The 104,024-nt window shown below is 46.2% G+C and carries 104 protein-coding genes, 2 tRNA genes and 1 pseudogene; 57 read left to right on the plus strand and 50 right to left on the minus strand.

Features of this window, described 5'->3' with window-relative positions:
* Positions 1-160: 160 nt before the first annotated feature.
* Complete coding sequence (locus QUA77_RS00830; RefSeq protein ID WP_333181907.1) at positions 161-1,183, minus strand: PRC-barrel domain-containing protein; 1,023 nt, start codon at positions 1,181-1,183, stop codon at positions 161-163.
* Positions 1,184-1,251: 68 nt separating this feature from the next.
* Positions 1,252-5,142, minus strand: a complete 3,891-nt coding sequence (gene smc, locus QUA77_RS00835) for a chromosome segregation protein SMC (RefSeq protein ID WP_333448970.1) — start codon at positions 5,140-5,142, stop codon at positions 1,252-1,254.
* 365 nt (positions 5,143-5,507) lie between these two features.
* Between smc and murA the strand changes: the two genes are divergently transcribed.
* The 5 genes from murA (at position 5,508) to QUA77_RS00860 (ending at position 9,557) form a co-directional block, all read left to right on the plus strand.
* Positions 5,508-6,929: a UDP-N-acetylglucosamine 1-carboxyvinyltransferase gene (murA, locus tag QUA77_RS00840; protein ID WP_333448971.1), complete on the plus strand. Its 1,422-nt coding sequence runs from the start codon at positions 5,508-5,510 to the stop codon at positions 6,927-6,929.
* Between the two features lie 186 nt (positions 6,930-7,115).
* A complete protein-coding gene (locus QUA77_RS00845) occupies positions 7,116-7,985 on the plus strand; it encodes a M48 family metallopeptidase (RefSeq protein WP_333448972.1) in 870 nt (289 codons plus the stop codon).
* Positions 7,964-8,045 (plus strand) — tRNA-Leu (locus QUA77_RS00850). The genes QUA77_RS00845 and QUA77_RS00850 overlap by 22 nt, the downstream gene beginning before the upstream one ends.
* Before the next feature lie 154 nt (positions 8,046-8,199).
* A complete protein-coding gene (locus QUA77_RS00855; RefSeq protein ID WP_333449047.1) occupies positions 8,200-9,075 on the plus strand; it encodes a DMT family transporter in 876 nt (291 codons plus the stop codon).
* A gap of 254 nt (positions 9,076-9,329) precedes the next feature.
* Entirely contained in the window at positions 9,330-9,557 is a 228-nt protein-coding gene (locus QUA77_RS00860) for a type II toxin-antitoxin system HicB family antitoxin (protein ID WP_333034868.1), read from the plus strand.
* Here QUA77_RS00860 and QUA77_RS00865 read toward each other — a convergent pair.
* The 5 genes from QUA77_RS00865 to cysC all read right to left on the minus strand — a co-directional run bounded on the left by QUA77_RS00865 (position 9,520) and on the right by cysC (position 17,850).
* Complete coding sequence (locus QUA77_RS00865; protein WP_333034870.1) at positions 9,520-11,157, minus strand: acetolactate synthase large subunit; 1,638 nt, start codon at positions 11,155-11,157, stop codon at positions 9,520-9,522. The two genes, QUA77_RS00860 and QUA77_RS00865, sit on opposite strands and share 38 nt — an antisense overlap.
* A gap of 143 nt (positions 11,158-11,300) precedes the next feature.
* Entirely contained in the window at positions 11,301-12,668 is a 1,368-nt protein-coding gene (locus QUA77_RS00870; RefSeq protein WP_333034873.1) for an NAD-dependent succinate-semialdehyde dehydrogenase, read from the minus strand.
* A gap of 422 nt (positions 12,669-13,090) precedes the next feature.
* A complete protein-coding gene (locus QUA77_RS00875; RefSeq protein ID WP_333448973.1) occupies positions 13,091-15,415 on the minus strand; it encodes a polysaccharide biosynthesis tyrosine autokinase in 2,325 nt (774 codons plus the stop codon).
* Positions 15,416-15,557: 142 nt separating this feature from the next.
* Positions 15,558-17,105, minus strand: coding sequence for an SLBB domain-containing protein (locus tag QUA77_RS00880; protein ID WP_333448974.1), 1,548 nt, complete (start codon positions 17,103-17,105; stop codon positions 15,558-15,560).
* Between the two features lie 220 nt (positions 17,106-17,325).
* Positions 17,326-17,850, minus strand: coding sequence for an adenylyl-sulfate kinase (cysC, locus tag QUA77_RS00885; protein ID WP_333034878.1), 525 nt, complete (start codon positions 17,848-17,850; stop codon positions 17,326-17,328).
* 320 nt (positions 17,851-18,170) lie between these two features.
* Here cysC and QUA77_RS00890 point away from each other — a divergent pair, with 320 nt between their 5' ends.
* The 4 genes from QUA77_RS00890 to hetR all read left to right on the plus strand — a co-directional run bounded on the left by QUA77_RS00890 (position 18,171) and on the right by hetR (position 22,880).
* Complete coding sequence (locus QUA77_RS00890) at positions 18,171-19,973, plus strand: FAD-dependent oxidoreductase (protein ID WP_333448975.1); 1,803 nt, start codon at positions 18,171-18,173, stop codon at positions 19,971-19,973.
* A gap of 98 nt (positions 19,974-20,071) precedes the next feature.
* The gene (gene patX / locus QUA77_RS00895; RefSeq protein ID WP_333034880.1) at positions 20,072-20,299 is read left to right on the plus strand and encodes a heterocyst-inhibiting protein PatX; all 228 of its coding nucleotides are present in this window, start codon (positions 20,072-20,074) and stop codon (positions 20,297-20,299) included.
* A gap of 595 nt (positions 20,300-20,894) precedes the next feature.
* A complete protein-coding gene (gene patX, locus QUA77_RS00900) occupies positions 20,895-21,122 on the plus strand; it encodes a heterocyst-inhibiting protein PatX (RefSeq protein ID WP_333034881.1) in 228 nt (75 codons plus the stop codon).
* Between the two features lie 852 nt (positions 21,123-21,974).
* A complete protein-coding gene (gene hetR / locus QUA77_RS00905; protein WP_333034952.1) occupies positions 21,975-22,880 on the plus strand; it encodes a heterocyst differentiation master regulator HetR in 906 nt (301 codons plus the stop codon).
* Positions 22,881-23,055: 175 nt separating this feature from the next.
* Here the strand turns inward: hetR and QUA77_RS00910 are convergent, their stop codons facing one another.
* Positions 23,056-23,868: a TIGR00297 family protein gene (locus tag QUA77_RS00910; RefSeq protein WP_333034883.1), complete on the minus strand. Its 813-nt coding sequence runs from the start codon at positions 23,866-23,868 to the stop codon at positions 23,056-23,058.
* Positions 23,869-23,879: 11 nt separating this feature from the next.
* Between QUA77_RS00910 and QUA77_RS00915 the strand changes: the two genes are divergently transcribed.
* Entirely contained in the window at positions 23,880-24,311 is a 432-nt protein-coding gene (locus QUA77_RS00915; protein WP_333034884.1) for a VOC family protein, read from the plus strand.
* Positions 24,312-24,436: 125 nt separating this feature from the next.
* Here the strand turns inward: QUA77_RS00915 and QUA77_RS00920 are convergent, their stop codons facing one another.
* Both QUA77_RS00920 and QUA77_RS00925 read right to left on the minus strand, forming a co-directional pair.
* On the minus strand, positions 24,437-25,048 hold the full coding sequence (locus QUA77_RS00920; RefSeq protein WP_333034885.1) for an alpha/beta fold hydrolase: 612 nt from the start codon (positions 25,046-25,048) through the stop codon (positions 24,437-24,439).
* 2 nt (positions 25,049-25,050) lie between these two features.
* Positions 25,051-25,668 (minus strand): alpha/beta fold hydrolase, encoded by a 618-nt coding sequence (locus QUA77_RS00925; RefSeq protein ID WP_333034887.1) that lies wholly within the window; start codon positions 25,666-25,668, stop codon positions 25,051-25,053.
* A gap of 316 nt (positions 25,669-25,984) precedes the next feature.
* On the opposite strand from QUA77_RS00925, the gene QUA77_RS00930 reads away from it, so the two are divergent.
* Positions 25,985-26,446, plus strand: coding sequence for a hypothetical protein (locus tag QUA77_RS00930; RefSeq protein ID WP_333034888.1), 462 nt, complete (start codon positions 25,985-25,987; stop codon positions 26,444-26,446).
* 104 nt (positions 26,447-26,550) lie between these two features.
* Here QUA77_RS00930 and QUA77_RS00935 read toward each other — a convergent pair whose 3' ends face one another.
* Complete coding sequence (locus QUA77_RS00935) at positions 26,551-27,708, minus strand: tetratricopeptide repeat protein (protein WP_333034889.1); 1,158 nt, start codon at positions 27,706-27,708, stop codon at positions 26,551-26,553.
* A 108-nt stretch (positions 27,709-27,816) separates the two neighbouring features.
* Here QUA77_RS00935 and QUA77_RS00940 point away from each other — a divergent pair, with 108 nt between their 5' ends.
* Positions 27,817-28,140, plus strand: a complete 324-nt coding sequence (locus QUA77_RS00940; protein WP_333448976.1) for a DUF4258 domain-containing protein — start codon at positions 27,817-27,819, stop codon at positions 28,138-28,140.
* Positions 28,130-28,354, plus strand: a complete 225-nt coding sequence (locus QUA77_RS00945; RefSeq protein ID WP_190735510.1) for a YgiT-type zinc finger protein — start codon at positions 28,130-28,132, stop codon at positions 28,352-28,354. The genes QUA77_RS00940 and QUA77_RS00945 overlap by 11 nt, the downstream gene beginning before the upstream one ends.
* 18 nt (positions 28,355-28,372) lie before the next feature.
* Here QUA77_RS00945 and QUA77_RS00950 read toward each other — a convergent pair whose 3' ends face one another.
* The 6 genes from QUA77_RS00950 to sir all read right to left on the minus strand — a co-directional run bounded on the left by QUA77_RS00950 (position 28,373) and on the right by sir (position 33,391).
* Entirely contained in the window at positions 28,373-29,125 is a 753-nt protein-coding gene (locus tag QUA77_RS00950) for a PPC domain-containing protein (protein WP_333034891.1), read from the minus strand.
* A gap of 53 nt (positions 29,126-29,178) precedes the next feature.
* A complete protein-coding gene (locus QUA77_RS00955) occupies positions 29,179-29,619 on the minus strand; it encodes a lysozyme inhibitor LprI family protein (RefSeq protein ID WP_333034893.1) in 441 nt (146 codons plus the stop codon).
* Between the two features lie 231 nt (positions 29,620-29,850).
* Entirely contained in the window at positions 29,851-30,072 is a 222-nt protein-coding gene (locus tag QUA77_RS00960; RefSeq protein WP_333034895.1) for a type II toxin-antitoxin system PemK/MazF family toxin, read from the minus strand.
* Entirely contained in the window at positions 30,062-30,292 is a 231-nt protein-coding gene (locus QUA77_RS00965) for a hypothetical protein (RefSeq protein WP_333034897.1), read from the minus strand. Before QUA77_RS00965 ends, QUA77_RS00960 begins: the two co-directional genes overlap by 11 nt.
* Positions 30,293-30,372: 80 nt before the next feature.
* Positions 30,373-31,146, minus strand: a complete 774-nt coding sequence (locus tag QUA77_RS00970; RefSeq protein ID WP_333034899.1) for a 16S rRNA (uracil(1498)-N(3))-methyltransferase — start codon at positions 31,144-31,146, stop codon at positions 30,373-30,375.
* Between the two features lie 253 nt (positions 31,147-31,399).
* Complete coding sequence (gene sir / locus QUA77_RS00975; RefSeq protein ID WP_333448977.1) at positions 31,400-33,391, minus strand: sulfite reductase, ferredoxin dependent; 1,992 nt, start codon at positions 33,389-33,391, stop codon at positions 31,400-31,402.
* Between the two features lie 286 nt (positions 33,392-33,677).
* Here sir and QUA77_RS00980 point away from each other — a divergent pair, with 286 nt between their 5' ends.
* A complete protein-coding gene (locus QUA77_RS00980) occupies positions 33,678-33,926 on the plus strand; it encodes a chlororespiratory reduction protein 7 (protein ID WP_333034902.1) in 249 nt (82 codons plus the stop codon).
* A 138-nt stretch (positions 33,927-34,064) separates the two neighbouring features.
* On the opposite strand, the gene QUA77_RS00985 is transcribed toward QUA77_RS00980, so the two are convergent.
* Both QUA77_RS00985 and QUA77_RS00990 read right to left on the minus strand, forming a co-directional pair.
* Complete coding sequence (locus tag QUA77_RS00985) at positions 34,065-34,445, minus strand: hypothetical protein (RefSeq protein ID WP_190737398.1); 381 nt, start codon at positions 34,443-34,445, stop codon at positions 34,065-34,067.
* A 106-nt stretch (positions 34,446-34,551) separates the two neighbouring features.
* Positions 34,552-35,718 carry a glycosyltransferase family 4 protein gene (locus QUA77_RS00990; protein ID WP_333448978.1) on the minus strand — a complete coding sequence of 389 codons (1,167 nt, stop codon included), beginning with the start codon at positions 35,716-35,718 and terminating at the stop codon, positions 34,552-34,554.
* An 826-nt stretch (positions 35,719-36,544) separates the two neighbouring features.
* Between QUA77_RS00990 and QUA77_RS00995 the strand changes: the two genes are divergently transcribed.
* The 5 genes from QUA77_RS00995 (at position 36,545) to serS (ending at position 43,761) form a co-directional block, all read left to right on the plus strand.
* Positions 36,545-37,525, plus strand: a complete 981-nt coding sequence (locus QUA77_RS00995; protein ID WP_333448979.1) for an ABC transporter substrate-binding protein — start codon at positions 36,545-36,547, stop codon at positions 37,523-37,525.
* A 180-nt stretch (positions 37,526-37,705) separates the two neighbouring features.
* Positions 37,706-39,250 (plus strand): sugar ABC transporter ATP-binding protein, encoded by a 1,545-nt coding sequence (locus QUA77_RS01000; protein WP_333448980.1) that lies wholly within the window; start codon positions 37,706-37,708, stop codon positions 39,248-39,250.
* A complete protein-coding gene (locus QUA77_RS01005) occupies positions 39,247-40,251 on the plus strand; it encodes an ABC transporter permease subunit (protein ID WP_333070203.1) in 1,005 nt (334 codons plus the stop codon). The genes QUA77_RS01000 and QUA77_RS01005 overlap by 4 nt, the downstream gene beginning before the upstream one ends.
* 229 nt (positions 40,252-40,480) lie before the next feature.
* Positions 40,481-42,112 (plus strand): iron uptake porin, encoded by a 1,632-nt coding sequence (locus QUA77_RS01010; protein ID WP_333448981.1) that lies wholly within the window; start codon positions 40,481-40,483, stop codon positions 42,110-42,112.
* Between the two features lie 368 nt (positions 42,113-42,480).
* Positions 42,481-43,761: a serine--tRNA ligase gene (gene serS, locus QUA77_RS01015; RefSeq protein WP_333449048.1), complete on the plus strand. Its 1,281-nt coding sequence runs from the start codon at positions 42,481-42,483 to the stop codon at positions 43,759-43,761.
* Between the two features lie 196 nt (positions 43,762-43,957).
* Here serS and QUA77_RS01020 read toward each other — a convergent pair whose 3' ends face one another.
* Positions 43,958-44,974, minus strand: coding sequence for a hypothetical protein (locus QUA77_RS01020; protein WP_333448982.1), 1,017 nt, complete (start codon positions 44,972-44,974; stop codon positions 43,958-43,960).
* Positions 44,975-45,016: 42 nt separating this feature from the next.
* Positions 45,017-45,232 carry a hypothetical protein gene (locus QUA77_RS01025; protein WP_333448983.1) on the minus strand — a complete coding sequence of 72 codons (216 nt, stop codon included), beginning with the start codon at positions 45,230-45,232 and terminating at the stop codon, positions 45,017-45,019.
* On the opposite strand from QUA77_RS01025, the gene QUA77_RS01030 reads away from it, so the two are divergent.
* Together QUA77_RS01030 and QUA77_RS01035 are read left to right on the plus strand one after the other, a co-directional pair.
* The gene (locus QUA77_RS01030; protein WP_333448984.1) at positions 45,231-47,099 is read left to right on the plus strand and encodes a 3-oxoacyl-[acyl-carrier-protein] synthase III C-terminal domain-containing protein; all 1,869 of its coding nucleotides are present in this window, start codon (positions 45,231-45,233) and stop codon (positions 47,097-47,099) included. The genes QUA77_RS01025 and QUA77_RS01030 overlap by 2 nt on opposite strands.
* The gene (locus QUA77_RS01035; RefSeq protein WP_333448985.1) at positions 47,099-48,025 is read left to right on the plus strand and encodes a DUF6999 family protein; all 927 of its coding nucleotides are present in this window, start codon (positions 47,099-47,101) and stop codon (positions 48,023-48,025) included. The genes QUA77_RS01030 and QUA77_RS01035 overlap by 1 nt, the downstream gene beginning before the upstream one ends.
* A gap of 123 nt (positions 48,026-48,148) precedes the next feature.
* Here the strand turns inward: QUA77_RS01035 and QUA77_RS01040 are convergent, their stop codons facing one another.
* On the minus strand, positions 48,149-48,286 hold the full coding sequence (locus QUA77_RS01040; protein ID WP_265236679.1) for a hypothetical protein: 138 nt from the start codon (positions 48,284-48,286) through the stop codon (positions 48,149-48,151).
* A 317-nt stretch (positions 48,287-48,603) separates the two neighbouring features.
* Between QUA77_RS01040 and msrA the strand changes: the two genes are divergently transcribed.
* The 4 genes from msrA to QUA77_RS01060 all read left to right on the plus strand — a co-directional run bounded on the left by msrA (position 48,604) and on the right by QUA77_RS01060 (position 50,815).
* Positions 48,604-49,257 carry a peptide-methionine (S)-S-oxide reductase MsrA gene (msrA, locus tag QUA77_RS01045; RefSeq protein ID WP_333034916.1) on the plus strand — a complete coding sequence of 218 codons (654 nt, stop codon included), beginning with the start codon at positions 48,604-48,606 and terminating at the stop codon, positions 49,255-49,257.
* A gap of 173 nt (positions 49,258-49,430) precedes the next feature.
* Entirely contained in the window at positions 49,431-49,736 is a 306-nt protein-coding gene (locus tag QUA77_RS01050; RefSeq protein ID WP_333181934.1) for a hypothetical protein, read from the plus strand.
* 121 nt (positions 49,737-49,857) lie between these two features.
* Entirely contained in the window at positions 49,858-50,199 is a 342-nt protein-coding gene (locus tag QUA77_RS01055; RefSeq protein ID WP_190663664.1) for a YtxH domain-containing protein, read from the plus strand.
* A 37-nt stretch (positions 50,200-50,236) separates the two neighbouring features.
* Positions 50,237-50,815: a DUF948 domain-containing protein gene (locus tag QUA77_RS01060; RefSeq protein WP_333448986.1), complete on the plus strand. Its 579-nt coding sequence runs from the start codon at positions 50,237-50,239 to the stop codon at positions 50,813-50,815.
* A gap of 17 nt (positions 50,816-50,832) precedes the next feature.
* Here QUA77_RS01060 and QUA77_RS01065 read toward each other — a convergent pair whose 3' ends face one another.
* From QUA77_RS01065 to argB, 3 genes are all read right to left on the minus strand, one after another.
* A complete protein-coding gene (locus tag QUA77_RS01065) occupies positions 50,833-52,620 on the minus strand; it encodes a cellulose-binding protein (protein WP_333448987.1) in 1,788 nt (595 codons plus the stop codon).
* 198 nt (positions 52,621-52,818) lie between these two features.
* On the minus strand, positions 52,819-53,082 hold the full coding sequence (locus QUA77_RS01070; protein ID WP_333034923.1) for a DUF4926 domain-containing protein: 264 nt from the start codon (positions 53,080-53,082) through the stop codon (positions 52,819-52,821).
* A 163-nt stretch (positions 53,083-53,245) separates the two neighbouring features.
* Positions 53,246-54,157 carry an acetylglutamate kinase gene (gene argB / locus QUA77_RS01075; RefSeq protein WP_333034924.1) on the minus strand — a complete coding sequence of 304 codons (912 nt, stop codon included), beginning with the start codon at positions 54,155-54,157 and terminating at the stop codon, positions 53,246-53,248.
* 246 nt (positions 54,158-54,403) lie between these two features.
* Here argB and QUA77_RS01080 point away from each other — a divergent pair, with 246 nt between their 5' ends.
* On the plus strand, positions 54,404-55,195 hold the full coding sequence (locus QUA77_RS01080; RefSeq protein ID WP_333448988.1) for an HAD family hydrolase: 792 nt from the start codon (positions 54,404-54,406) through the stop codon (positions 55,193-55,195).
* 70 nt (positions 55,196-55,265) lie between these two features.
* On the opposite strand, the gene mreD is transcribed toward QUA77_RS01080, so the two are convergent.
* From mreD to QUA77_RS01095, 3 genes are all read right to left on the minus strand, one after another.
* Positions 55,266-55,835, minus strand: a complete 570-nt coding sequence (mreD, locus tag QUA77_RS01085) for a rod shape-determining protein MreD (protein WP_333034926.1) — start codon at positions 55,833-55,835, stop codon at positions 55,266-55,268.
* Positions 55,832-56,638 carry a rod shape-determining protein MreC gene (gene mreC / locus QUA77_RS01090; RefSeq protein ID WP_333181938.1) on the minus strand — a complete coding sequence of 269 codons (807 nt, stop codon included), beginning with the start codon at positions 56,636-56,638 and terminating at the stop codon, positions 55,832-55,834. Before mreC ends, mreD begins: the two co-directional genes overlap by 4 nt.
* Positions 56,639-56,725: 87 nt before the next feature.
* Positions 56,726-57,733: a rod shape-determining protein gene (locus tag QUA77_RS01095; protein WP_006632285.1), complete on the minus strand. Its 1,008-nt coding sequence runs from the start codon at positions 57,731-57,733 to the stop codon at positions 56,726-56,728.
* Between the two features lie 330 nt (positions 57,734-58,063).
* On the opposite strand from QUA77_RS01095, the gene QUA77_RS01100 reads away from it, so the two are divergent.
* The 8 genes from QUA77_RS01100 to QUA77_RS01135 all read left to right on the plus strand — a co-directional run bounded on the left by QUA77_RS01100 (position 58,064) and on the right by QUA77_RS01135 (position 65,164).
* Entirely contained in the window at positions 58,064-58,423 is a 360-nt protein-coding gene (locus QUA77_RS01100; RefSeq protein ID WP_190663675.1) for a single-stranded DNA-binding protein, read from the plus strand.
* A 47-nt stretch (positions 58,424-58,470) separates the two neighbouring features.
* A complete protein-coding gene (locus QUA77_RS01105) occupies positions 58,471-58,992 on the plus strand; it encodes a tetratricopeptide repeat protein (protein ID WP_333448989.1) in 522 nt (173 codons plus the stop codon).
* 83 nt (positions 58,993-59,075) lie between these two features.
* Positions 59,076-59,747, plus strand: coding sequence for a hypothetical protein (locus tag QUA77_RS01110; RefSeq protein WP_333448990.1), 672 nt, complete (start codon positions 59,076-59,078; stop codon positions 59,745-59,747).
* A 71-nt stretch (positions 59,748-59,818) separates the two neighbouring features.
* On the plus strand, positions 59,819-61,123 hold the full coding sequence (locus QUA77_RS01115; RefSeq protein WP_333448991.1) for a metallopeptidase TldD-related protein: 1,305 nt from the start codon (positions 59,819-59,821) through the stop codon (positions 61,121-61,123).
* Between the two features lie 245 nt (positions 61,124-61,368).
* A complete protein-coding gene (locus QUA77_RS01120; RefSeq protein ID WP_333034934.1) occupies positions 61,369-62,193 on the plus strand; it encodes a DUF3153 domain-containing protein in 825 nt (274 codons plus the stop codon).
* Positions 62,194-62,394: 201 nt separating this feature from the next.
* Positions 62,395-62,784, plus strand: coding sequence for a LapA family protein (locus tag QUA77_RS01125; protein WP_333448992.1), 390 nt, complete (start codon positions 62,395-62,397; stop codon positions 62,782-62,784).
* 80 nt (positions 62,785-62,864) lie between these two features.
* Complete coding sequence (locus tag QUA77_RS01130) at positions 62,865-63,683, plus strand: segregation/condensation protein A (protein ID WP_333448993.1); 819 nt, start codon at positions 62,865-62,867, stop codon at positions 63,681-63,683.
* A gap of 317 nt (positions 63,684-64,000) precedes the next feature.
* Positions 64,001-65,164 (plus strand): NDP-sugar synthase, encoded by a 1,164-nt coding sequence (locus QUA77_RS01135; protein ID WP_333034939.1) that lies wholly within the window; start codon positions 64,001-64,003, stop codon positions 65,162-65,164.
* Between the two features lie 122 nt (positions 65,165-65,286).
* On the opposite strand, the gene speA is transcribed toward QUA77_RS01135, so the two are convergent.
* From speA to QUA77_RS01150, 3 genes are all read right to left on the minus strand, one after another.
* Positions 65,287-67,296 (minus strand): biosynthetic arginine decarboxylase, encoded by a 2,010-nt coding sequence (gene speA / locus QUA77_RS01140; protein ID WP_333448994.1) that lies wholly within the window; start codon positions 67,294-67,296, stop codon positions 65,287-65,289.
* 317 nt (positions 67,297-67,613) lie between these two features.
* Entirely contained in the window at positions 67,614-68,762 is a 1,149-nt protein-coding gene (locus tag QUA77_RS01145; protein ID WP_333448995.1) for a helix-turn-helix domain-containing protein, read from the minus strand.
* A 158-nt stretch (positions 68,763-68,920) separates the two neighbouring features.
* Positions 68,921-69,511 (minus strand): DUF3611 family protein, encoded by a 591-nt coding sequence (locus QUA77_RS01150; RefSeq protein ID WP_333070262.1) that lies wholly within the window; start codon positions 69,509-69,511, stop codon positions 68,921-68,923.
* 167 nt (positions 69,512-69,678) lie between these two features.
* Here QUA77_RS01150 and QUA77_RS01155 point away from each other — a divergent pair, with 167 nt between their 5' ends.
* From QUA77_RS01155 to QUA77_RS01180, 6 genes are all read left to right on the plus strand, one after another.
* Entirely contained in the window at positions 69,679-69,849 is a 171-nt protein-coding gene (locus QUA77_RS01155) for a hypothetical protein (protein WP_172186391.1), read from the plus strand.
* A 354-nt stretch (positions 69,850-70,203) separates the two neighbouring features.
* The gene (locus QUA77_RS01160; RefSeq protein WP_333034943.1) at positions 70,204-70,497 is read left to right on the plus strand and encodes a hypothetical protein; all 294 of its coding nucleotides are present in this window, start codon (positions 70,204-70,206) and stop codon (positions 70,495-70,497) included.
* A gap of 103 nt (positions 70,498-70,600) precedes the next feature.
* Positions 70,601-71,029 carry a heavy metal-responsive transcriptional regulator gene (locus tag QUA77_RS01165; RefSeq protein ID WP_333448996.1) on the plus strand — a complete coding sequence of 143 codons (429 nt, stop codon included), beginning with the start codon at positions 70,601-70,603 and terminating at the stop codon, positions 71,027-71,029.
* A gap of 328 nt (positions 71,030-71,357) precedes the next feature.
* Positions 71,358-72,113, plus strand: a complete 756-nt coding sequence (locus QUA77_RS01170; protein WP_333448997.1) for a type II toxin-antitoxin system antitoxin SocA domain-containing protein — start codon at positions 71,358-71,360, stop codon at positions 72,111-72,113.
* A gap of 94 nt (positions 72,114-72,207) precedes the next feature.
* Positions 72,208-72,546, plus strand: a complete 339-nt coding sequence (locus QUA77_RS01175) for a DUF6972 family protein (protein ID WP_333448998.1) — start codon at positions 72,208-72,210, stop codon at positions 72,544-72,546.
* Positions 72,536-72,763 (plus strand): hypothetical protein, encoded by a 228-nt coding sequence (locus QUA77_RS01180; RefSeq protein WP_445302048.1) that lies wholly within the window; start codon positions 72,536-72,538, stop codon positions 72,761-72,763. Before QUA77_RS01175 ends, QUA77_RS01180 begins: the two co-directional genes overlap by 11 nt.
* Positions 72,764-72,893: 130 nt before the next feature.
* On the opposite strand, the gene QUA77_RS01185 is transcribed toward QUA77_RS01180, so the two are convergent.
* The 3 genes from QUA77_RS01185 to QUA77_RS01195 all read right to left on the minus strand — a co-directional run bounded on the left by QUA77_RS01185 (position 72,894) and on the right by QUA77_RS01195 (position 74,406).
* Complete coding sequence (locus QUA77_RS01185; protein ID WP_015174173.1) at positions 72,894-73,121, minus strand: type II toxin-antitoxin system HicA family toxin; 228 nt, start codon at positions 73,119-73,121, stop codon at positions 72,894-72,896.
* Positions 73,114-73,326 (minus strand): type II toxin-antitoxin system HicB family antitoxin, encoded by a 213-nt coding sequence (locus QUA77_RS01190; protein ID WP_333148509.1) that lies wholly within the window; start codon positions 73,324-73,326, stop codon positions 73,114-73,116. The genes QUA77_RS01185 and QUA77_RS01190 overlap by 8 nt, the downstream gene beginning before the upstream one ends.
* A gap of 339 nt (positions 73,327-73,665) precedes the next feature.
* Positions 73,666-74,406, minus strand: coding sequence for a calcium-binding protein (locus QUA77_RS01195; protein ID WP_333449000.1), 741 nt, complete (start codon positions 74,404-74,406; stop codon positions 73,666-73,668).
* 215 nt (positions 74,407-74,621) lie between these two features.
* Between QUA77_RS01195 and QUA77_RS01200 the strand changes: the two genes are divergently transcribed.
* The 4 genes from QUA77_RS01200 (at position 74,622) to QUA77_RS01215 (ending at position 78,003) form a co-directional block, all read left to right on the plus strand.
* Positions 74,622-74,855: a hypothetical protein gene (locus tag QUA77_RS01200; protein ID WP_445302049.1), complete on the plus strand. Its 234-nt coding sequence runs from the start codon at positions 74,622-74,624 to the stop codon at positions 74,853-74,855.
* 188 nt (positions 74,856-75,043) lie between these two features.
* The gene (locus QUA77_RS01205; RefSeq protein ID WP_333449001.1) at positions 75,044-76,198 is read left to right on the plus strand and encodes an NB-ARC domain-containing protein; all 1,155 of its coding nucleotides are present in this window, start codon (positions 75,044-75,046) and stop codon (positions 76,196-76,198) included.
* On the plus strand, positions 76,195-76,980 hold the full coding sequence (xth, locus tag QUA77_RS01210) for an exodeoxyribonuclease III (RefSeq protein WP_333449002.1): 786 nt from the start codon (positions 76,195-76,197) through the stop codon (positions 76,978-76,980). Before QUA77_RS01205 ends, xth begins: the two co-directional genes overlap by 4 nt.
* A 147-nt stretch (positions 76,981-77,127) precedes the next feature.
* The gene (locus QUA77_RS01215; RefSeq protein WP_333449003.1) at positions 77,128-78,003 is read left to right on the plus strand and encodes an SDR family oxidoreductase; all 876 of its coding nucleotides are present in this window, start codon (positions 77,128-77,130) and stop codon (positions 78,001-78,003) included.
* 164 nt (positions 78,004-78,167) lie between these two features.
* On the opposite strand, the gene QUA77_RS01220 is transcribed toward QUA77_RS01215, so the two are convergent.
* Both QUA77_RS01220 and QUA77_RS01225 read right to left on the minus strand, forming a co-directional pair.
* Positions 78,168-79,289: an EAL domain-containing protein gene (locus tag QUA77_RS01220; RefSeq protein ID WP_333449004.1), complete on the minus strand. Its 1,122-nt coding sequence runs from the start codon at positions 79,287-79,289 to the stop codon at positions 78,168-78,170.
* 478 nt (positions 79,290-79,767) lie between these two features.
* Positions 79,768-79,841 (minus strand) — tRNA-Pro (locus QUA77_RS01225).
* 91 nt (positions 79,842-79,932) lie between these two features.
* Between QUA77_RS01225 and lipA the strand changes: the two are divergent.
* The 3 genes and pseudogenes from lipA to QUA77_RS01240 all read left to right on the plus strand — a co-directional run.
* Positions 79,933-80,808, plus strand: a pseudogene (lipA, locus tag QUA77_RS01230) (lipoyl synthase); the annotation flags it as partial.
* A gap of 806 nt (positions 80,809-81,614) precedes the next feature.
* On the plus strand, positions 81,615-82,880 hold the full coding sequence (sigC, locus tag QUA77_RS01235) for an RNA polymerase sigma factor SigC (RefSeq protein ID WP_333039158.1): 1,266 nt from the start codon (positions 81,615-81,617) through the stop codon (positions 82,878-82,880).
* 270 nt (positions 82,881-83,150) lie between these two features.
* Positions 83,151-83,678, plus strand: a complete 528-nt coding sequence (locus QUA77_RS01240; RefSeq protein WP_333039160.1) for a transcriptional repressor — start codon at positions 83,151-83,153, stop codon at positions 83,676-83,678.
* A gap of 177 nt (positions 83,679-83,855) precedes the next feature.
* Here the strand turns inward: QUA77_RS01240 and QUA77_RS01245 are convergent, their stop codons facing one another.
* The 12 genes from QUA77_RS01245 to QUA77_RS01295 form a co-directional block, all read right to left on the minus strand.
* Positions 83,856-85,433: a peptidoglycan-binding protein gene (locus QUA77_RS01245; RefSeq protein ID WP_333039162.1), complete on the minus strand. Its 1,578-nt coding sequence runs from the start codon at positions 85,431-85,433 to the stop codon at positions 83,856-83,858.
* A gap of 528 nt (positions 85,434-85,961) precedes the next feature.
* Positions 85,962-86,138: a hypothetical protein gene (locus QUA77_RS01250; protein WP_242724391.1), complete on the minus strand. Its 177-nt coding sequence runs from the start codon at positions 86,136-86,138 to the stop codon at positions 85,962-85,964.
* A 554-nt stretch (positions 86,139-86,692) separates the two neighbouring features.
* The gene (locus QUA77_RS01255) at positions 86,693-87,154 is read right to left on the minus strand and encodes an SH3 domain-containing protein (protein ID WP_333039165.1); all 462 of its coding nucleotides are present in this window, start codon (positions 87,152-87,154) and stop codon (positions 86,693-86,695) included.
* Positions 87,155-87,337: 183 nt separating this feature from the next.
* Positions 87,338-88,846: an AAA family ATPase gene (locus tag QUA77_RS01260; RefSeq protein ID WP_333039166.1), complete on the minus strand. Its 1,509-nt coding sequence runs from the start codon at positions 88,844-88,846 to the stop codon at positions 87,338-87,340.
* A gap of 115 nt (positions 88,847-88,961) precedes the next feature.
* Positions 88,962-89,474 (minus strand): YceD family protein, encoded by a 513-nt coding sequence (locus QUA77_RS01265; RefSeq protein WP_333039168.1) that lies wholly within the window; start codon positions 89,472-89,474, stop codon positions 88,962-88,964.
* Between the two features lie 90 nt (positions 89,475-89,564).
* Positions 89,565-90,038, minus strand: a complete 474-nt coding sequence (locus QUA77_RS01270) for a R3H domain-containing nucleic acid-binding protein (protein WP_333039170.1) — start codon at positions 90,036-90,038, stop codon at positions 89,565-89,567.
* Positions 90,039-90,049: 11 nt separating this feature from the next.
* The gene (yidC, locus tag QUA77_RS01275; protein WP_333039172.1) at positions 90,050-91,198 is read right to left on the minus strand and encodes a membrane protein insertase YidC; all 1,149 of its coding nucleotides are present in this window, start codon (positions 91,196-91,198) and stop codon (positions 90,050-90,052) included.
* A gap of 203 nt (positions 91,199-91,401) precedes the next feature.
* The gene (locus QUA77_RS01280; protein ID WP_333039175.1) at positions 91,402-91,794 is read right to left on the minus strand and encodes a PH domain-containing protein; all 393 of its coding nucleotides are present in this window, start codon (positions 91,792-91,794) and stop codon (positions 91,402-91,404) included.
* Positions 91,766-92,170, minus strand: coding sequence for a ribonuclease P protein component (rnpA, locus tag QUA77_RS01285; RefSeq protein ID WP_333039176.1), 405 nt, complete (start codon positions 92,168-92,170; stop codon positions 91,766-91,768). The genes QUA77_RS01280 and rnpA overlap by 29 nt, the downstream gene beginning before the upstream one ends.
* A 42-nt stretch (positions 92,171-92,212) precedes the next feature.
* The gene (gene rpmH, locus QUA77_RS01290) at positions 92,213-92,350 is read right to left on the minus strand and encodes a 50S ribosomal protein L34 (protein ID WP_006632320.1); all 138 of its coding nucleotides are present in this window, start codon (positions 92,348-92,350) and stop codon (positions 92,213-92,215) included.
* Between the two features lie 281 nt (positions 92,351-92,631).
* A complete protein-coding gene (locus QUA77_RS29245) occupies positions 92,632-92,862 on the minus strand; it encodes an HlyD family secretion protein (protein WP_445242224.1) in 231 nt (76 codons plus the stop codon).
* A 9-nt stretch (positions 92,863-92,871) separates the two neighbouring features.
* Positions 92,872-92,970 (minus strand): hypothetical protein, encoded by a 99-nt coding sequence (locus tag QUA77_RS01295; RefSeq protein WP_333449005.1) that lies wholly within the window; start codon positions 92,968-92,970, stop codon positions 92,872-92,874.
* Positions 92,971-93,175: 205 nt separating this feature from the next.
* On the opposite strand from QUA77_RS01295, the gene QUA77_RS29250 reads away from it, so the two are divergent.
* The 9 genes from QUA77_RS29250 (at position 93,176) to QUA77_RS01340 (ending at position 102,125) form a co-directional block, all read left to right on the plus strand.
* Complete coding sequence (locus QUA77_RS29250) at positions 93,176-93,478, plus strand: hypothetical protein (RefSeq protein ID WP_445302050.1); 303 nt, start codon at positions 93,176-93,178, stop codon at positions 93,476-93,478.
* A gap of 88 nt (positions 93,479-93,566) precedes the next feature.
* Positions 93,567-94,229 carry a methyltransferase domain-containing protein gene (locus QUA77_RS01305; protein ID WP_333449007.1) on the plus strand — a complete coding sequence of 221 codons (663 nt, stop codon included), beginning with the start codon at positions 93,567-93,569 and terminating at the stop codon, positions 94,227-94,229.
* 246 nt (positions 94,230-94,475) lie between these two features.
* Complete coding sequence (locus tag QUA77_RS01310; RefSeq protein WP_333039187.1) at positions 94,476-94,619, plus strand: DUF433 domain-containing protein; 144 nt, start codon at positions 94,476-94,478, stop codon at positions 94,617-94,619.
* A 9-nt stretch (positions 94,620-94,628) separates the two neighbouring features.
* Positions 94,629-95,339 (plus strand): M15 family metallopeptidase, encoded by a 711-nt coding sequence (locus QUA77_RS01315; protein WP_333449008.1) that lies wholly within the window; start codon positions 94,629-94,631, stop codon positions 95,337-95,339.
* 283 nt (positions 95,340-95,622) lie between these two features.
* Entirely contained in the window at positions 95,623-96,693 is a 1,071-nt protein-coding gene (locus QUA77_RS01320) for a glucose-1-phosphate thymidylyltransferase (protein ID WP_333039191.1), read from the plus strand.
* A gap of 346 nt (positions 96,694-97,039) precedes the next feature.
* Positions 97,040-97,573 carry a hypothetical protein gene (locus tag QUA77_RS01325; RefSeq protein ID WP_333059973.1) on the plus strand — a complete coding sequence of 178 codons (534 nt, stop codon included), beginning with the start codon at positions 97,040-97,042 and terminating at the stop codon, positions 97,571-97,573.
* Between the two features lie 10 nt (positions 97,574-97,583).
* Positions 97,584-99,713, plus strand: a complete 2,130-nt coding sequence (locus QUA77_RS01330) for a glycosyltransferase (RefSeq protein WP_333059975.1) — start codon at positions 97,584-97,586, stop codon at positions 99,711-99,713.
* A gap of 164 nt (positions 99,714-99,877) precedes the next feature.
* Positions 99,878-100,948, plus strand: a complete 1,071-nt coding sequence (locus QUA77_RS01335; RefSeq protein ID WP_333039198.1) for a glycosyltransferase family 1 protein — start codon at positions 99,878-99,880, stop codon at positions 100,946-100,948.
* Positions 100,949-101,042: 94 nt separating this feature from the next.
* Positions 101,043-102,125: a glycosyltransferase family 1 protein gene (locus tag QUA77_RS01340; protein WP_333039200.1), complete on the plus strand. Its 1,083-nt coding sequence runs from the start codon at positions 101,043-101,045 to the stop codon at positions 102,123-102,125.
* 211 nt (positions 102,126-102,336) lie between these two features.
* Here the strand turns inward: QUA77_RS01340 and petG are convergent, their stop codons facing one another.
* On the minus strand, positions 102,337-102,456 hold the full coding sequence (gene petG, locus QUA77_RS01345) for a cytochrome b6-f complex subunit V (protein ID WP_006632329.1): 120 nt from the start codon (positions 102,454-102,456) through the stop codon (positions 102,337-102,339).
* Between the two features lie 180 nt (positions 102,457-102,636).
* Between petG and QUA77_RS01350 the strand changes: the two genes are divergently transcribed.
* Complete coding sequence (locus QUA77_RS01350) at positions 102,637-103,017, plus strand: cytochrome c (protein WP_333039203.1); 381 nt, start codon at positions 102,637-102,639, stop codon at positions 103,015-103,017.
* A 145-nt stretch (positions 103,018-103,162) separates the two neighbouring features.
* Here QUA77_RS01350 and QUA77_RS01355 read toward each other — a convergent pair.
* Positions 103,163-104,024, minus strand: an 862-nt coding sequence (locus tag QUA77_RS01355; RefSeq protein WP_333449009.1) for a calcium-binding protein, incomplete at its 5' end; no start/stop codon positions are given.

Genomic DNA, 104,024 nt, shown 5'->3' on the forward strand with positions numbered 1-104,024 from the left:
GGGATTTTAAAATCCCAAAAGCCTTTCGACCCCAATTATTTGACTGCTACCCCTTGACAGGTCAAGACAGTATCTACAGGGCATTGTAGGGGCGGATTTCACAACTATTTATGTCTAAAACAAACAATCTCGTAAACCCGTCCAACCGAGGGATTAATTCCTAATAACCAGGCTCCTCCTCGTACTCAGGAGTCTTAGTTTTCTCAGGGATATTCACGCGAGGAGCCTGGTAAGGCTTCGGTGCCTCATCGTCAGCCCAAGCATCAGCCTCAACATCATCCTCGTACTCCACCACCGGCTGCTTCGGGCGAGAAATCTCAGCGCGAGTGTACTGCGGCTTCTCCTCGTACTCATCCTCGTAATCGTCCTCCTCACCGCCCCAATTATCCTCTTCGTAATCCTCGTAATCGTCGATTATTGGCTCAGGCTGCTGTGCCTGCACCGCGCGCATGGGCGGCTGGCGAACCGCAGGCCGATTCCACTCTAAATCCTCATCCCAAGGAACTTCCTCCACCGCAGGCGCAGCTACGCGGCTCCGCATTTCCGGTGCAGGTATCCGCACGCCCGGGCCCAATTGATTTCCCGTAGCCACGGGTTTCGGATAATAACCTGCCTCGTCCTCTTCTCGTTCCCAAGGTGCTTGGCCCAAACCAACGCGCTCCAGCAAACCCACACTAAGCTGCCTGAGCCTTTCCTCGGAACCTTCAAACACAATCAAGCGATTCGGGCCACTGCTAACAATTTCCTCAATCCCCAACTCGTAAGTGCTGAGAACTTGGTCGGGGATTTGGGGGATGCCCAGGGAAGCGATAATTATAGAAACTAACTTACCGTCTTCGGGGTCGAACCTAAAGCCTCGCACCCTACCTAAAAGTTCGCCGGTTTCGGTAATAACTTCGCTGTTAATCAAAATGCTGTAGACTTCAACATCAACATCATCTTCGATCGCGCTCTCATCTTCCACCAACAGCACGTCGCCGATTTCGCTGACATTGCTGAGGAACATAAACTTCGGCATTCCAGCGACCGCAAATATATTATCACGCAGACCGATCGCCACAACTTCCCGCCGATCGATGTCCACCCACAATTGACTAACCACCCCCAAGCGTTTACCTCTGTCGCGGGTGATGACCTGAGTGCCTAGAATGTCGGAGCGTTGGCAGATTTGTTCGGATGTCATTCTAACTTTAATCCTGATTTATTAAGTACATATATCACTCAACACGAGCGTTAACATAAACTCCGGGACTACAACTTCAGTCCTATGACTTGAGTATAAGCTCCCCGTGCTTGAGTAACACCAATTGTACGCTCAGCCGATTGAATCATAGGTCGCCGCAAACTCACAACAATAAACTGGGCTTGTTCCGACTGTCGTTTTATCATTCTAGCCAATCGCTCCACATTTGCCCCATCCAGAAACATATCCACTTCATCAAAAGCGTAAAACGTAGACGGGCGGTAGCGTTGCAGCGCAAAAATAAAACTCAGCGCCGTCAAGGACTTTTCGCCTCCAGACATGGAAGCCAGCCGCTGTACGGGTTTGCCCTTCGGGTGAGCCACCAAATTCAAGCCGCTGCTGAAGGGGTCTTCCTGGTCATCTAGCTGGAGATAGCCATCGCCTTCGGAAAGTTCCGCAAAGATAGTCTGGAAGTTCTCGTTAACCGCGTCGAAAGCTTCTTTAAAAGCGCGCCGCCTGAGTGTGGTAAAATTTTCGATTCTCAACAGCAGTTCAGTGCGTTCTCCTTCCAATGTCGTCAATTTTTGACTCAATTCTTGAAGGCGTTCTTGAGTGCGGTTGTACTCTTCCAAGGCTAGCATATTGACTGGTTCTAAAGCTTGAATGCGTTTGGCGATCGCCTTTACTTCCTGCTGCAATTCCGTCAAATTGGCTTTCTCGACATTTTCAGGAATCGACGGCACGGGGTCTGGCATTTCCGCCCGCTGCGCTTCCAATAGAGTGCGGATTGCGCTCAATTGTTCCCGGCGTTCTTGCTGAGTTTCGTGGAGTTTTTGCAACTGCCATTGTAACTGCTGTTTGGCTAAATGCTGTTCTCGCAGTTGAGATTCCGCCCGATCGCGCTCTCCCTTCTGCACGCCCAATTTTTCCTCAATTTCCCCCAAAGCCGCCTTAGCTTCCGCAATTTGCCGATCGAGTTCTAACTGCTGCGAAACAATGCGATCTAGTGCATCCGCACCCGCATTTTGCTGCACTTGCCATTCCTGCAATTTCTCGCTGCCTTCCTTAATTTTGTCTTCCAAACGCCCGAATTGATTTTCCAAGTCTACAAGGCGCTGCTGGACGTTCCTCAGAGCCAATTCTCGCTCTTGCAGTTGCGCTTCCAGAGCGCGCAAACCCGATTGCATTTGCTGCCATTCGCTGTGACTGTTGGACTCTTCCAACTGCGCCAAAGTTTGGCGGTATTGCTGCAATTGAGTTTCCTGTGCGGGCAATTCTCGTTCCAGCAACTGCAATCTCGATCGCGAATTAGTTAATTCCTGTGTATTTTTCGCAATTTGCGATCGCACTTGTTCCTGTTGCGCTTGCAAATTCTTAATTTCTGAATCCAACTGTTCCAAGCGCAACTGATGTTCGCGCAAATTTTGTTTCGCTTCCATCAATTCTTGGCTGCGAGTTTTGACTGCAACAGCAGCGCGATCGATCGCAATTTTGCACCGTTCCAAAATCCGCTCAATTTCCTCCAACCTTTCTTGCAGAGATGCGATCGTCCGCGCTTCACTAGCAGCCTCACTCGCCTCAACTGTGCCAAAATGCAAGGTAGATATGTTAGTAGAACTTCCCCCAGTCATCGCCCCGCTAGTTTCCAAAATTTCCCCGTCCAAAGTGACAATCCGGTACTGTCCCAAATAGCGGCGGGCATCGCTGAGGTTGCTAAACACAACCGTACTGCCAAAAACGTAAGCAAAAATTTCCTGATACCGCGAATCGCAGTCAATCAAATTAACAGCCGCATCCACAAACCCTGCCGCGCGCCGCAAATTTTCATTCACCGAATACCTGCCGCCCCTAATCTTATTCAAAGGCAAAAACGTCATCCTTCCCGCCCGTTTTTGTTTCAACAATTCGATCGCAGCAGCAGCCACGCTGTCATCTTCCACCACCATATTTCCCATGCGCCCGCCTGCGGCAATTTCCAGCGCCAATTGATAGCGCGGTTCCACCCTGCCCAGTTGAGCCACCAAGCCGCAAACTCCGCCAATTCCGCTTTGCGCGACAATTTTTGCCGTAAACGTTCCCGTCGCTTCTTGCAGTGCTTGAAACTGCACTTCTAGTTTGTCTAATTTGCGCTGTCTTTCCCGCTGTTCTTCCAACAAACGAGTTTGAGTTTCCTGTTGCAGTTGCAATTCTTGTTCGGCTTCGACTAAAATTTGATTCAGCGATTCTACTTGCAAAGATGCCACGCCTTTGGTTTCCACAAGGCGAGATTGCTGCTCTTTTTTCGCTGCAATTTCCTGTTCTAATACTTGCAGAGATTGGTTTTGTTCTTGAATTTGACTTTGCAGGCGATCGGCTCTTTCGCCAATGGTAGCTTGTTCTGTACGCTGCGGTTCCAAAGTTTGTTGAATTGTTTCGATTTGGCGGTGCAGTTCCGTTTGCTGCTGTACCCAAACTTCGGCCGTGGAGGCGATCGCATTTGCAACTTCCCGACTTTCATCTAAACTTTGCTGGGCTGCATCCCGCTGTGCCTGCAAAGTTCCTATTTGAGACTTAACATAAGATATTTCAATCTCAATTTGCTCCAAACTTTGCCGGAATTGCCGAACTTCTTCCTCGGTTTGTGCTATATTAGCAGCCATTTGGCCAGCAGTTTTTTCCAAATCCTGTTTGCGGTTTTGCAGTTGCCGCCGTTCCGCTTCCTGAGTGGCAATCGTCGCTTGTAAAGCCAACAATTCCGACTCTCCCAAAGCTTTAACGCGGGCATTCAGCGCGTCAAGTTCGGCGGTTGCTGCTTGAATTTGGGTGCTAATTGCTTGCAGTTGTTCGGTGAGAGATGCCGAAGTGCGATCGCCCGTTTCGATTTGTTCTCGCAGCTTCCATTCTTGCTGCTGCAATTGACGGAATTTCAGCACTATTTCCCACTGCGACTTTTCTTGAAATTCCGCCCGCAATTTTTGATATTTTTCCGCTTTTGTGCGATCGGAAGCCAGCCTATCGCGCTGAGAAATCAGCTCTTTTTCTACAATGCGGCTGCGTTCTTCCACCTCCTTAACTTCATCCAACTTCTGCCTAGCTAAAGAGATTTTGCGATCGAACTGAGCCACACCAGCCAATTCGTCAATGATTTCTCGGCGTTCCTTAGAATTCATCGAAATAATGCTCGTAACGTCTCCTTGCAGCACGACGTTATAGCCTTCGGGATAAATTCGCAAGCGGTTGAGTTGTTCGTGAAGTTGAGTCAGGGTGCAAGGTTGGCCGTTAATGTAATAAGTTGAAGTGTAAGTACCTTGGCGAGTTACCCGAAGTTTCCGCGTCACACTCCACTCATCCGATTTTGGATTTTCGATTTTGGATTTTCGATTGGTAGCGAGTAGTTGCCCGTTGTTGTCTTGAGTCGCTGCGATTTCAATCTCTTCTACATCTTCAACAGATAACTCATCCGATTTTGGATTTTGGATTTTAGATTTTCGATTGACAGCAGGTGATTGTTCGTTGTTGTCTTGAGTTTCGGCAATTTCTATCCCTTCGACTTCTTCAACAGATAAAGGCGATTTGTGATTGACAGGAGATGATTGGCCGTTGTTGTCTTGAGTTTCGGCAATTTCTATCCCTTCAACTTCCTCTGCTGCAACAGATAACTCATCTGCTGTATTTTCATCCTCATCTTCATCCCGGGCGAACCATTCCTCCCCCACATCTTCCAGCGCAAAAGTCGCAGTCACGCTAGCTTCGATCGTACCGCGTTTGTTTTGGGCGCTGTTCACCAAATCCGGCAAACGTTCAGCCCGCATTCCCTTAGAACTCGAAAGTCCGAGACAAAACAGCAAAGCGTCCAGGATGTTGGACTTCCCAGAACCGTTGGGTCCGGAAACCACAGTAAAACCGGGCAGCACGGGAATGGCCGTCGTGCCGCCAAAAGATTTAAAGTTAGTCAGTTCGATCCGTTTAATGTGAACCATATGCTAGGAGTAGCTTTGGCTCTAGGTTGTTGTCACAGGGTAGCACAGGCAATGGGGCGATCGACAATGTGTAAACTTTCTGGCATAGTCGATCGAACCGATATCTTACACCTTTGTCAACAACCGAGTCGCATTTTACTTCAAAAGCTCGTTGACAAAAGTACAATATCTCCGATCCGAGCGAGCGCTACAAATTAACGTAAATTTTGATACAGATAACTCCATGAAACTAGATCGGCATTATTTGTGTGATTAAACTTGAAAACCTTGTCCAGAGTGGATTCCAGCAAAGATAATTCCCGGAATTCCTAATGTTACCCCTAGACATATAAAAACTTTCCGGTAAAATCGAACCAAAATTAATAATGTATAAAGTAACGAAGCGCATTATGGAGGGCAAACCCATTACACCAGCTCAGAACTCATCTAACCTGCCAGCTTCACCTGAAAGCGACGAACAACAAGTATTACAAATTTGGGGTCGCGAACCCCTTAAAGGACACGTTAAAATCAGCGGCGCCAAAAACTCGGCCTTAGTCGTCATGGCAGGAGCCTTGCTCTGCCCAGAGGATTGCCGTCTCCGCAACGTTCCCGGTCTAGTCGATGTCGCCCGCATGGGACAAATTCTCTCGGCTGTAGGAGTCAAATTACAGCAGAACGGCGACGTTTTAGACATCAACGCCAGCAACCTCATAGACGCTCAAGCCCCCTACGAATTAGTCAGCCAACTGCGGGCGAGCTTCTTCATCATCGGCCCGCTGCTAGCGCGTTTGGGATTTGCCAAAGTGCCCTTGCCCGGTGGGTGCGCCATCGGCGCCCGACCCGTGGAACTCCACGTTCGCGGTCTGCAAGCCCTCGGTGCCGAAGTCCACATCGACCACGGCACGGTTCACGCTTACGTCAAAGGGCCGAACCGCCGCCTGAAAGGAGCCAAAATTTATTTGGACTACCCCAGCGTCGGCGCAACTGAAACTTTGATGATGGCGGCGACTCTGGCTGAAGGAGAAACCATAATTGAAAATGCGGCTCAAGAGCCGGAAGTCGCAGATTTGGCGAATTTCTGCCGCGCTATGGGAGCAAAAATTCAAGGCGCCGGCACGAATACGATCGTCATTTCGGGAGTTCCCAAGCTGCACGCGGTAGACTATTCAATTATTCCCGATCGCATTGAAGCCGGAACATTTTTAGTAGCAGGAGCCATCACTCACTCGGAAATCAGTTTGTCGCCGGTCATTCCCGACCACCTGACCGCAGTCATCGCCAAATTGAAGACAATTGGGGCAAAAATTATTGCAGAATCCCCCGACATTTTGCGGATAGTTCCCGGCCAAACTCACTCGGCCACAGACATCGAAACTCTGCCTTATCCCGGTTTCCCCACAGATATGCAAGCTCAGTTTATGGCCTTGCTGACGCTGAGCGAAGGCGACAGCTTGATCAAAGAAACCGTGTTTGAGAATCGCTTGCGCCACGTAGCAGAACTCAACCGCATGGGCGCCGACATTCGCCTTAAAGGCAATGTAGCGATTGTGCGCGGAGTGTCGCGGCTGTCGGGTGCGCCTGTCGTGGCAACAGATTTGCGGGCTTCGGCGGCGTTAGTGTTAGCGGGACTTGCAGCCGATGGTGTCACCACCATCAGCAGCTTGCAGCACTTAGACCGCGGCTACGAGCAGTTAGAGGTGAAACTGCAAAAATTGGGAGCTAAGTTGCGGCGCGTCAAAGAGGGTACAGACCCAGCGACTGCTGAGGCTCCTGTCAATCCCGTGCGATCGAGTTTAAACTGTTAATTAGTCATTAGTCAGCAGTCATTAGTCATTAGGAAAAAGGAAGCAGGAAGCAGGAAGCAGGAAGAAGGAAGAAGAAAGAAAAATAATTCAACCTTTTTCACTTGCCAATTGCCAATTCATAATTCCCATTTCCCAATGACCAATGACTAACGACCAGTGACTATTGACTAATGACTCAGGATTAAAATGTCGAACATACCGCTCATCGGTTTGAAAGCAGACCAGTTTCGCCACCCGCTAGACTTGGAAGCCACCAACACGCTCAAACAACTGCCCGGCCTGGATTTGATGGTGCGGCAGTTGCTGGGACAACTGGGCGAACAGTTTTTTATGCTGGAAAATCTGGCTTCCAGCGTCCAAGTCGGGGAAAATCAATTGCCCCACCTCCATCAATTGCTGTTGGATGCCTGCAAAACTCTGGATTTGGAACCGCCGCAGCTTTATGTCCGCCAGCATCCAATGCCGAATGCTTACACCTTTGCGATGCGGGGAAAACAGCCTTTTGTGGTGATGCACACTTCTCTGATTGATTTGCTCACAGACGAGGAAGTTAAGGCAGTAATCGCTCACGAGTTGGGTCATTTGAAGTGCGAGCACGGAGTTTACCTGACTCTGGCTAATTTAATTGTGTTGGCCGCAGGTCAAATTTCCCCTGTGGGAACCGTGCTGGCTCAGGGTTTGCAGGCGCAAATGTTGGAATGGTTGCGGTGTGCGGAATTTACGTGCGATCGCGCCGCTTTGCTCGCGACTCAAGACCCAAGAGTGGTAGCATCACTGTTGATGAAACTGGCCGGAGGTTCGCCGACTTTAGCTCCCAAACTGAATGTCGATGCGTTTTTGGCGCAGGCCCGGGCCTACGACGACCTCAGCACCACTCAACTGGGAGATATGCTCAAACAAGCTCAGACGGCTCAGTTGTCCCATCCTGTACCAGTATTGCGCGCCAGAGAGATCGATCGCTGGGCAAGTTCAAAAGATTATGAATCTTTGCTTGCAGGAAATCGATCGGTGTGTTATGATGGTGAAACGAAAAAGGGCGGGTGGCGAAATTGGTAGACGCATCAGACTCAAAATCTGACACCGAAAGGTATGAGAGTTCGATTCTCTCCCCGCCCACTGCTAGAAAAGCTTAATAAATCTAGGGTTCCAGATGATTAGTCTGGAACCCTAATTTATATGGCACGGGGAATTGGGCATCGGAAATTGCCAATTGCCAATTGCCAATTGGTAACTAATGACAACAGTCAACAGTCAACAGTCAACAAATTTTATGGGTGAATTAGCCGCTTTAGGGGCTGCATTTGTCTGGGCTCTATCTTCCACAATCTGGCAGCGAGTGGGACAGCAAATCCCCGCAGTGGTGCTCAACTTGCTCAAAGGCGCGATCGCCCTTTTCATGCTCCTTGCCACTGTACTAATTTTAGGAAAATCTTTACCCGCAATCAACCCTAATATTTTAGCAATGCTGCTGATTAGCGGCGGCCTAGGAATTGGCATCGGAGACACCGCTTTCTTTATCGTATTAAAATATTTAGGCGCGAGGCGAACGCTGCTTTTAGAAACCCTATCTCCCCCTTTAACAGCTTTATTCGGCTTAATCTTTTTGCAAGAAAAGTTATCACCCATTGCTTGTACTGGCATTCTTTTAACAATCTGCGGCGTAGCGTGGGTAATTGCCGAACGAACAGCCGAAACAACCTTATCATCAAAACATATTTGGCAGGGATTAGGTATTAGTTTATTAGGACAAACAAGCCACGCCGCTGGTGCAATTTTATCCCGCGCCGCCTTCACTCAAATAGATATCGATCCCCTGTGGACGGCGGCCTTGCGTTTGAGCGGTGGTATGGCAGTCATGCTGTGCTTTTTAAAGCCAACAAACCTTGACAGTTTCAAACAATTAAAATCCTCAAAAACATTAGATGCCATAATTGTGGCAGCTTTTTTAGGAACCTATCTCGGAATTTTCCTGCAACAGACTTCACTGAAATATGCACCCGCAGCAATCGCTCAAACACTCAGTTCTACCAGTCCCCTATTTATACTGCCTTTAGCGGTGCTGGCGGGCGAAAAAGTGAGCATTAGGGCTGTTTTGGGGGTAGTTGGTGCGATCGGCGGAATCGCCTTATTATTGGGTTTGAAGTGATTAGATTTGATATCAATTCCGGTGGCACCGAAATGATTGTTGACTGTTGACTGTTGACGGGCGGGTCGAAAAACTGAATTGTTGAGTGTTAACTGTTGACTGGATTAGACACGGTGCCGTGTCCTGACAGTGGGTAATATTAATTCCGATGCTACCGGATTTGATATCACAACTCCGACAAGTGGAAACAAAACTCTACGGAGAATTTGAGAAGAAAATTGCAACCGCTCGCCAGAAGGAAGAGGAAGTGATTTATGCTTCTCATACTTGGGTCAAATAATTGGCAGAAGTACATTGCCGAAAGTCCAGAAGTCCCCACAGTTGACCAAGGCGAAACAATAGAAGAAGCGATCGCCAATCTTAAACAAGCTACAAAACTCTATCTCGAAGAATGTCCATTATTAGAGCCCCGACTTCTTAAAGAAGTCGGGGCTCTAGCTACTCTTACAAATTGCAACTCATATCCCCAGATAATTGACTGAAACGCGCATTTTCCCGATAATCTACCGGACAATCAATCACGCAAGGGACATCTTGAGCCAGGGCTTCTTTGAGGATGGGAATAAAATCGGTTGCAGATTCCACACGATAGCCTTTTAAACCCATACTTTCCGCAAATTTGACAAAATCGGGATTGCCAAATTTGACGAAATCGGAATGACCAAAATAATCTTGCTGCTTCCATTCAATTAACCCGTAACCACCATCATTAAAGATCAGCGTCACAAAATTAGTACCGACTCGCAAAGCAGTTTCTAACTCTTGACAATTCATCATAAAACCGCCGTCGCCGGTGGCTGCTATTACTTTGCGATCGGGATAAACGAGTTTTGCAGCCACCGCACCCGGAATCGCAATTCCCATCGCCGCAAATCCGTTAGAAATCAAACAGGTATTCGGGCGATCGCAATGATAGTGCCGCGCGATCCACATTTTGTGAGCTCCCACATCAGATATAAGAATATCTTCCGGGCCCAGGACTTGCCGCAAATCGTAAATGAGTTTTTGTGGCTTGATCGGGAAACCGTCGTCGGCTGCATATTGTTCGTACCCAGCGCGAATATCCGCCCGCAATTGCTTAGCAAAAGGGTCTACTTTCTCCATGCGATCGGCACGCTGCAAAATTTCATTGAGGGAATCAGAAATATCTCCCACAACTTCTATAAGAGGAATATAACTGCTGTCAATTTCTGCTGGCAAAGATCCAATGTGAATAATCGGAATGGTTCCTTCTGGATTCCACTTTTTCGGGGAATATTCAATCAAATCGTAGCCAACAGCAATCACTAAATCCGTTTCTTCAAAAGCACAACTAATATAATCCCGTTTCTGCAATCCCGTCGTCCAAAGCGCCAAAGGATGAGTGTAAGGAATTACACCTTTGCCCATGAAAGTATTAGCTACAGGAATATTCAATCGAGTAGCAAATTGTGTCAAAGCATCGCTGGCGTTAGCGCGGATCGCGCCGTTTCCTACTAAAAGCAGAGGACTTTTTGCCTTGGAAATTGCCACAGCGGCTTTATTCAAGCTTTGGTAAGCGCCAAAAGTTTTTTCGCGGTTGTCTTTGGTGAGCGGATTTCCTTCAGCAGGCATTGCTGCGATGTTTTCAGGTAAGTCAATGTGAACTGCTCCCGGCTTTTCACTTTGAGCTACTTTAAAGGCTTTGCGGACTATTTCTGCCGTCGTGCTGGGGCGAACAATTTGAGCATTCCACTTAGTAACTGGCTCAAACATGGCAACCAAATCTAAATATTGGTGCGATTCTATGTGCATCCTGTCTGTGCCGACTTGTCCGGTAATTGCTATTAAAGGAGCGCCGTCTAAGTTGGCGTCAGCAACTCCTGTCATTAAGTTAGTTGCGCCTGGGCCCAAGGTGGACAAGCAAACGCCGGCTTTGCCGGTGAGACGACCGTAAACGTCGGCCATGAAAGCCGCGCCTTGTTCGTGGCGAGTAGTAATAAATTTAATTGAAGAGTTTCTCAGGGCTTCTAAAATTTCTAAATTTTCTTCTCCAGGAAGTCCGAAGACATATTCGACGCCTTCATTTTCTAAACATTTTACCAATAGTTGAGCTGTGTTCATTTCCGTTTCTCTCCTCGGTTAATGTGGTTTTTGGTCTTTTTAAACCGATCGCAAAAATACTAAATGGGAATTTTTAACCGCAGGTAAACGCAGATAAACGCAGACTTCTGTAGATTTGTGCGATCGGTTGATAGAGTGGGAGCTTATTTCACCCACACTGTTTTTATGTTAACAAATTCGTGCATTCCTTGGATGCTCAATTCGCGTCCGTAACCGGAGCGTTTGATGCCGCCGAAGGGCAATCTCGGGTCTGATTTTACTAAACCGTTGATGAATACCGCGCCGGCCTCTAGTTCGGAAATAAAGCGATCGCTCTCTGAGTTTACTGTAGTCCAAGCTGACGCACCCAAGCCAAAAGATGTGCTGTTTGCGAGCGCGATCGCCTCATCAATGCCTGCAACTCGGAATACTAAAGCTACGGGCCCAAAAAATTCTTCTTGACGGGCAGAGGCATTCGGCGGAATATCTGCCAGAATAGTTGGCAAGTAGAAATTGCCGGCCTTCTCTGACAATGGGCGCCCACCTGTCAGAAGTTTTGCTCCCGATTGGACGCAATTTTGCACTTGATTGTCCAAGTCTTTGAGGATTGCGGGAGTAGCTAAAGGGCCGATATCGGTTTCGGGCAACATCGGATCGCCTACTTTTAATTGCTCGAATTTTTCGACAAATCCTGTGATGAATTCGTCGGCAATCTCTTCTGCTAAAATAAAGCGTTTGGCAGCGATGCAAGATTGACCGTTATTGAGCATCCGGGATGTCACAGCAGTTGATAAAGCTGCTGCTAAATCGGCGCTGGACATCACAATAAAGGGGTCGCTTCCTCCCAATTCCAGCACTACTTTTTTCAAATTTTTGCCTGCATTTGCTGCCAAACTTTCACCCGCTGGTTCGCTACCGGTGAGAGTTGCTGCTTTTATACGATCGTCCGCAACGATATCAGCTACTTTGTCGGCGCCCACTAACAAAGTTTGAAAAACGCCTTCGGGAAAGCCAGCAAGCGTAAAAATTTCTTCGATTTTCAAAGCGCACTGAGGCACGTTGGAAGCGTGTTTGAGCAAGCCGACATTGCCCGCCATCAGTGCTGGCGCCGCAAACCGAAAAACTTGCCAAAATGGGAAATTCCACGGCATAACGGCTAAAATAGGGCCCAGCGGTTGGTAGCGGACAAAGCTGCTGCTAGCGTCAGTGGTTGCCGATACGTCTGCCATAAATTGAGCGGCATTTTTGGCGTAATAGCGACAAACTAAGGCGCATTTTTCCACTTCGCCGATCGCAGATTTGAGCGTTTTGCCCATTTCCAGGGTCATCATTTCAGCGTAAATTTCGCGATCGCGCTCCAAGATGTCTGCCGCTTTCTGCATCCACAGGGCTCTCTGCTCAAACGGCAGTTGGCGGTATTTTTTAAAAGCTTGCTGTGCTAATTCCAGCTTAGCTTCTATTACTTCATCCGCGATCTGCTCGAAAGTTTTCAGCGTTTCTCCCGTTGCCGGGTTGATAGTAGCAATAGCCATGGTTTTATCTCCTGTGTGAAAAACACAAAACTCCCTGCTAGTTTTCAGCCTAGGCAGGGAGTTGTATTAAGGTATTAGAAAATAGGAATTTACCAGCCACGTTTTCTTTCAGGTCTTGCCAATTTGCAAGTGCCGCGATTTGTTTAAATTTCTCCTACTTTTAATTATAGTTCAGAGTCTCGATCGCAAATCTTAAGAAAATTTGTCTTTCTGAAATCACGCACAAATCTCAAGAACAGGCTTTCCGGCCTGTTCCATAAAAGTTAAATGTTTTTGTAGGGCGTCCCGCCCGCCCCTGACAGCTTTATTCACAATTAATGGTGCAAGATGGATGAAATATCGGGTCGGGTGTCCCTCCGCCTTGCATTCTCAAGAACAGGTCCGACGGCCTGTTCCACTACACATTTCTCAATTCCTCTCCCTCAAACAGACTGTTCCTGGACGTAATCCTGCACGTAAGACTGATAGTAATACCTGCTACCTTTATCGTTATTTGCTACCATTCCCAACAGCGGAATTCCCGCCATTTTCAAATCTTCAAAAGCCAACAACAGGGCTTCCCGCTCAGTTTGATGCAGCCCCACTACCAGCATCAATCCGTTAGTGTGAGCCGCCAACAAATTCGCATCTGCCAAACCCAAAAGCGGTGGAGTATCGTAAATAACTAAGTCAAAATGACTTGACAAAGCTGCCATTAAATGAGTCATTTTTCGGGAAGAAAGCACCTTTGTGGGATCGTGAGGAACAGGGCCGGAAGTTAACACAAACAAATTTTCATCACGGGGCGATCGCACAATCACCTGTTGCACATCCACATCATCAGCAATCACATTGTGCAAGCCTTGCCAATTCGGTAAACCCAGCATTTCGTGTACCTGCGGCCGCCGTAAATCGGCATCAACTAACAGCACTTGCTGGCCCATTGCGGCAGCAGCCCGCGCCAGATTGACTGCTACAGTAGACTTGCCATCAGCTACTTGACAAGAAGTAATTACACAAGAATTGATTGGAGTCTCAAGGTTGAGTAAGCGAATATTCGCATTGAGCGATCGAAAAGCTTCTTGAAAAGCATCCGTCGGCATCGGCGAAATTGCCACATCCACCGGGCTTGTCTCAGCAGGAGGAAGTCTCAAAATTTTATCGCTAGCAGGAATTACCCCCAACAAAGGCAGGCGAATCGACTGTTTGACATCCTCTGGAGTTTGGAACACCGTTTTATTTTTAAACCGTTCCGCCAACTGCGCCGCCAGCATACCAAACAGCAAACCAGCCAATCCCCCCAAAGCCAAATTCAAAGGCATAATCGGAGCAACAGCCATCAACTCGCCATTTTTGTAACGCGGAATTTCCGGCTTAGCAATAACTTCCCAAGCCACCTCTTTTTTGCCCACAGATTCAAGCTGCAAAGCTTGCTGTTTTGCCAGCAAACTATTCAGCGTATTGTTAGTCAAATCCAACTCGCGCTGCAAATCGGAATAGCGCCGCAAAATCACCGGGAATTTTTGAGAGTATTGATTCAACTGCTTAGCAGCTTGTTCCAAAACTTGATTCCGCACGCCCAGCACCTGAATTAAATTAGCAGTACCGATAAACTGCTCGATTAACTTAATCCGCACCGGATCTTGAAAAGTCAGCACTTGCGAATTTACCTTAGCCAAATCAGTTCCCAGAACCTGTTGGGCTTCTTTCTTCAACAAAGGAATCAGGTTTTTGCGCTGTTCTCGCAACAATTGCATTTGCGGAGTTTGGTCTGTAAACGTAGCCGAGTTAATCGCAATTTGCCCTTCTAATTGCTGCAATTGAGTCAGCATCGCTTGATAGCGGGGAGCTTGACTCAGAGCCGAGGCCATCAGCGCTTGCTGCTGGTTCAGTCCGAGCTGATTTTGCAGATTGGAATAGAGCAATCTCTGCTGATTGAGCTGCGTTTGCGCGTCCAATCTTTGCGCTTGAAGTTGGGTGATTTGCTGCGAAAGCTGTTGGGTTTGAATTTGCGGGTCGATGAAATTGTACTGCTGCCGCAATTTTTGAATTTCTGTTTGCAGAGCTTGTTGGCGCTTTTGCTGGTTGGGAATTTGCGATTTCACAAAATCCAGAGTCTGACTAATTTGAGTTGTGGTATCTTGCACGCTGTAGTTGCGGTAGCCTAGCGCCACTTTTTCCAAAACAAACTGAATTTTTTTCGGATCATAATCCCGATATCTAACTTCGATAATCTTGGTATTTTTGAATCGATTAATCGACAACCTAGTTTCCTGAGAAAAAGGCACATTATCTGCTTTTTGGTTCAAGAGGTAGTTGTAATTTATTTCAGGATACTTAGCCTGCAACTGTTTAATAATCGGCGACATTACTTGCGGGCTTTGCAAAACTTGAATTTGGGATTCGTAGTCAAAACCGGCATTTTCCGTCGTCGCGGGGCCCGCTGGTTGCAGTTTCAGCTCACCCGAGTATATTTTTGCTAAAGTATTTTGCGTAACTGCTGGTTCTACTAATAATTGAAAGCGCCCTTCGTACTCGCTTTTTTGATTCAGTGTCCAGGCGAAAACTCCGGTAGTCACTGCCGCTGCTACGCCGATGACTAAGATGGAGCGACTGCGACAAACTTCCCAAAAACTTAACTCTTCTGCCTCGGTTTTGTTTCTGCCTAAAAACTGATCTTCTTCATAAAGCCCAGAAGACATTTTTTGCAGATCAGCGTTTTTTTTATGATTAAACAGTGCTACGTGAGATTGTTTCCCTGGTTTCATTTGAGTTCTACAACTTATTAGTTTAAACGTCTGTATTGGTGGCGGAGTTTCAGGAAATCGGTTGATTCCTAGATATTTCATTACCAAACCGCAATTTTTTTATAAAGCGGGTTTCTGAGGTCTTAATGCCAGTCTATTCAACTCACCGAAAAATATCGAACAACCGGAATATTCCTAACAGCGGGCTGAGAGGAGCTAGAGTCCCGCCTACATTATCCGAGAACGTCGCGCGACCCGATCGCCTTACCATAATTACATCATTATTTTGCAGTTTGGGATTAGTTTCTTCATTGGCAGTTGCAGAAAAATTAACCTTAACAGTTAGCTGCGAAACGGTGCCGTTAGGATTGAGGCGAATTAAATTCACCGAATCCATTTCTGCCCGCGCTTTATTAAAACCTCCCGCTGCTACCAGCGCTTGATTTAAAGTAGTGTTGGGCAGCACCGCAATCGCTCCGGGTTTCACGACTTCTCCCACAATGTTCACCTTAATCGTATCCGGTGAAAAATTAGAATTAGCAACTTGTTCGTCTTGGGTTTCATCGAGGTTTTCGGCTTTGGGAACGATTACCGTATCTCCCTGTTGCAGCGCTAAATCTTGGGATACATCTCCCCCTTCCAAAAGTTGCCACAAATTCACATTAATAATTTGTTCTGTACCCGCGCGTGTCAGGCGCCGAACTTGTATTTGTCTGATATCAGCTACCGGCGTAATGCCGCCCGCCATTTTAATTGCCCTCGTTACAGTTTGCTGCAAAACAGTTTCCCCGCCGTTGGTTTCCCTGGCAGCAAACAAACCAGAATTTTCACCCATTTCATTCTCTTGTACCCTACTTTGAGCCTCTTTTGCCAAAGTATAAGTACCGGGGCGAGTTACTTCGCCCACCACAGCAATATTAATGGGTTGAGTGCTTTGTCCGGTAATATTAGCTACTGCTAAAGTCGGTGCTTCTTGGCGGTTGAGGCTAGTTACAGTGGGAATAAATATAGTATCGCCGTCCCGCAAAGTCATATCGGCCCGCAAATCGCCGTTTTGCAATAATTCCCACAAATCCACACTAATAATTTGTTCCGGTGCGTTGCGCTGGGGGCGGCGAATTTTGATTTGCCGCACGTCTGCTGACTGCGTAATTCCGCCGGCCATTCGCAGAGCCCGCGATATCGTTGGCATTTGAGTTCCCATTTGCTCTGCTGTGCCTCCGGGGCCTGCTGCTGAGGATATTGTATAAGCTCCGGGGCGGTTGATTTCGCCCGCGATCGCAATTTGCAAAGGACGCGGCGCCAGCAGTTTCAGGGTAATCCAGGGACGTTTAAGGTATTTGCCATATTTGTCTTTAACAGCATTAGAAGCTTGTTCTAGGGTCATCCCGTACACCGAAACGCTGCCAACTAACGGCAAATTCAGGGAACCGTCTGCCTGTACTTGGTGTTGACCGTTAGGGCCGCTGTATTCCGGGACGTTGAAGATGTCCATTTGAATACGATCGCCCGCTCCCAAAGTGTAAACTTCCGATCGTACACTTGAAGGTGCACTTGCCGGAAACCCCTGAAATCCCGGCGCTAGAGGTACCGGTACAGGAACAGGAGAACCCGCATCAGCAGGAGGAGGAGGAGGAGGAGGCATAAACTGGGCAGCCGCAGGAGATGAACCCACCGCCGCCAGCACTGACACTGTTAAACTTTGAATCATTAAACTTTTGACAGCATTGCTTGCCCAATAACTTAGCTTGCAGCTTTTGCTGGAAACCTCTGCCTCAGCCCCTTTCCTTGCCCGAAAGGAGAGAAATTCTTCCCTTTCCCTCTCCGCGAAGGGGGCACAAGGGTGAGATTTTTTCTCAAGTTGCACCTTGCGCGAATAACTTTTCACCACCATCGCTTTTTGCCCCTATCCTCATCCAACCCCGCCAACATCAAATGTAACCCAACTCTTCTAACTTGCTGAGAACTTTTTTAGCACTCTCTTCCACACTTTCTCGCTCTGTGTAACAAATAATCTCAGGATTGAGCGGTTCTTCATAAGGATCGTCAATTCCCGTAAAACCCTTAATTTCTCCTGCTCTCGCCTTAGCGTATAGCCCCTTGACATCGCGACCTTCGCACACTTCTAACGGCGCTGTGATATATACTTCAACAAAATTGGGCTCCATTGCTCTAATTTCGTCGCGAATTGCTCTGTAGGGGCTAATAGCTGCGGTCATTACGGCTACTCCATTGCGGCTCAGCAGGTGAGCTACAAATCCAATCCGCCGAATATTAGTATCTCTGTCTTCTTGGCTAAATCCCAAACCTTTTGACAAGTTGGTGCGAACGACATCTCCATCCAATATTTCAACTTTGCAACCTCTGGCCTTCAATTCGGGTTCGAGAGCTTTGGTGATAGTTGTCTTGCCGGAACCGCTCAGCCCGGTAAACCACAAAATAAAACCTTTTTCCATTTTCAGCCGTTAATTAGTAACTGGGAAATTATTAAGACGTAAAACTTTATAGATGCTGTTCCCTTTTTTCTATTATCGTTATTCGCGGTGTCATCTTGCCAATATTGGCGCGCCAAAAATGAGAAATCAAAAGTTGCGATCGCTCCTGCGGTCATTTAGTAACAAAATTGTGCGAGCGCTGCATAATTCCCGATTTATTATTTGTCAAGTCTTTAGACAGTAAAATTCAATTCGCAGTCGCCAACGCCGAATATCTATCCGTAGCGCACTCATCACCTTACTGAGCCTTTCGCCATCTAAAATCTAAAATGGTATTGCCTATGTCTTCGGTCTTAAAAGCAGATGTTTTGGTAGTCGGTGGCGGCACCGGCGGCACTGCCGCAGCCGTGCAAGCAGCCCGCCGAGGTGCCAAAACTATTTTAGTAAGCGAATTCCCCTGGCTGGGAGGAATGCTAACTGCTGCAGGCGTTTCGGCCCCTGATGGCAATGAATTAGCAGCTTTTCAAACCGGTTTGTGGGGCGCGTTTTTGCGGGAACTTCAGCAGCGACAGCCGGGAGGTTTGGATTGGGGCTGGGTAAGTTTTTTTACTTACGATCCCCGCACCGGTGCTGAAATTTTCGCTGATTGGGTTAAATGTTTGCCGAACTTACAGTGGATTTGTGGACAAACAGCTCAAGATGTGCTAACAGAAGGCTCTCGCATTTCTGGCGTCCGGTTTGCAGATTTTACGGTTTCGGCCAAAATCACTTTGGATGCCACGGAATTGGGAGATTTGCTGGCTTTAGCCGAAGTTGGGCACCGCTGGGGTTGGGAATTCCAAGCCGAGTGGGGAGAACCCAGCGCGCCCATCGCCTCTAATGCTCTCACAGAGAGGTATTCGGTGCAAGCCCCGACTTGGGTGGCAATTATGGAGGATTTTGGTAAAGGTGCAGTGGCGCCAGAAATTCCCGCGCCGCCTATTGACAATCCCGATCGATTTATCGGTGCTTGGGACGGTTACACTCCCGAACAATTTCTCAATTACGGCAGGCTGCCAGGGGGATTGTTGATGATTAATTGGCCGATTCGAGGTAATGATTATGGTGAAGGAGTCGATCGACTCATTAAATCTGAAGCATCTCGACAAGAATTCCTGCAAGAAAGTCTCTGGCATACTCAAAGTTTCGCCCGCTTCATTCAAACGCAACTCGGCCACCGCTACGGCTTAGCACAGAATATTTTCCCGATTTCAACGATCGACAATCAACAAAATTCTTCCCTTCTTTCTTCCTTTGCCTTACATCCTTACTACCGAGAAAGTCGGCGCTTGCGAGGGATAAGTACAGTCAGAGAACAAGATATTTTGCCTATTGTCGGTGGAAGAGTCGCGAAGTTGCCGATAAATTCTGAGGGCATTTGTGAAACAATTGCGATCGGCAACTATGCCAACGACCACCACTACACCAGTGGCGACATTCCCTTGCAGCCCAAATCGATCCGGTGGGGCGGCCGCTGGACGGGAACTCCGTTTACCATTCCTTACAGCGCGCTAATTCCTGCGATTACAGACGGTTTGCTAGTGTGCGAAAAAAATATTTCCGTCTCTCACATCGCCAACGGTGCAACTCGCTTGCAACCGACGGTAATGAATATTGGACAGGCTGCGGGGATGGCGGCGGCTTTGTGCGCGCAATCTGGATGTCAGCCGCGGGAGTTGCCGGTGAGAGTTTTGCAGGAAGCTTTGCTGCAAGATTCCGAGGCGAGTGCGGCAGTTATTCCTTTATTTAATTTGACACGGGGGCGATCGGACTGGCTGGATTGGCAGCGCTATTATCTCGATCGACCTGAAGCATATCCCGCCAGCGGCGAATGTCAGGAGTCAGGAGAGAAACAAAGCAGTCAAACAGCAAATACCCACAGCCCATTTTCTGGCATTTTCCGTCGCCTCGGCGAACAAGACTGGACACTAACGCTGACAAGCCCCGCATCATTAGGCGGTCAAACTTGGCAACTCGTGACTTTGGACTCGGAAACCGACCGATTTTTACACAATTGCGAAACCGAAAAGCCTCTGACAGTATGGGGTAGGCTGAATTCGGCAGGTGCTTGGCTGCTGGCGGAATCAGTAGAATTGAAGAGGTAAGGTTTTTTGCAGAGATCCGAAAATTTCACAGAAATTTATCCTGATCGATCGGGGAGAGTCCGTATCAGTTAATAGACAATGACACGGATACTAACCCCATGCAAACTTACACACCAATTGCTTTACACAGTCTTTTGGGCGTTACTTTGAGCGCCACTGTCGTTCGAGCCTTTGAATCCCTCGTCGGACTGCTCGAAGTTGCCACCGCTTCATACATTTTATCCGCCCAAACCGAACAAAGGGGCGATCGTTCTCCAGAAAGAGGCAGCGGACGCCGAGAGTTCATGGAGTCTAATCTTTACACTCATCAACTACAAGCATTTTAATGACATTGGACGAAAGCGATTTCCGTTATTGAGTTAGTTTCAGCAGCCCGTGTCGAGCGCTCAATCTGATTTCCGGGGATGCTAGTTTTTCAGGTTTCCAAGGCAACTGCATTTCTTGTTTACAGTCATTAGGCTCTTCTTTTATGTGAGTGATGATAGCATATAAACCTTAAACCGCCATCTATCGAGAGATTGAATCTCGTATGTGGCGGTTTTGTATATTATTGCAACCGTCTGGGTAGTGCAATTAGGAATTTTTTTATTAGTGAATCCAGAGATTTTATTTATTCTCTTTTACATCGACTTCTGACTGCTTCATAGATCAGATGCTACGCATAGTGTCTGTTGCTTCGGGAGGGGAAGAGGGTGAGAAAGGGAGAGGGAAAGATAATTATCCGCTTTTTATACAAGGATTTTAGGATACAATTTAAAGGCGCGATAGCTTAACTAAAGCCTGATTCCTTCTTCTTTTTTCCTTCTGATTCGTGATTCCTGATTGCTGATTCTAGAGTTTGATAATTTCAGGGAAATTCATCCTGATCAGCCTGGGTAATGTCGTATCTCTAAATAGATACTGACAGGACGAATACTACCCATGAAAACCTACACTGCAATTGCTTTACTGAGCCTGTTGGGCATTACCTTGAGTGCCAGCGCCGCTCAAGCTTTTGAATCTTCACTCCCCATGCTCGAAACTGCCACCGCCCAATATATGTTGTCAGCCCAAACTCAACAAAAGGGCAATCGCCCTCCTCAGAGGGGCGGCGGACGCAGGCATTTTACTGAGCCTAATGTTTACACTCATCCGCTACAAGATTTCTAATCGCACTGGACGCAAGTGATAACCACAACTGAGTTGCTTCGGGCAGTTCATTCGATCGCTCGATCGGATTTTCTGGGATTCTAGTTTTTCAGCTTAAGCGACAACTTCACTTTTTGTGGACAGTTCTGAAGAGATTATTTTTTTGTGATAAATGATAGCATATAAACGGGGAACCGCCATCTACCTAGAGATAGATTCTAGTATGTGGCGGTTTTGTTTTGAAAACGCTTCAATTAAACAGGAATTACCCACAGACCTGGGATAATCTGGGTTTTTCAACCGATATCCCCCGTCTTCCACGCCTTATTTTGGCGTTACACAATTTGAGGAGGATGCTTGTAGGGTGTCCCGCCTGCTGTGAAAATACAGCGGACGGGCTACGAGATCCCATCCCACAAAACCATCAAAATCTTCCCGCAATTATGCAACACCCTTATTTTATTTGATCGAACCGGGTTTCGGCATCCATGACTCTTCAAGAATTAGGGGCTCGGAGTCGCCTCAAATTCCTGGGAGCGCAACAGTTATTTACCTTCTCCCCCCCACAGGTAGGGTTTAATTTTCAACCGCTGCACTATAATTAACTTGCGATAACTAACTTATATATAGGTAAACTGTCAGCGCAGAGGGTGCAGCAATCTACTTAAATTGGCCACCAATAAGAACCACTTATGCGGTGTGGATAGCCTTTAAGCCCATGCCCCTGTTACCTCAGGGAAATTAACTAACCTGAATATTAGGGTAGCTGGCAAGCTTTCCGGCGACAGTCGGCTATGCTTGATTCGGCGCTCTCGCAATAATTTAATGGAGGATGACAAAATGCCTCCTAATTTGGCTATTTCGGGGATAGTGATGAAAAATGACTCTTTGGATCTGGTCAAAAGCCTCAGCCCTAGTGCAATGGATCAGATCATGCTATATCTGGCGTTTAGCGCCATGAGAACCAGTGGGCACAGGCACGGGGCGTTTCTAGACGCGGCCGCAACGGCGGCTAAGTGTGCCATTTATATGACTTATATGGAGCAGGACAACAACCTGCGGATGACCGGACACTTGCATCACATTGAGCCTAAACGAGTGAAGGTGATTGTTGAAGAAGTCCGGGAAGCTCTGACTCAGGGAAAACTGCTGAAAATGTTGGGTTCGCAAGAACCTAGGTATTTGATTCAGTTTCCTTATGTCTGGCTGGAACAGTATGGTTGGATGCCGGGACGCCCTCGCATTCCGGGAAACAATTTGACTGTAGATGAAAAAAAATATCTCGAAGGCAAGATTCCTCCGAATCCGCCAGACGCTCAACTGATCAATTCTTTTCAGTTTATGGAGTTGATCGAGTTTCTGCACAGGCGATCGCAAGAAGATATGTCTCCAGAAAGGCGAATGCCTTTGAGCGAAGCTCTAGCAGAACACATTAAGCGGCGCTTGATCTATTCTGGGACAGTGACTCGCATTGATTCTCCTTGGGGAATGCCGTTTTATGCCCTCACCCGCGCTACTTACTCTCCCGCAGAGCAGGAAGAGCGGACATTTACTATGGTTGAGGATACGGCTAGATATTTCCGGCTGATGAAGGATTGGGCGGAAAAACAACCGAAGGTGATGCGAATTATGGAGACTTTGGATATTCCGCCGGAACGGCTCGACCAAGCCCTTGAGGAATTAGATGAAATTATTCGCAATTGGGCCGATCGCTATCACAAGCGGGGCGAACCGACGATGATTTTACAAATGGTTTTTGGGCCGCAAGACGACGCTTAGTTTGATTAACTATTAATCATTAGTCATGAGTTGATTGCTTGAGACTAATGACTAATGATTAATAGCTAATAGCCCTAGACGGCGCAACAGGCTTTTTTTGCAAAAATACTGCGTTAATCGTTTGAATTATCGTAAAAAACCAGGTTGATTGGGTCGAGAATGCGTCCAGGATTAACTAAGCTAAAAAAGCTCTCCAGGTCGCCGCTAAAATAATCGCTGCGATCGCTCCTATGAGCGTATTAAAAAAATTTACCACCTCGTTCGTCAGCCACTCAAACTTTGATTGCACCGTCGCCCCAATCACGCTCTCAATGTTCGTGGCAATAAAAGCTGCAATAACACAAAAAACAATTCCTGTCAAATCAATTAAACCGACGGCCCAACTCAACAGCGCAATCAGAATTGAACCGACAATACCCGCGATCGTTCCTTCCAAACTTACGGCCCCTTCCGTACCTCTAGGCACAGGCTGCAAGCTGGTAATCAAAAAAGTCCGCTTCCCGTAAGCTTTGCCGATTTCGCTGGCGCTGGTATCGGAAAGTTTGGTGCAAAAACTCGCCGCGTAACCCAGCAATAACAGGGAAATAGCATCTTGCGGCACAGGCATCTTGTCTGTATTGCCTAAAATAGATAATGCCAAAACTCCCACAGCACAAAGAGTAGCGGTTAAAGCAGAACCCCAGACATTTTCAGGGCCTCGTGCGCCTGAACGCTTTTCGGCTATGCCTTCTGCTTCTTTTTGCGCTTTGCCGATGCGGGTAACTCCCGATCCGACAAGAAAGTAAAACATCACCACAGCATAGCCTTGCCATCCCAAACAGCCCCAGATGAGGACGCCCAATACCCAGCCGTGAAATTGGCCAGCGGGAGTGAGCAATTTTTTAGGAGCAATGGTGGCGATCGCGAGTAAAACTGTATTTAGGGCGATCGCCACCAACCAAGGATTAGACCAAGATAAATAATTAAAGAACAATTCTGAATTCTGCATTTAGTACCTCCATGAACCAAGTTTTATTTCATCTTGCCTTCCCCGTGACCGATATTGCCCAAACAAAAGCGTTCTATGTAGACGGGCTCGGCTGCGAACTAGGTCGCGAATCGCCTAATTCTGCGATTATGGGTCTGTGTGGTCATCAAATAGTCGCCCACGTCAGCCGCGAACCTTTGACGCCTCAGCTAGGCATTTATCCCCGGCATTTTGGGTTAATTTTTACTTCCGAAGCTGACTGGGAAGCGTTGCTAGAAAAAGCCCAGCAAAATAACTTAAATTTCTATCAAGAACCGAGACGGCGATTTGTTGGTTTGCCTACAGAACACCGTACTTTCTTCTTAGAAGACCCTTTCCACAATATACTTGAGTTCAAGTATTATTGTGAAGCTGAAGCAATTTTTGGTCGCAGCGAATACGCTGAAGTTGGCGATGCTGTTTGATATTTAGTCCGGTAGCGATTTGCCGCCTGTGGGGGCGGGTTTAGGAAATTGTTGGTTTTAGGCAATTACTGTAGGTGAAACCTGCCCCTACAAAATTTGACATTATACAAGAATGAATAAAACGGTTAATCATGAACTTTCAATGGTTCGGAAAGTGCTTCAGCCACCGCTTTTAAACTGCTTGAATGCCTCGCCATCATGGCATGGGCGAAAACAGACAATTTTACTTCTTTGGCAGCAGATATTTGGGAACTAGAAGCGGGTACGATGATGAAATCCCAATCTGTCCAAATCGAAGTAAAATTGAGCTTTTCCAACAAGGCAGCATCTCGATTTAAATCTTCCAGAAAAGCACTGCCAGGACGCATTTGGATGCAGCCTTTTCCCCAGAGAGTGTAAGCCATCCAAGTACCGCTGTGAGGAGAAGATATGGCAATAAAGCGCTGCACTCGGTTAATGCCGCCTAACCTTTGCAGGTAGTAGCGAGTTACTAAACCGCCCATGCTCAATCCTACTATATCTAGATGCTGTTCTGGCGCAAAGGTTTTGTCTATATAATCTGCTATTTGTTGGGCTAATTCGTCTATGCTGGCGTTGCCCCAATGGGGCGAGAGATTGAGGGTGTAGACTGACCATCCCTGTTGGGTCAGGTAGGCAGACATTTTGTGAAAAATTCCCGATTTTCTGAAGATTCCGTGAATCAGCAAGACTGGGTTGCGGCTGAAATTGCTATTCATTTTTAAGTGGGAATTGTATTTTCAATAGGTGCTTTGAGTTCTTCAACTATTGCGTTAATACTTAGGGGCTCGGTCACCATTTGGCGGTGCAGCAAAACGTTGACTTTAACTTCTTTACCTACTGGCATTTGGGAGCTGTTTGCCGGTACAATCATTATGTCAAATGGCGTCCACATTGATGTAAAGTTTATGCGTTTGAGCATTGTCACATCTTGATTTAAATCGCGCAGCAAGCCACTATCGGGGCGCATATCCAGGTATCCTGGTAGGCGTAGGGAATAGGCGGTGAGGGTGCCGTGGTGGGGGGAAGATAGGGTGATGAAACGCTGTACTCGGTTGATTCCTCCGAGTCGCTGGACGTAGTAGCGGCTGACGATGCCGCCCATGCTGTAGCCTACTATGTCTAAAGATTGTTCTGGCTCGAAGGTTTCAGAGATGTAGTCTGCGAGTTGCTTTGCCAGTAAGTCGAGCCCGAGGCTGCCGTCGTTGGGGGTGAGGTTGAGGCTGTGGACTGACCATCCGAGTTCGGTGAGGCGGGCGGACATTTTGCTGAAAATCATCTTTGTGTCCCAGATGCCGTGTATGAGGATGACGGGATTGCGATCGAGCGAACTGTTCATTTGAAAAGAAAATTGCTTGCTAATTACAGCATAAATCACTCCCCTAGGGAGTTTTACCCCTACTAGGACAGCTAGGGAATCGGATCGAGGTACGATCGGCAATTAGTGGGAATCGGTAAAAAATTCTGAGATACTTGTAAATAAGTGCAAAGCAGCCTGGTATTTATACCTAAAAGTTGCTTTGATGAGCTAGCTTAGATACAGCAAAATGTAAATTTTGATTAAGAAATGTAGACTAAAGTTGCCTTACCTCGTAATCTAACTTTGTTGACAAGCTTGTACAAATTTCTCTAAAAGAACAAAAGGAGTAAGTCTAATGTTTGGTTTTATCAAAAATTTCTTCGGCGGTATTTTCGGCTTTTTCGGCAGACTGTTGGGCTTGAAAAAGTCTGAATATTTCCTAGATTTGGGCGAATCGGGAGCAAAGGAACCAGCAAAAGTTGCCCCTGCGAAGGCTGAGCCTGTTGCGATCGCACCGGCAAAAGTTGAGTCTGAAAAGTCTGTTAAGTCTGAGAAGTCTGAACCAGCTAAAAAGGCTAAGGTAGAGAAAAAGTCTCAGAAAGAAAAGGAACCAGTTGCTAGCGTTCCTGCTAATACTGCGGAACCCGCAAAAGTACCTGCAGTTGCAGCAACTAACGGCAAAGTGCCGAGTCAAGCTGAACCGAATCGGACTTTTGCTCCTAATAATTTAATGCCGACATCAAATGCAACTCGTCGTGGCCCTGGCCCCAGCATGAACAATTTCCGGGAAATGGCTCGTCAGGTGAAAACGAAGTAGGAAATTGGGAATTGATAATAGGGAATTGGGCATTGGATAATTCCCAATGCTGACGTTAACAAATTAAAAATGGGATTCCTCATTTTTAATTTTAACTATTTGTTCTATTCCCTATTTTCTTGGTTTCTGAGGAAAGCTAATCCGCTGTATAGCTGAAAAGCTGAGTCCCAAGGAGTTTCGGATTTGCGCTCGACTTCTATATGAGATTCGATCTTGCTCAACATATTAGTGTAATCGAGCACTGTCTCGGCAAAGGGCGTAAATTCTGACCAAACTGTAACGTCAATCTGGCGATCGAATATTTCCAATAAGTGATTCCAGTTAATTCGGGTGGTACTTTGAGGAATTTGTTGAGAGTTTTTGACTCTCGATGTTTTGTTTTTATGATTGGGTGAAGTGGGGAGTTCGGCTGAAGCTTTGGTGAAGTCAACTCCTTGTTGAAATTCGTAACTTTGGTCGCAAATTCGCAGAATGCAGTTTCTGCTGGGAATGTGCAAGTCACAGATTTGAGCGTAATCTTGCCTGATTTCTCTGTGGCGAAATTGCTCCTTTCTTCGGTTGGGGGAGTAGTCCATGACTTCGATGAACATCGGCAACAGGCCTTCTACTCTTTGGGTAACTTCTGACCAGCTAAATTCGATCGCACCGAGTCGATCGAGTTTATCTTTACAAACAACGGCTGGGGAAGAAAGAGACTGGAAGTGTTGCACTCGGAAGATTTGGATTTTTTGAATATCGCTTAGGCTTGCCCAAAATACGGGAATGCCGACTTTGAGGAGTTCTTGACCGTAAATTCGGAGTTCGGCGATGGGGCCAGTTTTGTAGAGTCTCCAGCCGCGGCTTTGGATTTGCATCCGGGTTGTGTAGGCGTCGATTTTAAAGATTCTGCTGATATTTTGTACGGCTGCGGCTTTGTTTTCGGGACTCACGGGTTCGAGGATGAGGAGTCCGGGTTCGAGGTTGCTAGGGTCGTTTTTGGCGGTTTCTATGGCTTGTTGGCGGAGGTTTTGTTGGGCGGTTTCAATCCGTTGAATAGCTTGGCGGGTCTGGGAGAGGATTTTGGGGTTGGTGATGTCGCGGAGTATTTGTTTGTAGCTTGTTTGGGCTTTTTCGAGATTGTTGGTGAGTTCGTAGTAGCGGGCAATATAGTATTGTACCCACGGATTTTCGGGAGATTCTTTTTGTAGTTGTTTGATGAGTTGGGCAGCTTGTTTGTAGTCTTTACCCTCTAGGGCGGCGGCTATTTGGTTGATGTCTGTCATGGCGGTTGCGGAAATGGCGTTGTTTCTATATTGGCTGATGTTTGGTTGGTTCCGCCACTGGTTAAAAATTTTTGCTGTTGTGTTAACTTATAGATACGATATGAAACTATGACAATCATTGAAAAAATACGTGTCAAAATTGTCAAAAATGATTTTGAGCTTTCACAACATGCAGTAAACCAAAGCATAGTTCGCCGTATCAGGGTACAAGAACTCCGGGAAGCAATAATGGCTGGTGAAGTTATCGAAGAGTATCCCGATGACAAATATGGCCCAAGCTGTTTGATTTTAGGCTTCACCCTTGCCAACAGACCTTTGCACGTTCAGTGCAGTTATCCATCTCGTCCTTTGGTAAAAATCATTACTTTATACGAACCAGAACCGAAAATTTGGATTGATTTTAAGTTAAGGAGAAATAAAAATGAACAATGATATTTGGCAAGAAACAATGGTGGAACAAAAAGTAAATTATACCCTTGAAATCAATGGTAAGTTTATTATTATTGAAAATGTTCCTGCTAGAGTGTGTTTGGAAACGGGAGAGCGATTTTTTTCACCTGAAACTGTGGAACAGTTGCAGAAGATGATTTGGGAAGATAGAAAGCCTATTAGGGTGATTGAAACACCTGTTTTCGAGTTTGCCTAGCGGTTGGTTTAGATTTAGTTATAAGTGGTTGGAATTAATGCTTAAGCTGTAGGAACCTTTGCTTGTGCGATCGCCTCCTTTAACAACTATTTTATAAGTGCCGTTACTAGGTAATTTTACGATGATTTGAGACTCTCGGAGATTCTGGGAGTTGCCTGGTGTTTGGGCAATATTTTTGCCGCTGGTGTCCAACAGTGCTATGTTGTGGTCGAATGCTCTGCTTTTGAGGTCGATCGTAATAGATTGACCGGCCCGTCCTTGAAATGTGTGTTCGCTGGGGTCGCCGTCTTTTAGGGTTCCCCGCTGCTGTAGGATGGAAAGGGAGGTGAGTTTTGGGCGATCGACATTGCTCAATTCTAAGCCGTAATTGGTCACGGGTGCTTCGGAGCCATTTCCTTCTCGGACTGCGATGATAAAGGCTGTTTTGTTGTTGGGGTCTGGGACTATTTTGTCAATAAATTGGGATTGTATTTGTTTTGCAGTTAGAGGTTTAGGTTGGTTGAAGTTGGGTTTTGAGGTACAGAAAAGCACGGCTCCGTCTAGATAGCGGGCGGCGTAGAACCAGTAGTTTTGACCGTTAGTTGTAAATTCGTTTCTGCTAAAAATAGTGAATCTTTCAAGTTGCGGTAGTTGCTGATTGCGCTGGCAATTTTTATCGATGTATATTTCGTTGGCTGATGGCTGTCGCTGGGCGAAAACTGCTGGGACGATGGTGGTTACAATTGCTGAGATGATGGTGAGGGTGAGGGTGAAGGGCGATCGGCTTTTCATAAATACTTGTTTATCTTTATTATTGTCAGGTGTTGTACGGTGTACTTACTATTTTATCTTTGTTTTAAATAGTTTTCTAATTCCGCAGTGCGCTGTTTAGTCATGCGAGCCAAACATTCACTGAGGAAACCTCCATAACCCGTACCGCCCCGATTTTTATAAACTTCAAATTCACAGGTTTTATCTCTTAACTTAATCCACCCTAATTGTGCTTCGGAAAGTAGCGATCGCTCTTCGCCACTCAATTGGGAAATTAGTTGTTTGTAAACCTCGTTTAGTCGTTTATCCGAGGCTTCGTAATTCAACCGAATACAAGTTCTGACTTGTGCATCTCCTTGCGGGCGATCGCAATTAATCTGTTGAGCAATGGGAAAAATCGGAGATTGTGCAGAAACTGATTGTGTACCGAAAATTGCCAAAAGCGTGTGAAGCGAAGCTATCCCGTAGGGAATCGACCAAAAGGGCGATCGACCTTTTCTCAACTCTATTTTCATGACTCGTCAACTCATTTATCTGATAATTCCTCTTAACACCAGACAGAGTTGATTTGATTAATTTAAGTATTTTTTTATATTTACTGAATTAAAACGCCTTTTTTTATCAGATTCCCAAAGTGTGCTTGAGTGCTGCGTCCACTGCTGCCATATCTGACCAAGTACCAATTTTGCGATCGATTTCAACTTCTAGAAGCGTCACAAGATTGTCTGTCATAATTACCGAGTCAGCTAGCAATCCCGTTTGCTGCCCTTCCGGTGTTGCAGGGAAACAAAAACCCGGCTTTGGTGTCCTGAACGGGCTAAGTTGCTAGTAATCATTGCCGTAATTGTTTGCCCTAAACCAGTCCCCAGATTATTAGCTTGAACTATCAAAGCTGGACGGCGTTTCGCAGTACGCAAATTCGAGCTGGGGAACAAAACCAAAACCACATCACCGCGACTATAAGGCATCGTAAGCATCCATCTCCGGTAGTTCCCAATCAGGAGCAAATCTACTTAACCGAACCCGTAAATCTGCTGCTTGTTCCTGGTTGATACCGCGAGATTGCAAGTTTACTAACCCTCCTTGTGGCATAAAAGTAACAATAACTTGCGCTTCTTCTATGTTGGCGGGCATTTCCAATAACTCAATTTTGCCATTTCGGTATATCCCCTCTACTGACTGTAACATATTACTTCTCTGATACTTATCTATTTACATTTTAGCTGCGATCGCCAAACCCAGCAAGTCTCGGTACTTTTGTGTGGATATTAACACTTCTCAAAAGCAGCGCCCACCAACGATAAAGCAGCTATCGGCGCAGTCACAGCCCTGAGAATTCTACTACCCAAAGAAACAGCTTCAAAACCAAATTCGATCGCTCTTTTCACCTCAGCCTCAGTCCATCCACCCTCCGGCCCAACAGCAATCACAATCGATTCTCCCCCAGTCGGGGGCGGGCACGGGGGCACCGCCCCTACAAAGGGGGGATCGAAACTACCAATCAAACAATCCCACAAATGCCGATTGTCCCCGCGAGCCACACAAATATATCGATATTTTTGACCGCAATCTTTGACAGCAACATCAAGCGAAACAGGCTCTAAAATGGTCGGCACAATTTGCCGTTCCGACTGTTCCGCCGCCTCCGCAGCAATTCTTCTCCACCGCTCAACTTTTTGATCACTTGGTTTGAGCAAAGTTCGATCGCTCGTTACCGGCACAATACTTGCCACACCCAACTCCGTCGCCTGTCTCACAACCTCGTCAAAGCCGTTTCCCTTGGGCAATGCCGCCATCAAAGTAACTTCCACGGGTAGCTCCCTGTTAACAGCAATTTCCTCTGCTATGGAGGCAAATAACCCGGTTTCCCGTACTTCTAGGACTGCTAACCACCAATGTCCCCGTCCGTCCATCGCAATAAATCGATCGCCCGCTTGCAAACGTAGCACTCGATTTAAATAATGTTGCTGTTCTCTAGTTAGGTCGATTTTGCGCTCGCAAATTTGAGCTGCTGTAATTGCTAATCTTTGTAATTGAGGCATTGAATTTGGGATTGTTCGTTTTCTATTAGAGATTTTTTTATTTAACCGCAGAGAACGCAGAGAACGCAGAGAAAGAGAGAAAGAGAGGACATAGGCAGACGGGGTTTCAAGGGCTAATAAATAATAAAGGCAAAGCATTTACAACCAGATTTATGTTAAAAATCCAAGTTTTTTTCTGCAAATGCTCTGCCTTTATATTATTTTTGCGTGAGTTTTATTTGATGCTAGCAAAAATCGAAAATTTCAAATCGGCTTATGCTTCCTCCTTAATCTTCTTTAAATAAGTGGAAATCGCTTCTGTAGCTAGCTGTGTAATCGGCTTGCCCTGACGGGCTGCTTCTTCCTTGAGCTCGTTGTAGATTTCATCGCGGACGCTAATTCGACGGCGGACTTTGCCACCGCTAGCAGTGGCAGTCTCGTTTCCGTCATCGTTACTAGACGTAACTTCTAATTCATTTATCTCAGTTGTCATCGAGTCAGCAGATTGGTAGTTGGTTACAAATTGACGGATAGATTCTAACCCGACGCGATCGCAAAAATTGCCAAAACTCTCGTTCAGTTGCCGTTTTTGCTTGAAATAAACAAAAATCGGCTCCAGAAAAGCTTCAAAATCCTTGACGTGCAGCTTATCCTCAATTGGTTTTGCTAGCCGCGTTTGTTCGGGAGAACCGCCCAGCCAAATCTGGTAGGATTCCGGCGAACTCCCGACAAACCCCAATTCTGCCATATAAGGGCGGGCGCATCCATTTGGGCAACCAGTCATCCGCACCACCAAATGCTCGTCTTGCAAGCCAACTTTGGTCAAAAGTGCGCGAATCCGCTCTAAAATGCTCGGCATCACGCGCTCAGACTCGGTAATCGCCAGCCCGCAAGTCGGCATTGCTGGACACGCCATCCCATAGCGCACTAAGGGGTCGATCGCAGTTTCTCGCTGAATGCCGCATCGATCGAGTATTCCCTGAATTTCTTCTTTAAGATCCGGCGAAATATCGTAAATCAGCACGTTTTGGTGTGGCGTCGCCAGTATCGGCAAGTTGTACTTCTGCACAATTTCCCGCAAAGCAGTTTTTAGCTGAAATGAACCTTCATCCTTGATCCGGCCATTATCCACAGAAATGCCGACAAACAGCTTGCCGTCTCCTTGGTCATTCCAGCCCAAGAAATCAAAATACTTCCACTCAGGCAGCGGTTTAAAGGCTTCTAGCGGCTTGCCAAAATATTCTGCTACTTTTTCGCGGAACCACTGTACGCCTTTGTCGTTAATCAGGTACTTCAGCCGCGCGTGCCGTCTGTCTGTGCGATCGCCGTAATCTCTTTGGGTTGCTACAATTGCCTTGACCAAATCGTAAACCTCATCCTTGGCCACATAGCAAATCTCATCCGCAACCCGCGCAAAAGTCTCTTCTTTGTTGTGAGTACGACCCAAACCGCCGCCAGCAAACACGTCAAAACCTTGCAACTCGCCAGCTTTATTGGTAATTACCACCAAGCTCAAATCCTGAGAGTACAAGTCAATTGAATTGTCTCCCGGCACGGTAACGGAACACTTGAACTTCCGTGGCATATAATGGCTGCCGTAAATCGGTTCTTCTTTGTCGTCGCTAAAGATTGTGCCGTTGCCGTTTTTCTGTCTCGCCGCCTTCACTGCGGGGTCTTCCTCGGCCGAAATAGCTTTTTCGCCGTCTAGCCAAATTTCATAATAAGCACCGGTTTGTGGCGTCAGCAAATCGGCGACATTGTTGGCGTATTCCAGTGCATACTTGTATTCTGGGCGATTTTTGTACGGTGCAGGCGGTGCCATGACGTTGCGGTTCAAGTCGCCGCAAGCTCCCAAGGTTGACCCCATATTTTTAATAATTGAGGAAAACACTGCTTTAAGATTTTTTTTCAACACGCCGTGCAGTTGGAAACCTTGGCGCGTTGTAACGCGGATCGTGTGGTTGCCGTATTCTTCAGATAGCTTGTCTAAGGCTAGATATAATTGCGGCGGAGTAAACCCGCCGGGATTGCGGGTGCGGAGCATGAACTGATAATCTTTTTCTTGTCCTTTAACTCGATTGTCGCGGTTGTCTTGCTGGTACGATCCGTGAAATTTGAGAATCTGAATCCCGTCTTCGGTGAAGTGGGTAGTTTCTTGTAACAGTTCAGTCGCAACTGGTTCTCGTAAATAGTTGCTGCGTTCTTTGAGACCTTCTGATTTAGAGGGTTTGCGCGCAACTGGGGTTGAAGTGGAAGATGTGATCATGGGAATGTATAGTGCCAGTTATAATTAGATACAGCCGATCGAATATTTCTTGACAATTTGACACTTGACAAATTTGCACTTGACAAATCTCCTCAGAAATGCTGTGTCGGATCTGTTGACAACTCGGTTAACAACTAAGTTAATAACGGTAATCCGCTAGGAATTCTGATGGTGCTTAATTGTAACACGATCGACCCGGGGCTGAAAAATTGTAATTAAGAGTTTATACTTTCGATCGCTTAAGTGTACGAAACTTTAGAAATAATTAACCTCAACCATTGAAACTATGTCACTGTATGACGAAGACACCTTTGTGGTGTTAGAAACAAACCAGTCAGAGCAGTTTTTGACTGCGGCGGAACTGTTAGAAAAGCTGAAAGCCGTGTTAACAGAGGAACACGAAGATTTGCCGCAGGACGTTGATAAAATATCTGGCGTGGAAGCTCAAGCCAAGTATTTGATTGATACTTATTGTGAATTAGATGTCGGGGCTGGAAAATTTTTACAGTGGTATGCTGTGCGCTTGGAAAAGTAATTTGGGAAATAGGGCATCGCGCATAGGGCATTGGTTATGAGAACCAACAAGTAACAAGTAACAAATAAAAAATAACAGGTAACAAGTAACAAATAACCAATAACAACCAACTAATGCCCAATGCCCTATGCTTTCTAATTAATCTTCCAACTGTTGAACCGATGATACTTCAACTGCGGTAACATCGATCGTACCGGGCGGTGTCAAGCGACTAAAATGACCTTCCTCTATTTTCAGAGGTTCGCCACAGTTGGCACACTGAAACTGAGTTTGATTTAAAGCTGTAAATTCGTATTGACAAACGGGACAATTGTCCTCAATTAAATTGCGTTTCAGCCACCACTGAAGCGCGAAAAATGCGACCACAGGCGTCAACAACAAAAAAGCTACTAAAATCAACACTGATTTAACTATCCACCCCAAACCAATAGACACCAACAAATACGCGATGCCCAGCAGTATCAACCAATTGCTAATACGGGGTAGCTTGAAAGATATTTTGGGGGTGCCTTGGTTCACGGTGGTCTCCTTGGGTGTCTTTGCAGGTAGGCATAACTCTATCCTACTCAGAAATTCAGGCGGTCGATCGAGTTAATTTTCCCATTGTACACCCAGAAACCGCTCTCTACGGCATAAGTTTATCTGAGCCAGAGGGTTGAAAAATTCCTTGTAAGGATTGACAAAGGGATTCAAAACTAAATATCGCGAGGGTTTGTTCTCTCAACCAGTGGCGATCGCACCTTTTATCCTCCCCTCGCAGCATTTCCACACAAGCAACCGCTACTGCTGCTGAATCTCGGTGGGGAACTCGCCATCCCAGTTTACCATCTTGCAGCGGATCGGCTGACCCGTCCGTGTCCCCCGCGAGTACGGGTACTCCGCAAGCCAGCGCTTCCAAATAAACTATACCGAAGCCTTCCTGGGAGGGCATTACATAAGCATCGGCTAACTGGTAATGTGCTGCTAAATTTTCTGTCGGTACAAAACCCGCAAATATTACTCTTTCGGTAACTCCCAAATCATCAGCGAGTTTAGCTAATCTAGATCGATCGTCTCCGCGTCCAATAACTAAGTATTTCACATTCGGAAAAGTTTCGGCTATTTGTGGCAAAGCTTGAATGGTGACATCGACGCCTTTGTAAATATCTGTCGATCGCAATCTGGCTACAGTCATCAATATTTTAGCACCAACCAAATTGTACTGCTCTAATAAATCCTGTGGCTTCGGTCCAGTGGTAAATATATTTTTATTAACAGTACAAGGCACTATTTGGAATTTTTCGGGATTTAAGTTGTGAATTTGGCAAGTGCGATCGCGCGTGTACCTGCTAATAGTCCAAATACTGTCAGCTTGTCTCATTGCTGTTTGATATTTGGGCGGAAGCGGTTCCCACACTTCCTTGCCATAAGTTAAAATTGTGTAGGGAATTCCCAGTGGCAGGCATAAAGTTTGAATCAGCGGTGCGAGTTTGATATGACCGCAAAAAACCCGTTTCGGTCGTTTTTGCAGCAATCGAGTTAGTAATATTGTAGCAAATTTAAGACGACCAAACCAGGGATTCTCGGTTTGGGTGTAATAAAATTTCAGATTTTTTGACTCGTAAGGATTGTTGCACTCTGGGGAATCTCGCAACAGCAAAACTTCAGCTTGTGGGGGCGAGTTTGACCCTGCGGTTATTGACAGGTAAGCTTTGAGAATGTCTTGAACGTAGGATTGAATGCCGCCTTCGCTGGCAAATATTTCTAGGAAACAGAACACGTAATTTGTCGATCGCATCTCAGATTTAGGCATTGACAGCGCAGACAATTATTGCAGTATAGTGATTTTGCCAAAAAGGGCGATCGCCATTATCCAAAGCTTTTAAACCATGCCATGATGACTGTAATTGCAGGTTTTACAGGCAAATATTTGACTCGCCTACTCTGACCGTTGGTTTTGAGCGACGATCTGCTTTTTTATTAGGGCTTTTTAACGGGCTGCATCGGTCATTGCGGAACTGTGTTTATAGTTTACTATAATCTACGATAATTGACTGTAAACTTAATGATTTTTTACAATATCCTACCCCAAGCAAAATTTAAGATTTATTGAGTTGGTGCGGTGCATCCGACCAGACTGCGGCTCAGCAGATCGGTGTCGATATAGGAACTCGCATCTTTAGTTTTTGCTAAAAGTTTTGTCTATCCAAAGATAGATATCGAGCCAGTATTGAACTGTTATCATCAGCAAACATAGAGAGTTAAATTCAATATGACTCGGCCAGGTTTAAAAAAATTCTGAAAAATTTTGTCGAAAATATTCTCCTAAAATTTTCTAAGACACTGCTAAAATTAATGCTCGTAAAGCCTTGAAAAAATCAAGCCTCGTTGATTTTTTTGCAGGGAAGACCAAGCCTAGATATTCGTATCTTGTCTGTTCGCAAAAGCAGTCTAACGAGCCGAACAAGAAAGTTTTAAGAGTAGAAAATAAACAAGGTTTTGTACAATCATGTACGAGGAACAGCCTGTCACCTAAAACATTAGGTATTCGAGCTTAAACCTGACAAAAGCTAATCTTAGGTTGGCAACGCCATATTTATGAGCGACTCTCTCCAAACGAGCCTTCATTGGAGTTTGAGGTGAAACGAGTAACGATCGCACTCAGTCTTTTTAGTCTACTCAGCAGCACTCTGGCAAGTTGCACAGCGGCTTCCCGGAACGCTCAAAACAGCATACAAACCAGCAACTCCGAACTTTCATCAGTTGCTGTAGCAGTCCGCGACCTCGGTAATCCATTCTTCGTACAAGTTGGCAAGGGCGCTGAGGCCGCCGCCAAGAAAATCGGCGGTGCAAACGTGAGGACAACTCTCGTTTCCAGCGGCGACGATTTAAATCAGCAATTTAATCAAATCGAAAACTTTATTGCCTCTAATGTCAGCATGATTGTACTCAATGCTGCTGACACCAAAGGCATTGCCCCCGCTGTCGAAAAAGCCAAGCAAGCCGGAATTCCGATAATTGCAGTTGATACCGCCGCCGAGGGAGGCGTTGATGCCACAGTTACTTCAAATAACGTGCAAGCTGGCGAAGTAAGTTGTCAATATATAGCCGATCGCTTGAAAGGAAAAGGCAGCGTTGTGATTATCAACGGGCCTCCCGTCGCTTCAGTCGTCGAGCGAGTTCAGGGGTGCCAAAGTGTCTTCTCCAAATATCCCGATCTCAAAGTTCTTTCCAAAGATCAGAACGCAGAAGGTAGTCGCGATGGCGGGTTAAGAGTGATGAGCGATTTGCTTACTTCCTTCCCAAAAATTGATGCTGTTTTTGCAATTAATGACCCCTGTGCCATTGGTGCAGAATTAGCAGCCAAGCAAGCACAAAGGAGCGAGTTCTTTATTGTGGGAGTCGATGGTGCACCTGAAGCTTTAGATGCGCTCAAGCAGAACAACAGTTTATTTGTGGCTACAGCAGCTCAAGATCCATTTCGCATGGCAGCCAAAGCCGTTGAAGTCGGGAACGACATTCGGAAAGGAAAAAAGCCAGCCAATCCAAACATTCTGATTCCAGTCGCGCTGATTACTCGCGAAAACGTCAATCAACATAAAGGCTGGACAAGCGAGTGACCATTAGTGTCAACTTAAGACTAAAACCCTTGAGAAATCCAGTTTTTATCCTAAGTCTAGATCCCCCTAAATCCCCCTTAAGAAGGGGGACTTTGATCGGAATCTTGTCCCCCCCTTCTTAAGGGGGGCTAGGGGGGATCTAAGTTTAATAGTCAAGCAGATTTCCTTACGGTATTTACAATGGTAAATAGCACTCAAGATTCAATTAAAACTAAGCCCGTACTCGAAATGCAAGGTATTACAAAAACCTTTCACGGTTTTACCGCCTTGCACGATGTAAATATCACCGTTTACCCAGGCGAAGTCCACGCCCTCATGGGGGAAAACGGTGCGGGCAAAAGTACGCTGATGAAAATTCTGGCGGGAGCCTACATAGCTGATGCAGGCGAAATCAAAATTGACGGTCAAGCTGTTAAGATGACAGACCCCGGTCAAGCCAGAAATTTAGGGATAGCGATTATTTATCAAGAACTCAATCTCGCTCCCAATCTGACAGTTGCTGAAAACATTTTTATGGGCAGCGAGCTGAAGAAAGGAGGTACATTTTTAGACCAAGATGAAATGCGACGTAGGGCCGCTGAGGTCTTAAAAAACCTCGACGCAAGTTTTGATGCTGGAGACCTGGTTTCCACACTTTCAATTGCCGAACAGCAGCAAGTGGAAATAGCTAGGGCGCTCAAACATAATAGCCGAATTTTAGTGATGGACGAGCCGACGGCAGCGCTTTCAGACCGCGAAACAGATAAGCTTTTTGAAGTAGTTCGCCGTTTGCGGAATGAGGGCATTGCTATTATTTATATCAGCCACCGGATGGAAGAGATTTATGCTCTTGCCGATCGCGTGAGCGTCATCCGAGATGGCGGGTATATTGGCTCTCTTGAAAAGCACGAAATTTCCGCAGAGCGCCTGGTGGAAATGATGGTGGGTCGTTCTTTACAGGATTTGTACGAAAACAAGCATCAAATAACACCGGGTGCAGTTGTTCTTGAGGTAACAAATTTAAGCGACGGCCACAAAGTAAAGCCTGCCAGTTTTAAACTTCATGCGGGCGAAATTTTGGGTTTAGCGGGTTTAGTTGGCGCTGGCAGAACAGAACTTGCCCGCCTGATTTTTGGTGCCGATCGAAAGACAAGCGGTGAAATTAAACTAGAAAATCGTCCTCTGAATGTCTCGACACCCAATGAAGCAATGGCCGCCGGAATTGCTTACGTGCCCGAAGATCGCAAGGCTCTCGGACTATTTTTGGAGGCAACTTCGGGTGAAAATATCACCATGAATGTCCTCGATCGAGAAGCAAAAGCTGGCATTATTAACTCAAATTTTTTGTTGAAAATTGTCAATGATGCTATTAATAATTTGCAGATTCGCCTTGCAAGCCCGAGCATCAGGGCAATGGATCTTTCTGGGGGGAATCAGCAGAAGTTGCTGCTAGCGCGTTGGTTGGCTATCAACCCAAAGGTACTTTTGCTAGATGAACCGACGCGGGGTGTGGACATTGGCGCCAAAAGCGAAATTTATCGAATTATTAGCGATTTGGCAGCCAAGGGTGTAGGTATTTTAATGATTTCCAGCGAACTGCCGGAAATTGTGGGAATGAGCGATCGCGTCTTAGTGATGCGAGCAGGAAGCCTCGTCGGTGAAGTAGGCGGATCGACTGGGGAAGCAATTACGCAAGAGAACATTATGGCTTATGCCACCGGGGCAACAGAGGTAAAAAAATCATGAGTCAAACAGAAGTAAAAAGCACCAGAAATCAATCAAGCGATCGCCAAAAAGCCAGTAAAGCTCAAGCTTGGAGAAATTTTATCCAAGTAGCCGGCATCCTGCCGATTTTGATTGGCATCTGTATCATTTTTTCCCTGGTAACGCCCAACTTTCTTTCAGTAGGAAATTTGATCAATGTCATCCGGCAAGCATCGATCAATATTGTCCTTGCTACAGGCATGACTTTTGTGATTTTGACGGGGGGAATTGACCTTTCAGTAGGGTCAATTTTGGGCGTGACGGCAGTTGTCGGGGTGCTGGTTTCCTTAGTTCCAGGTCTGGGTTGGTTTGCCGTACCGGCTGCGTTAATAGCCGGAGTATTTTTAGGATTACTTAACGGCTCGCTAATTGCCTATTTAGGTTTGCCTCCGTTCATCGTAACCCTGGGTTCTTACACAGCTTTGCGGGGAGTTGCTTATTTAGTAGCTAACGGCACTACAGTTATCAATAGAAATTTGAATTTTGCTTGGGTAGGTAACAATTATGTCGGGCCAATTCCCTGGTTAGTTATTATCGCTTTTCTCGCAGTTTTAGCGAGTTGGTTTGTCTTGCGACGGACTGTTCTAGGGAGGCATATTTATGCCGTGGGAGGCAACATTCGGGCAGCACGATTGACAGGTATTAAGGTGAGTCGGGTGCTGTTATTTGTCTATGGCGTGAGTGGGTTGCTTTCTGGTTTAGGTGGAATTATGAGCGCGTCGCGCCTCTACAGTGCGACGGGGATGTTAGGGCAAGGCTACGAATTAGATGCGATCGCTGCTGTAATTTTGGGAGGAACGAGTTTCACAGGTGGAATTGGCACTATTTGGGGTACTTTGCTGGGGGCTTTAATTATTGCCCTGCTCAACAATGGACTAACTCTCATGAATGTGTCTTTCTTCTGGCAGTTAGTTGTCAAAGGTCTGGTGATAATTATCGCAGTGACGATTGACAAAGTTCGCACCGGTTCAAGTGCAGCGTAGGGGAAGCCAACCCCCCTGCCCCCCCAAGGGGGAAAAGGAAGAAGGAAGTTCGGCAAAGGATTCTGTAACGAATTTAACGGATGTAACTGAGATATTGCACCTTTTTCAATTACTTGTTTAGGAACGGGCAAGATGCCCGTTCCACAAAGAGTGAATTTTTTTGTGGAACGGGCATCTTGCCCGTTCTTGAGAATGATGCAATATCGGTTTTTATGTGGAGCTTTGTCCTATGCAGATCCAGCATTTTTCTCACCTGATTACTGCTTTTATCCTGGGTTCACCTGCTCTATTTCTACTAACATCATTCCCAAGTTTTGCTGCACCAATTGATAGATTAGTTGCTCCTGAACCGTTAAATACCTTAGCAGAAAAACCCTTCGCGCAGGTGAATTCAGTCTCTCAACTCTCGGATGTAAAACTCACTGACTGGGCGTTTCAGGCGCTGCAATCTCTAGTAGAACGCTACGGCTGCATTGTCGGTTATCCCGACGGAACTTACAGAGGAAACCGGGCGCTGACGCGGTACGAATTTGCAGCAGGATTGAATAGCTGTCTCGATCGAGTCAGCGAACTAATTGCCGCAGGAACAACCAACCAGATTACTGGGGAAGATTTAGCGATCGTCCAAAAACTGCAAGAAGAATTTGCAACTGAATTATCGGTGTTGCGGGGTCGAGTCGATACTCTAGATGCACGCACGGCACAACTAGAAGCGAATCAGTTCTCTACCACAACTAAGCTGAATGCGGAAATTATCGTGGTGGTAACAGATACATCCGGCAACCGTGTTGGGGACTCGGACGATCGCACCAGCACTACTGTTACCAACCGGGGGCGATTAAATTTTGAAACCAGCTTCACCGGTCGCGATATGCTCAGAACCCGTTTGGAATTCGGCAACTTGGGCAGGATTGCCGACAAGACGGGTACAAATATGACGGCCTTGAACTTTGATGGCAATGTCGATAACACAATCACCGTCCCTCACGTATTGTATGTGACCCCGCTGACCTCTAATCTGGCGCTGACCGTCGGCCCGACAGGTGTTGGGTATCCCGATATTACGGATTTGCTGACTCCTCCCACGATCGCCAGCGATAGTCAGGGAATTCCCTCGAAGTTCGGACAATACAATCCCCTCTACCGCCGGGGAGGTGGCGGTGCTGCTGTCAACTGGACGATCGTCAAAAACCTCACCCTGACTGTGGGCTATGTCGCCGGCAATCCCAATCTCTCGCAGCAAAGTAACGGTTTATTCAATGGTTCCTACAATGCTCTGGTTCAGCTTGCGTACCGGGGCGATCGCGGAGCCATTGGCGTAGCCTATTCTCGTACCTTTGCACCAAGCGGTAAAGCCGATCTCACAGGCGGTACGGGCAGTTTTCTGGCGGCGCGACCGTTTGGGGACAATATTGCTACATCCAGCGATTCTGTAGGCGTACAAGGATTCTACCGCCTTGCTCCCCGGTTGCAAGTTCACGGTTGGGGCGTTTATACTCGCGCCAATGCCGAAAATTCCGGTGTTAGCAGCGTTTCTGATGGTAGAGGTGGCGTGGTTTTGCTAAATGTTGACGGCGACGATCGCGCTGATATTGTGTATGCAGCGATCGGGATCAGTTTCCCAGATGTGGGAGGTGAAGGCAACCTACCGGGGATTTTAGTGGGTTTGCCAGGTCGCGTGACGAGCAGTAATGTGCGCCGCGAGCGAGATACTTCCTATCACATTGAAGCGTTCTATCGCTTTCAGGTCAACGACAACATTTCCATCACCCCTGGTGTTTGGGCCGTTGTTAATCCTGAGAATGACAGCCGCAACGACACTCAATGGGTTTGGTTGCTCCGCACTGGCTTTAACTTTTAACACGAAATATATTTTAGTAACCTAGTCCGGGACACAAAAACCCAGTTTCTTGACGTAATTGCCTCATTTGAGACGATAATCGCGAGAAACCGGGTTTTTTAGACTGATAGTGCATCCAGGGCTTCAATTCCATGCCACACAACAAAAAACCCCTACCATCGCTGGCTGGGGTAGAAAATTATCAGGGTGCATCTACTAATATTTGCAACTATAACATACATTTGTGGGGTGTCACCCTCCATGGGTGACACCCAACGAAGATTTTGAGTCAGAATAAATTATGATTCAATATGCCAATGATTAACAAAGCTGCTATATCATCTCGTTCTGTCCCAGCCGATCTAAAATTTAAGATTTACAATAAATCTGTGCTAGACCTCAAATTAATCCGAGAAAACCCGCAAGCCGTGCAAGAAAGCCTCAACCTGCGCGGAGGTAACTATGAAATCGAGCCGATTTTGCAATTAGACAAACAGCAGCGGGAGTTGGAAGGCAAGCGATCGCAACTACAAGCCCGCAGCAACGAAATTGCCAAACTCATCGGTCAAAAAAGAAAATCGGGTTTACCCCTCGAATCTCCCGAAATTCAGGAATTGCAGGCAGAAGGCAACGCAGTCGGCACTGAGTCGAACGAACTGCAAGCACAGGAAAAAGAGCTAAAAGCTCAAATAGAAGCTTTATTGCTACCGCTGCCAAACTTACCGAGTCCGTCAACGCCGATCGGCAAAAATGAAGAGGAAAACGTCGAAATCCGGCGCTGGGGAGACGAATACATACCCCAAAATTCAGGTATTTTACCGCACTGGGAAATCGGCGAAAAATTAGGAATTATCAACTTTGAACGGGCTGTAAAAATCGCTCAGCCCCGCTTTGTGAGCTTAATGGGAGCTGGTGCAGCCCTGGAAAGAGCGATAATTCAATTCATGCTCGATCGCCACACAAAAGCCGGTTATGTAGAAGTAATTCCCCCATTTTTAGTTAACACTGAATCCCTGACTGCTACGGGTCAATTACCCAAATTTTCTGAAGAAAGTTTCAAGTGCGACCAAGATGATTTGTGGTTAATTCCTACTTCCGAAGTTCCGGTTGTCAATTTGTACAGAGGTGAAATTTTGACAGCAGAACAGTTGCCAATTTATCACTGTTCTTACACTCCTTGTTTTCGGCGGGAAGCTGGCAGTTACGGCAAAGATACGCGGGGATTAATTCGATTGCACCAATTTAATAAAGTTGAATTGATAAAACTCGTGCATCCGAGTACCTCCGAGGCAGAGCACGAAAAGTTAGTGCAGGATGCTGAGGGAGTTTTGCAGGCGCTGAAATTGCCTTATCGGGCGATCGCACTATGTACCGGCGACTTAGGTTTCGCAGCAGCCAAAACCTACGATTTAGAGGTGTGGCTGCCATCTGCGGGCAAATACCGCGAGATTTCCAGTTGTTCCAACGTCGCAGATTTTCAGGCGCGGCGGGCAAATATTCGCTTTAAAGAAGCGGGTAAAAAAGGCACTCAATTCGTTCACGCCCTCAACGGTTCCGGTTTAGCTGTGGGCCGCACAATGGCAGCAATTTTGGAGAATTACCAGCAGCCAGACGGAACTATAAAAGTGCCGGAAGCCTTACAACCCTATTTGGGACGGGAAGTTTTATAGACAAGATGATTCGGCGATTAACTGGTTGCCCAGGCTCTGCCTGGGAACAGATGTACAGAGGCTCTGCCTCGCTTGCTTGCGAAAATTGCAGGCAGAGCCTGTGGATCTCCGTTACCAGGCAGAGCCTGGTAACGAGTAAAACTCTTGTGGTGTAGGCATCCTGCCTGCCCTTGACTGGCTGTTTACCAGATGTCTATTACAGTTGGAGCAACGCTTCTTTGATATTTAATGCTAAAAATCTATCCAATGCTAGATACATCCAATAAACAGATAACTGACTATCACTGCTAGTCTTCTGAAATCCCAAGGTCAGGCACATTTTTTCGTACATGGGGTGAATCATCAGGGTGTACAAGTCGCAAAGATTGGGAAAATCTGTTTGCATTTCGCCTAAAACTTTTTGTGCGTCTTCGAGAAAAGCAATGCGGTATTCTGACAAATACTGCGGCTCGATCATCCAACTGCGGACAAATACTGACTGGCAATTTATATCTCCTGGTAGCGCCATCTTGAAAGGATCGATATCGGAAATAGAACTTAAATGAAGCCCTTTACTAGCAGCATTAAAAAAATTTACTTCAGATTCGCTAGCTGTGGGATAAAGTAAGTAAAATCCGACTGGATTGAGATTATCTGAGCGGCGCAAAACTCGCATTCCCTTTGAGTATTGACTGGCAAAAAACCGGAGTATTTTAGCAATTTTGTGGGGGACGGCGTTAGTGTTTCGGTTCATCCAGTTGTAATTTGTGGCTAATAAATTGGCAACGGGAATCGCGTCGCACCGGGGGTCAAAATTATCTAATTGGAGTTGTACAGGCTTTTGAGGTTCGGCGACCTCTAAAATTTCTGAAACTGGTTGAATTTGAATTGCCGTAGCGTTACCATCAAAGTGTTTTGCGATTAATCCGAGTGCTGCTAATTTATCTAACATCATTCCGGCGGCCCGATCGCTCCCGCGATCGGAATCGCAGTAAAATAGTTCGGCGGCTTCCCGGTGAGTGCACTGCACTTCTGTTGCTGGCACTTCCAGTTTCCCCAGCGGTGGTTTGAGACGGGGCTGGCTTTCCTCAAGCTGTTTCACCGATAAGTAAACCCAAAGCCTGATAAAGCATTCAGCCCTAGTGCGAGTTACGCCTACTCGTTTCATCAACAGCGAAACAGCCGTGCGGCGTTGAGAAGGAGAATACCAAGTATCTAGTTTTGCAATATCCATTTCAGTCGGGAAGCTGCGAAGGAACTCTAGTTACATATTGGCTCAATTACAATAAACTTCACCCCGCTTCAGGTAACTTGTTGTCACTTGTTGTCGCTGTTGCTCAACTTGCCTGATTTCCGGCGACTCTACAAGATAGCTGGTTTCTCCTTGCAAGTTCACTGCTTCACAAAGCACCATCAATTTTAGATATTTTCTGCCTTGATTTAACAAAACAACGAACCCGAGTAAATTAGCAACTTTAGAGGTGTACGCCATGTACAGTGCTTATATCAATCGGATGGGAAAGTTTTTGCCGGGAGAACCGATTAATAACGATGAGATGGAAGAATATCTCGGCAAAATTGCCTCGCGCCCTTCGAGAGTCAGGCAGCGAATTCTCAACAGCAACGGCATTCAACAGCGCTACTACGCGATCGACAAACAGCAGCAAACACTATATTCTAACAGTCAAATGGCAGCGTTTGCCGTCCGTGACGCGATCGCCCAGGCAAATTTGGAACCAGGGGCGATCGACTTATTGGCCTGCGCTACCACTTTACCAGACTTATTAGTACCGGGATTTGCCAGCACAGTACACGGGGAACTTTCCGAATTATCTCCCCTAGAAATAGTGTCAACTCAAGGAGTTTGCTGTGCCGGAGTTAGTGCTTTAAATTACGCCGCCTCTCAAATCGAACTCGGCAAGAAACAAACCGCCATTGCCGTCGCTTCCGAATTTCCCTCGCGCCTGTTTAAAAACACCAAATTTGAAGCAAAGACTTCAGTGCAAGCGGGAAAACCCCTGCCTTTCGATACAGAATTTCTGCGCTGGATGCTCTCCGACGGTGCGGGAGCATTGTTGCTCCAAAACCATCCTAATGCGACAGGAATTAGTTTAAAAATAGAATGGATTGAACTCGTTTCTCACGCCAATGCTTATCCTGTTTGTATGTATTCAGGATTAGCCGACGAAACATCCACTAAAAGCTGGTTGGATTATTCCTCCTACCTCGATGCCGCCACAGCGGGAGCTTTTGACTTGCGGCAAAATATTCGCTTGCTGGAAAATGTAATGAAATTAGGCGTTGAAGGTTGGCTGCGGTTGATTAAAGCCGGGAGAGTTTGTCCGCAGGAAATCGACTGGCTGCTGTGCCACTATTCGTCTCACTTTTTCCGGGGGCAAATTGTAGAACTTCTGGAACAAGCAGGCTGCATGATTCCTGAAGAAAAATGGTTTACTAACTTATACAGTCGGGGAAATACAGGCTGCGCCTCGATTTATTTAATGTTAGAGGAATTGTTCAATTCGGGCAAGTTGCAGCCGGGACAGAAAATCTTTTGTTTTGTCCCGGAAAGCGGTCGCTTTACAACGGCATATATGATGTTAACTGCTGTGGAAAATACCCATAAGCCTATGAGTTCTCAAATTTCTAACTTTCATGAGGTTCCCGAAGCTTCGCCTCTCGAAAGCTTTAAACCCGAACACCCCAACTCTCCGCAAGCTTATTTGTTGCGGGAGTTAGCATGGATTTGGCTGAAGTTCGATCGCGAAATTCGTTCTGTTCCTATTGTCCGCAAATTGTACCGGGGAGAGTTTACAATAGAAGATTATCAAGCTTTGCTGTGCAATCTCCGGCCGCAAGTTGTAGAGGGAGCTCGCTGGATTGCTCGCGCTGCTTCTAACATGAGTGACTTTCGCCTGCGATCGACTTTTATCGGTCATGCTCAAGACGAACACCGCGACTATCAAATGCTAGAACAAAATTATGTTTCTGTGGGCGGTGAATTGGCAAAAATAGTGGAATATGATAAGAATATTGGCAGCGAAGCACTATCAGCTTTTATCTTTCACCAAGCATCGCGGGAAAATCCGGTCGATTTAATTGGCAGTATGTTTATTATCGAAGGATTGGGCAATCGGTTGGCGGGAAAGTGGGCAAAACAAATTAAAGAAAGTCTCGGTTTGCAAGACGAACAAGTATCGTTTTTAGCGTATCACGGATCTAATGACGAGTCGCATTTAGCCAAACTGGAAAATTTGATTAATGCCGAATGGATGACAGATGATATTGCCCGCCGCATTGTCAAAACCGCTCGCGTCACTGCTCGTTTATATTTGCTGCAATTGGAGGAAATTCGTTAATGCAAAAGCTGCAAAAACAAGATACCGAAAATCTCCCCGATGAGCGAAAAATCCCTTACGCTACCAAACCCTACAACCGCCGAGATCCGAATGTTTGGGATGTGCTTTTTTGCGATCGATCTATTCCCGTGGATTTAGTGGCAAAAGCTTACATGATCCGGGATTTGCAAAACTGGACTCGCAGTTATTTGCTGATTCCGATCAAAGTAATTGCTAACTTGTTGCTGGCGGTAATTATGACAACAAAGCGCCTGTTGCCATTTCAATTCCGCGCTTACACTTTAATGCACAAATCGGCTGCATTTTTCCTAAATAACTTTGTCTCGCCAGAAGCTTGTTATTTAATTGTCCGACACATCTGCATCGGCTCCAACATTATTAACTTCTTGATTGACAACGGCCCCGACACCCAGATAGAAAAGTCAAAGCTTTATCCGCGCACTGTTAGCGATTTAGCTGACAATGCGTTTCTCGAACACGACTTAATTCTCTATAACTTTGTCTGGGATTACAACCAGGCAATGCTGACAAATCCTAACTGGTTGCAAGTGGTCAAAAAACGGGGAATAAATTATGATAGCATTCAACCAGTAGAAGTTGCCATAGATTTTGAAAAACGCAGATTGCTAAACATTCTGGATTTAGAATCGGCGATCGAATTGTTTAAAGTTTTTTATTCTTTGTGTTTGACTAGCGACGAATTTGCGCGAGCAGTGATGTCGCTTCAGTTAGATGAAAACTTCGGAGTGTACGTCAGCGAGATTACGGGAAATTGCGACTGGAATCATGTAATTGTCAATCGCCATCCGCTAGCCCCAAACAGTCCGTTTAATGCGGCACGCGACTTGTTTTTGCACGGGATAGTTTCGGAATATCTCTATCGGTATTTGGAACTGCAAAAAGAGATGAGAAATGTTTCAAAGTAAGGTGCTTAGGTATGTGTAACGTAAGCACCTTACGAATATAAATAGCGCGTCCAATAACTTTTTGCGTAAGTCCTAAAGTTTGAAAGAATGGTTAATTTTTAGGTCAAAAATCAATAGGAAAACTCAAGCTGCTGCTAGCTGTGCTTGTTCTGCTGCTTTGGGCAAAGTCTGATTTACCACAATCCACTTGCCTGTAATTGGGTCGCGGTAAGTAATAAACGGATTAGATTTTAAAGGTTGACTACAAGGTTTAGCGCCCATTTCTACACACTCCCAATAAATGGTATTGAATAACTACTACAACACCATACCTTTAATAATCGGCTATTTTGCCTAAAATCCGCGTGATTTACAACTCAACAATAGGTGATATTTTAGGTGTGTTTTGGTGACATAGAACACTACCTAATGTGATTTAAAACTGCGTGGGCAGTGAGCAGTATCACCAAAAACCTTCCGTAAAAAAAATCGGCCTTCTGGTTTTTACCTTCTACCTTTAAGAGGGCCACTACTTTCAGTATACATCTGATATTATTAAGTAAGGTAAAGACGTTTATCAGAGATCCCCTCACAAACTTATGGTGCTATTTGGATTTGGCAAAAAGTCGAGCCTGCCCTCTCCCCAAGAGGCCTTGCCGGGGCGGGCAGAGTCGATGTCGGTACCGGCAACTCACTTTGTTAACGGCAATCCGCTCAAACCTCCCTTTCCAAACGGCATGGAGACTGCCTTGTTTGGCCTGGGCTGTTTTTGGGGAGCAGAACGCAAATTTTGGCAACAAAATGGAGTTTTTTCGACCGCTGTTGGCTACGCGGCCGGGATTACTCCGAATCCTACTTACAATGAAGTTTGCAGCGGGATGACGGGACATAATGAAGTAGTTCTGGTTGTGTTCGATCCCAAAGTAATTAGTTACGAAATGCTGCTCAAAGTTTTTTGGGAAAGTCACAATCCTACTCAAGGAATGCGTCAGGGCAATGATTCTGGTACTCAGTATCGATCGGGAATTTACACGTATTCAGCCAGCCAAAAGCAGCTAGCTGAAGCTTCGCGCGATGCTTACCAGCAGGCTTTGACTGCGGCAGGTTACGGCAAGATTACCACTGAAATTATTGATGCTCCTGAGTTTTATTACGCAGAAAGCTATCATCAGCAGTATCTTGCTAAAGAGCCGAACGGTTATTGCGGTTTGGGCGGTACTAAGGTTTGTTTGCCTGCTATGTCTCAGGCTTAAAAATTGACCCCGCTTAGGGAGAGGGACACATAGTTCAGGACAAAACATTGTTGTGTCCTTAAAACAGAGCTCAGGACGCAACAATGTTGTCTCCCTACAATATATCTGGTAGGCCGTTGCTCATAGCCCGCCACAAAAAGCGGAATATGTTAGTAGTTGAAAATAAGTAATAAATGCTGAATGCTGTTGTAATTATCAATATACTAATATCTGTAGTCTGTTTTTATATCGCTGCGAGAGTGTGGAAAATCAGGCGGACGATCGCACGTTTGGAACTTCGGATCGCAGCAATCGAACGCTGTAGCAGCAATGTCCTCAGTACGACGCCGGATTTCCTTGGTAAAAGGCAGCAAGGTACCCGCCAACTGCGACTACGTTATCAACAACTGGAATTGCAACTGCAACAAGTTCAGCAACTTTTGGGATTGCTGGGTTTGGGACGGATGCTTTGGTCCAGGCGCGATCGACGTTTGAGGTAAGCTATCCTAAAACTGCCGCCCGTGCTGACTCCGTAGGATTTTCAACAATATTTCTACCTTTGTAAAGGGCTGCGATCGGGCAAACGTGCCTAAAATTGGTGTATGGAGAGAAGTTATAAAAATGTCAACTAAACGTTCAGGATTATTTATTGGCGGTTTGCTTGTGGGTTCTGCGATCGGGGCGGTGACTGGCTTGCTGATGGCACCGCGACCGGGCAAGGAGACGCGCCAGATATTGAAAAAATCGGCCGATGCTTTGCCGGAGTTGGCGGAAGATTTATCGACTAGCGTGCAATTGCAGGCCGATCGACTTTCTGAAACTGCCATCCGGAATTGGGACGAAACTTTGATTAGACTCAAAGAGGCGATCGCGGCAGGTTTGGAAGCGACTCAGCGGGAACGCCAAACCCTGTCGGAAGCTGAAGCTGAAGTGAGTCCCCCGTCGCGCCCTCCCATCCGCTAAATGGCATGAAATTCTCAATCCCCAATCCCAGATTCAAGTGAGCGACCCCATATTTTGGCTAGGACTTTCGATTTTGCTAGTGGCAGTTAGCCTGACTGCTATTTTAGTGACTTTAATACCTGCGGTGCAAGCGCTGGCCAGGGCGGCCCGCAGCGTGGAAAAGCTCGCTGACACGCTTTCTCGCGAATTTCCGCCCACTTTGGAGGCGATTCGGTTGACGGGGCTGGAAATTAGCGAGTTGACGGATGATGTCAGCGAGGGAGTACAAAGTGCGGGCGAGGTTGTCAAACAGGTCGATCGAAGTATTGGTAGCGCCAAAAAGCAGGCGCAAAACGTGCAGGTAACTACTCGCAGCGTGGTGACTGGGATTAAGGCTGCTTGGAAAACTTTAACTCGGAAGCCGCCGATTTCTGGGACAAATCGTCGGTCAACAGAGAGATTGTCGCCGAGTCAAAGAAGTGCGATTTCGCTAAGGGATTCGGGTTTAGAGGACAGGTATTCTGGGGTTTACGGTGCGAGTGCGAGTAATGGGGAATCGCCCAGGTTGAGGAGTAGCGAGGGTTCTGGTTTACCGGGGGATGCTCAAGAGTTTGAGGAAGTGTCGAAGGATTCTTGATTGCCCCCAATTTCTGATCATCCCTCAACAGCACACCCATCCCACCAGCAAGGATTCTTATCAATAAAATCCATCAAAGCATCATACTTAGGCGAACCCTTTTGTTCCACATACTCCAAAGCCCCCCAACTTCCCCACTTACTAAATGAACTCACATCCACAAAGTGCATGAAAAGACTGCCTCCAGCCTGTTTCCAACTATTCAGTAATTGGGTGTACATATCATACATTTCTGGGCGCCTATTTAATTCCATAAAAAACTTGGTCAGTTTTTCGTTATTCTCAACTCCTTGAATACCTACAATATGTTGACCCCCCTCGTAAACAAATAACTTGAGTCCTTTTTTTTGAGCCACACCTAAGTAATACCTAAAGTCATTATCAACATCGGGCAAACTATCTTTGAATCCCGGAAGTAACCCACCCTCTCTTAATTGCTTAAAAGCTTTGCCAAACCCGCCATCTGCGTCATTCAACCAAGACTCTACTGTGCTGACACTTTCTTTCCCGCCCAAGTTTCCGCTAAAATATCCACCTATGGCTAAGGCATCAATACCGTGTTGATAACAAGGTTTATTGCCCTCAGCTACCCAATAGGGACAATCTAAAGCATAATTGCCTAACTCTCTCCAAGCTCTTTGAGTTCCTAACACGCAGACAACTCGATTCTTTTGATCCCCAAAGACGCCTTTCCAGATATCGCACATTTGAGCACTACGCATTCCGTGCCATTGCATAAAAGCATCGCCTTTATCTCCCCACCTCGCTTTACCTTGTTCCAAGGCATAATTCGATTGTCGAAATGACCAATTCCAAACCTCATTAGAATACTCTACATTAACTTTCAGCTTTGGATCTAAACTATCTTTGACCATTTTAGCAAAGTTAGTCATATAGTCATCCGTAGCCTGATGCGGCATATTAAACCAGGGTTCTGCTTGGACTTTGTTAGCTAAATTCACCATAACTTCTATGGGAACATTTCCTCTGTAAGCATAGGATACACTCTCTGGTTTTGGTCGGTTTGACCATTCTTTTTGTTCAGAACCATTTGTATCCATCCAGTCCATAAAACGCAAGGTTCTAAATTTTTTAATCTTTTCTATAAACAGCGGATTAAATATTTCACCACTTTGAAAAAGCTCTTCATCTTGGGAGCGAACCACTTTAATATTGCGGATATAGTTCCCTGTTTTATTGGGATCGGTAGCAGTAATTGTAATCATTATGCCTCCCCCTTGTGTGGCATCCACATTAATGATATCCCTGCTGGGTTTCGACGCAGCCTCATCTTTTTTGCCATCAAATTGATATTCGATCGCACCTTCACCCTCATAAGTAACAATATATTGCCCTGAAGGATAGCGATTGGGGATTTCCCTAAGTAATAGGGTACTTACCCTAGTATATTTAGGAGCTTCTTCGGGCGATGGCAGAGACTTCACCCATCCATTTTTATCAAGATTTAAAAGATTATACTCCTCTGTATCCCATTCACCTTTACAGTTTGGTTGTCCGCTAACGCATTGAGTTATCCATTGCCTAGAAGATTTGAAAGCATCTAAAAAGGGTAATTGTGTGGAGTAGTCAGCAATACCATTAAGCCCAACTCCTAAAGAAGAGCGAGAATTTGACGTATTTTGTACATTGGCACGCACCGCTACTGTGTTATCTACTTGCCGTACTGGTGTGGGAGCAATATTAGTTGTTAAAGCCCAACATCCGGGAATGAAAATGACAAAAATTAATAAACCCAGCACAAAGCCCAGAGCTTTTTTGTTCGATCTGATACTTAATCGAGACATAAATTTGACTAATTTGATTGTTTTAGGTAAAATAGAAGGGGGTGCGGCCAGTTTTAATTTTGATATTTTATCAAAAAGTTCCTTCTCAAACTATCAGCTACAAGATTATTAACATTTTTGTCTCTCAATGGAGGGGCGATCGCCCTTACTGTGCCCAAGTGCGATCGTCCTTATCTAACTTCTATTCTCCTCACATTACTAAGCAACTGCAAGTTCATATTGCAGAACTAAAATTTCATCAGCTTTCAACATAGCCATAGCATATTCACTCCCTTGACTATCAGCAAACTCCACTAAATACTGACATTCTTTTCCCGTCTCATACAGTTCAACAATAGTTCCCACAAGTCCAACTGGCAAACTAGAAATAGATGCATATTCTGGTTCCACTAGCGCTAATCGCGTATTTGAAATCGGCTTGAGAATCGCAACAGAATCCAAAACTCTAAAGTGTTTAATCATAGTTTAAGAAAAGCTGAAATTCAACAACGGTTAGAATTAGTTGAAGTAATTTCCCAGAAGTACCTTTTCAAGGTTTTTAGGGGCAGGTTTAGTTAGGATATACGCAATCGCAGCGAGTTTACCCCTTTCACGCGCCCGCCCTCCCCACGCTAGGATTTACACCTTATTTAGGCCTTAAGTTCGCGCTGCTAAACTCAGAAGCCACAATCATCGACCCAATCCCCGCATCCGTAAATATTTCTTGTAGCAAAGCATGAGGAATTCGACCGTCAATAATGTGAGCACCCTTCACACCCTGAGCCAAACTCCGCACACAACAATTAACTTTCGGAATCATCCCCCCAGACACAACTCCAGACTCAACCAACTCTCTTGCTTCTTGAATATCTAACTTAGCAATCAAACTATCCGGCTTGTGATAATCCTCTAAAATTCCCGCAGTATCGGTCATCAAAATCAACTTTTCCGCTCCCAAACCAGCCGCAATTTCCCCAGCCACCGTGTCAGCATTAATGTTGTAAGATTGACCGTTTTCATCGGCTGCCACACTCGACACCACCGGAATATAACCGCTGTTCACCAAAGACTCCAAAATCTGGATTTTCACGCCGCTGACTTCACCCACAAACCCAATTCCTTCCCGGCCATCTGGACGAGCTTGAATCAGATTGGCATCCTTGCCGCACAATCCCACTGCTTTGCCGCCAGCTTGGTTAATTAACGAAACAATTTCTTTATTTACTTTACCTACCAAAACCATTTCTACAACTTCCATTGTCGCCGCATCAGTCACCCGCAAACCATCCTTGAATTGCGGCTCAATTCCCAATTTTTCCAGCCAAATATTAATTTCCGGGCCACCGCCATGAACCACAACCGGACGCATCCCCACGCAAGCTAGCAGCACAATATCCCGAACCACCTTGTCTTTGAGATTGCTATCTTTCATCGCCGCACCGCCATATTTGACCACAATGGTGCGACCGGCAAAGTGTTGAATGTAAGGCAGTGCTTCGGACAGCACCTCTACTCGATTAGTGTCCGAATTCCTAACAAAATCGCTTTGTTTGAGCATGGGTAAATTACAGAAGACTAAAAACTTAATTCTAAACTTTAATGGCTAAAGCACATATTAACAGCCACAAAAATCACTTTTTCGCTTAAAGTTATGGACGCACAGGCTCGATCGCCTTTATTGAACCCCATCCTCAACAAATTCATAGGTTTTTTTAATAAAAGCATTAAAATATATGTATTATAACTTATACATTTTTTGCTACAGTCAAGAAATGTATAACTCCCTAGATTTACTTAACGTTTTATGTTAACTGCTGTCGCCCAAGACTCCGAAAACCTTCACTACAAGCTACCATCAGAGGCTGAGTCGTCCCCCCGGATGACGGTATTTTGCGATTTAGACGGGCCCATCGTCGATGTGTCCGATCGCTACTACGCCACCTATCAACAGGGATTAGCCGATACTCAAGCAGTATATCTTGCTCGGGGAATCAACCTCAACCTTCAAATCCTCAGCAAACAGCAGTTTTGGCAAATGAAACAAAACCGAGTGCCCGATGCTGAAATAGCCAAAAGTTCCGGCTTGTCGGGAGAAGAAATTAACGTTTTTCTCGGATGCGTCAGTCAGATTGTCAATCAGCCAGACTTGTTGCACTTAGATCGCATCCAGCCGGGAGTACAATGGGCGATCGGACTTCTGCACTCCCGCGGCGTGCGGCTGATTTTAGTCACCCTGCGGCCGAGAAATCAAGCCGTTCAACTGTTACAAAATTACGGTTTAGCCAGACTGTTTACCAGCATTCGCGGAACTCAGATGGCGGATGCCGCCTATCACAACTATACAGCCTTAAAAACTGAATTGTTGGCTGAAGTTGCAGAAGAATTTGAGTCATCACTGGGTTCGGCTTGGATGATCGGAGATACAGAAGCAGACATCCTCGCAGGAAAAGCATTGGGAATACCTACAATTGCCGTTACCTGCGGAATTCGCAGTCGCTATCAACTCCAAAAGCACCAGCCTAATTTCATTCTCAGCAACTTGATTATTGCCGTTCATCACTTATTAGGTTCCGGTCAACAACTAATAGTAGAATGACTACAGTTAACAATAATTAGTGAACACTTAACTGTTGACTAAGGACTCATGACTGCTGACTAATCGCTGACTAAGGTTTTTCTACATTCCTGGTCATTTCCCACAAGCGATTGAGCGGAAAATAAATCACCGGAGCCCAAAGACTGCTAAGAATAGCAGAACACAAAGCCACTCGCTGGTGATAGCTCCAAATTTCCAGTAAAGCCCGATCGCCCATAGAAAAAAATTGCAGCCCCATCACCGTTTCCGCTACCACCGCCATCCCAAACACAATTAACGCGATCGGAATCGGATCTCTCTCAACAATATCTACCGGAATCGACCAGGTTTTCTGCAAAACAACTGTTAAGACTCCTACAACAACTAAACTGACAGCATGGGTGGGATGAGGAGCCGTCATCGCATCTTGAAGAAACCCCAAAACCAAGCCCATGCTAGCAGCTCCCCAAACTGTACGTTTCCGCTTAATACTCCAAGCTACCAACCAAATTAACAGCCAGTTCGGCCCAATTCCCAACAATTCCATTCCCGGCATCCGAGTGGGCAATATCAGTATGCACAGCATCACAGATAGAAATGTAACTGCGAAGTTGAGAAATTGGCGCGATCGCGGCGAAGACATCCGAGATAAAGCTTTCATTGTTGCTGTGCTCCCTCAGATGGTGCAGAAGATTGACTCTGCGAATCCTTTGGTTCGACTTGCTTAGAGTGGGGGTAAACCACCGCCCACTCCAGAGCATTCATCGGTGCAGAGAACTCAACCACAGCTTCTGGAGCCGGAGTTTTATTCATATCCACCGAAACCACTTTTCCCACAGGCAAACCAGCAGGGAACAACTGACTGTAAGAAGAAGTTGAAACCACATCCCCAGGCTTGACATTGGGAACATTCTCAAAAAACTCCATCACAGCCTGATTTCCGCCTTTCCCGCGCATAAAACCCATGTGGCGACTGCGGGTAATTCCCACACCCAATTGACTCGTAGCGTCGCTGACTAACAGCACCAAGCTAGTATTAGGAGTAACGCTGACAACCCTGCCTACTAAACCGCCGGGGCCCATCACAGTAAAATCTGTTTTGATGCCATCGTTACTGCCGCGCCCCAAGGTTACTTGCTGCCACCAGTGGTCGGCGCTGCGACCGACAATAGGAGCTACAATTCCTGCTGGTTTCTTAGCCGAAACGTAACCTAAAAGCTCTTTTAGCTTCTGATTTTGATTTTCTAATTCTAATAGCTGCGCTTGCAATTCTTGAGTGCGCGCCGAGATAAGTTCCTCTTGCCCAGAGCCGTTGGCGTGAAACGGACGAGTCACCCAATTGTAAACTTCAAATACTGCCGCACCTTGTGTTTGCCGAACTCCCCAAGCGGCAGTTACAGCTAAACCTAGAAGAGCAATTTGCAGCCGCAGATCCCACCACTTTCGGAATGTATTTTTTAGCATAATTTCACTAATCTAAAATTGTTAAGTCAGGATTTTAGATTTGAGATTGCAGCCGTATTTCTAAATCCACAATCCCAAATTTTTTAACTACATATTACGCGACGACTGCCCGCTGAAAACCCGTTCCAACTGTTTGTTTTCCAATACCCTACCAGTTCCCAAAACCACGCAGCACAGCGGATCTGCTGCCACGTGAGTGACAATTCCTGTTTCGTGACTGATCAGAGTATCTAAACCTTTCATCAGTGCGCCACCACCAGCCAGCATAATTCCCCTGTCAATAATATCTGCTGCTAATTCCGGGGGGGTGCGTTCCAAAGTACGCTTGACAGCTTCCACAATTACTGAAAGCGGTTCCGACATACTTTCGCGAATTTCTGGGCCTTTGATAGTAACAGTTCGCGGCAAACCAGACAGTAAGTGCAAGCCCCGCACTTCCATCATTACATCGTCATCCTCTGGAGTTGGATATGCAGAACCAACCTGAATCTTAATTTCTTCAGCAGTGCGTTCGCCGATGACCAAATTGTGAACTTTTTTCATGTATTGGACGATCGCCTCATTGAGTTCGTCGCCGGCTACCCGCACAGACTCACTGATCACCGTACCTTGCAAACTCAAAACCGCAACTTCCGTCGTACCTCCGCCTATATCTATAATCATATTGCCAGTCGCCTCAGCAACAGGCAGTCCAGCCCCGATCGCCGCAGCGATGGGTTCATCAATTAACCGTACTTCTCTAGCACCGGCCTGAGTCGCCGCCTCAATGACAGCACGCCTCTCTACTCCGGTGACACCACTGGGGATGCCAATAATTATCCGCGGCGAAACTAAGCTTCGGCCTTCGTGAACTCTGCGGATAAAAGTCTTGAGCATCAGTTCTGCCGTATCGAAGTCTGCAATTACCCCGTCGCGAAGCGGGCGCAGTGCTATGACATTCCCTGGCGTGCGGCCGAGCATTTTTTTTGCTTCTTCTCCAACAGCCAGCGGTATTTTTAAATCTTGGTCGATCGCCACTACAGAAGGTTCCTGCAGAACAATACCTTTGCCCGATACATAAACGAGCGTGTTAGCAGTACCGAGGTCGATACCCATATCTCTAGATAACGAAAATCGATTGAGAAGACCCACTGATTCGTACCCCCCCCAAAAACTAAAATACTATTGTGTGCAATAATGTTGTTACAAAAGTGTAACCGAGGTGGATTCTATTACGTTTTTCATCCTGAGTCTAGTCAGAAATGTACATTGTCGAGCTCAGGTTGAGCGCAGACTTGCCAATCATCCACTATCAATATGTTCTGCTAACTGGGTGTACAATCAGGATGAAGCCTCACAAGCGTTGTTCCAAGTTCAGTTTGGAGGCTAATGCGCGTGTGGACTGTTTAACTACATCACCGATCGACCACATTCCCAAAAAAGTTTATGAGTCTTAATGTTGTGACTTTAGTAGGCCGCGTCGGCGGCGACCCGGACGTTAAGTATTTTGAGTCGGGTACAGTTAAGTGTAGTTTGACGCTGGCAGTGAATCGCAGAACCAAGAACAGCGATCAACCAGACTGGTTTAATCTGGAAATCTGGGGCAAAACAGCGCAGATTGCGGCTGACTACGTTCGCAAAGGCTCTCTAATTGGCGTAACAGGCTCTTTGAAGTTCGATCGCTGGCAAGATCGCAATACGGGTTCAAATCGCTCGAAGCCGGTAATTAAGGTAGACCATTTAGACTTGCTGGGTTCCAAACGCGACAACGAGTCGGGTATGTCGCAACACAACAGCGAATTCTAGCGTTTGGGGAATTTGGGAAGTAATATTTGTGAATTGGGTGGGTGCTTGTGACTTCAGAAAAGTTAGAAATTGTTCAAACTGAGTACCAAGCTGGGCAAGTAGCTTTTGAGAATGGCCGGTATGCTCAAGCTGTGCAGAGTTTAGAAACAGCTACCGGTTTAGTCGATCGAAATTCCCGGTTGGGCGGTGAGGTGCAGATGTGGCTAGTGACAGCCTACGAAGCCTCTGGCAATACAGAAAGGGCGATCGAGCTTTGCCGCAAGCTCACCCGCCATCCCCGCCAAGAAACCCGCCAACAAGCAAAACGCTTGCTGTTCATTCTCGAAGCTCCCAAACTCACTATCCCTCCTGAATGGATGGTGAAAATCCCTGATTTGGCAGCTTTAGATGAAAATCAATCAATCAGTTTTCAAGCTAATCCAAACGCTGATATCAAGTACGCTAAACCCAAGCCAGTTGTACCAGAGCCTGTAGATTTGAGTCAGGTTAATACGAAAGATAATAGGTTTATTTGGGTGGCGTTAATTGCGATCGGGCTAATTTTAGGCGGATTATTTCTTAGTTATTAAGCAGATGACCAATACACATTTCCAATAATTATTGTGGAACAGGCATCTTGCCTGTTCAATACAGGCTTTTCTGGATAGAAACAATGCTTTTTAGCAATTATAAAAGTATCAGCGCGGTCGCCAAAGAATTCCAAATTAATTACCTACGGGATAATTTCATTGTCGAAACAGAATTTGCAGTCAGCGAAGTTTTTCGGAATGAATTAGAATTGATTTTCAATGACGGAGTATTTGACAACTCGGAAATCGCCATTTGTGAAAATATCATTTATCCTGTATTAAAAGAAGTTTGGAAAAATTATCGAAGTAATTTTCTCCTCTGGAGTCACCAAACCTTAGTCTATAATGAGAATCTGTCAGGAATTCCAGATTATATATTGGCGAAGCGCTCCCCCCTCGGCACAGTAGTTTTTGACAAGCCCTATTTCATATTAGTTGAAGCCAAGAAAGAGAGCGCATTTGATGAAGGATGGGGGCAGTGTTTGGCAGAAATGATCGCCGTGCAGCGGCTTAACAATGAACCCGAACAAACTATCTTTGGGATTGTTTCTAATGGGGCAATGTGGCAGTTTGGCAAGCTGAAATTAGAAATGTTTACTCAAAATAAATTTTTCTATACAATTCAGGACTTAGAGCGACTGTTTGCAGCCGTTAACTATGTTTTTAAACAGTGTGAATTACAATTAGAGGAGAAGGAACAAGTAGAAAACGACACTGATTTTGACACGGATACACGGATTAATTATCGAGCATGAGGCAGGAATCAGAAGTTGAATAGCGATAATTGCTAAAATAAAAAAAAGACCCAACCAGAAAGGCTATTATTGTGAGCGATTCAACCGTAGACCTGATTTTGAAATTGGCCTCTCAGCGCGCCGATGCGGCTGAAGTCTACTACCTGTCGAGTCAAGACACGCCCATCGAATTTGAAAACAATCGCCTCAAATCCCTGCAAACCAAAGCACTGCAAGGCGTAGCACTCCGGCTGATATACCAAGGCAAAATCGGTTTTGCCAGTTCCACAGATTTAACGCGGATAGACGATTTAGTAGATGCAGCGATTCAAACAGCCGAAATCGGCGACCCCGCAGAATTTGAACTCGCCTCCAACTTCCACCTAAAAGGCCCGGAAACCACCTACACTCCGCCCACAACTCAAGAATTAGTCGAAAACGGCAAAAACCTCATCGAGCAAGTTCACGCCTACAATCCCGATATTATGGTAGATGTCGGCTTTCACGTCCGCAGCGGCAGAGTGAAAATTGCCACCACGCAAGACTTGTATGCCGAAAGAAGCAGCCAAATAATCAGCGGCTCGATCGCGGGAAATTTGGTAAAGGGAGAAGACTTTATGCAAGCATACAGTTACGACGTAGCGTGCGATCGTCCCCTGGACACCGACAGCATCCTCCAATCACTCCTCGAAAAATACCGCCTCGCCGAACATTCAGCCACCATCACCAGCGGTTCCTACCCAGTATTATTTACCCCCAGAGCCGCCGCTAGCACCCTCGGCGGCTTGTTTGATACCATCCTTTCAGGTCAAGCAGTAGTTCAAAAAGCCTCTCCCCTAGCCGACAAAATCGGCGAAACCTTATTTGACGAACGCTTTACCTTTTTTGAAGACCCCACTTTAGGCCCTTCTGCTTGTCCCTTTGACGACGAAGGTACACCCACCAGCCGCAAAGTCTTGATAGACAAAGGTACTGTCACGGGATTTTATTGGGATCGCAGGTGGGCCGCTCGCGCCGGTGTAGAATCAACCGGCAACGGTTTTCGTGGCGGATTGTCTCGCCCAGGCCCTGATTTGACTAACTTTTGCATTTCCCCAGGAAATACCGCCACTCAAGACTTGATTGCTAGCATGGACGAAGGTCTAATAGTAGAGCAAGTTTTAGGAGCCGGTCAGTCCAATCAGTTAGCTGGCGAATTTTCTGTCAATTTGGACTTAGGCTATAAAGTAGAAAAAGGCAAAATTGTGGGTCGCGTCAAGAATACAATGGTGGCAGGCAGCATTTTTGAAGCATTTAAAAATTTGGCAGATTTGAGTAGCGAAGCCGAATGGGTAGGCGGTGCAGCCTATTTGCCGAGTATGCTGTTTCAACAGTTGGGTGTAGCTTCTAGGCAATAAGTTCAGTGCGGTTAATTCCAGGTGACGCTGATACTGTTGCTAGAAAAATCTTAGCACTCACCTCAAAAAGACCCGGTTTCTTCTGCCACGCAGCATCTGTGAAATTGCCCTTCTGTAGCCCATAAACCGCGTTTATGGTATGCGGTTCGCAAGTCCAGACGTGGAAATAGAAACACAGAAACAGTGCCGCGAATTCAACGCTTTGCTAATTCATGCAAATAGGGAAAAACAGGGAAAAAGGTACAATGAAAGAGCAAAATGTCAAGGATGGAACTCGGAAGAAGAAAAAGCACTTTTTCTTTTTTTTACCTTTGGTTTTTTGCCTTTTAACTCTAGTTACTGGATGCGTTCAGTACGATGTCGGGGTTAACTTTGAGAGTCAAACTCGTGGCGAAATCGTGCAGCACATTAAACTAGGGGAAAGGTTGACGAGCTTCAGCAGCGAAACTGTTGCAGAATGGTTGAAAAGCGTAGAACGCCGGGTGAGGTTGCTGGACGGAAAAACTAAACGGGTTTCCCCCACAGAAGTTCTAGTGAGGATTCCTTTCAATAATGGAGCCGAGTTGCAAGACAAGTTCAACCAATTTTACAATCCGATCGCACCAACCACAAAATATCGGACCGCAAGTCCGCTAGAAACAGATTTGCCGAAGTTTGAATCTCACCTGAATATCAAGCAGAATAATTTGTTATTGGTGCTGCGAAATCGGTTGAGTCTGGAATTGGATTTGCGCTCTCTTTCACTGCTTTCTTCTAACGGCAGTCTGCTGCTGAGTCCGGGGGGACTTTTGGAGCTAGACTTTAGCTTGAACACGCCTTGGGGCGCCGAAAGTATTGAAACTGTCGCCGGTGCGCTGGTTCCCGAAAGCTATCAGCAAGGAAAACAGTTAGTTTGGAAGCTCAAACCCGGAGAAGTTAACTATTTGGAGGCGATATTCTGGATTCCCAGCCCGGTAGGAATTGGGGCGCTGATTATTGCCTTATTTGTAGCCGCGGGCATTGCTTTGAAATATCAAATATTGCCAGCACTCGGAATCGGCAAGAAACCACAAAACATCGGTCATACCTAAAGAGGATATGTGCTGGAGGGGCGGGTTAACCAATATCTTCACTCAGCTTTCAGAACTCCAATAAACCCGCCCCTCCCCGGATATTATGGTTAATTGACCAGATTTGATCTTATCAAAAAAGACTGAGAACATCTGTCAAAAAACAGTTGACAAATAGTAAATAATTTGATTGACCTGAATTAAGAATTAGGAACAGAGAAAATGCGATCGCTAAATTTCTTCTTCATCTTTCTGATCTGCTTGGCTCTAGTATTATTCAGCATCGAAAATACACAGCCAGTCGCGATTCAAGTTATCCAAGGCGTCCAAGTTAAAGCTCCGCTGTGCGTAGAACTAATTGTAGCGACCGGATTAGGGGCTACACTAGCGTGGCTGTTCAGTCTGTGGTCGAGAATGCAGCGAACCCTCGCGTTGCGCCAAGAGATTCGCCAAGTTCGCGAAAAAGAGCAGCGGATTCAGGAATTAGAACAAAATCTTGAACGCTATAAAGCCGAAGTAGAAGGTCAACAACCTTTGTTAGAAAGTGGAGAACCGATAAGTTTAGAAATAGCAGCCATTGAGGGCAAACCTGCTGAAATAACCGCCAATTAACTTGATATGCTCTCTCGTTTTCCCAGAGGCAAAATCTAAAATCTAAAATCTAAAATCTAAAATCTAAAATCTAAAATCGAATGGCCGTTTCCCGAGACCAAGATGGCTTAGAAACGATTTCCGAGGGGATCGCAATTTTAATTGACCTAGCGGAACGGGGAGAAATTGATCCTTGGGACGTTAAGGTAATTGAAGTGTTCGATCGATGTCTGAGCAAGCTTACGAACGCCTCCGATGCAGATCAGAGTAAGGATTTCTCCGATTTGTCCCACTCCGGCCAAGCGTTTTTGTACGCTTCAATGCTGGTGTTGCTCAAAGCAGAAAGTATCGTGCTTTCAGAACCCCCCGCGAATCCCGACTCGGCCGACGAGCCGGCAATAGAAGACGCAGAGCACTCAGGCGGGCGACACTTGCCGCAGCATTTAGAGCGGCAATTGCGCCGTCGCGGTGTAGCTCAACTACCGCAAAAACGCCCGGTAACTCTCCCAGAACTGATTGAGCAGTTGCAGCTAATGAAAGCAGCAATGGAGCAGCAGACAGTTACACCCCGGCGTCGCCCTACCTCAAAAATGCGATCGCAAGCGGCCCAAGCTATCTTTGAGCTAGCTCACCAAGAAAATCTCGTAGAAACTGCTAGTGAACTCGAACGGTTTCTGGCTCAGCGGGGCGCGGAAATTGACGAGGGTTGGCTGGACTTGGACACATTGCTAGAGCTCTGGCACCATAACGATTTGCACTCTCCTGTCAACCCAGAACTCCCGGTATCGACTGCGGAAGTTCACTTGCCAAATCATGACCGCGTGGGTATTTTTTGGGCGTTGTTGCTCCTATCGGCTCAGTCTAAAGTAGAGTTGCTTCAAGAGGAGTTTTACCAAGACCTGAAAATCCGCGCGCTTTGAGCTTGCACGGTATTAGGTTCTCGGGGGAAACTAATAACTATGCCACTGCGTCGGTTAAGATTCTAGGCAGAATCTCGCTCTATGGCATTCTGTTGCTGAGTCTGGGATGCGGAGAGCGGGAGCGTGAAGTTATTGCTGGTTCCCGATACCTGGTTTCTTAAATCCAGGTAAATTCGGAATAAATGATTGATAGCCTGGTACGATGTCGCCTATAAAGAGGTCAGGATTTTGCTGTGCTCGATCGATTCGACGATCGCAACCGCTAGCATCTAATTGTTCAGTTGATATCAGTTAACAGAGGGTTGAGGAAGTTAAGAATGAAAGCGATGATTCTGGCGGCCGGTAAAGGCACTCGCGTCCGTCCTATTACTCAGACAATACCCAAACCGATGATTCCCATCCTGCAAAAGCCAGTGATGGAGTTTTTGGTTGAATTGCTCCGCCAGCATGGATTTGACCAGATTATGGTCAATGTTTCCCACCTGGCAGACGTGATTGAAAACTACTTCCGTGACGGTCAAAAGTTTGGGGTACAAATTGCCTATTCTTTTGAAGGGCGAATTGAGGACGGAGAAATGATTGGAGAGGCTGTCGGTTCGGCTGGTGGCATGAAACGAATTCAGGACTTCTCGCCGTTTTTTGACGATACTTTTGTGGTGCTGTGCGGCGACGCTTTGATTGACTTGGACTTGACTGCTGCTGTGAAGTGGCACCGGGAAAAAGGGGCGATCGCTACTATTGTTATGAAATCGGTTCCCCGCGAGGAAGTTCCTAGTTATGGAGTGGTGGTAACAGACGAGTCTGGCAAAATTAAAGATTTCCAAGAAAAACCTTCTGTAGAGGAAGCTCTGAGTACCGATATCAACACTGGCATTTACATTTTTGAACCAGAAATATTCAATTATATTCCCTCTGATACAGAGTACGATATCGGTTCGCAATTATTTCCCCACCTTGTAAAAATAGGCGCGCCTTTTTACGGGATTAGCATGGACTTTGAGTGGGTGGATATCGGCAAAGTTCCTGACTATTGGCGGGCAATTCAGAGCGTACTCCTGGGACAAGTCAAAAATGTTTCGATTCCGGGAATTGAAGTGCGCCCCGGCATTTACGCTGGTTTGAATGTAGCTGTCAACTGGGATAAGGTTGATATTACAGGGCCTGTTTACATTGGGGGGATGACGATCATTGAGGATGGAGCAAAAATTGTCGGCCCGACAATGATTGGCCCAAATTGTTGGCTTTGCAGTGGCGCTACTGTGGAAAACAGCGTGATTTTTGAGTATTCTCGTTTGGGCCCGGAGGTGCGGTTGGTTGACAAACTGGTGTTTGGGCGCTACTGCGTTGATAAAACCGGGGCTGCGATCGATTTGCAAGCGGCTGCTCTCGATTGGCTGATTACTGACGCTCGCCAAGTTTTACCAACTCAACACGGAGAAGAGCGGCGGGCGATATCTGAAATTCTCGGTCATGGTGCATAATTGTTAATTGCTAAGTGGCAATTGCTAATTGCTCAAGGTAAGGTGCGCTAGGCGCACCCTACTTTTACGTTTATGATCTCAGCTTTCAATTATGGTAATGTGCTTAAGTTGCACCCTACATTTTAAGACTGAAGATAAGTATATTTGCTGAGACTCCGCTCGTAATTTTGCAGCAAAAGTTGGGCCTCGGAAAGAGTAATTTTATTTTGCTGCAAAGCTGCTTCTGTCTGACGGCGGATGCTTTCAACCAAATTTTCTGAATCGTACTGTACGTAGCTAAGGACTTCTTTCATAGTGTCTCCTTTCACAACGTGTTCGATATGATAGCCAGAAGGTGTTAGCTGAATATGAACTGCATTAGCATCGCCGAATAAGTTGTGAAGGTTGCCCATAATTTCTTGATAAGCACCTCCCAAAAATAGCGCCAAATAGTACGGTTCTCCAGGTTTGAGAGTATGCAGTTCCAAAACAGACTTCACATCTCGCAAATCGATGAATTGGTCGATTTTGCCGTCGCTGTCGCAGGTAAGATCGGCTAAAATACCGCGTTGAGTTGGTTCTTCGTCGAGTCGGTTAATTGGCATAATTGGGAACAATTGGTTAATTGCCCAACTGTCGGGTACTGACTGGAAAACAGATAAGTTGATGTAATAAATAGACGCCATCACCTTTTCTAAGTCTTCCAAATCATCCGATACATATTCTTTTAGCCGCGCGATCTTCTGTATTTTATCGCAGCAAGCCCAGTACAACTGTTCGGTTTTCGCCCGTTCCGCAATTCCCAAATAGCCTAAGTTAAATAAACTGACTGCTTCTTCCTTAAATTGGATAGCATCGTGATAAACTTCTTGGTAATTTTCGGGACTGATAGATTGGTAAATTTCGTAGAGATTGCGCGGAATTTGGTGCGCGTTTTCATCTACTGGTTCTGGTACTTCTCTGGGGACATCGCTAGTACCGAGTACGTCAAAAACTAACACTGATTGGTGAGAAGCGATCGCCCGCCCGCTTTCGCTAATGATAATGGGAACCGGGATTTTCCGCTCGTCGCAGGCATCTTTCACTCCCGCTACTACGTCGTTAGCGTAGTTTTGCATATTGTAGTTTTTAGAAGCGTGAAAGTTTGTTTTAGACCCGTCGTAGTCAACGCCGAGTCCACCGCCTACGTCCAAGTAGTTCATATTAGCTCCCAATTTAGCTAATTCTACATAAATGTGGCTGGCTTCTCGAATGGCGTCTTTGATGACGCTAATTGAGGAAATTTGAGAGCCGATGTGGAAGTGCAGTAACTGCAAACAATCGAGCATTCCTGCTTTTTCTAGTTCGCCGACTGCACGGATAATTTCAGGAATTGTCAAGCCAAATTTTGCCCGATCGCCCGTGGAACCTCCCCAGCGGCCAACCCCTTTGGTAGTGAGTTTTGCTCGCACTCCCAAAATCGGTTTAATTCCTAATGCTTTGCTCGCGGCGATTGCGAGTTCTACTTCCTCTATTTGCTCCAGCACAATTACGGAAGTTTGCCCTAGCCGCTGCGCCAAAATAGCAGTTTCGATGTATTCGCGGTCTTTGTAACCGTTACAAATTAATAAAGCGCCTGGGTTTTTTAAGGTCGCCAAAGCTATCATTAATTCCGGTTTCGAGCCGGCTTCGAGCCCGAAGTGATGGGGTTGACCGAAACGCACCAAATCTTCAATTAATTGTCGGTGCTGGTTGCATTTTACTGGAAAGACACCGCGATAAACATTTTTGTAATTGTACCGAGCTATCGCTCTGGCAAAACACGAATTTAAGCGCTCGATCCGGTCTTCCAAAATATCAGAAAATCGAATCAGCAGCGGCAAAGCCAAATTTCGCTGTTTCAGGGATTCTACCAGTTCGCATAAGTCCAGGGAACCGCCGCGATCGCCCTTGGGAGAGACTGTAACGTGACCGGCTGCATTGATCGAAAAATACGGTTCGCCCCAACCTTGAATTCGGTAGAGTTTCTCACTATCTTCTATTGTCCAAGATGCTTGTGGCAGTTGAGCTGCCGTTACCAAAGCACTGTCGGGTGTCGCCAAACTCGTGGCTGTTGGCGAGTGAGTCGATAGCGGATCGAGATCGGAGAAAGCAGCGGTGGCTGGGGAACTCATCTTATCGGAAACCTCTTTGAGGAGTGGTCAAATAGATAGTTTATCGCACATATCGGGTTTCCTGATGCAGTTGAAAAATCACTTTGGGTACACGGGCTGGCGATTTTAGATTTTAGATTTTAGATTTTAGATTTTAGATTTTAGAATTGACTCTACAGATGGATGAATGTGGGGGATTTAACTAAAATTTCAACCATAATTGCTCTCCCGGACTCCTTTCTTCAAACAAATATCCGTATGGAGGTGAATTCGGAAACCCGGTTTCCGAGTTCACCTGCGCCAAGAGAGTGGTCGGACGATCGATCGCCCGACACACACTAACCAAAAATCACCTCCGGCGGCGCCATGTCAGCCCCCATAATCAATCCCCCGTTATTAGACTTCTTCAAGCCCGGTTGAGGTGCTTTTTCTGGGGTCTTCTGAGCCGGTGCAACTGAGGCTGGCGGTTTCACCTGCGTTGGAGGTACTGCCTGTGCTCCTGGCACGACGGGTTGCTGCGACAGCCAACCCAAGCCCCCTACAGCCCCAGCCATCAAAGCGGTGTAGCCGATGTACAAATGCACCGGACGCATTTGAAAGCCTTCGCCTGAGTCGGAATCGGAAACAGACACATACATACTGGGAATTGGAGTCGGAGCGGGTTTGGGCAAAGCATTCGCCATAGCGCTGCCGTCTAGTCCCAAGGCGTCGCCGAGTCTGCGGATAAAACCTCTAACGTAAATATCTTGGGGCAGTTTGTCGATTTCCCCATTTTCGATCGATTCGATGTGGTGCAACGGCACGAGAGTTTGACTGTGGAGTTGCTGCAGGGATAAGGAGCGAACTTGCCGTCCCTTACGCAATTCTCTACCCAACTCCTGCAAGCACTCTTCTCGCTGTTGAACGGCTAAAGCTGCTTCTTCTTCCTTGGTGAGTTTTTTTGGCTTTTTGGGAAAACCGAACCCTGGGAAGGATTTTCCGGGGACTGTGACAGGTGCAGGTGCAGCCGACTCGACTTTATTTTCGTCTTGGGGCGCTTGTTTGCTGTCTTCAGAAGTATTGCTGTCTCGATCGGAATTTTCAGTGTCGGACTCGGTTTGGGGAGGCGCTTCCACACTAGCGCTGCGCCAATAGAAGACAGGAGCAGTGACTGGTGGCTCCCATTCTTGAATTTCTGTCACCGTCTCAATGACGGGACTTACAGTAGTAAAACTATCTTGGGGTACCTGCTGTTCAATTTTGTTTTGTTTGGGAAATCGATCGAATGCGAGCTTGACGGCTTCTCTGCTAACTGCTCTAATTAAAATTTCGGCAGCGGAGGCTGCTTCGCCCAACATTGTTTGCAGGCTAGCTAGAGCGTGGCTATAGGTGTCGCTACAGAGGAGTTCAGTTTCTATTTGACCTAGGACAGAACGAAAACTTTCTTGAGAAATTTCAATAGTTGGGTGATCTGTCACCCCAAAATAAGCCTCGGGTTTCAGTGCCATGATATTCATGTTGTCTTAGTAGAAGGTATCTGAGTACGTTCTTCGACAGGTTGGCAGTGATTCCGGATGTCGGTTGGGGGAGAGTGGGAGAGTGAGGGAGATTGAGAGAAAGAGAGAGTGGGAGAGTGGGAGAGGCGCAATTCCCACTTATTGATCGTCTATTGCTTGTGGATGCGATCGAGCAAAAAAAGAGCCCCGAAAATCCCGACAAAATGGGCAACAGTGGCGTGAGTATTGGCGAGTACGACAAATATGTCTAGGGGCTGAATAAATCGGCCCAAATCGACTGCGGCACCGAACAAGGCTTGCGGCTGAGCTAGAGATTTGGCTAAAAGCGTGCCGCTGATGGCTTCTGCGCCGATCAGCGTCAGCACCATTCCTGACAAGTTGCTCCAAAGTGCCAGCCGCACTTCTTTGATGGTGTCTGCTTTTTTGGGGCGGACAGCGTTAGCGGGCGATCGCAGTTGTCTCGACAAGCGAGTGAAGCGGAAAGAGCGATATACGCTGTAAGCGAGTACGGCCAGCCCGCAAATGGCAAAAAATACGCCGCCGCCGGTGCCGGCACTGGTTGAACCCGCAGCGGCGCTAGCCCTGGGGAGGGCGAAGGGGATGGCAAAGAGCAAAATGATCGCCGCTACCACCCCTAGCACTACCTGTACCCAGAAGCAAACCCAGCCTGTTGTACGAAGGGCAAAGGCTACTCGCTGTACGGCGACAGGAAGCTTATCGTTATCTAACTGATTAGTCATATTTTGAGCGGGTATAATTAATTGGCATTAGTTGGCGGCAGTTTTTTCTCTTCCGGGACGGTTGACGGCGGTTAACCCTCTTTATAATAGAAGTAGCAATGTTTAAGATTTGTAACTAACATTGAATTTCACATTTGAATAGCGTCGATCGCCAGGTACCCAAAGCAATGACACAACTACAACCCACCGTCACTCCCAAACTGGAACAGCCTAAGTTTGGCTTCAACAGCTACGCGGAACGCCTTAACGGTCGAGCCGCGATGATCGGTTTTTCTCTAACTTTAATTATCGAGTATGTCACAGGCCAGGGCTTGCTGTCCTGGTTAGGTCTCAACTAATTTTAGCAATGGCGCGGTCAGCCTTACACTTGGTCTTGACTCGAACGGCAGCGGGTGTGACTTCTGCTGACCGCGACAAATTCGGGAATTGATTAAAATATTAATTAGAAACAAGCCCAGCGACTTCTCTGCCGAGAGAGATCTGTTCCCGAATGCAATAGCTGGCTTTTGGAGGTGTATATGGGGTGGAATTTTGATTTGACAAGCTTGGCAATTTTGCCTCGCTCCCGTACAATTCCCCACAGGCGAGAAGATTAATTTAGGTGAAGCTAGTCTTTGAGCTAGAAATCCCGATCGTTCCGCCAACTCTAAGTTTTAGAGCTTGTAAATAAATATAGAACAGAGTAAAACCAAATGAATGCTTCGTGGACGCGACTTTTGAGGTCAGCTTACCGTAGAGAACCAATTACCAGCTTTGTTGTGACAGTGGGCGTTGTCGATGCAGCCATCGGCAGCATGGGTGCGAGTGGCTCTTTATTGGCTTTTGGGCTGGGTACTGCTGGGGTGGCGATGGCTCTCCGCTGGTGGCAATTTTACCGCTCTGCAGCCGAACAACCCGCACCTGCTCCTGAATACTATCTTCCTCCTCAGTCTTCTAGACCTCAGTTGCCCGTGCTTAATGTGTCTAAGAAAAATCCTCCTTATTAAGATTACCGGGCAAGGGTGACTGGGCGAGGTGCCGATCGACTCCCTGGATCTGAGGCACTAAAAGATCGGGCAAGAAAGTCTTTCGATCTTGGATGCTGAGTTTATGAATATTTCTGTTGCCGAGAAACTGTACAAAATTGGCTCTGTAGCTGCCTGTAGTGGTTTGTCGGTGAAAACTGTTCGTTACTATGAGGAGATGGGCTTGCTGTCTCCTGCGGTAAAGCGATCGCCCGCTGGTTATCGCTTGTTTGGCGAAACGGTATTTAATAGGTTGGCGTTTATTAAACGCTCTCAGGCTCTGGGTTTGAGCCTTCAGGAGATTAAGGATATTTTACAGGTTCGCGATCGGGGAGATTTGCCTTGCTCTGAAGCGAAGCAGCATCTCACGGCTAAGGTAGAGGAAATTTCCGTGCAAATTGCAGCCTTAGAAACTTTGAAGAGGGAGTTGCAAGGTATTCTCAACTGCTGGCAAGAGCAACCCTCGCAAGCGAGCATTACTAGCACGATTTGTCCGAATATTCAGCGGGATTGAGCGGCGGAAAGATACAAAAAAAGGGAAGGAATTATCGGTTTCCTTCCCTGGATGGTTTTGTTGGTGGTTTTGTCGATCGTGTGGAGCTTTTAACTGTTTTCGCAGAGTTTGCTGTTGCTTTTTGAGTTGCCGAGCCCTGGCTGAGCCGCCTTTACCTTTGGAGTTTCTACCCTCGCTGCGAGGAGACTCCCAACTTTTTAGTCTCATGTTTTTCATTCTATGCACTACTTATATACTACACCGCCAGATTTTCACTGTCAAGTATTTTTTAGACCGATGTTTCCTAGTATCAACTGTTGACTGGTGGGGATTTGCTACAGACATAACGATGCTGCGCCCATTGCCTGCGGCTGGTTACACCTACGCGCTTTGTGACAATTTGGGATGTAAGGGCGATCGCCTTTACGTCATTATTCCGCACTGTTTGCTACAATTATTTAAGTCAGCTTTAAGGACTGCAATGACTCAAGCTAACTCAATAACAAATGAATATCAAATAACTGTAAGTTCTCCGATATGGCAAAGAGTTGAGCAAATTGCCGGACAATTTAACTTGTCAGTTTATGAACTATTGGAACAGATAGTCGCAGGCAAACTGAAAGTTGTTGCGGTTCCAACTAATTCAGAAAAACTGAGCTATCGAGACATTGCAAATGCTTTCCTTTGGTTAGCCTCGCAAACTAATGTAGCAATCAACGTCTACAAGCTACAAAAACTAATGTATTACGCTCAAGCTTGGTATTTAGGAGTTTACGGTAAGCCACTATTTGATGCAGATTTTCAAGCAGGAATGCACGGCCCGGTTATTCCTGATTTATTAGAGAAGTATCAACTCCAATTTAGCTGTGAACCAATTATAGAGAACATCGAACAACCAAAAATTCCCCAAAAAGTTGGGCAATTTCTCGAAGAAGTTGCGGAGGCATATTTTGAGTATGATGATGAAACTTTGGAACGAATGATTTGCAGTGAAAAACCTTGGCTGGAAGCGAGAGGGGATTTGCCGAGAGACGAATCTTGTCATGGGATTATTTCTCACGAATCGATGAAAAAATATCATTCGGGTCGTGTCTTCTCTAAATAATGGAAGCGAGGGTGATCGGGCTTTGTGACAAGTTGGGACGTAAGGGCGATCGCATGATTTAATTAATCATACTGGTATGCTCAGTAATTAATTAATGAGTGGAAATAATCGCCAAATCACCCTTGACAGCAGGCACATTGCTAAGCACTTGCCAGACACGCCACAAATTAGAAGACTGCTTAATAAAGGACGTGCTGCTCATATTTTTAACGATGAGGCTACTATGAATCAGGTAGCTCAAGCCATAATAGAAGGTGGAGAATTTACAGGTACGATTCGGGGCTACGATCGTTATGGTATGTTTTTTGTTGAATCAATTGGTTATAGAGTTGACCCGGATGGAAGCCGTCTTTTACTTTACTACGGAGAGATAAAAGTTGATGCAGAAAACCGATACCACGTTACGCCTCGAAGCCGATTTAGTGAAGAATAACTGGGAATTTACAGAGGTATGGATCGATCCAAATCTTTCACCGCCTTATCTGCTTTTGTTACTAAGTGATGCTGAGGGTAATTGTCGCATATACGATCCGGCTGAGGGTTATAAAGTTGTGTTTTCTAGTCAGAGTTATGAGGAGGCGCAGTATTGGCTTTTAGAGGATGAATATGAGCCCGTAGAAGGGCGGCTGAGAGTGTCGGAGTTAGTTTGAATAATTCATGTAGGGGCGATCGCGCTTTGTGACAAGTTGGGATTTAAGGGCGATCGTTATTTCATTACGCTCGCGATCGACCCCTACAAGCTACAAAAACTCATCTACTGGGAAACCCGGTTATTCTCACTTATAAATTAGCTATAAACTCATCAGGTGTGACCTTTGCTTGCTTTAGAACACCGCTGAGAGTACCAATTTTTAACTCGCGGTGGAGTGGCACAACGCAAACAATTTCTCCGTCTGGAAGAGGCTTTTTAAGGACAACGTGGCTACCCGTTTGTCTGGCTTGATAAAAGTCTAAACGCTCTAGTACGCGAATTACTTCTAGGCTAGATATTCTGGGCAACCTAGGCATAGCTAACCTCTATACTAGTTACAAACCTGGGAGTGATTTCGTCGGGTAAAGGACACTCTTCGAGATAGAGCCTTGTAGCTTCTTTGAGATTGGCGATCGCTTGTTCTATGGTTTCGCCTTGGTCAATTGTGCCGACTTCTGGACATTCGGCAATGTACATATCTTCTTCTTTGTAAATGATGACTGTGAAGCTTTTAGTTTTCATTATATTTTTGCTTTCAGCATCAGAGGTTGCTTAGTTTCTATTTCCTAGTTTATCTTGGATGTATTTTTTTTGCAAGTACAGGGGAAGAGGCGCGATCGCACTTTGTGACAAGTTGGGACGTAAGGGCGATCGCCTTTTGGTTATTTCTAAATTGAAAAGCGATTGCTCTATCATCAAAAAATGCGATTCGTCGCAGCCTATTTGCCTTCGCCGAATCGCCCCTTTCCTTAGGTTAAAACCTGTTAAGTCGGGTTTCATCCCCTCGATAAATCGCAGGGGTTTTCACTCTTCCACGTTATTTCCCATAGCGACAGGCTACCAGCCAGCATAGCAGAATCCTCAACTGCTGATAAAGTCCGCTGCTGTCAAGCTCGCTGGTGTTAGACGAACACCAACAGTTGGTCTGCTCTCCACAAGTCCAATAATTCGATTAGTTGATTTAACTCGTAGAGCTAGATGTAGATCGTCACCAGCGCATGGGCTACAAAATGCATTCCAGGGTTCAAATTGCCTTTCCACGAAAACTGGATTCAACCCAGCAGTTTCAAATGTCAGGACTTCGATGTCAGCAAATGTCAGACCTTTTGGAAGTGCAATTTGGTCTTCCCCAGGAAAGAAGTCCTGCAGAAAATCTACTGTATTAGTAGCGACTTCATCTTGAATGATAAACGTGTCTCGTCCAGCTCCTCCATTCAGAACATCAAAACCTAAATCTCCAGATAAAATGTCCGCACCCTCGCCACCCGATAGCTTGTCGTTATCACGCCCCCCAAACATTTGATCGTTGCCGCGTCCACCAATAAGGGTATCAGTGCCCGCATTCCCAAACAAAACGTCATCGTCAAGTCCACCGTCAAGAGTATCTGCATCTTTACCACCGTAGAGGGTATCGAACCCGCCCTCACCATCTACTGTGTCACGGCCAAGATTCCCGAACAGTTCATCATTACCACCCGCGCCACGGATCCGGTCATTACCCCCCAAGCCCAGCGTTCTGCGACTGCCATCGGTATCAACAATGAAGTCATCACCCTCTGTGCCTTGTGCATTGGGAGTATTTGCAATATTGATGTTAGCCATTGCTTCTTAAAAATTGCTTAAATTTATTGCGTCCTGATTTTTTAGCATAGGTGAAAAATATACTCAAATCAAATCAAATCAATAGGATTTAGTAGGCTTTTTTTTACCTTTCCTGATTTATCTCAGTCGGATAAAGTAGGATTTAGTGGCCAAAGTATCAAACGGTAGGATAAAGTAGGATCGCAATAGGAAAAACCAAAACCCCGACTCGACCTATGGACGTTGAAGAAGTCTTAAAATTGGCTGACGATCTCGTATTCGCTAAGACAGGAAAACACCTCAATCATTTACAAGAAGGTATATTGCGCGGTACTTGGCAACGCCAAAAATACCCGGAAATTGCCACAAACTGCCACCGTAGCGAAGCTCATGTCACAATAGTCTGGACACTTTTTCTATGGCCCAATGGCTTATTCTCGCTTGACTTTGAGGCGAGCGTGGATAATTAAATCAATGTCACCTATACCCGTGACTTGCATTTAATTCGACTTTTTTATGATGCTTGCCCTGTAAGGCTTGTAGTATCGTTCCAAAAACTGTCCGGAGTATTGATGTCAAGAAAGTTGCAGCAAAATTATGGAAACTTCTATCAGAAACATTAGGTGAAGACATCAATCAATCTAACGTTGGATATACAGTGGAAAGATGGAAATTTTCGATAGTTTCATCACATTTTTGCGACAATGCACAAGTTGGTAAGTTTAAGGTTTGTGCAAACCATCCTGAATTCTTAGAAACCCCAAACTTAGAAAAGCAAAATCAGGACACCTCTAGCAAAACTCAGCCCAAACAGCGATTAGACTTATCCGATGCACCAGAACCCAACCTATTCTATAACCGCACATCCGAACTCACCACCCTAGAAAACTGGATTTTGAGCCGCACCCGCCTCATCACCATTTTAGGCTTATCCGGTATTGGCAAAACCGCCCTTACTCTCCAACTAATCTCACAAATTCAACACGAATTCGATCGCATTATCTGGCGAAGTCTCCGCAACTCTCCACCGCTGGCATCACTCCAAACCGACTTAATTAAATTCTGTAGGGGCGGTGTCCCCGTGCCCGCCCCCTATCCTGAAGAAAGGGCAACCACGGGGGGGTTGCCCCTACTAGAATATTTACGATCGCACCGCTGTCTGATCATCCTCGATGATGTGCAAACAATCTTCAGCAGCCAACAACTCGCAGGAAATTACCAGCCAGGATATGAAAATTACGGCGCATTCTTCAAACAACTAACAGAATCATCCCACAACAGTTGCTTAATCCTCCTGAGTTGGGAAAAACCCAGAGAAATCGCCGCCTTAGAATGCGAAAACCGCCCCTGCAAATCTCTGCAACTCAAGGGTTTAGGCCCCGAAGCACAAGAAATCTTTAGAGAAAAAGGTTTAGCAGAACCGGAGAAATGGTCAGAACTAATCGGCCTTTACCGAGGCAATCCCCTATGGTTAAATATAGTTGCCACTTTGATTCAAGACTTATTAGGCGGTAGCGTTTCCGAATTCCTCTCCTATGATACCCTATTCTTAGGTGACTTAGAATCTCTGCTGCACCAGCAGTGCGATCGCCTAACCGCATCTGAACAACAAGCTATGGGTTGGCTAGCAAGTACCCCCGAACCAGCAGACATCTCAAAAATACCAGAAAACCTGCAATTATCACGGGCAGAACTATTAAATGTCATGCAATCTTTAGGACGACGGTCATTAGTTGAAACAGTACAACAAAATGGGCGATCGCACTTTACGATCGCGCCAGTAATCAGAGAGTATATAACAAACAAAAAATGAAAATCGCCACCTGGAACGTCAACTCAATCCGTACCCGCCTAGAACACGTTACTAGCTGGTTGCAAACAAACTCCCCAGACGTTCTCTGCCTCCAAGAAACCAAAGTTACAGACAAAGACTTTCCCCTAGAACCCTTCACCAGCCTCGGCTACAACTGCTACATTTCCGGTCAAAAATCCTACAACGGCGTTGCCATTTTTAGCCGATCGCCCATGTCGGAAATCAGCAGCGGATTTGCCCCCCTTCTCGGCGACGAAACCGCAGGTGTTTTTGATGAACAAAAACGCCTAATAGCCGGGGTTATAGACGATATTTGCATTATTTGCGTATACGTTCCCAACGGTTCCGAAGTTGGCAGCGAAAAATACGAGTACAAGCTAAAGTGGCTCAAACTGCTGCAAGAATACCTCAAAATAGCACTAGATAAATCCCTCAACTTGTGCATTTGCGGCGACTTCAACATCGTCCCGGACGATCGAGATATCCACAATCCCAAAGCCAATGCTAACTCCGTCGGCCTATCAGTAGCCGAGCGCCTCGCACTCACAGAAATCATAGAATTAGGATTAAACGACCCCTTTCGCAAATTTACCACAGAAGGCGGTCATTATAGCTGGTGGGACTACCGCGCCGCTGCATTTCCCCGCAACAACGGCTGGAGAATCGACCACCATTATCTCAGCTTTCCCCTGTACGAACAAGCAAAAAACTGTACAATAGACATTGCTCCCAGAAAATTAATCAAACCCAGCGACCACGCCCCCGTAATTGTCGAAATTTGATTTATGAGTTATAAATAAAACTAAGGCAAAAGAAACCCGGTTTCTACCATCAATCTTAGGTTTATCGACGATAAATTTAAGAAACCCGGTTTCTCGACCCTATGCGTAAGTTCCGATCCAGTTAATAACAACCAACAACCAAAAATCATGTTCTTAGTAACCGGAGCAACAGGCGCACTAGGCCGCCGAATTGTACGAGAAATCAGACAGCAAGAAAAGCCTGTCCGCGCATTCGTTCGCCTCGCATCTCGCTACTCAGAACTAGAAAACCGAGGCGCCGAGATTTTTATCGGCGACTTGAAACAAGACAAAGATATTAAAAAAGCCTGCCAAGGAGTGCAATACATCATCAGCAGCCACGGCACCGGCGGCGACGTTCAAGCAGTACACTACCGCGCTAACATAGAACTGATCGACTGCGCCAAAGAAGCCGGAGTGCAGCACTTTGTCTTTATTTCGGTACTGGGAGTCGATCGGGGATACGAAGATTCCGCAGTATTCAAAGCCAAGCGAGAAGTTGAAAAATACCTGCAAAACAGCGGATTGAATTATACAATCTTGCGGCCTGCCGGTTTTGCTTCCAGCTTGTTACCCCTAGCAGAAAGATTTCGAGAAACCGGACTTTACCTGCTAATTGGCGACGGCAAAAACCGCACCTCTGTTGTCAGTACCGACGACTTAGCAAAGATTGCCGCCGACTCGCCAACAGTCGAAGGCGCCCGCAACCAAATTCTGCGAGTCGGTGGCCCGGATGTGCTCACAAGAGACGACATTCCCCGCATTTTTGGACGCTTATTCAATCGCGAACCGGTGGTAATCAACCCGCCACTGGTTGTGTTTGACGGTTTGAGAAATGCCTTGGGTTTATTGAATCCTCAAGCTCAAAAAGACTTAGGAACTTTGCGCGTATTGCTGGGTAACGAGTATTTCTGCACTTCCGAAGAAGTGCAAAACTTGGAATCAATCTACGGCATGAGAATGGAATCCTTAGAAAGCTTTCTGCGGCGCAATTTGAGCGTTTAAAATGCTAGTTATTCTCGTTACCAGGCTCTGCCTGGTAATGAATATCGGAGGCTCTGCCTCCAAACTCTTGTCTCATTTTAGTAAAGGCAGAGCCTTCCTATATGCGTCCCCAGGCTCTGCCTGCGAACGAGCAAAAGTAGCGCCAAATCGCAACTGAAAACCATTTAAGCAGAAATAGGTAGTGGTTCAGCGCCAATATAGCTCGTAACTGCGATCGGCGGAGAAGTCGGCTTAGCAATCAAATAACCTTGAACCAAAGTAGCTCCCCGTTCCCGCACCCACTCAAACTCCTCCAAAGTTTCCACACCTTCAGCAACAGTTTTAATTTCTAATTGAGCAGCAATTTCTAACATCTTTTCCGTAATTAGTGCCTTATAATAATCTTGATGGACATTGCGAATCAATTGCATATCCAACTTAATAAAATCTGGACGCAGTTGGTGCATCAAATTTAAATTAGAAGAACCGCTGCCAAAATCGTCCAAGGCAATTAAAAATCCCGCCTCTCGGTAAAACCTCAGAATATTAATCAAGTGATCGATATCAGGAGGGTGCTGAGATTCCGCTACTTCAAAAACAATATTGCTGTGAGGAATTCCCGCTTCATCAATAGCCTGTACAGTTCTTCGCAGGCACGTAGCGGGATCGTAAACTGAAGTGGGAGAAAAATTAATAAAAAGTAGTTCTTTGATATTGTAAACATGGGCTTCGCGGATAGCGCGAGTCCGGGCTAAAACATCTAGTTGAAAAATTAAGCCTGCTGATTCTGCTTGGGCAAAAATCCTACCCGGATAAATTAAGTTTCCTTGCTCGTCAATTCCTCGGAGCAGCGCTTCGTGGGCAAAAATTTTAGAAGTATCTGAGGTGTAAACAATGGGCTGAAAATGCGTAGTAATGCGTTCTTCGTACAATAAATCTAACAGCCAATCAGAGTTACTCAAATTAATAAAAGAGTCTAAGGAAGTGCTGCGATAAAAATCGCTAAGTTTTGGCTGTTCAACTTCGCGCATCCATAAAACTTTTGTCTCTTTCAACTCTTGAGTTGTCAGCAGCGATGATCCTAGGGCGTTAAACTTTTCTTTGGCTATTCCCTCAAGCATAATGTACAAACACTTGCTCTCTTCTAACAGCCGGAATTCAATTTCTGCCTTGGTTAGTGCAGAAATAACCTTGGTCAGCGTGTGCGATACTGGAAACCACAGGTATAGACCTCCCCTGCCCTCTATTTTTTCGGGTACTGTTTCGCAGCGAGAGCAGGAGCCGAAGGCTTTGCCACTTATTTGCATTGGAATATCCTCCGGTTTTTGGGTTAATTTTAGACACGCTAACAATTAAGTTTTATTATAAGCTCATTCACCTATTAATACATCTATCTGAAGATGTAAATTTCAATAAAATTGTATTTAAGAATTATTGCAGTATTTATACTTGCCTCCGGTTTTAAACTTTGGTCAAAGTTCTCAGTTTTGAGCAAGTACGTGTGATTAAACACCGTCCCAAATCATTACAGAGGGAGAAGGCAAAGACTTGTTGGCTACTCTTTACTGCTGTTGTGATTCTTTACGCCTTATTCTCTCATTCCCTTTGCCAAAACAGTCGCTACAGTTAATTTTTTAGCAAAGGCAAATTAACACGCCCGTGAAGCGCAGCTATCCCGTAGGGAATCGCCCCATCGACTAATTTATGCGTACCACAAATATACACACCCGGACGATCGCCCAAAACAAACTCACTTGCTGGGGAATATCCAATTTAATTTTATAATCGGGATGACAGGATTTGAACCTGCGACCCCCTCGTCCCGAACGAGGTGCGCTACCAAGCTGCGCTACATCCCGAAATTAGTCACTATATTTTAAGCTTATCACATTCAAGTTAAAATTTAGCAACCTCGTATATAATTATTTGTAAAATACTACTCAGGCGGAGACAGACGTGACAGTTAAGCCCCAGTGGTTGCGAGTAAAAGCCCCCCAGTGGGAGCGCGTCGGCAACGTCAAAGAAATTTTGCGGGATTTATCCCTGAATACGGTTTGCGAGGAGGCGTCGTGTCCGAACATCGGCGAATGCTTCAACGCAGGTACTGCGACATTTTTGATTATGGGCCCGGCTTGTACCCGCGCCTGTCCTTACTGCGACATCGATTTTGAGAAAAAGCCCCAACCTTTAGATCCGACGGAACCCCAAAGATTGGCGCAAGCGGTGCAGCGGCTCAAACTCAACCACGTCGTGATTACCTCTGTCAACCGGGACGATTTGCCGGATGGGGGCGCGTCTCAGTTTGTCGAGTGCATTCAAGCAGTGCGATCGGCAATGCCCGATACAACTATAGAAGTTTTGATTCCCGACTTGTGCGGCAACTGGCAAGCTTTAGAAATCATTCTCGCAGCCCGGCCAGAGGTACTCAACCACAATACCGAAACCGTAAAGCGACTTTACCGCAAGGTTCGGCCGCAAGGAAAGTACGATCGCACCTTGGAACTATTGCAGCGAAGCCGCGAACTCGCACCTGGGGTTTACACCAAATCCGGCATCATGGTGGGACTGGGAGAAACAGACGCCGAAATTCGGGAGGCGATGCAGGACTTACGGGCTGTCGGCTGCGATATTTTAACAGTTGGACAGTACCTGCAACCGACTCAAAAGCACTTGAACGTAGAAAACTTTGTGCCTCCAGAACAATTTGATGCTTGGAGAAATTTTGGCGAATCTTTGGGATTCTTGCAAGTTGTCGCTTCTCCCTTAACTCGCAGTTCCTATCACGCCGAACAGGTGAGGGAACTGATGAAACTTTACCCACGCTAGCAATTTTAATTTGAGTTGACTCGCGCCCGTTAGCGAAGCCCTCGAAGAGGATCGCACCATTCTCACTAAAACCCGATCAACCGGGTAACAGCGAGGAAAAACTTGCGCTTGATATGCAGGCCCTGGGCAAAAAACCCGGTTTCAGATGCTGGTGTTCGGGGCGTGATTTTAAGCCGGAAGCAGCAGCCAACAGCAAAACAATTATCGGTTGATCGTCGCCTCCAAGTCGCGACTTACGCAAAAGAGATCCAGAAACCGAGTTTCTTCCTCAAACTTCTAGGTTTTAATCCAGAAATTTGAGGAAGAAACCCGGTTTTTGCGTCAGCCAATAACTCGGTACTGGGGACTCTAACAACTCTGAAACCCATATTCTATAATGGATTAAACTTCTGCCCTCACTGCCGCGTATTTAATCAACAGCGCCGAGTTATATAAAGTTTTATTAAAAAAATGGCTAATTTTCCGAAGTGATCGGGAACCAGGTTATCGGTGATGAAGATTAACTTAACTTCTGACTAACGTCACTTGTTTCTAGCCAGTCACTATCTATACTAGCTACATAAACAAAGAAGTACAACACACTTTTCTGGCCTTCAACCTGTTACATCAGAAAGTTCTTAGCGTTTTCCAGAATCTTGGTAAAACAAGTGGGGCAGCAAAAGTTCGATCGAACAACAGCAGAAAAGTCAGGAAAGTTACTAAAGAAACACAAAGCGGTGATGCTTCGTCTTAACCAAGTGGGCATCTTAATTATAAATAACCGCTAAGCGTAGCATCTTTTCACCGGAGCCACTGAGAAAATCACTATGCCAGCCACCTCTTTTTACGCTGAAGCTGAATTCGACGAACAACTGCGAGTCAATCCCTTGCAAGGTGATGTGTTGGATGAAGATGCTGAAGAAGCTGGAGACGAACTGCTTGACCAAGACCCAGCAGAGACAGAAGATGCAGACCCAGCAGCCAAATTGCAAAAAAATGCCAACCGTCGCACTACAGATTTAGTCCGTCTGTACCTCCAAGAAATAGGTCGGGTTCGTCTCTTGGGTAGAGACGAAGAAGTCTCGGAAGCTCAAAAAGTTCAGCGCTATATCAAATTGCTGGAATTACGCAACACCGTCGCCTCCCAAGAAGAAGGGCTAATTGGGCGCTTCGTGCATTTAATTGAAGTGCGCGATCGGTTAGCCGCACAGTTGGGACATAAACCTTCCCTGGAACGCTGGGCATTAACCGCCGGTGTCAGTGACGTGCCAGAACTCAAGCGAATTATGTCCGAAGGCAAGCGCCAGTGGGCCGAGTTAGCCGAGATGACGGTCGAGACGATCGAAAGAATTCAAGCTGAAGGCGTCGAAGCTAAAGACCACATGATTAAGGCGAACCTGCGCCTGGTGGTTTCGGTGGCGAAAAAATATCAAAATCGCGGTTTAGAATTGCTCGACTTAATACAAGAAGGTACTCTGGGACTGGAGCGAGCTGTAGAAAAGTTTGACCCGACGCGGGGCTATCGGTTTAGCACCTATGCCTACTGGTGGATTCGGCAGGGAATTACGCGGGCTATCGCCACTCAAAGCCGCACCATTCGCCTCCCCGTCCACATCACCGAAAAACTTAACAAAATTAAGAAAGCCCAGCGCAAAATTTCTCAAGAAAAAGGTCGGACAGCTACGATCGAAGACATCGCTGTGGAGTTGGAAATGACGGCGCCCCAAGTCCGAGAAGTTTTACTGCGAGTCCCCCGTTCTGTTTCTTTGGAAACTAAAGTGGGCAACGAAAAAGATACAGAGTTGGGCGACTTGCTTGAAACCGACAGCATCTCCCCTGAAGAAATGCTGATGCGAGAAGCTCTGCACCGCGACTTGCAGCAACTGCTGGCAGATTTGACCAGCCGCGAGCGAGATGTAATTCTGATGCGCTTTGGTTTGGGTGACGGACACCCCTATTCGCTGGCAGAAATCGGTCGTGCCCTCGACTTGTCCCGCGAGCGGGTTCGCCAAATTGAAGCCAAAGCTTTGCAAAAACTCCGCCAACCTAAGCGTCGCAACCGCGTCCGCGACTATCTGGAGTCTCTGACTTAAATTTGGCCGGTCAGTCAGCGCGATTATTAATCAGGGAGCAAGGCATTTGGCACTTGTGCAGAAGGCATGAGGCATTCGGCAGAAGTAACAATATTTACTTCTAAACAACTTCTCTGTCCTCTGCAGCAAGTCATCAAGCTTGTTAAAAGTCAAAAAATATCAAAAACCAAATTTTTTCCTCAATCTTTTTTCAATAAGCTGCGATATTTGCAAAATATCTCGATCGTTGTGTATTATTGTCAATAGGCAGACTTTCTTGAGAGGGTCACTATGGCACTTTACACCGCGTCCTCATTCAAATCCGAACTCAATGACAAAGGCTGGCGGATGACTCCCCAACGGGAAACCATCTTGCACGTGTTTCAGAACCTCCCCAAAGGCAATCACCTGAGTGCGGAGGATTTGTACACTTTGTTAAAAAATCGCGGAGAAAACATTAGCTTGTCCACCATTTACCGAACTTTAAAGTTAATGGCAAGGATGAGCCTCCTCCGCGAACTCGAACTAGCAGAAGGTCACAAACACTATGAAATAAACCAGCCTTACCCGCATCACCACCACCACCTAGTCTGCGTTCAGTGCAACAGAACGCTCGAATTTAACAACGATTCGATTTTGAAAATTGGCATGAAGCAAGCTGAAAAGTCTGGGTTGCACCTGCTAGACTGCCAGCTAACCATTCATACGGTGTGCCACGAAGCTTTGCGGATGGGATGGCCGTCTTTGGTTTCCAGCAATTGGTCTTGTCCGAGGTCGATCGCCCACAGCGGCAACAGCGCCCCGGATTCAATCGAGTGAAAGTACACTATTTTCGCATTCCAAGTACCGCTTGTTACAAGTTTTAACAAAAATTGGTAGCCCAAGTGCGATCGCAGTTACGCGGAAACCGGGTTTCTTCAGAAAAATACATCATTTCAGGAATGAGTCGGAAACCAGAAACCCGATTTCTTTGATGTAGCGTCCGCAAGCCTGGGGCTAAAAAGTTTGGCTCAACAAATCGTCGCTGCTGACCCCGTAACTGCGCTGAGCTCGATCGAGGGCGTCTCTCGTCGAAGCATCGAAAACTCCGCCGATGGGGCCTGTGTAAAAACCGAGGTCTTGCAGCCGCCTTTGTAATTGCTGAATGCTCGATCGAGAGTTGAAACTGCTGCTAATTGGAACAGCAGGAACAGCTATCCGGCCAGCTAATCCGTTTTGGAGCGCAGCCAAAGTCGCCGGAGTGGCAATACCCGTCGCCGGTGACAAATTGCGTTCTTGCTGAAACGACAGCACCGCAAACTCGGTCTCGGCTCCAAATACTCCGTTCACCGGGCCGGGGTTTTTGCCCAGACTTCTGAGCGAAGACTGAAGTTGTCGGACAGCAGGCCCAGTATCGCCCCGTCGCAGACCAGCAGCGATTTGCGGCACAGGCGCTGCTGCCTGCCTGTTACCTTGCCGCAAAGCCGATCGAGTGCTGCGATCGACCCTTCCAGTCCCGAACATCCCCCTATCCCTCTGAAAGCGGATCAAAGCTGCCTGAGTTGGTCGATCGAACCAACCGTGAATCTGGCTCCTGTAATAACCCAATTCTTGCAGCCGCCGCTGCACAAATTCTACTTGTCGGCCTCTGTCGCCCAACTCCAGAAAATCTCCGCCATTACTCTGTTGGTCATCTTCCTCAGTCCATGAGCTAATTTCAGCTTGCCTCATCTGGGCATCGATAGCAGTCAAAGTAGCAGTGTCAGCGCAGCCGTCAGAAACCAGATTGTAATCTTGCTGAAAACGAGTCACAGCGTAGAGAGTGCGTTCCCGAAACTTACCGTCAACGCCACCTTCAAAATAGCCCAAAGCTTTTAATTGCCGCTGGATCAAGTCTACCGTCGCCCCTCTGTCCCCGAACCGCAGCCCCTTGCAACCGCCATTTCCCGAAATATTCCCTGGAAGCGTAACGGGGGGAACTGGCCGGGTGGAACCAAAAAGCAAAGCTAAAGTTTGCCTATCGGCAACTCCCGTCACCCGCAGGCGATTAATTCGCTGGAAATATCTAACGGCATTTTGAGTAACTTCCCGAAAACTCCCTGTGGGATGTGCGCTGAAGTAGCCTAGCTGCTTCAACCTGCGCTGGAGAGCCGAAACATCTGCACCTGCGTCTCCAAAACCCAGTTCCCGATAATTGGTATTAATAGTTCTAAAAGGTCGATCATCATCCCCGGCAAAACTGTTGAGTGCTATCACAGTAGCTCGATCCGGCCTACCAGTCAGCGACAGTTGATAGTCTCGCTGAAAGTTAGTCAGAGCTTGTTGAGTAACCGGGCCGAGTTGACCTGTCGAAGATCTGGGAAAATAGCCGAGTTCCCGCAACCTGTCTTGAACAGAGCGCAAATTTGGATATCCCGGATCTATTTGAGCAAAAGCCGAACCGGCTGCACTCAAAACCGACACCATCAAAGCCAGAGACAGCAAACGGACGTAAGTCTGACTCGATAGGTTTTGCCACTTGGGCTCATCAAAAATTTTCGACTCTGCGGGTGCTTCGCAAACAAGAGCAAGTTCGAGGTAAGCAAGAGATTCCATAATTTTTTAGTGTGAAATTGTGGGTGGGTTGTGTGAGAAAACTGCCAAAAATGATTTTTGGCACGCTTGGCTTGGATTCTATCAACGCTAAGTTCTACTTGGAAAGAGCGAAGCACCCGTGTTTCTAAAAATTTACCGTCAATAATAATTACAGGTAATAACCAAGATAGCATCGCTGCTTCTAGAGGCGCGAGACTCAGCAAAAAAGTTTGCAGGCACGTCTTAGCCTTTAAGGCCGAAAGAGAATAAGTTCTGGGGTAGTGCTGGCTAATATTTTATCTGGCTGCCGCAGAAATTACCACAAGACTTGCGAGCCGGTTCTCTTCACCTTAATTGGTTGTCGGGTAAAGAGCCTGAAATCGCAGATTTTTTGTTAAGAAACGCGGCTTCTTCATGTGGCGAGTGCGTCTGGGAAAGTACCGCTGATTAACCAAAAAACTAGCCACTAAAAATCCCCACTTTTGCAAGTTGCAAATAGGGCGGGGATTTTTTGATAAGTTGACTTTGTATTAAAAAATCGACGATCGCTTAAATTAAGCCGAACCGATCGCAAATTACAGCTACTCCCGCTGCAAAAATAGTAATTGCGATGGCTACCAGCGGGTTTTGGCCTCTACTAACCGCAAAAGAGGTAACGACCCCAGCTCCCAAAGCCGCAGTAACAGCAGCAGTCGCCAAATCTCGATCGGGACGTTTGTCGTACATATTTTTTATTGTTGGTAGCTGTTAAGCTGAAAACTTACATCTTGTAATCCAAGCTACCACTCTTGCCTCTGCGGCGGTGACAACCGCCTGGGTTTTGCAACTAACCTTAAAATTTTGCTAATTTTCTTAACATACTCTCCTGAATAACATAAGTTGGGATTATGTATTTTCGAGTTTTTCTGTTGAGTTTTAGCTTTTGAAACCTTTTGTCTGCTGGGCTTTTATGTCAAATTCAGGATTTTGCAGGGGCGATCGCACCCGCACTCTCAGCACATCAAACTGCAATCCCAAATATCGAAAATAAATTTAACTTGACTTTTTGTGATAAATGTGTATATAGCTATTTTGGCAACAGGCAGGCAGGAAAAAACCCGGCGTTGGTGAACAATTTTCACACTGCGATTGCTTCGCTGCCCTCACAATGAGATGAGTATATAGCAGTTCTCAAGCGTGGTGAGGTATGGGGGCGAGTCCTATGCCCTATGCCCTATGCCCTATGAGCACCTCATGTTACTGAGAAAGGTTATATTTGTTGTCTAATTACTATCTAAGTTTTATTCGCCCTCAACTCTTTCAGTATTGCCACCTTTGACCCAACCTTCGCGATTGTCATCCTCAATCCGAATTCGCTGCCACTCTTTGTCGGGCGACTCTTCCAAAACTACGACTTTTTCCTTGTAACCAACACCGCCAATGCGGTTCGAGTCTCGGCTACCAGTATCCCGGAGAATTAAGCCGATCGGCTGAGTCACCATCGCGCGGTAAGCTCCCGGTTCCAGCGGTTTGGGAGACGGGGCATCGCTAGATGTAGAAACAGGGCTAGCCTGGGCTGTTGACTTCGGCGCAGCGCCTGCAACCTGAACTGCTGTTTTGTCGTTGGGAAAAACAGGTTTTTCGGGCACAGTAGTTAGCTTAGCGGCAAAGTAAAGTGCAGCCGCCACGCTAGCACCTGCCATCAGGACGATCGCGAGCAGAAAACCTACTAAAAATTTGAAAACGCTATATACAGTGTTCATAAAACCGCAAATGAAGGAAGTTCGGCAACGGATTGTGTAACGGATGTAACGGATGTCAGGCAGAAGGCAGGAGGCAGAAGGCAGAAAGTTGACTGTTGAGTGTTGACTGCTGAATGTTGAGTAAAATCTGGTAACTGCCAACTGACAACTGGCTACTAACTACTGACTACTGACTTCAAAAGCTTACCCCTGAATCCGGCGGCTCAAACTGCCGTACCTAGAAGCAAGGCGAGCTTTACCCGCAGCGGCCCAATCTTGGAGAAACTGGATTTGTTCTTGAGCCGTTCTGGCTAAGGGCACCATCTGACTAGCTGATTCTAAAATATCATCTGTCGTAAAGTCTCGATTTTGGCTAAACCCAATGTGCATTGCTTCAATCAAAGTTTGCTCGATTTCGGCCCCTGAAAAATCGGGAGTTTCGTAAGCCAAGCGCTCTAAATCGTAATTTTTGATGCTGTGCGATCGCAACCGCAACAAATGTACCTCAAAAATCGCCCGCCGTTCCTCCTGGCTGGGCAAACCCACAAAAAATATTTCGTCAAACCTGCCTTTTCTCAGCATTTCTGGCGGCAAAGACTGGATGTTGTTGGCTGTTGCTACCACAAACACCGGCGAAGTTTTTTCTGCCAACCAAGTAATAAATGTCCCGAACACCCGGCTGGTTGTCCCGGAATCCCCTTTACCGTCTAATCCCGCAAAAGCTTTGTCAATCTCGTCAATCCACAGCACGCAGGGGGCCAAAGCTTCCGCTAGCTGAATCATTTGCCTGGTGCGCGATTCCGATTCTCCGACTAAGCCGGCAAACAAGCGCCCGACATCCAAGCGCAGCAAAGGCAAATGCCAGTGGTGGGCGATCGCCTTTGCTGTTAAGGATTTTCCGGTTCCTTGAATTCCCACTAACAACAAACCTCTGGGATGCGGCAAACCGTATTGGCGGGCTCGATCGGAAAAAGCACCGCCGCGCCGCAGCAGCCATTCTTTGAGATTGTCCAAACCGCCGATATCGGAGATATTTTCGCGGGCTGGGTAAAAATCCAGAATTTGAGTTTGGCGAATTGTTTGGCGCTTTTCTTCTAAAATCAGTTCCGCGTCGTCGGGATGGAGTTCGCCTCTGGTGGCGATCGCCTTTGCCAAAACTCGGCGGATTCGTTCGAGCGACAGCCCTTGACAGGAGCGCACTGTTTCGTCCAGCAAACGCCCTTCAATGGCTTGTCCGGTAGCCCCTAACAGCCTTTCTACCTCAATTTTGATTTCCGCCGCCGCAGGCAGGGGAAACTCCAAAACAGTCATCACTTCGCTGAGGTCTTCCGGGATCGAAATTAAAGGAGATACGATGACAATATTTTTGGGCACAGATTTGAGGAGTCTTGCCAAATTCCGCAGCTTGCGGGAAATCGAGACATCTTCCAAAAACCGCTGAAAGTCGCGCAGGATAAAAATTGCCGGCGCGGAGGCGGGCAATTTTTCGAGAAATTCCAAAGCTTGCAGCGGGTTGCGCTTGCCAAAACCGACATCGTTGGGATTGCCTTGGTAGCCATCAACAAAATCCCAGATGTAGACGGCGCGAGAACCTTGTTTTTTGGCACTTTGGGCGATCGCGGCTTCTACGCGCTCTTCTTCCCGTGTCGGAATGTAAATTAGGGGGTAGCGCGATCGCAGCAGTAGTTCAAACTCGTCGCTAAAAATAGTCATTAGTCAGTTGTCAGTGGTTAGTTGTTAGTTGTCAGTGGTTATTTGTTATTTTTTATTTGTTATTTCTTATTAGCTAATGCCAACTGCCCACTGCCAACTGCCCACTGCCAACTGACTAAGGCAATTGCCGTTTAAGTGCTTCCAGAGACGCCCAGCGACTGTCTGAGACGGTTTCGGAGCTTTCTGTATTTGCATCATCAGTTAAAGAAATTCCCGGACATTCAGTATCGCATATCTGTTTGTGCGGCAGTTCCAAGCACATTTGCTCATACACCCAATCGCCCGGAGAGAAATAGCCGCCTGGGGACAAATTTTCCACCAAATCTTCTAAAGCAACTTCTATTTCTGCTGAACTTGAATCTGTTTGATTTGCTGTTTCTTCGAGCCAGATTAGTTCCGATGAGTTGAGTGCCAAACGATGATTGTATTGTTTCAAGCATCTGTGGCAGGTGAGAGTAACAATTGTTTCTGCTTTTGCCTTCACCTCAAGATAATTCCCTTGGTGAGTCACTTGCAGTCGCCCTCGCACCGGAGTAAGAGTTTCTAAATCGGGGATAAATTCTTCAAAATCAATGACCTCTTTCCGCTCAGTTTTTGTGAGTAGATGAGGGATATAAATTGTCTCCATAATCTTTTGCCTTCCTACTTCTTGAATTCAAAGGTCAAAAGGAATAGTTAATTTTTAACTTCTTCCTTCTTCCTTCTTCCTTCTTTTGCGTCAGCGCAGCCGCACTACCAAACGCCGATCGGGTTCTTGTCCTTGACTGTAAGTTTCTATATCCTCACATTCGCTCAAAAAGCTGTGGACTTGACGGCGTTCTGCCGAAGACAGCGATTTTATTTCAACTTCCACTCCCGTGGAGCGGGCTTGATCTGCTGCGTACTCTGCCATTGATCGCAATTCCTCTTGGCGGCGGATGCGATAGCCATTTAGTTCAACTGTATAAGGAATTGACTCCTCTACTTCCTGACCTATATTCTGAACCGTGTTACAGAGGTACTGAATGGCATCTATTACATTACCGTTTGGCCCGACTAAGATTGCAACTTGTTCTGGAGTCAGATTGCTTTCATCTATTGTCATCCAATAGCAATCTTTTTGTTGTTCGCATACCACTTTTGAAGGAATTGCGGACAGTTGTAGCAATTCTTCTAACCATGCCTGTCCGCGCTGCATTTGAGAGTCTTTCATTGTTGTTAAAATCAAGCCTTTTTCTTAGAACGCTTGGGCTCAAAGGGAAGTGCATCTAATCCTTGTTCTTTTTGGGTTTTCGCCTCTGCTTCGTCCACTATTTTTTGCAGGTTTTCGGGCAGCGGTTCTCGCGACAAAATAAACGATTGAACTGTTTGGAAGATGTTAGCAATCAGCATATACATCAACACGCCGGCGGGCAGCGGGAAGAACAAAAACATCCCTGAAAATATGACTGGCGTCAGTTTGTTGACTGTAGCCTGTTGGGGGTTGTCGTTTGGCCCTTGTGCTTGTCCTGAAAGGGTTTGGTTGATGTACAAACTGATGCCGAAGCCCAGGATCATTACCAAAATATCCCAGTGGATTGTACCGTCTGAGTCGATCGCGCCAACGCGGCCTAGAGCCTCAATAAACAGGAATCCTTTGTTACTAGCCAATCCGGGGATTGTGCCTTGAACTGTGGCTTCACCGGGCGCTAATGCCGTGATGTTTCCCTGTTCATCTACCTTGATCAGATCTTCGCCTTTGATGACTTTCCAGCCTGGTTCAAAGTCGATTTCGCTCTTATTTTCTGCAGCTAAAACTTTGAGAGGTTTGCCCTCTGGGGTTTGAAAATTAATCTTGGTTGTGTCGCCGACTGCGAGTTTGTCGCCGCCTGGAATTACCCCCACAACAGGAGCATGAAAAGTACCTGTGACGTAAATATTTTGTGGCGGTGTAGCAAAAGCTTGCGGTTGAACAGTTTCGATTTGTTCTTTGGGCAAAACTTGAACGTTAACGCTGTAATTTATGTCAGAAAACGGCGAACCCCGGAGCGTTGCAAACAGTGCAAACAGCACTGGCATTTGCAGCACCAACGGGAAGCATCCGGCTAGAGGATTGCCAAATTCTTTGTATACTTTGCTCATTTCCTCCTGCTGTTTGGCAGGATTGTCTTTATAGAGTTTTTGAATTTGATCTACTCGCTCTTTCATCAACGGCTGCGCTACTTTCATGCGCCGCATATTGCGAAGAGAGCCTGCGTTGAGAGGATAAAGAGCAAAGCGAATCACGAGCGTCAGTGCTACGATCGCTAAACCGTAGCTTGGCACGATCCCGTAGAAAAAATCTAGGATCGGGAGCATGAGGTTGTTGGAGAGAAACGAGATACCGAAATCCATTCGCTTTGAGTTAATTTAGGTGCTCTATGTTTGCTGTTGAGAACTATTTTTACCCGCTGAAGGCGAGCCGCCTCAATTTTTAGGGTTTTGTCTCTATCTTAGGACATTGCCCGTCGATCGACCGCCCGGTCTGCGGGTTTGTTTTAATGAGTTTGCCAATAATCGCACTCACTTTACCCTGATTTTAGGGCGAAGCTGTTCGGTTATTTAGCTTGGGCCGCGTTTGCTTTTTGAGCGGCTATGGGCAGTTTTTCGTTAATGTAGTCATACATTGCTCGAAATTTCGGCATAGCTCTGAGTTCCAAGCGGCTGCCATTTTTCATGGTGAGCACCATGTCTCCGTAAGTCCCAAAACCGCGTGGTACTGTGACGATTTTGACTATATCTGAATAGATAACGTCTGTCTGATCGCCCCCCATCCAACCGCTAGTTACCGAGACTCGGCGACTCGTGATCCGGTAGCGCAGCCACAGAGCCCGGACAATTGCTCCTACTGCTAGGGGGATTCCCACCACAGTCAGCCCCAGGAGTAAATTGAGGATCAAGTCTCCCGGCGCGGGGCCGCCTTCATAATATACTTCCTCTCGAATTCCCATCTAGTACCTCGGCTTCTACCAACAACTGCTCTAATTCTTGCAGAATTTCTGCATAATTGCACTCTTGTGCGATCGGACGCACGACAATTACTAAATCCCACCCGAATTTTAATCGGGGCAATAGCTGTCGCAAAGCTGCCCGAATCTGACGCTTAATCCGGTTGCGGACTACAGCGCGTTTGCTGACTTTCAGGCTGATAGAAATGCCTGTGCGAGTCGGCTGCAAGGATTTCTCGGCTGTCGGTTTGCTTAATTCGACGCTTTTTGGTTTACGCAGAGCTCTTAAGCTGAAATGAGCCGAGTTACGGCGCATTCCCTTGCGGTATACGGCGCTGAAGTCTTTTCGGTGCTTAAGTCGGTTTGTATCGGGCAACATGGCGTAGGGCGATCGTGGAGGCCTCTCAACCTTGATGCAGTGCTAGACTGCTAGGCGGTGGCGACCTTTGCTGCGGCGAGCTTTGATTACCAATCGACCAGTTGCGGTACGCATTCTGGCGCGAAAACCGGATGTTCTTTTTCTTTTGCGGCTGGTTCCGTGCAGGGTTTGCTGTGTCATTTTGATTTCTCCCGGCTTGTTACTTTACTTTTGATTAATATTCACAATCTTCTAGTATACCATAGAGTTGTTTTGTTGGCAATATTTTTCCTATTTGAATCGATCGCCACTCATCACAAAGCAACAACCCCTGTTCGAGCTTGTGAACGAGATTTCGGTTTAGTTCTCACTACCATATCCCTAACTTTCTAAGATGATATTGCAAGAGCGATCGCCCTTAACCGAACCCAATCAAATCCCCGACTCCTAAATTCATCCGTGTATCCGTGTCGTGCCTTTCCTCATTTCAATTCAACATTTACTGTAGCCGAAATCACCGGTGCAATCCGTGATTCATAGCCTTTAATGCTTTCGGCACCAAACACAAATTTTACCGGAACCCGTTGCACAACTTTGGTGAAGTTACCCGTAGCATTATCGGAAGGCAATAAGGAGAATTGATCGCTAGAAGCAGGGGAGAAACTATCGAGACGGTCTTCAAAATTGCGACCCCCAAAAGAATCTAATTTGATTTCTAATTTTTAACCGGGTTTCATGTTTGCTAGTTGCGCTTCTTTGAAGTTAGCAACTACCCACAAATCGTTACTGATCATCGCCATTAACGGACTTGCCGGCTGCACGCGCTGCCCGAATTTAAAGGATTTGCAAGCGATTTGTCCGGCGGCGGGTGCGCTGATATTTGTGTAGTAAAGTTGTACTGCTTTTTTTAAGAGTGGCTAGTATTTTACGGTTATTTGTAATGTACTGGAGGTTGAGGCTGCTGCGCTTCACTCAAAAGATTGATTTGTCGGTTTAGGAAAGATTGACGATCGCCCGATCAATCAGTTGAGAAAAGAGTTCTCAATCGGCCTGTTAAAAGCCCTCGACAGGTCGATCTCGGATTTCAGCTACCTGCGGGGGCAATACGTCTTGCAGTTGTGTACCGGAGTTTGTCAGTCAAATGCGCCAAATGCGAGTGTCTCTCTCTCGGCGGAACAGGCCTCTTTCTTCCGTGCGATCGATCGCGCCTGTCAGCGTCCCGCTTACCTGTTGCAGTTTGTAGCCAATGCTGGAAGTCGGCAAACCGTCTTCTTGCCACAAGCCCCAAAGGGTGCAAGTCGGTTTTTTGGCGATCGAATGCTACGCTAAAAGCGGGAATCCGCCTTCTGCCGGATATGTTAACAATTCTTATTGTTCTTAAACTAGAAAGAGTAAATCTAGTTCGCGATCAGAATTTATGTTGCTTCCAGCCGACCAACGCACTAAGTTAGACGACACCGACGACAATTTGTTCTATTCCGCTCCCCGGTTTGTGACTCACGTAGACGATGGATTCATTCAGCAACTCACCGATTTATATCGGGAACGGCTGAAACCGAATACTCGGATATTTGATATGATGAGCAGTTGGGTTTCTCACTTGCCCGACGAGATGCAATTTGCCCATGTAGAAGGGCACGGCATGAATGAAGACGAGTTGGCAAAGAATCGCAGACTGAATCATTATTTTGTGCAGAATTTGAACGCAAATCCCAAATTGCCACTGCCGGATGCAGAGTTTGACGCCGTTGTCAACTGCGTTTCGGTACAGTATTTGCAGCACCCAGATGCGATTTTTGCCGAGATTCACCGGATATTGAAGCCGAGTGGCGTAGCAATTATGAGCTTTTCCAACCGGATGTTTTATCAAAAGGCGATCGCGGCTTGGCGGGAAGGTTCCGAGGGCGATCGGGTAGAATTAGTCAAGGGTTACTTTGATTCTGTCAAAGGAGCGAACATACCCGGGTTTAGCAAGCCGGAAGTAATTGTTCGCAAGCCTAACTTGCCGAGTTTTATGCAAATGCTGCGAATACCAAGCGGCGATCCGTTTTATGCGGTAGTTGCTTACCGCCAAAGTTAGGATTTTTTGGCAGTAAGGACTTTAGGACTTTAGGACTTTAGGTGGAGATTGAAAGCACTAAAGTCCTTACTACAAACCAATCGAAAGCTACGCTCTTTAGGTTAGGATATATTTAATATTTGTTCCTAAAATAGGGAAAAAACTTGGGCAGCGCATCACACTCGATCCAAATATCTGTCAGGGAAAACCCTGTATTCGCCGTCTGTGATATCCAGTAAAACTGATTTTTGACTTCTCAGTTCTGGTATGAATGCTAAAGAAATTATAGATGACTATGACGATTTAGAACATGAGGATATTCTAGCTGCTTTGCTATTTGCCGCGCGGCTGACTCCAGTGAAAAGCATATACCGAGTATTGTATTTCATCAGTAATAATAAAGTAGGGTAACACCTTGATATGAAACCATATCAGCAAATAGCTATCGACGAATGCGGCGAACCTTTAGTCCCTATTCCAGCACAACATTTTGTCTTTGAAACGCCGCACCCTTATCAAAAGTTGGGTGCTCCCTATCACAATAGCAAAGCAGATTCGCCTTACTATTTGCGACAAGGAGTTGTAGATAGTTTAATCGCCGCTCAAACGGAGCTACAGCACAATTATCAAAATTGGAAAATTCTGATATTTGACGCTTATCGGCCAGTGGAAGTCCAGCAATTTATGGTAGATTATACTTTTAATCAAATTGCCCTAGCTCAAGGCTGCGAATTTCCTGTTCCCGAAGACAAACGCCAAGTGATTATAGAACACGTATATCAATTTTGGGCAGTGCCGAGCCTCGATCGCGCAACGCCTCCCCCTCACAGTACAGGTGCCGCTTTAGATATAACTTTAGTGGATGAAAACAATCGGCAAATTGATATGGGTTCTCCGATTGATGAAATATCAGAACGTTCTTATCCCGATTATTTTTGTAATAGCAAGGAGCCGCAAAAACAGGAATATCACCGTCGCAGGCAAATATTAAAAAATGCGATGATAGCTGCGGGTTTTCAGCAACATCCTAACGAATGGTGGCATTTTTGTCTGGGCGATCAGATGTGGGCTTGGTTGACAAATCAAAACAATAGTGGTAGTCGATTGATTGCCCGATACGGCCGCTATTAAAACGGTACGGAATTAAATCGGAAGTGGCGCACTTGCAACATTAAGAAAGGGGTTTGTTGACAAAAAACTCAGCTTTTAACTGCTTCCTCTGGCAATAAACCTGGTTTCTGACACTCTCTGCCTCCCGCACTATAAAAGTATGAGCAAAATAAATCATTTGTGTCAGGATACACTGCAACTATTGCCAGCGGGGTAGCGGTGGTTTAAAATCAACGAGAGCGAACAAGTGCAGGCAATATTTGCCAGCACCGCAAACCCTAAAGCATAACTCAGAGTTCACCCAATGAAAGCACTCATCCTCTCTGGCGGTAAAGGAACACGCTTGCGTCCCCTCACCTATACGGGTGCTAAGCAGTTGGTTCCTGTAGCAAATAAGCCGATACTGTGGTACGGAATTGAAGGAATTGTGGCGGCCGGGATTACGGATATTGGGATTATTATTAGTCCCGAAACCGGGGAAGAGGTGAAGACGAAAACAGGAGATGGATCTCGCTTCGGTGCGAAAATTACTTATATCTTGCAAGCAGAGCCGGCAGGGCTCGCTCACGCGGTAAAAGTTGCCAGACCGTTTTTGGGCGATTCTCCGTTTATTATGTATTTGGGAGATAACTTAATTGAAAATCAGTTAGATCCGTTTTTAGAGATTTTTAACACGCAGAAACTAGACGCTCTGATTATGCTGCGTCCCGTTTCCAACCCCTCGGCTTTCGGTGTGGCAAAAGTTGATGAGAAAGGACGAGTTTTGCAGTTAGTAGAAAAACCCAAAGTTCCGCCGTCAAATTTAGCACTGGTGGGGATTTACTTTTTTGCTCCTACTATCCACGAGGCGATCGATCAAATTCAACCTTCGCCCCGGGGCGAACTCGAAATTACAGACGCTATTCAACAGCTCATCAATCAGGAAAAACACGTAGAAGCCTGCAATTTAGAGGGCTGGTGGTTGGATACGGGGAAAAAAGACGATTTGCTCAGTGCAAACCAAATCATTTTAGATAGCCGTATCGTAGCTTCAACTGAATTAACAGTAGATGCAAAAAGTCAAATTATCGGGCGAGTGCAAATAGGAGAAGGAACGGAAATCATTAATTCTACAGTTCGCGGGCCAGTGGTAATTGGGGAAAATTGCCGCATTGAAAATTGCTTTATTGGGCCTTACAGCAGTATTGCCGATCGCGTGACGATGATTGATGCTGATATCGAACACAGTGTAATATTGCAAGGGGCGAAAATAGTTGGCATTCACCAGCGAATTGTTGACAGCGTGATCGGGCAGCGAGCTCAACTCACCAATGCGCCGGCTCGTCCAAAAGCTCTGCGGTTTATGATTGGTGATGACAGTCAAATTGAGTTATAGCAATCCTTGCAGGAGTCGTAAACTTTTTACCCCACTCCAACCCTCCCCGCAGGTTCGGGGAGGGAGTAAGAAAATCACAAATGATTTAGGATTGCTATAGCTTAAATTGAGATATTGCCAATATCGGAAGCAATAATCCTGATTTAGCAAGAAATAAATTGTTTTGTGGGGAATAGGGGTTGGGCATCCTGCCTGCCCTTGAACAGGCTTTCGGGCCTGTTCCACAATTAATTACAATTATTCACACAGCAAAGCTGCCTGTTCACAATTAGTTACAATGATTGCAACAGCAAAGATGTCTGTTCCATAATTAAGTCATAGTAAGTTATCTCAAGGAGAGGAAAGTTTGGAGTACGAAGAAATACCAACTCAACAGATAATACATAAGTTGCGGCAAACTTTGGAGCCGCGAATTGGTATAGCTGAGCTGTCGCTGTTGGGAACAGAAAATAGTACGATAGCCCAAAATGAAGATGATGAAGATATCGCCCTTTTAAAGGCAGGTTTCGACATTTATAACATCCCCATTACCTCTTACCAAAGGCGACTCGGTTCCGCAGTCATCGTCGTTAGGAAAATAGTCCGAAAATTGCTCAGACCCGTACTCGAACGACAAGTAATTTACAATTTTGCTAATACGCGGGTGGTGCATACATTAAGCACACAATTGCAAAAATTGCAAGAAAATCAACAAACTCTCTTTGAAAAAATTGAATCGGAATTCAGCAGCGAATATCCCGAAGTTACAGCACAGCTTGAGACTCAACAAAGAGCGATCGCAAATTTTCAGTCTGAAATAGAGCAAATTAAAGCAGTGCAGCAGCAACATACTGCTATTTTAGAGAAGATTACCGCTCAATTGCTCGATCGACAAAAATAAAGCATCAAAGATGACCACACTGCCCATATGTTCGTTAATTATAGTCAACTATAACGGTCTGCGCCACACGAAAGATTGCTTAAAATCTCTACAAAAACTTGCGTATCCCGAATCGCAACTCGATTTAATTGTAATTGATAATTGTTCTCAAGACGATTCCGTTAATTCCCTGTGCGAACTATTTCCCAAAGTTCGGATTTTTGTCAACTCCGCCAACAACTTTGCTAAAGCCCTCAACCTCGGCATCAGCGAAGCAAAAGGCGAATATATCGGGTTTCTAAATAACGATGCTACCCTTGACAGTCGCTGGTTAGAGATTCTTGTAAAACGGCTAGAAACTAATAAAGAAGTAGGTGCGACTAGCGGCAAATTGCTGTTTAAAGACGGGCGAATTAACAGCGCTGGTATTCAGCAATTACCTAACTTTTATTGGCAAGATGTCGGCTTTGCCGAAAAAGATTCGGGACAGTACGATACAGAACGGGAAGTCGAAGGGCTTTGTTGGGCAGCGGTGCTTTTCCGCAGGAAATGTCTCGAAGATGTCGGGCCAATAGATGAAGATTTTGTGATGTATTTTGAGGATGTAGAGTTTGCTAAACGCTGCCACAAACGCGGTTGGAAAATGCTTTATACTCCCGCAGCTATCGCCCATCACGAGTATAGGGGTTCGAGTAAAGGCAGCAAACTTACCGAGTATTTCTGCAACCGCAATCGGTTTTTGTATTTAGCCAAACATGAACCGTTGCAATTAGTCAAAGGAATTCATACTTCGGATTTTTTTACTAACAAGCAGTACGATTTGCTGTTCGAGAGTTTATTTGTAGCGATTAAAAAACTGCTAGATTATCAGAAACCAGAAATCATCGAAACAGTATTGCCACAGTTGTCGGAAAAGTTGGCGGTGATTTACAGTCGGATGAAGATCGATCGCATTTTGTCTCGCTTACAGGTGGTTCGGGGCGATCGCAAAATGTCGATCGCCATTTACGATCACGGACTGCATTTTATTGGTGGCGGTCAAAAATACGTCGCTACCCTCGCCTCGCTGCTACAAAATGAATTTGACATTACTTTTATCGCCAACAAACCAGTTGCTGTTTCCGACTTAGAATCGTGGTACGGACTCAACCTTTCAGGATGCAAAATTAAAATTATGCCCTTGGCGTTTTACGAGAAACGCGGAATGCAGTGCATCGATTCCAGCATCATCGTAGAAGATATGGAAAATCCCTTTGATGAAATTGCCAGAGAAAGCAAAAACTACGATATTTTTATCAATGCGAACCAACTGGAAAAAGTAAAACCACTGTCGCCGATCTCAGTATTTTTCTGCCACTTTCCCAATACCTTCCGCAACCGTCACTTTGCTGTCGATGATTACACTTTCATTATTGTCAACAGTCAATTTACCGTCAAGTGGTTGGAGAAACGCTGGAACCTACAGCCAACTTTTCTGCTTTATCCCCCCGTGGAAATGGCAACAGTTAAAGTGCCGAAAGAAAACATCATTTTAGCTGTGGGACAGTTTGAAGCTGGGGGAACAAAAAAGCAAATTGAACTAATTAAAGCTTTCCGCAGTTTGCTAGCAGATTATCCCGAAGATTTTCAAGGATGGCGACTAATTTTGGTTGGCAGCAGCATTCCGAAAAATCCTTATTTAAAGACTGTTCAGAATTTATTGAAGCAAGATTCAAGGGCGATCGAGCTCAAAGTCAATGTTGACTTTGATGAGGTAAAATCACTTTATGCTAGAGCAAGTATATTTTGGCATGGCTGCGGTTTGGGTGAAGTCAATCCTCAAAGATTTGAGCATTTCGGGATGGCGACTGTAGAAGCAATGCAAAATAGTTGTGCTCCGATTGTTTTCAACGGTGGCGGCCAACCGGAAATTGTCGAACATGGGCGATCGGGCTTTGTGTTCAATACCGTTGAGGAACTGTGCCAGCATTCACATCAACTAATTGTTAATCCTGATTTGCTAGCAGAACTTCAAGCTGGTGCACAGCAACGCAGTCAGAACTTTAGAATTGCACATTTTGAGAAAAAAGTCAATAGTTTTTTTGATATTCTTCACCAAGAGTATGCTACAATTCGGCTGCCAAATCCTGCCGATATAGCTCAAATGCTCGATCGAACTTAAAGGCTAATTAAATAGTCCACCAGGGCTTAAAACCCCTAACCAAAAGCTAAAGTCCTCTTGCATAAGACTAATATCAAAGTCGATTTTATTACCGTTTTTTTCAGTCCGCGCAGGCGGACTTTGTATGTGTAGTCTCGACTTCCAGTCGCCGGAACTCTAAAATCATGTCTAATTCACTGTTAATCAATTTGTCCTTTTTAACACCCGAACCAACGGGAATCGGGACTTACGCCGCTAATCTTTTCCCGCAACTGCAACAGCTAGAACCAACATTACTCGCTTCCCAGCAAATTGACAATTATACTTGCTATCAAATCCCCGACACTCTGACACCGAATCGCGGCCCGAAAGGACAAATTAACAGGCTGCTGTGGACTCAGTTTGAATTACCTAAACTTTACCAAAAATTACAGTCTACCCTGATATTTTCCCCAATTCCAGAAGCACCTTTGTATTCCGGCTGCCGCTACATCGTCACAGTTCACGATTTAATTCCTTTGCGATTTCCCCGACGGTTTTCTAGATTAACAGCTTATTTTCGCTACTACATACCGCAGGTTTTGCGACAAGCAGAACACATTATTTGCGATTCTCAAGCAACGGCGGCAGATGTTGCTAAATTTTACCAAATTTCGCCTAAAAAGATGACCGCAATTCCCCTAGCTTGCGATAATATTAATTTTAGATATCTCGACTTGCCCGCCAAAAATTATTTTCTTTATACAGGTAGACACGATCCTTACAAAAACTTAGAAAGATTAATTGCTGCATTTGCTAGTTTGCCCGATCGCGCAAATTGCGAATTGTGGCTAGCAGGGCCTCCCAATGCCTACACACCGCAGTTGACAGCACAAGTTGAACAATTAGGTTTACAATCTTTGGTAAAGTTTCTCGGTTACGTTCCCTATTCTCAATTGCCCGTACTGATGAATCAGGCGATCGCCCTAGTTTTCCCTACACTTTGGGAAGGATTCGGCTTACCAATTTTAGAAGCAATGGCTTGCGGCACACCCGTCATCACATCCAACCTGTCATCGATGCCAGAAGTAGCCGGAGATGCCGCATTATTAGTCAATCCTTACAGCGTCGGAGAAATAGCCGAAGCCATGCAAACACTAGCCACAGATTCAAAAGTGCGATCGAACTTAAAAACTGCTAGTTTAGCCAGATCATCTCAATTTAGTTGGAACAAAACCGGAAAAGCAACCGCCAACATATTACAACAATATCTTTAAATCTCTCCTCTCTTCCTTTCTCCTCTCTGCGTCCTCTGCGCCCTCTGCGGTTAAAAAAACTCCCACCAAAAAACCGCAATCTACATCTTATCCCATGCCCAATTCCCAATCTAACTTACTAATCAACCTCTCTTTCCTAATTTCAAAACCCACTGGCTTAGCCATCTACGCCAAAAACCTATTTCCTCACCTAAAATCCCTCAATCCCACATTACTAACAGCCAAAAATTTTCCCAATAACAACTGCTACCAAATCCCCGAAAACCTAACACCAGAACAAGGAACCAAAGGACACATCAACCGATTGCTGTGGACACAAACCCAACTCCCAAAAATTTACAAACAGCTAAAATCTAACCTGTTATTTTCCCCAATTCCCGAAGCTCCTTTATTTGCAGGTTGCCGCTATATAATTACAGTACATGACTTAATAGCGCTGCGATTTCCCCGTCGCTTCGATCCTCTGACACCTTACCACCGCTACTACATTCCCCAAGTGCTGCGGCAGGCTCAACACGTCATCTGCGACTCTGAATCAACTGCCAAAGATATCGCTAATTTTTGCAAGATTCCTACTAATTTAATTACGCCAATTTTCCCTGGATATGATACCAGTTTTTTCCGTTTTCTAGACTTACCAACAAGCAATTATTTTCTTTATATCGGCCGCCACAATCCTTATAAAAACGTGCAGCGAGTGGTAGCAGCGTTTGCTGCTTTGCATCATAATTCCGAATACGAATTGTGGATAGCCGGTTCGGAAGACAAACGCTATACGCCGCTGCTGAAGGCGCAGGTTCAAGAATTGGGATTGGTCGATCGAGTAAAATTCCTAGATTACCTCCCCGCAGCCGACTTGCCCAAAGTCATCAACCAAGCGATCGCGCTGGTTTTTCCCAGTCTTTGGGAAGGATTCGGACTCCCCGTGCTCGAAGCAATGGCCTGCGGCACTCCTGTCATCACCTCTAACCTGTCTTCAATGCCCGAAGTGGCTGGGGGTGCAGCATTATTAGTAAACCCCTACAGCGTCGAGGAAATTGCCTCTGCTATGCACCAGCTTGCAGTCGATGCCAAAGTTCGATCGCACTTGCGGGAGCTCGGTTTAGCCAGAGCAAAACAATTTAGCTGGGAAAAAACAGGCCTGGAAACTGCTGCTATTCTCGATCGATATCTTTAACGAAGGAAGTTCGGCAACGGATTCGGTAACGGATGTAACGGATGTCGAGAAGAAGGAAGAGGGAAGTTCGGCAACGGATTCGGTAACGGATGTAACGGATGGAAGAAGGAAGAGGGAAGAAGGAAGAAGTCAGTAGGTAGATTCATGCCCCATGCCCCATGCCCAATTCCCCCTCCCCCTGACAGCCTGAGTTAGGGACTGTAGACCCCTTTTACTTATTGATACCCAACTGATCGCCGCGCTTGTACTGCTGATAAGCAGCAAAAAACAGCCCCGCCAGAGTAACAAAGATTAGACCCAGAACAATACCTGAAAGTAGCGGTTCTACCATGAGAGCTCCTTAACGTTAAGATTTAACAACCTATTTTTAATATTACCAGCACTTATACAGATGAATTTTCCCAAAAGCAGCCTTCCGTGGGTCTCAGAGCTTGCTCTCCCCGCTGCGAACGATTAAGCTATGTTATGAGAAATAAATTTTCTTGTAGATACTATTTTTAATTGAACTCCTTTGAATAACCAACTTGCCAGGAATGAAATTAAAAACCCGATCGAGCGACTTGCCATATTTGCGCTAGCGGTGTTGCTTGCCATCATGTTGACGATTCTCACAATACGTCAATTTCAAGTCGCCGATCCTTACGTCAAAAGCGTACTATCCCTAACGGGCAACCCGTTTCAGGGTTCCGCCATCTTTCAAATGAACTGTGCGGGGTGTCACATCTCCGTTTCAGACAGTCAAGTCGGGCCCAACTTGCACGGAGTGTCCGAGCGCAAATCCGAATTCGATCTGATCCGGCAAGTCACCAGCGGGCAAACCCCACCAATGCCGCAGTTTCAACCGAGTCCGCAAGAAATGGCCGACTTGCTGAAGTATCTCGAACAAATTTGACCAAAGAAGGGGAACGGAATTGGTTCCCCTTCTTTAGCAGAGCCTCTAAACATGGGTTTAGAGGCTCTGCTTTCGGGTAGTCCCTCTCTGCTGGGACGACACGCAAGTGTATGCTCGGTTTCAAATGCCGAGTTTAATCTGCGGACTAAACCAACAAGCTAAAACTCTGAGCTGATAACTGGCTCGGCTGCACGCCCGTCACTATAGCCAAAATCTGGTCGCTGTTAGCAAGCCCGATCGCCGTCGAGCCATTAGTTTCGGTCAATGACAGTTGATTGAAGTCCAAGCCTCCCACCAACTCGATCGAATCAACTCCTGCGGTGAAGTTGATAATGGTGTCAATTCCTCCGCCCGCTGACAAGACAAAGCCATTGCTGCCACTGCCGCCGACGAGGGTATCGCTGCCAAGACCACCAAAGAGCAAGTCATCGCCGGTGTCAGCAAAGAGCAAATCATCGCCGCTGCCGCCAATTAAGGTATTGTTACCCTCGCCGCCACAGAGAGTGTCATTGCCTTGATCCCCAATTAGCACGTCGTCGCCAGCGCCTCCCAAAATTACGTCCTCGGCTTTGCCCCCGTACAATAAGTCATTGCCTTCGTCGCCAGAAAGAGAGTCGTTGCCACGATTGCCATACATCGTATCGTTACCGCGATCGCCAAAAATCAGGTCAAAGCCTTTGCCACCGAAGAGAGTATCGCTATCGATGCCTCCGTAGACAGTATCGTTGGCAATATTGCCATTGATGTAGTCGCCGCCCCCTCGACCAAAGATCAAATCGTTGCCGCCCAACCCTAAGATAGAGTCATTGGCGACACTACCCAAGATCGTATCGTCGCCGTTAGGGCCATTGATCACATTACCCGCTGAAGAAGTGCCGGGCTCATTGGGAGTAGCGATTCTGGGGAAGTTCTCAGGGCAAACCAAATCTGTCGGTACAGGTGCAGGCGTCGGCGTCGGTACAGGTGCAGGCGTCGGCGTCGGTACAGGTGCAGGCGTCGGCGTCGGT

Origin of the sequence: Microcoleus sp. K5-D4 (assembly GCF_036704575.1) — a bacterium.
Classification (GTDB): Bacteria; Cyanobacteriota; Cyanobacteriia; order Cyanobacteriales; family Microcoleaceae; genus Microcoleus.

What these genes read in the sequence shown, in the direction of transcription:
- QUA77_RS00830 (WP_333181907.1), bottom strand. Translation starts at nt 1,183, where the DNA reads ATGACATCCGAACAAATCTGCCAACGCTCCGACATTCTAGGCACTCAG.
- smc (WP_333448970.1), bottom strand. Translation starts at nt 5,142, where the DNA reads ATGGTTCACATTAAACGGATCGAACTGACTAACTTTAAATCTTTTGGC.
- murA (WP_333448971.1), top strand. Translation starts at nt 5,508, where the DNA reads ATGTATAAAGTAACGAAGCGCATTATGGAGGGCAAACCCATTACACCA.
- QUA77_RS00845 (WP_333448972.1), top strand. Translation starts at nt 7,116, where the DNA reads ATGTCGAACATACCGCTCATCGGTTTGAAAGCAGACCAGTTTCGCCAC.
- QUA77_RS00855 (WP_333449047.1), top strand. Translation starts at nt 8,200, where the DNA reads ATGGGTGAATTAGCCGCTTTAGGGGCTGCATTTGTCTGGGCTCTATCT.
- QUA77_RS00860 (WP_333034868.1), top strand. Translation starts at nt 9,330, where the DNA reads ATGCTTCTCATACTTGGGTCAAATAATTGGCAGAAGTACATTGCCGAA.
- QUA77_RS00865 (WP_333034870.1), bottom strand. Translation starts at nt 11,157, where the DNA reads ATGAACACAGCTCAACTATTGGTAAAATGTTTAGAAAATGAAGGCGTC.
- QUA77_RS00870 (WP_333034873.1), bottom strand. Translation starts at nt 12,668, where the DNA reads ATGGCTATTGCTACTATCAACCCGGCAACGGGAGAAACGCTGAAAACT.
- QUA77_RS00875 (WP_333448973.1), bottom strand. Translation starts at nt 15,415, where the DNA reads ATGAAACCAGGGAAACAATCTCACGTAGCACTGTTTAATCATAAAAAA.
- QUA77_RS00880 (WP_333448974.1), bottom strand. Translation starts at nt 17,105, where the DNA reads ATGATTCAAAGTTTAACAGTGTCAGTGCTGGCGGCGGTGGGTTCATCT.
- cysC (WP_333034878.1), bottom strand. Translation starts at nt 17,850, where the DNA reads ATGGAAAAAGGTTTTATTTTGTGGTTTACCGGGCTGAGCGGTTCCGGC.
- QUA77_RS00890 (WP_333448975.1), top strand. Translation starts at nt 18,171, where the DNA reads ATGTCTTCGGTCTTAAAAGCAGATGTTTTGGTAGTCGGTGGCGGCACC.
- patX (WP_333034880.1), top strand. Translation starts at nt 20,072, where the DNA reads ATGCAAACTTACACACCAATTGCTTTACACAGTCTTTTGGGCGTTACT.
- patX (WP_333034881.1), top strand. Translation starts at nt 20,895, where the DNA reads ATGAAAACCTACACTGCAATTGCTTTACTGAGCCTGTTGGGCATTACC.
- hetR (WP_333034952.1), top strand. Translation starts at nt 21,975, where the DNA reads ATGAAAAATGACTCTTTGGATCTGGTCAAAAGCCTCAGCCCTAGTGCA.
- QUA77_RS00910 (WP_333034883.1), bottom strand. Translation starts at nt 23,868, where the DNA reads ATGCAGAATTCAGAATTGTTCTTTAATTATTTATCTTGGTCTAATCCT.
- QUA77_RS00915 (WP_333034884.1), top strand. Translation starts at nt 23,880, where the DNA reads ATGAACCAAGTTTTATTTCATCTTGCCTTCCCCGTGACCGATATTGCC.
- QUA77_RS00920 (WP_333034885.1), bottom strand. Translation starts at nt 25,048, where the DNA reads ATGAATAGCAATTTCAGCCGCAACCCAGTCTTGCTGATTCACGGAATC.
- QUA77_RS00925 (WP_333034887.1), bottom strand. Translation starts at nt 25,668, where the DNA reads ATGAACAGTTCGCTCGATCGCAATCCCGTCATCCTCATACACGGCATC.
- QUA77_RS00930 (WP_333034888.1), top strand. Translation starts at nt 25,985, where the DNA reads ATGTTTGGTTTTATCAAAAATTTCTTCGGCGGTATTTTCGGCTTTTTC.
- QUA77_RS00935 (WP_333034889.1), bottom strand. Translation starts at nt 27,708, where the DNA reads ATGACAGACATCAACCAAATAGCCGCCGCCCTAGAGGGTAAAGACTAC.
- QUA77_RS00940 (WP_333448976.1), top strand. Translation starts at nt 27,817, where the DNA reads ATGACAATCATTGAAAAAATACGTGTCAAAATTGTCAAAAATGATTTT.
- QUA77_RS00945 (WP_190735510.1), top strand. Translation starts at nt 28,130, where the DNA reads ATGAACAATGATATTTGGCAAGAAACAATGGTGGAACAAAAAGTAAAT.
- QUA77_RS00950 (WP_333034891.1), bottom strand. Translation starts at nt 29,125, where the DNA reads ATGAAAAGCCGATCGCCCTTCACCCTCACCCTCACCATCATCTCAGCA.
- QUA77_RS00955 (WP_333034893.1), bottom strand. Translation starts at nt 29,619, where the DNA reads ATGAAAATAGAGTTGAGAAAAGGTCGATCGCCCTTTTGGTCGATTCCC.
- QUA77_RS00960 (WP_333034895.1), bottom strand. Translation starts at nt 30,072, where the DNA reads ATGCCTTATAGTCGCGGTGATGTGGTTTTGGTTTTGTTCCCCAGCTCG.
- QUA77_RS00965 (WP_333034897.1), bottom strand. Translation starts at nt 30,292, where the DNA reads ATGTTACAGTCAGTAGAGGGGATATACCGAAATGGCAAAATTGAGTTA.
- QUA77_RS00970 (WP_333034899.1), bottom strand. Translation starts at nt 31,146, where the DNA reads ATGCCTCAATTACAAAGATTAGCAATTACAGCAGCTCAAATTTGCGAG.
- sir (WP_333448977.1), bottom strand. Translation starts at nt 33,391, where the DNA reads ATGATCACATCTTCCACTTCAACCCCAGTTGCGCGCAAACCCTCTAAA.
- QUA77_RS00980 (WP_333034902.1), top strand. Translation starts at nt 33,678, where the DNA reads ATGTCACTGTATGACGAAGACACCTTTGTGGTGTTAGAAACAAACCAG.
- QUA77_RS00990 (WP_333448978.1), bottom strand. Translation starts at nt 35,718, where the DNA reads ATGCCTAAATCTGAGATGCGATCGACAAATTACGTGTTCTGTTTCCTA.
- QUA77_RS01000 (WP_333448980.1), top strand. Translation starts at nt 37,706, where the DNA reads ATGGTAAATAGCACTCAAGATTCAATTAAAACTAAGCCCGTACTCGAA.
- QUA77_RS01005 (WP_333070203.1), top strand. Translation starts at nt 39,247, where the DNA reads ATGAGTCAAACAGAAGTAAAAAGCACCAGAAATCAATCAAGCGATCGC.
- QUA77_RS01010 (WP_333448981.1), top strand. Translation starts at nt 40,481, where the DNA reads ATGCAGATCCAGCATTTTTCTCACCTGATTACTGCTTTTATCCTGGGT.
- QUA77_RS01020 (WP_333448982.1), bottom strand. Translation starts at nt 44,974, where the DNA reads ATGGATATTGCAAAACTAGATACTTGGTATTCTCCTTCTCAACGCCGC.
- QUA77_RS01030 (WP_333448984.1), top strand. Translation starts at nt 45,231, where the DNA reads ATGTACAGTGCTTATATCAATCGGATGGGAAAGTTTTTGCCGGGAGAA.
- QUA77_RS01025 (WP_333448983.1), bottom strand. Translation starts at nt 45,232, where the DNA reads ATGGCGTACACCTCTAAAGTTGCTAATTTACTCGGGTTCGTTGTTTTG.
- QUA77_RS01035 (WP_333448985.1), top strand. Translation starts at nt 47,099, where the DNA reads ATGCAAAAGCTGCAAAAACAAGATACCGAAAATCTCCCCGATGAGCGA.
- QUA77_RS01040 (WP_265236679.1), bottom strand. Translation starts at nt 48,286, where the DNA reads ATGGGCGCTAAACCTTGTAGTCAACCTTTAAAATCTAATCCGTTTATT.
- msrA (WP_333034916.1), top strand. Translation starts at nt 48,604, where the DNA reads ATGGTGCTATTTGGATTTGGCAAAAAGTCGAGCCTGCCCTCTCCCCAA.
- QUA77_RS01050 (WP_333181934.1), top strand. Translation starts at nt 49,431, where the DNA reads ATGCTGAATGCTGTTGTAATTATCAATATACTAATATCTGTAGTCTGT.
- QUA77_RS01055 (WP_190663664.1), top strand. Translation starts at nt 49,858, where the DNA reads ATGTCAACTAAACGTTCAGGATTATTTATTGGCGGTTTGCTTGTGGGT.
- QUA77_RS01065 (WP_333448987.1), bottom strand. Translation starts at nt 52,620, where the DNA reads ATGTCTCGATTAAGTATCAGATCGAACAAAAAAGCTCTGGGCTTTGTG.
- QUA77_RS01070 (WP_333034923.1), bottom strand. Translation starts at nt 53,082, where the DNA reads ATGATTAAACACTTTAGAGTTTTGGATTCTGTTGCGATTCTCAAGCCG.
- argB (WP_333034924.1), bottom strand. Translation starts at nt 54,157, where the DNA reads ATGCTCAAACAAAGCGATTTTGTTAGGAATTCGGACACTAATCGAGTA.
- QUA77_RS01080 (WP_333448988.1), top strand. Translation starts at nt 54,404, where the DNA reads ATGTTAACTGCTGTCGCCCAAGACTCCGAAAACCTTCACTACAAGCTA.
- mreD (WP_333034926.1), bottom strand. Translation starts at nt 55,835, where the DNA reads ATGAAAGCTTTATCTCGGATGTCTTCGCCGCGATCGCGCCAATTTCTC.
- mreC (WP_333181938.1), bottom strand. Translation starts at nt 56,638, where the DNA reads ATGCTAAAAAATACATTCCGAAAGTGGTGGGATCTGCGGCTGCAAATT.
- QUA77_RS01095 (WP_006632285.1), bottom strand. Translation starts at nt 57,733, where the DNA reads ATGGGTATCGACCTCGGTACTGCTAACACGCTCGTTTATGTATCGGGC.
- QUA77_RS01100 (WP_190663675.1), top strand. Translation starts at nt 58,064, where the DNA reads ATGAGTCTTAATGTTGTGACTTTAGTAGGCCGCGTCGGCGGCGACCCG.
- QUA77_RS01110 (WP_333448990.1), top strand. Translation starts at nt 59,076, where the DNA reads ATGCTTTTTAGCAATTATAAAAGTATCAGCGCGGTCGCCAAAGAATTC.
- QUA77_RS01120 (WP_333034934.1), top strand. Translation starts at nt 61,369, where the DNA reads ATGAAAGAGCAAAATGTCAAGGATGGAACTCGGAAGAAGAAAAAGCAC.
- QUA77_RS01125 (WP_333448992.1), top strand. Translation starts at nt 62,395, where the DNA reads ATGCGATCGCTAAATTTCTTCTTCATCTTTCTGATCTGCTTGGCTCTA.
- QUA77_RS01130 (WP_333448993.1), top strand. Translation starts at nt 62,865, where the DNA reads ATGGCCGTTTCCCGAGACCAAGATGGCTTAGAAACGATTTCCGAGGGG.
- QUA77_RS01135 (WP_333034939.1), top strand. Translation starts at nt 64,001, where the DNA reads ATGAAAGCGATGATTCTGGCGGCCGGTAAAGGCACTCGCGTCCGTCCT.
- speA (WP_333448994.1), bottom strand. Translation starts at nt 67,296, where the DNA reads ATGAGTTCCCCAGCCACCGCTGCTTTCTCCGATCTCGATCCGCTATCG.
- QUA77_RS01145 (WP_333448995.1), bottom strand. Translation starts at nt 68,762, where the DNA reads ATGGCACTGAAACCCGAGGCTTATTTTGGGGTGACAGATCACCCAACT.
- QUA77_RS01150 (WP_333070262.1), bottom strand. Translation starts at nt 69,511, where the DNA reads ATGACTAATCAGTTAGATAACGATAAGCTTCCTGTCGCCGTACAGCGA.
- QUA77_RS01155 (WP_172186391.1), top strand. Translation starts at nt 69,679, where the DNA reads ATGACACAACTACAACCCACCGTCACTCCCAAACTGGAACAGCCTAAG.
- QUA77_RS01160 (WP_333034943.1), top strand. Translation starts at nt 70,204, where the DNA reads ATGAATGCTTCGTGGACGCGACTTTTGAGGTCAGCTTACCGTAGAGAA.
- QUA77_RS01165 (WP_333448996.1), top strand. Translation starts at nt 70,601, where the DNA reads ATGAATATTTCTGTTGCCGAGAAACTGTACAAAATTGGCTCTGTAGCT.
- QUA77_RS01170 (WP_333448997.1), top strand. Translation starts at nt 71,358, where the DNA reads ATGCTGCGCCCATTGCCTGCGGCTGGTTACACCTACGCGCTTTGTGAC.
- QUA77_RS01175 (WP_333448998.1), top strand. Translation starts at nt 72,208, where the DNA reads ATGAGTGGAAATAATCGCCAAATCACCCTTGACAGCAGGCACATTGCT.
- QUA77_RS01185 (WP_015174173.1), bottom strand. Translation starts at nt 73,121, where the DNA reads ATGCCTAGGTTGCCCAGAATATCTAGCCTAGAAGTAATTCGCGTACTA.
- QUA77_RS01190 (WP_333148509.1), bottom strand. Translation starts at nt 73,326, where the DNA reads ATGAAAACTAAAAGCTTCACAGTCATCATTTACAAAGAAGAAGATATG.
- QUA77_RS01195 (WP_333449000.1), bottom strand. Translation starts at nt 74,406, where the DNA reads ATGGCTAACATCAATATTGCAAATACTCCCAATGCACAAGGCACAGAG.
- QUA77_RS01200 (WP_445302049.1), top strand. Translation starts at nt 74,622, where the DNA reads ATGGACGTTGAAGAAGTCTTAAAATTGGCTGACGATCTCGTATTCGCT.
- xth (WP_333449002.1), top strand. Translation starts at nt 76,195, where the DNA reads ATGAAAATCGCCACCTGGAACGTCAACTCAATCCGTACCCGCCTAGAA.
- QUA77_RS01215 (WP_333449003.1), top strand. Translation starts at nt 77,128, where the DNA reads ATGTTCTTAGTAACCGGAGCAACAGGCGCACTAGGCCGCCGAATTGTA.
- QUA77_RS01220 (WP_333449004.1), bottom strand. Translation starts at nt 79,289, where the DNA reads ATGCAAATAAGTGGCAAAGCCTTCGGCTCCTGCTCTCGCTGCGAAACA.
- sigC (WP_333039158.1), top strand. Translation starts at nt 81,615, where the DNA reads ATGCCAGCCACCTCTTTTTACGCTGAAGCTGAATTCGACGAACAACTG.
- QUA77_RS01240 (WP_333039160.1), top strand. Translation starts at nt 83,151, where the DNA reads ATGGCACTTTACACCGCGTCCTCATTCAAATCCGAACTCAATGACAAA.
- QUA77_RS01245 (WP_333039162.1), bottom strand. Translation starts at nt 85,433, where the DNA reads ATGGAATCTCTTGCTTACCTCGAACTTGCTCTTGTTTGCGAAGCACCC.
- QUA77_RS01250 (WP_242724391.1), bottom strand. Translation starts at nt 86,138, where the DNA reads ATGTACGACAAACGTCCCGATCGAGATTTGGCGACTGCTGCTGTTACT.
- QUA77_RS01255 (WP_333039165.1), bottom strand. Translation starts at nt 87,154, where the DNA reads ATGAACACTGTATATAGCGTTTTCAAATTTTTAGTAGGTTTTCTGCTC.
- QUA77_RS01260 (WP_333039166.1), bottom strand. Translation starts at nt 88,846, where the DNA reads ATGACTATTTTTAGCGACGAGTTTGAACTACTGCTGCGATCGCGCTAC.
- QUA77_RS01265 (WP_333039168.1), bottom strand. Translation starts at nt 89,474, where the DNA reads ATGGAGACAATTTATATCCCTCATCTACTCACAAAAACTGAGCGGAAA.
- QUA77_RS01270 (WP_333039170.1), bottom strand. Translation starts at nt 90,038, where the DNA reads ATGAAAGACTCTCAAATGCAGCGCGGACAGGCATGGTTAGAAGAATTG.
- yidC (WP_333039172.1), bottom strand. Translation starts at nt 91,198, where the DNA reads ATGGATTTCGGTATCTCGTTTCTCTCCAACAACCTCATGCTCCCGATC.
- QUA77_RS01280 (WP_333039175.1), bottom strand. Translation starts at nt 91,794, where the DNA reads ATGGGAATTCGAGAGGAAGTATATTATGAAGGCGGCCCCGCGCCGGGA.
- rnpA (WP_333039176.1), bottom strand. Translation starts at nt 92,170, where the DNA reads ATGTTGCCCGATACAAACCGACTTAAGCACCGAAAAGACTTCAGCGCC.
- rpmH (WP_006632320.1), bottom strand. Translation starts at nt 92,350, where the DNA reads ATGACACAGCAAACCCTGCACGGAACCAGCCGCAAAAGAAAAAGAACA.
- QUA77_RS01305 (WP_333449007.1), top strand. Translation starts at nt 93,567, where the DNA reads ATGTTGCTTCCAGCCGACCAACGCACTAAGTTAGACGACACCGACGAC.
- QUA77_RS01310 (WP_333039187.1), top strand. Translation starts at nt 94,476, where the DNA reads ATGAATGCTAAAGAAATTATAGATGACTATGACGATTTAGAACATGAG.
- QUA77_RS01315 (WP_333449008.1), top strand. Translation starts at nt 94,629, where the DNA reads ATGAAACCATATCAGCAAATAGCTATCGACGAATGCGGCGAACCTTTA.
- QUA77_RS01320 (WP_333039191.1), top strand. Translation starts at nt 95,623, where the DNA reads ATGAAAGCACTCATCCTCTCTGGCGGTAAAGGAACACGCTTGCGTCCC.
- QUA77_RS01330 (WP_333059975.1), top strand. Translation starts at nt 97,584, where the DNA reads ATGACCACACTGCCCATATGTTCGTTAATTATAGTCAACTATAACGGT.
- QUA77_RS01335 (WP_333039198.1), top strand. Translation starts at nt 99,878, where the DNA reads ATGTCTAATTCACTGTTAATCAATTTGTCCTTTTTAACACCCGAACCA.
- QUA77_RS01340 (WP_333039200.1), top strand. Translation starts at nt 101,043, where the DNA reads ATGCCCAATTCCCAATCTAACTTACTAATCAACCTCTCTTTCCTAATT.
- petG (WP_006632329.1), bottom strand. Translation starts at nt 102,456, where the DNA reads ATGGTAGAACCGCTACTTTCAGGTATTGTTCTGGGTCTAATCTTTGTT.